This window comes from Paenibacillus sp. OAE614, assembly GCF_040546645.1.
Lineage (GTDB): Bacteria > Bacillota > Bacilli > Paenibacillales > Paenibacillaceae > Paenibacillus_AQ > Paenibacillus_AQ favisporus.
This window is the reverse complement of record NZ_JBEPOD010000001.1, coordinates 2,434,693-2,550,035: the sequence shown is the minus strand read 5'-3', so window position 1 is coordinate 2,550,035 and position 115,343 is coordinate 2,434,693. Positions and strand designations below refer to the sequence as shown.

The 115,343-nt window shown below is 52.8% G+C and carries 107 protein-coding genes, 1 pseudogene and 1 riboswitch (2 of these 109 only partly in view); of the genes and pseudogenes, 18 read left to right on the top strand and 90 right to left on the bottom strand.

Annotation, left to right across the window (positions count from 1 at the left end; translation table 11 throughout):
- Both ABIE48_RS11965 and ABIE48_RS11960 read right to left on the bottom strand, forming a co-directional pair.
- Positions 1 to 419, bottom strand: partial view of an alpha/beta hydrolase gene (locus tag ABIE48_RS11965; protein ID WP_145946217.1) — the 5' portion only. Its footprint begins 361 nt before the window's first position; 419 of the gene's 780 nt are visible here — the first part of the coding sequence; its start codon is at positions 417 to 419; the stop codon falls past the left edge of the window.
- Positions 420 to 591: 172 nt separating this feature from the next.
- The gene (locus ABIE48_RS11960) at positions 592 to 2,010 is read right to left on the bottom strand and encodes an aminotransferase-like domain-containing protein (RefSeq protein ID WP_192714460.1); all 1,419 of its coding nucleotides are present in this window, start codon (positions 2,008 to 2,010) and stop codon (positions 592 to 594) included.
- A 135-nt stretch (positions 2,011 to 2,145) separates the two neighbouring features.
- On the opposite strand from ABIE48_RS11960, the gene ABIE48_RS11955 reads away from it, so the two are divergent.
- Both ABIE48_RS11955 and ABIE48_RS11950 read left to right on the top strand, forming a co-directional pair.
- Positions 2,146 to 3,078: a DMT family transporter gene (locus ABIE48_RS11955; protein WP_192714461.1), complete on the top strand. Its 933-nt coding sequence runs from the start codon at positions 2,146 to 2,148 to the stop codon at positions 3,076 to 3,078.
- Between the two features lie 257 nt (positions 3,079 to 3,335).
- Positions 3,336 to 3,503: pseudogene (locus tag ABIE48_RS11950) on the top strand (stalk domain-containing protein); the annotation flags it as partial.
- 82 nt (positions 3,504 to 3,585) lie between these two features.
- On the opposite strand, the gene ABIE48_RS11945 reads toward ABIE48_RS11950, so the two are convergent.
- The 11 genes from ABIE48_RS11945 to ABIE48_RS11895 form a co-directional block, all read right to left on the bottom strand.
- Entirely contained in the window at positions 3,586 to 4,176 is a 591-nt protein-coding gene (locus ABIE48_RS11945; protein ID WP_145020672.1) for a TetR/AcrR family transcriptional regulator, read from the bottom strand.
- A gap of 65 nt (positions 4,177 to 4,241) precedes the next feature.
- Positions 4,242 to 5,285, bottom strand: coding sequence for an alpha/beta fold hydrolase (locus tag ABIE48_RS11940; RefSeq protein ID WP_354518932.1), 1,044 nt, complete (start codon positions 5,283 to 5,285; stop codon positions 4,242 to 4,244).
- Positions 5,286 to 5,456: 171 nt separating this feature from the next.
- On the bottom strand, positions 5,457 to 7,526 hold the full coding sequence (locus tag ABIE48_RS11935) for a GxGYxYP domain-containing protein (protein ID WP_192714462.1): 2,070 nt from the start codon (positions 7,524 to 7,526) through the stop codon (positions 5,457 to 5,459).
- Between the two features lie 312 nt (positions 7,527 to 7,838).
- Positions 7,839 to 8,726, bottom strand: coding sequence for a Vgb family protein (locus ABIE48_RS11930; protein WP_192714463.1), 888 nt, complete (start codon positions 8,724 to 8,726; stop codon positions 7,839 to 7,841).
- Entirely contained in the window at positions 8,716 to 9,381 is a 666-nt protein-coding gene (gene vat(I) / locus ABIE48_RS11925; protein ID WP_192714464.1) for a streptogramin A O-acetyltransferase Vat(I), read from the bottom strand. Before vat(I) ends, ABIE48_RS11930 begins: the two co-directional genes overlap by 11 nt.
- Positions 9,382 to 9,752: 371 nt before the next feature.
- Positions 9,753 to 10,412, bottom strand: coding sequence for a spermidine synthase (locus tag ABIE48_RS11920; RefSeq protein ID WP_192714465.1), 660 nt, complete (start codon positions 10,410 to 10,412; stop codon positions 9,753 to 9,755).
- Between the two features lie 12 nt (positions 10,413 to 10,424).
- Entirely contained in the window at positions 10,425 to 11,030 is a 606-nt protein-coding gene (locus ABIE48_RS11915; RefSeq protein WP_145023034.1) for a DUF2087 domain-containing protein, read from the bottom strand.
- A 247-nt stretch (positions 11,031 to 11,277) separates the two neighbouring features.
- Positions 11,278 to 12,120, bottom strand: a complete 843-nt coding sequence (locus ABIE48_RS11910; protein WP_192714466.1) for an alpha/beta fold hydrolase — start codon at positions 12,118 to 12,120, stop codon at positions 11,278 to 11,280.
- A 91-nt stretch (positions 12,121 to 12,211) separates the two neighbouring features.
- Positions 12,212 to 12,631 carry a MarR family winged helix-turn-helix transcriptional regulator gene (locus ABIE48_RS11905; protein WP_192714467.1) on the bottom strand — a complete coding sequence of 140 codons (420 nt, stop codon included), beginning with the start codon at positions 12,629 to 12,631 and terminating at the stop codon, positions 12,212 to 12,214.
- A 76-nt stretch (positions 12,632 to 12,707) separates the two neighbouring features.
- The gene (locus tag ABIE48_RS11900; RefSeq protein WP_192714468.1) at positions 12,708 to 13,724 is read right to left on the bottom strand and encodes a sensor histidine kinase; all 1,017 of its coding nucleotides are present in this window, start codon (positions 13,722 to 13,724) and stop codon (positions 12,708 to 12,710) included.
- Positions 13,721 to 14,392 carry a response regulator transcription factor gene (locus ABIE48_RS11895; protein WP_192715305.1) on the bottom strand — a complete coding sequence of 224 codons (672 nt, stop codon included), beginning with the start codon at positions 14,390 to 14,392 and terminating at the stop codon, positions 13,721 to 13,723. Before ABIE48_RS11895 ends, ABIE48_RS11900 begins: the two co-directional genes overlap by 4 nt.
- Before the next feature lie 200 nt (positions 14,393 to 14,592).
- Between ABIE48_RS11895 and ABIE48_RS11890 the strand changes: the two genes are divergently transcribed.
- The 3 genes from ABIE48_RS11890 to ABIE48_RS11880 are packed head-to-tail and all read left to right on the top strand — an operon-like array spanning position 14,593 to position 18,064.
- Entirely contained in the window at positions 14,593 to 15,336 is a 744-nt protein-coding gene (locus ABIE48_RS11890; protein ID WP_192714469.1) for a hypothetical protein, read from the top strand.
- A 42-nt stretch (positions 15,337 to 15,378) separates the two neighbouring features.
- Complete coding sequence (locus tag ABIE48_RS11885; RefSeq protein WP_192714470.1) at positions 15,379 to 16,146, top strand: ABC transporter ATP-binding protein; 768 nt, start codon at positions 15,379 to 15,381, stop codon at positions 16,144 to 16,146.
- Positions 16,133 to 18,064 (top strand): ABC transporter permease, encoded by a 1,932-nt coding sequence (locus ABIE48_RS11880; protein WP_192714471.1) that lies wholly within the window; start codon positions 16,133 to 16,135, stop codon positions 18,062 to 18,064. The genes ABIE48_RS11885 and ABIE48_RS11880 overlap by 14 nt, the downstream gene beginning before the upstream one ends.
- A 77-nt stretch (positions 18,065 to 18,141) precedes the next feature.
- Here ABIE48_RS11880 and ABIE48_RS11875 read toward each other — a convergent pair whose 3' ends face one another.
- The 5 genes from ABIE48_RS11875 to ABIE48_RS11855 form a co-directional block, all read right to left on the bottom strand.
- Positions 18,142 to 19,950 carry an LTA synthase family protein gene (locus ABIE48_RS11875; RefSeq protein ID WP_192714472.1) on the bottom strand — a complete coding sequence of 603 codons (1,809 nt, stop codon included), beginning with the start codon at positions 19,948 to 19,950 and terminating at the stop codon, positions 18,142 to 18,144.
- A gap of 179 nt (positions 19,951 to 20,129) precedes the next feature.
- Positions 20,130 to 21,110: an aldo/keto reductase gene (locus ABIE48_RS11870; RefSeq protein ID WP_145020703.1), complete on the bottom strand. Its 981-nt coding sequence runs from the start codon at positions 21,108 to 21,110 to the stop codon at positions 20,130 to 20,132.
- Positions 21,111 to 21,260: 150 nt separating this feature from the next.
- The gene (locus ABIE48_RS11865; protein WP_145020706.1) at positions 21,261 to 22,175 is read right to left on the bottom strand and encodes an SDR family oxidoreductase; all 915 of its coding nucleotides are present in this window, start codon (positions 22,173 to 22,175) and stop codon (positions 21,261 to 21,263) included.
- Positions 22,176 to 22,387: 212 nt separating this feature from the next.
- A complete protein-coding gene (locus ABIE48_RS11860) occupies positions 22,388 to 23,338 on the bottom strand; it encodes an AraC family transcriptional regulator (RefSeq protein ID WP_192714473.1) in 951 nt (316 codons plus the stop codon).
- A gap of 81 nt (positions 23,339 to 23,419) precedes the next feature.
- Positions 23,420 to 24,430, bottom strand: a complete 1,011-nt coding sequence (locus ABIE48_RS11855) for an oxidoreductase (protein WP_145020712.1) — start codon at positions 24,428 to 24,430, stop codon at positions 23,420 to 23,422.
- 221 nt (positions 24,431 to 24,651) lie between these two features.
- Between ABIE48_RS11855 and ABIE48_RS11850 the strand changes: the two genes are divergently transcribed.
- On the top strand, positions 24,652 to 25,086 hold the full coding sequence (locus tag ABIE48_RS11850; RefSeq protein ID WP_192714474.1) for an Lrp/AsnC family transcriptional regulator: 435 nt from the start codon (positions 24,652 to 24,654) through the stop codon (positions 25,084 to 25,086).
- Positions 25,087 to 25,156: 70 nt separating this feature from the next.
- Positions 25,157 to 25,528: a hypothetical protein gene (locus ABIE48_RS11845; RefSeq protein WP_192714475.1), complete on the top strand. Its 372-nt coding sequence runs from the start codon at positions 25,157 to 25,159 to the stop codon at positions 25,526 to 25,528.
- On the opposite strand, the gene ABIE48_RS11840 is transcribed toward ABIE48_RS11845, so the two are convergent.
- From ABIE48_RS11840 to ABIE48_RS11755, 18 genes are all read right to left on the bottom strand, one after another.
- A complete protein-coding gene (locus ABIE48_RS11840; protein WP_192714476.1) occupies positions 25,525 to 26,007 on the bottom strand; it encodes an NUDIX hydrolase in 483 nt (160 codons plus the stop codon). The two genes, ABIE48_RS11845 and ABIE48_RS11840, sit on opposite strands and share 4 nt — an antisense overlap.
- Positions 26,008 to 26,110: 103 nt before the next feature.
- Positions 26,111 to 26,983 carry a sugar phosphate isomerase/epimerase family protein gene (locus ABIE48_RS11835; RefSeq protein WP_192714477.1) on the bottom strand — a complete coding sequence of 291 codons (873 nt, stop codon included), beginning with the start codon at positions 26,981 to 26,983 and terminating at the stop codon, positions 26,111 to 26,113.
- Between the two features lie 24 nt (positions 26,984 to 27,007).
- Complete coding sequence (locus ABIE48_RS11830; RefSeq protein WP_145020722.1) at positions 27,008 to 28,291, bottom strand: alpha-L-fucosidase; 1,284 nt, start codon at positions 28,289 to 28,291, stop codon at positions 27,008 to 27,010.
- A 235-nt stretch (positions 28,292 to 28,526) separates the two neighbouring features.
- Positions 28,527 to 30,029, bottom strand: a complete 1,503-nt coding sequence (locus ABIE48_RS11825) for a carboxylesterase/lipase family protein (RefSeq protein WP_192714478.1) — start codon at positions 30,027 to 30,029, stop codon at positions 28,527 to 28,529.
- Between the two features lie 191 nt (positions 30,030 to 30,220).
- On the bottom strand, positions 30,221 to 31,036 hold the full coding sequence (gene thiD, locus ABIE48_RS11820) for a bifunctional hydroxymethylpyrimidine kinase/phosphomethylpyrimidine kinase (RefSeq protein ID WP_145020728.1): 816 nt from the start codon (positions 31,034 to 31,036) through the stop codon (positions 30,221 to 30,223).
- On the bottom strand, positions 31,033 to 31,881 hold the full coding sequence (gene thiM, locus ABIE48_RS11815) for a hydroxyethylthiazole kinase (protein ID WP_483312653.1): 849 nt from the start codon (positions 31,879 to 31,881) through the stop codon (positions 31,033 to 31,035). The genes thiD and thiM overlap by 4 nt, the downstream gene beginning before the upstream one ends.
- On the bottom strand, positions 31,878 to 32,576 hold the full coding sequence (gene tenA / locus ABIE48_RS11810) for a thiaminase II (protein WP_192714479.1): 699 nt from the start codon (positions 32,574 to 32,576) through the stop codon (positions 31,878 to 31,880). The genes thiM and tenA overlap by 4 nt, the downstream gene beginning before the upstream one ends.
- Before the next feature lie 139 nt (positions 32,577 to 32,715).
- Positions 32,716 to 32,820: riboswitch (TPP riboswitch) on the bottom strand.
- A gap of 134 nt (positions 32,821 to 32,954) precedes the next feature.
- Positions 32,955 to 33,281 (bottom strand): YrdB family protein, encoded by a 327-nt coding sequence (locus ABIE48_RS11805; RefSeq protein WP_145020736.1) that lies wholly within the window; start codon positions 33,279 to 33,281, stop codon positions 32,955 to 32,957.
- Between the two features lie 104 nt (positions 33,282 to 33,385).
- A complete protein-coding gene (locus ABIE48_RS11800; RefSeq protein ID WP_192714480.1) occupies positions 33,386 to 34,108 on the bottom strand; it encodes a class I SAM-dependent methyltransferase in 723 nt (240 codons plus the stop codon).
- A 350-nt stretch (positions 34,109 to 34,458) separates the two neighbouring features.
- On the bottom strand, positions 34,459 to 34,581 hold the full coding sequence (locus ABIE48_RS11795; protein ID WP_354518923.1) for a hypothetical protein: 123 nt from the start codon (positions 34,579 to 34,581) through the stop codon (positions 34,459 to 34,461).
- Between the two features lie 146 nt (positions 34,582 to 34,727).
- Entirely contained in the window at positions 34,728 to 35,675 is a 948-nt protein-coding gene (locus tag ABIE48_RS11790; protein ID WP_192714482.1) for a serine hydrolase domain-containing protein, read from the bottom strand.
- Between the two features lie 154 nt (positions 35,676 to 35,829).
- Entirely contained in the window at positions 35,830 to 37,389 is a 1,560-nt protein-coding gene (locus ABIE48_RS11785) for a response regulator transcription factor (RefSeq protein WP_192714483.1), read from the bottom strand.
- Complete coding sequence (locus ABIE48_RS11780) at positions 37,367 to 39,271, bottom strand: cache domain-containing sensor histidine kinase (protein ID WP_354518921.1); 1,905 nt, start codon at positions 39,269 to 39,271, stop codon at positions 37,367 to 37,369. Before ABIE48_RS11780 ends, ABIE48_RS11785 begins: the two co-directional genes overlap by 23 nt.
- A 91-nt stretch (positions 39,272 to 39,362) precedes the next feature.
- Positions 39,363 to 41,069, bottom strand: coding sequence for a type 2 periplasmic-binding domain-containing protein (locus ABIE48_RS11775; protein WP_192714484.1), 1,707 nt, complete (start codon positions 41,067 to 41,069; stop codon positions 39,363 to 39,365).
- 84 nt (positions 41,070 to 41,153) lie between these two features.
- The gene (locus ABIE48_RS11770; RefSeq protein ID WP_084203839.1) at positions 41,154 to 41,978 is read right to left on the bottom strand and encodes a carbohydrate ABC transporter permease; all 825 of its coding nucleotides are present in this window, start codon (positions 41,976 to 41,978) and stop codon (positions 41,154 to 41,156) included.
- 82 nt (positions 41,979 to 42,060) lie between these two features.
- Complete coding sequence (locus ABIE48_RS11765) at positions 42,061 to 43,026, bottom strand: ABC transporter permease (protein ID WP_105443321.1); 966 nt, start codon at positions 43,024 to 43,026, stop codon at positions 42,061 to 42,063.
- 230 nt (positions 43,027 to 43,256) lie between these two features.
- Positions 43,257 to 44,243 carry an iron-hydroxamate ABC transporter substrate-binding protein gene (locus tag ABIE48_RS11760; protein ID WP_192714485.1) on the bottom strand — a complete coding sequence of 329 codons (987 nt, stop codon included), beginning with the start codon at positions 44,241 to 44,243 and terminating at the stop codon, positions 43,257 to 43,259.
- A 626-nt stretch (positions 44,244 to 44,869) separates the two neighbouring features.
- On the bottom strand, positions 44,870 to 46,297 hold the full coding sequence (locus ABIE48_RS11755) for an MFS transporter (RefSeq protein WP_192714486.1): 1,428 nt from the start codon (positions 46,295 to 46,297) through the stop codon (positions 44,870 to 44,872).
- A gap of 128 nt (positions 46,298 to 46,425) precedes the next feature.
- Between ABIE48_RS11755 and ABIE48_RS11750 the strand changes: the two genes are divergently transcribed.
- Positions 46,426 to 46,803 carry a winged helix-turn-helix transcriptional regulator gene (locus ABIE48_RS11750; RefSeq protein ID WP_354518916.1) on the top strand — a complete coding sequence of 126 codons (378 nt, stop codon included), beginning with the start codon at positions 46,426 to 46,428 and terminating at the stop codon, positions 46,801 to 46,803.
- 74 nt (positions 46,804 to 46,877) lie between these two features.
- Here the strand turns inward: ABIE48_RS11750 and ABIE48_RS11745 are convergent, their stop codons facing one another.
- The 13 genes from ABIE48_RS11745 to ABIE48_RS11685 all read right to left on the bottom strand — a co-directional run bounded on the left by ABIE48_RS11745 (position 46,878) and on the right by ABIE48_RS11685 (position 57,574).
- Entirely contained in the window at positions 46,878 to 47,276 is a 399-nt protein-coding gene (locus tag ABIE48_RS11745; protein ID WP_089546922.1) for a hypothetical protein, read from the bottom strand.
- A gap of 39 nt (positions 47,277 to 47,315) precedes the next feature.
- On the bottom strand, positions 47,316 to 48,500 hold the full coding sequence (locus tag ABIE48_RS11740) for an MFS transporter (protein ID WP_192714487.1): 1,185 nt from the start codon (positions 48,498 to 48,500) through the stop codon (positions 47,316 to 47,318).
- Between the two features lie 156 nt (positions 48,501 to 48,656).
- Complete coding sequence (locus tag ABIE48_RS11735; protein ID WP_192714488.1) at positions 48,657 to 49,415, bottom strand: TrmB family transcriptional regulator; 759 nt, start codon at positions 49,413 to 49,415, stop codon at positions 48,657 to 48,659.
- 43 nt (positions 49,416 to 49,458) lie between these two features.
- Positions 49,459 to 50,247 (bottom strand): alpha/beta fold hydrolase, encoded by a 789-nt coding sequence (locus ABIE48_RS11730; protein WP_192714489.1) that lies wholly within the window; start codon positions 50,245 to 50,247, stop codon positions 49,459 to 49,461.
- 66 nt (positions 50,248 to 50,313) lie between these two features.
- A complete protein-coding gene (locus tag ABIE48_RS11725; RefSeq protein WP_192714490.1) occupies positions 50,314 to 52,320 on the bottom strand; it encodes a Na+/H+ antiporter in 2,007 nt (668 codons plus the stop codon).
- 191 nt (positions 52,321 to 52,511) lie between these two features.
- Positions 52,512 to 52,817 (bottom strand): spore coat protein, encoded by a 306-nt coding sequence (locus ABIE48_RS11720; RefSeq protein ID WP_076167052.1) that lies wholly within the window; start codon positions 52,815 to 52,817, stop codon positions 52,512 to 52,514.
- Positions 52,814 to 53,023 (bottom strand): hypothetical protein, encoded by a 210-nt coding sequence (locus ABIE48_RS11715; protein WP_145023044.1) that lies wholly within the window; start codon positions 53,021 to 53,023, stop codon positions 52,814 to 52,816. The genes ABIE48_RS11720 and ABIE48_RS11715 overlap by 4 nt, the downstream gene beginning before the upstream one ends.
- Before the next feature lie 33 nt (positions 53,024 to 53,056).
- Positions 53,057 to 54,193: a zinc-dependent alcohol dehydrogenase gene (locus ABIE48_RS11710; protein ID WP_145023045.1), complete on the bottom strand. Its 1,137-nt coding sequence runs from the start codon at positions 54,191 to 54,193 to the stop codon at positions 53,057 to 53,059.
- A complete protein-coding gene (locus ABIE48_RS11705) occupies positions 54,193 to 54,579 on the bottom strand; it encodes a spore coat protein (RefSeq protein WP_192714491.1) in 387 nt (128 codons plus the stop codon). Before ABIE48_RS11705 ends, ABIE48_RS11710 begins: the two co-directional genes overlap by 1 nt.
- A gap of 13 nt (positions 54,580 to 54,592) precedes the next feature.
- Positions 54,593 to 54,838 (bottom strand): spore gernimation protein GerQ, encoded by a 246-nt coding sequence (locus ABIE48_RS11700; protein WP_105443330.1) that lies wholly within the window; start codon positions 54,836 to 54,838, stop codon positions 54,593 to 54,595.
- A gap of 164 nt (positions 54,839 to 55,002) precedes the next feature.
- Positions 55,003 to 55,986: an aminoglycoside phosphotransferase family protein gene (locus tag ABIE48_RS11695; protein ID WP_192714492.1), complete on the bottom strand. Its 984-nt coding sequence runs from the start codon at positions 55,984 to 55,986 to the stop codon at positions 55,003 to 55,005.
- A gap of 195 nt (positions 55,987 to 56,181) precedes the next feature.
- Positions 56,182 to 57,048 (bottom strand): class I SAM-dependent methyltransferase, encoded by an 867-nt coding sequence (locus tag ABIE48_RS11690; protein ID WP_145023047.1) that lies wholly within the window; start codon positions 57,046 to 57,048, stop codon positions 56,182 to 56,184.
- 241 nt (positions 57,049 to 57,289) lie between these two features.
- Positions 57,290 to 57,574, bottom strand: coding sequence for a hypothetical protein (locus ABIE48_RS11685; RefSeq protein ID WP_116230894.1), 285 nt, complete (start codon positions 57,572 to 57,574; stop codon positions 57,290 to 57,292).
- Between the two features lie 238 nt (positions 57,575 to 57,812).
- Here ABIE48_RS11685 and ABIE48_RS11680 point away from each other — a divergent pair, with 238 nt between their 5' ends.
- Positions 57,813 to 59,399, top strand: coding sequence for an ATP-binding protein (locus ABIE48_RS11680; RefSeq protein ID WP_192714493.1), 1,587 nt, complete (start codon positions 57,813 to 57,815; stop codon positions 59,397 to 59,399).
- Between the two features lie 125 nt (positions 59,400 to 59,524).
- Here ABIE48_RS11680 and ABIE48_RS11675 read toward each other — a convergent pair whose 3' ends face one another.
- From ABIE48_RS11675 to ABIE48_RS11665, 3 genes are all read right to left on the bottom strand, one after another.
- Positions 59,525 to 60,373 (bottom strand): carbohydrate ABC transporter permease, encoded by an 849-nt coding sequence (locus ABIE48_RS11675; protein ID WP_084203727.1) that lies wholly within the window; start codon positions 60,371 to 60,373, stop codon positions 59,525 to 59,527.
- Between the two features lie 84 nt (positions 60,374 to 60,457).
- Positions 60,458 to 61,315, bottom strand: a complete 858-nt coding sequence (locus ABIE48_RS11670) for an ABC transporter permease (protein ID WP_483312684.1) — start codon at positions 61,313 to 61,315, stop codon at positions 60,458 to 60,460.
- A gap of 195 nt (positions 61,316 to 61,510) precedes the next feature.
- Positions 61,511 to 63,124 carry an extracellular solute-binding protein gene (locus ABIE48_RS11665; protein ID WP_192714495.1) on the bottom strand — a complete coding sequence of 538 codons (1,614 nt, stop codon included), beginning with the start codon at positions 63,122 to 63,124 and terminating at the stop codon, positions 61,511 to 61,513.
- A 201-nt stretch (positions 63,125 to 63,325) separates the two neighbouring features.
- Between ABIE48_RS11665 and ABIE48_RS11660 the strand changes: the two genes are divergently transcribed.
- Both ABIE48_RS11660 and ABIE48_RS11655 read left to right on the top strand, forming a co-directional pair.
- Positions 63,326 to 64,180 (top strand): AraC family transcriptional regulator, encoded by an 855-nt coding sequence (locus tag ABIE48_RS11660; RefSeq protein ID WP_145020791.1) that lies wholly within the window; start codon positions 63,326 to 63,328, stop codon positions 64,178 to 64,180.
- A 68-nt stretch (positions 64,181 to 64,248) separates the two neighbouring features.
- Positions 64,249 to 64,854, top strand: coding sequence for a hypothetical protein (locus ABIE48_RS11655; RefSeq protein ID WP_192714496.1), 606 nt, complete (start codon positions 64,249 to 64,251; stop codon positions 64,852 to 64,854).
- Positions 64,855 to 65,138: 284 nt separating this feature from the next.
- Here the strand turns inward: ABIE48_RS11655 and ABIE48_RS11650 are convergent, their stop codons facing one another.
- The 19 genes from ABIE48_RS11650 to ABIE48_RS11560 form a co-directional block, all read right to left on the bottom strand.
- Positions 65,139 to 65,885, bottom strand: coding sequence for an SDR family oxidoreductase (locus tag ABIE48_RS11650; protein ID WP_192714497.1), 747 nt, complete (start codon positions 65,883 to 65,885; stop codon positions 65,139 to 65,141).
- A 66-nt stretch (positions 65,886 to 65,951) separates the two neighbouring features.
- A complete protein-coding gene (locus tag ABIE48_RS11645) occupies positions 65,952 to 66,281 on the bottom strand; it encodes an antibiotic biosynthesis monooxygenase family protein (RefSeq protein ID WP_192714498.1) in 330 nt (109 codons plus the stop codon).
- Positions 66,282 to 66,395: 114 nt separating this feature from the next.
- Positions 66,396 to 67,103, bottom strand: coding sequence for a Crp/Fnr family transcriptional regulator (locus tag ABIE48_RS11640; protein ID WP_192714499.1), 708 nt, complete (start codon positions 67,101 to 67,103; stop codon positions 66,396 to 66,398).
- Positions 67,104 to 67,324: 221 nt separating this feature from the next.
- A complete protein-coding gene (locus ABIE48_RS11635; RefSeq protein WP_192714500.1) occupies positions 67,325 to 68,176 on the bottom strand; it encodes an MBL fold metallo-hydrolase in 852 nt (283 codons plus the stop codon).
- Positions 68,177 to 68,294: 118 nt separating this feature from the next.
- Positions 68,295 to 69,041: a WecB/TagA/CpsF family glycosyltransferase gene (locus ABIE48_RS11630; protein ID WP_192714501.1), complete on the bottom strand. Its 747-nt coding sequence runs from the start codon at positions 69,039 to 69,041 to the stop codon at positions 68,295 to 68,297.
- Positions 69,038 to 69,568: a GNAT family N-acetyltransferase gene (locus ABIE48_RS11625; protein WP_192714502.1), complete on the bottom strand. Its 531-nt coding sequence runs from the start codon at positions 69,566 to 69,568 to the stop codon at positions 69,038 to 69,040. Before ABIE48_RS11625 ends, ABIE48_RS11630 begins: the two co-directional genes overlap by 4 nt.
- Positions 69,569 to 69,763: 195 nt before the next feature.
- Positions 69,764 to 70,138: a DUF4180 domain-containing protein gene (locus ABIE48_RS11620; RefSeq protein WP_192714503.1), complete on the bottom strand. Its 375-nt coding sequence runs from the start codon at positions 70,136 to 70,138 to the stop codon at positions 69,764 to 69,766.
- Between the two features lie 57 nt (positions 70,139 to 70,195).
- Entirely contained in the window at positions 70,196 to 71,026 is an 831-nt protein-coding gene (locus ABIE48_RS11615; RefSeq protein ID WP_192714504.1) for an SDR family NAD(P)-dependent oxidoreductase, read from the bottom strand.
- 82 nt (positions 71,027 to 71,108) lie between these two features.
- On the bottom strand, positions 71,109 to 71,696 hold the full coding sequence (locus ABIE48_RS11610) for a TetR/AcrR family transcriptional regulator (RefSeq protein ID WP_163873397.1): 588 nt from the start codon (positions 71,694 to 71,696) through the stop codon (positions 71,109 to 71,111).
- A 152-nt stretch (positions 71,697 to 71,848) separates the two neighbouring features.
- Positions 71,849 to 72,925 carry an NAD(P)-dependent alcohol dehydrogenase gene (locus ABIE48_RS11605; RefSeq protein ID WP_192714505.1) on the bottom strand — a complete coding sequence of 359 codons (1,077 nt, stop codon included), beginning with the start codon at positions 72,923 to 72,925 and terminating at the stop codon, positions 71,849 to 71,851.
- Positions 72,926 to 73,164: 239 nt separating this feature from the next.
- Complete coding sequence (locus ABIE48_RS11600; protein ID WP_192714506.1) at positions 73,165 to 74,631, bottom strand: MDR family MFS transporter; 1,467 nt, start codon at positions 74,629 to 74,631, stop codon at positions 73,165 to 73,167.
- Positions 74,632 to 74,781: 150 nt separating this feature from the next.
- Positions 74,782 to 75,519: a UMP kinase gene (pyrH, locus tag ABIE48_RS11595; protein WP_145020825.1), complete on the bottom strand. Its 738-nt coding sequence runs from the start codon at positions 75,517 to 75,519 to the stop codon at positions 74,782 to 74,784.
- A gap of 697 nt (positions 75,520 to 76,216) precedes the next feature.
- On the bottom strand, positions 76,217 to 78,538 hold the full coding sequence (gene yicI, locus ABIE48_RS11590) for an alpha-xylosidase (RefSeq protein WP_192714507.1): 2,322 nt from the start codon (positions 78,536 to 78,538) through the stop codon (positions 76,217 to 76,219).
- Positions 78,539 to 78,578: 40 nt separating this feature from the next.
- On the bottom strand, positions 78,579 to 79,418 hold the full coding sequence (locus ABIE48_RS11585) for a carbohydrate ABC transporter permease (protein WP_354518907.1): 840 nt from the start codon (positions 79,416 to 79,418) through the stop codon (positions 78,579 to 78,581).
- A complete protein-coding gene (locus tag ABIE48_RS11580) occupies positions 79,415 to 80,341 on the bottom strand; it encodes a carbohydrate ABC transporter permease (protein WP_192714509.1) in 927 nt (308 codons plus the stop codon). The genes ABIE48_RS11585 and ABIE48_RS11580 overlap by 4 nt, the downstream gene beginning before the upstream one ends.
- A gap of 24 nt (positions 80,342 to 80,365) precedes the next feature.
- Positions 80,366 to 81,589 (bottom strand): sugar ABC transporter substrate-binding protein, encoded by a 1,224-nt coding sequence (locus tag ABIE48_RS11575; RefSeq protein ID WP_192714510.1) that lies wholly within the window; start codon positions 81,587 to 81,589, stop codon positions 80,366 to 80,368.
- A gap of 111 nt (positions 81,590 to 81,700) precedes the next feature.
- On the bottom strand, positions 81,701 to 82,756 hold the full coding sequence (locus ABIE48_RS11570) for a LacI family DNA-binding transcriptional regulator (protein ID WP_145020834.1): 1,056 nt from the start codon (positions 82,754 to 82,756) through the stop codon (positions 81,701 to 81,703).
- A gap of 477 nt (positions 82,757 to 83,233) precedes the next feature.
- Positions 83,234 to 84,031 carry a helix-turn-helix transcriptional regulator gene (locus ABIE48_RS11565; RefSeq protein ID WP_192714511.1) on the bottom strand — a complete coding sequence of 266 codons (798 nt, stop codon included), beginning with the start codon at positions 84,029 to 84,031 and terminating at the stop codon, positions 83,234 to 83,236.
- 123 nt (positions 84,032 to 84,154) lie between these two features.
- On the bottom strand, positions 84,155 to 84,586 hold the full coding sequence (locus ABIE48_RS11560) for a winged helix-turn-helix transcriptional regulator (RefSeq protein WP_192714512.1): 432 nt from the start codon (positions 84,584 to 84,586) through the stop codon (positions 84,155 to 84,157).
- Positions 84,587 to 84,766: 180 nt separating this feature from the next.
- Between ABIE48_RS11560 and ABIE48_RS11555 the strand changes: the two genes are divergently transcribed.
- Both ABIE48_RS11555 and ABIE48_RS11550 read left to right on the top strand, forming a co-directional pair.
- Entirely contained in the window at positions 84,767 to 85,984 is a 1,218-nt protein-coding gene (locus ABIE48_RS11555; RefSeq protein WP_192714513.1) for an MFS transporter, read from the top strand.
- A 138-nt stretch (positions 85,985 to 86,122) separates the two neighbouring features.
- Positions 86,123 to 86,965 carry an aldo/keto reductase gene (locus ABIE48_RS11550; protein WP_145020847.1) on the top strand — a complete coding sequence of 281 codons (843 nt, stop codon included), beginning with the start codon at positions 86,123 to 86,125 and terminating at the stop codon, positions 86,963 to 86,965.
- 113 nt (positions 86,966 to 87,078) lie between these two features.
- Here ABIE48_RS11550 and ABIE48_RS11545 read toward each other — a convergent pair whose 3' ends face one another.
- The 5 genes from ABIE48_RS11545 to ABIE48_RS11525 all read right to left on the bottom strand — a co-directional run bounded on the left by ABIE48_RS11545 (position 87,079) and on the right by ABIE48_RS11525 (position 91,509).
- Entirely contained in the window at positions 87,079 to 87,822 is a 744-nt protein-coding gene (locus ABIE48_RS11545) for a spermidine synthase (RefSeq protein ID WP_354518903.1), read from the bottom strand.
- Between the two features lie 83 nt (positions 87,823 to 87,905).
- On the bottom strand, positions 87,906 to 88,625 hold the full coding sequence (locus tag ABIE48_RS11540) for a YebC/PmpR family DNA-binding transcriptional regulator (protein WP_076167139.1): 720 nt from the start codon (positions 88,623 to 88,625) through the stop codon (positions 87,906 to 87,908).
- A gap of 98 nt (positions 88,626 to 88,723) precedes the next feature.
- On the bottom strand, positions 88,724 to 89,674 hold the full coding sequence (locus tag ABIE48_RS11535; protein ID WP_192714514.1) for a glycoside hydrolase family 43 protein: 951 nt from the start codon (positions 89,672 to 89,674) through the stop codon (positions 88,724 to 88,726).
- 240 nt (positions 89,675 to 89,914) lie between these two features.
- Complete coding sequence (locus tag ABIE48_RS11530) at positions 89,915 to 90,331, bottom strand: VOC family protein (RefSeq protein WP_089546898.1); 417 nt, start codon at positions 90,329 to 90,331, stop codon at positions 89,915 to 89,917.
- 257 nt (positions 90,332 to 90,588) lie between these two features.
- Entirely contained in the window at positions 90,589 to 91,509 is a 921-nt protein-coding gene (locus ABIE48_RS11525) for a DMT family transporter (protein WP_192714515.1), read from the bottom strand.
- Between the two features lie 104 nt (positions 91,510 to 91,613).
- Between ABIE48_RS11525 and ABIE48_RS11520 the strand changes: the two genes are divergently transcribed.
- Complete coding sequence (locus ABIE48_RS11520) at positions 91,614 to 92,510, top strand: LysR family transcriptional regulator (RefSeq protein ID WP_145020854.1); 897 nt, start codon at positions 91,614 to 91,616, stop codon at positions 92,508 to 92,510.
- A gap of 30 nt (positions 92,511 to 92,540) precedes the next feature.
- Here ABIE48_RS11520 and ABIE48_RS11515 read toward each other — a convergent pair whose 3' ends face one another.
- The 5 genes from ABIE48_RS11515 to ABIE48_RS11495 form a co-directional block, all read right to left on the bottom strand.
- A complete protein-coding gene (locus tag ABIE48_RS11515) occupies positions 92,541 to 93,938 on the bottom strand; it encodes a response regulator (protein WP_192714516.1) in 1,398 nt (465 codons plus the stop codon).
- A gap of 26 nt (positions 93,939 to 93,964) precedes the next feature.
- A complete protein-coding gene (locus ABIE48_RS11510; protein ID WP_192714517.1) occupies positions 93,965 to 95,707 on the bottom strand; it encodes a sensor histidine kinase in 1,743 nt (580 codons plus the stop codon).
- A 111-nt stretch (positions 95,708 to 95,818) separates the two neighbouring features.
- The gene (locus tag ABIE48_RS11505; RefSeq protein ID WP_192714518.1) at positions 95,819 to 97,339 is read right to left on the bottom strand and encodes an ABC transporter substrate-binding protein; all 1,521 of its coding nucleotides are present in this window, start codon (positions 97,337 to 97,339) and stop codon (positions 95,819 to 95,821) included.
- A gap of 39 nt (positions 97,340 to 97,378) precedes the next feature.
- Positions 97,379 to 98,278 (bottom strand): carbohydrate ABC transporter permease, encoded by a 900-nt coding sequence (locus ABIE48_RS11500; protein ID WP_076167155.1) that lies wholly within the window; start codon positions 98,276 to 98,278, stop codon positions 97,379 to 97,381.
- Between the two features lie 73 nt (positions 98,279 to 98,351).
- Entirely contained in the window at positions 98,352 to 99,221 is an 870-nt protein-coding gene (locus ABIE48_RS11495; RefSeq protein ID WP_244867372.1) for an ABC transporter permease, read from the bottom strand.
- A 326-nt stretch (positions 99,222 to 99,547) separates the two neighbouring features.
- Between ABIE48_RS11495 and ABIE48_RS11490 the strand changes: the two genes are divergently transcribed.
- On the top strand, positions 99,548 to 100,399 hold the full coding sequence (locus tag ABIE48_RS11490; protein ID WP_145020869.1) for an alkaline phosphatase family protein: 852 nt from the start codon (positions 99,548 to 99,550) through the stop codon (positions 100,397 to 100,399).
- Positions 100,400 to 100,414: 15 nt separating this feature from the next.
- Entirely contained in the window at positions 100,415 to 101,392 is a 978-nt protein-coding gene (locus ABIE48_RS11485) for a metallophosphoesterase family protein (protein ID WP_192714519.1), read from the top strand.
- A 63-nt stretch (positions 101,393 to 101,455) separates the two neighbouring features.
- Here the strand turns inward: ABIE48_RS11485 and ABIE48_RS11480 are convergent, their stop codons facing one another.
- The 5 genes from ABIE48_RS11480 to ABIE48_RS11460 form a co-directional block, all read right to left on the bottom strand.
- Positions 101,456 to 102,721, bottom strand: a complete 1,266-nt coding sequence (locus tag ABIE48_RS11480) for an MDR family MFS transporter (protein WP_145020875.1) — start codon at positions 102,719 to 102,721, stop codon at positions 101,456 to 101,458.
- Between the two features lie 273 nt (positions 102,722 to 102,994).
- Positions 102,995 to 103,534: a superoxide dismutase family protein gene (locus ABIE48_RS11475; RefSeq protein WP_145020878.1), complete on the bottom strand. Its 540-nt coding sequence runs from the start codon at positions 103,532 to 103,534 to the stop codon at positions 102,995 to 102,997.
- A 186-nt stretch (positions 103,535 to 103,720) separates the two neighbouring features.
- Positions 103,721 to 104,809: a Gfo/Idh/MocA family protein gene (locus ABIE48_RS11470; RefSeq protein ID WP_145020881.1), complete on the bottom strand. Its 1,089-nt coding sequence runs from the start codon at positions 104,807 to 104,809 to the stop codon at positions 103,721 to 103,723.
- Positions 104,810 to 104,824: 15 nt separating this feature from the next.
- Positions 104,825 to 105,772 carry a helix-turn-helix transcriptional regulator gene (locus ABIE48_RS11465; protein ID WP_152403641.1) on the bottom strand — a complete coding sequence of 316 codons (948 nt, stop codon included), beginning with the start codon at positions 105,770 to 105,772 and terminating at the stop codon, positions 104,825 to 104,827.
- A 38-nt stretch (positions 105,773 to 105,810) separates the two neighbouring features.
- Positions 105,811 to 106,812 (bottom strand): Gfo/Idh/MocA family protein, encoded by a 1,002-nt coding sequence (locus ABIE48_RS11460; protein WP_192714520.1) that lies wholly within the window; start codon positions 106,810 to 106,812, stop codon positions 105,811 to 105,813.
- A 322-nt stretch (positions 106,813 to 107,134) separates the two neighbouring features.
- Between ABIE48_RS11460 and ABIE48_RS11455 the strand changes: the two genes are divergently transcribed.
- The gene (locus ABIE48_RS11455) at positions 107,135 to 107,752 is read left to right on the top strand and encodes a DedA family protein (protein WP_192714521.1); all 618 of its coding nucleotides are present in this window, start codon (positions 107,135 to 107,137) and stop codon (positions 107,750 to 107,752) included.
- 72 nt (positions 107,753 to 107,824) lie between these two features.
- Positions 107,825 to 108,361, top strand: coding sequence for a phosphatase PAP2 family protein (locus ABIE48_RS11450; RefSeq protein ID WP_260869199.1), 537 nt, complete (start codon positions 107,825 to 107,827; stop codon positions 108,359 to 108,361).
- Between the two features lie 110 nt (positions 108,362 to 108,471).
- Here ABIE48_RS11450 and cysI read toward each other — a convergent pair whose 3' ends face one another.
- From cysI to ABIE48_RS11430, 4 genes are all read right to left on the bottom strand, one after another.
- Positions 108,472 to 110,196, bottom strand: a complete 1,725-nt coding sequence (gene cysI / locus ABIE48_RS11445) for an assimilatory sulfite reductase (NADPH) hemoprotein subunit (protein WP_192714522.1) — start codon at positions 110,194 to 110,196, stop codon at positions 108,472 to 108,474.
- Positions 110,197 to 110,233: 37 nt separating this feature from the next.
- Positions 110,234 to 112,090 carry an assimilatory sulfite reductase (NADPH) flavoprotein subunit gene (locus ABIE48_RS11440; protein ID WP_192714523.1) on the bottom strand — a complete coding sequence of 619 codons (1,857 nt, stop codon included), beginning with the start codon at positions 112,088 to 112,090 and terminating at the stop codon, positions 110,234 to 110,236.
- A 236-nt stretch (positions 112,091 to 112,326) separates the two neighbouring features.
- The gene (locus ABIE48_RS11435; protein ID WP_354518896.1) at positions 112,327 to 113,487 is read right to left on the bottom strand and encodes a serine hydrolase domain-containing protein; all 1,161 of its coding nucleotides are present in this window, start codon (positions 113,485 to 113,487) and stop codon (positions 112,327 to 112,329) included.
- Positions 113,488 to 113,943: 456 nt separating this feature from the next.
- Positions 113,944 to 115,343: the 3' portion of a glycoside hydrolase family 3 protein gene (locus tag ABIE48_RS11430; RefSeq protein ID WP_192714524.1), read on the bottom strand. The gene runs 871 nt beyond the window's last position; 1,400 of the gene's 2,271 nt are visible here — the last part of the coding sequence; its start codon lies off the right edge, out of view; the stop codon is at positions 113,944 to 113,946.

Here is a 115,343-nt window from a genome sequence, read left to right as displayed (position 1 = left end):
TCCGGTTTGCTAAGCGCCCATTTAAACGCCCCGTAACCTCCCATGGACAGCCCTGCGACGAAATTGTCCTCCCTTTCCGCCGACAGCGGGAAGAAAGAGCGGGCAATGCTTGGGAGCTCCTCGCTGATGAACGTCCAGTACTTGTTTCCATAAGCCATGTCCGTGTAGAAGCTGCGGTGCACCTGAGGCATAACGACCGCCAGTCCCGTCGATGCGACATAACGCTCGATCGACGTTCTGCGCAGCCAGATGGAATCGTCATCCGACAATCCGTGGAGCAGATACAGCGTCGGATGCTTGTCCGCAAATGTGTTATTCTGCATCCCGATCTGATGGCGGGTCTGCTGCGGAAGAATGACCGTCATGGAAGTACTGAGCTGCAGCACGTCCGAAAAAAAGTGACATTGAATCAAAGCCATGATAGAAGTCCACCTCTCTATAATCGATCCATTGAATCGGCTGCCGTTCTTCCCGCCTGCTCCATTGCCTGCTGCAAGCGGGTTCCGGTTGTTCGGCCTCCATCATTATTGTAACGCGTCATGGCAAAAAGTTCATGATGATTTTTGGGTGTAATGAAGGTGGGAATCGAGGCTATCCATTGTTCATGCTGCCTGCCAAGTTTGTCAGAAGCCGCATGCCGGTCCGAATCTGCTCCTCATTGACAAAGCTGTAGCTGAACCGTATCCAGGAGCGCATTTCGCGCTTCGGGTCAAATACCGTGCCCGGAACGAACGAAACCGCCTCCGCGGTGGCTCGCTGCCATAACATGTCCACAGAGAGATGATCCGGGAGCTTCACCCACAGGTTGAGACCGCCTTCAGGCACAGTCCACTGCCAGCTGGTACCCCGGAGTGACTCGATCATCAGATCCCGCCGGATCTGAAGGGCAATCCGCAGCTTTTCCAGGTGATTCTGCATCCGCTCTGATCCGAAATAGTGCAGAAACAGCTTCTGATTGACGAGCGGCGAGCCGTTATCCGCAAGCGACTTCAAGGTTAACAGCGGCTGGATGACCGAGCTTCGGCCCACCACAGCACAGATCCGGAGACCCGGAGCTACGTATTTGCTGAAGCTGCTCAAATAGATAACCCATCCCTCCGTGTCATAGGTAAACAGCGGTAACGACGGAGGCTCGCCGAAATAAATGTCGCGAAACGTGTCGTCTTCAACGAGCAGGCACTGATATTTCTCGGCCAAGGCGACCAGCTCTTTCCGCTGACCGGCAGGGACCGAATAGCCCGTTGGGTTGTGAAAGGTCGGATTCATATAGAAAAAGCGGGGCTTGTGCCGCTTCATCATCTCCTCGACCTGGTCAAGGTCGTATCCGCCAGGCAAAATGTCAATGGGGAGAAAACGGGCACCCTGTGCGCGAAAAATATCCAGTGCCGCGCTGTAAGTCGGACGCTCCACCATCACGGCGTCCAGCGGACGAATATAGAGCCGGGCTAACAGATCAATAGCCTGCTGCGCACCGGATGTAATGATCAATTCGTCCGCCGATATACTCACCTTGAGCCTTCCCGTCATGTTATCGCCCAGAAAATCCCTTAACTCGGCATCCCCCTGCAAATCGGAATAAGTGCCGATCATTTTCGGATAGCGGTCAAACACCTCTTTGACATATTGGGACAGATACAAATTGGGCAGCAGATTGGGATCAATCAGCGCCTGCGAAAATTGATAAACGGAAGGCACGCGCTGAATGTCAGACATCTCGTTCTTATAGGGCCGGGCAGCAGCGGAGCTTTTTTCATAGGTTGGCAGTCCCGTGATTTCATGCACCGGAGCAACATAATATCCCGATTTTTCCTTTACGTAAGCCTTCCCCTCTTCCTTCAGCAGCTGGTAGGCGCGAAAAACGGTGAGCCGATGAACCTGCAGCTCCCCGGCCAGCATCCGGATCGAAGGAAGCTTGTCATGGGCTGCAAGTTCTCCCCGTTGAATCCTGGCGACAATATGATCGTAGACCTGACGGTACAGCAGCGGATGATCCTTCTGTGTCGTCTGCATTATCATTTTCCCTCCGGACATCAAATGGGTTGTAGACTCATTGTACTATAAATCCGCGTCCATCTGTTCTGTTATCATGCATCTGTTCTGTAATCCTCCTTGTATGATGGGGAGACAACCAAAGGAGGATTTAGCATGATACTTGTCAACTACTTGCTGATGTGTCTTATTTTTGGCACAACGTTTCTGGCCATTAAAATCGGGGTAGACGCGTCTGCTCCGCCCTTTTTCTCGGCGGGACTGCGCTTTTTTGCGGCTGGCTTGGCGCTGTTTTTGTGGATGGTTTGGCGCAAAAAGTCCCGTTTCCGTCTTCTGCTGCGCAAAGAAATGCTGCTGAGCGGCATCCTGCTGACCTTCGGCACTTTTGCACCGCTCTATTGGGCCGAGCAGCACGTTTCTTCCGGATCCGCCGCTGTCTTCTCGGCTACGGGCCCGCTCATCATTTTACTCATCCAAGTGCTGGTCTTCAAAGCAAAGAGCACGGCGCGGACCGTCGCCGGCTGCCTGCTCGGTTTCGCGGGCGTCCTGCTGCTGCTGCTCTCGGACCTCTCTTCCTCCACCGGAGGCGCCTGGGTCATCGGCGGCCTGGTCATCCTTGCCGGGGAAATCAGCTACGCCGCAGGAACGCTGTATTCACGAAAGGTGATCCAACGCTTCCCCGATGCGCCGCCCGTTGCGCTGAATGCGGCGCAGATGATGCATGGCGGGTTCCTTCTGCTTGTGCTATCTCTGCTGACTGAGCCCATACATGCCGTCGGGCTGCCCGCCGGTGCCGCGCTCGGTTCGCTCGCTTATCTGATCGTCATGGGATCCATGGTCGCCCACAGCCTCTATTATTGGCTGGTCGCCAAGACGAATCCCGTTTTTCCGTCGACATGGCTGTATATCTCGCCGATGATCGCCATGGCGGCAGGAGCCGTGCTGTATCATGAACGCATCACCTGGCTCTCGGTCGCCGGCATGATTACGATTATTGCCGGAACGCTGATCACTAATCTGGACAGCATTCTACGGGTCATCCACAGGCCGGCGCAAGTCACGACAGACGTAACGGCAGTCCGGGATTAGCCGCATTTTTTATTCCCAGTACTATAATCTTCCCATACATGTGCAACCGTGGCAGACCATGTGCAGATATGCAAAATTTTTTCTTCTTTTCGACCTATAACGTATATGTAAAAAAAAAGGAACTATGGACCTCACATGCAGATCCAAATCGAACTATAATCGGAAGCGTCAAGGAATAATCGGCCATTTTACGCATACACATGGTTGTCGCCGCCGAAATGTCGTATCTATAAGGAACAACCAATACCTCCGCGGGGTCTAGCGGAACGGGGACGTACAGCATTTCGGGCAATACGATTACCCTCAAGTTTACTGGCGGTACAGTTGAACGTTACGTCTTTTTTATCCACACCGGCAAGGACGGAAAACCAAATGTTCAGGATGTTCAAATCGGCAGCCGGAATTTCTTCGTTGATGCGGAATAAGCTCTATCCAGCTGTTTTTGCATAAAATCACACAATCAAAAACGGCCGATCAGGAATCATCCTGACCGGCCGTTTGCCGTCATCACCTTTTCAGCATCCTCATCAGCATTTCCGCCGACGGTGTTCCATACGGCTTCTCATCCGCTTCCTCAACGATCAAGGCGTTCACGATGTAAAAATACCAGTGAAGCAGCTCGCGAGGATCGCCTTCGGCAAACTCCCCGGCTTCCTGCCCTTGCACGAATAAGGGAATCAGCGGCTCGATCATGGCATCCGCCGAGTGCTCCTTCAGAATGTCTGCGGCGTCCTTGGGAATGGCGTCAAGGCTGCGGACGGCGCGGAGAATGAGCATAAAAGCGAATTTGTTCTCGCTGAGCATATTTTCCGTCAGCGCTTGAATCTGCTCATATGGCGTGCCCGGCAGGCTCGGCACATTCCCCGTCTCTCTCTGCCCTTCCTCCATCAGCTCCTGGACGATGCTGGTAAACAGCTCATCCTTGGACGTGAAATAACGATAAATCAGCCCCTCGCTGACGCCGGCTTCCGCCGCGATCATGCTGGTCTTCGTTCCTGTAAAGCCGCTGCGGGCAAAAAGCTTTGTCGCGGCCTGCTTGATTTGACTTTTCCTCTCATCCCGGATATGGGCCAGCTGTTCCTTGTTTAATGGTGACAATAGACTCCGAACTCCAATCTCTCAAAAATAATGTATCCCTATTGTACCATGACGTTCCTTTTGGATCACCGTACTTGCTTCATTTCCGCAGCCACCGCCAAGGGGAGGACTTTATTCTGAAGAAATGCGTAAAACTGTTCCGGCCGGGAAAAGCACGCCAAATGACCGGCCTGATGGATGAGCACGAGCTCTTTGTATGGGGCATCAATGCGGCCGTAATACGCTTTGGCCGTTGCCGTCGGCGTAATAAAGTCCGAATCCCCTTGAACAATAAACACAGGCAGCTCGAAGCGGTATCCGATCTTGTCAAAATCAAAACGGACCATATCTTCATGAAGAGCCTCAGCGGAAAATTTCATTCCTTTAAACAGATCCGACATATCCCTCATCGTATGTTCCGGAGATGACAGCATCGACGGCATGATCAAATCCGTGATCATATTGGGGACACCACGTATTGCCTTCACCATAAGCCGGTTGCGTGTATCGACATCCCTGCTGCTCCAGGTAGAAGGATCGGTTCCCATACGCTCAAGCAGTTCGGCTCCCTTCTTGCTGCCCGTAGCTCGGAATGCCTCCAGCAGCAATCGATGCCCAACATGTTCGGGATCGGGTGCGTTCTGATCCGTCCCTACATAAGCGTGGTATAAATCCGGACGACGCGCAGCCATCATGATGCCGGTAAGGCTGCCAGCCGAACTGCCAACCAGAATAAGCTTTGTCTGCTGGAGCTTGCCGCATAGATATTCGGATAACTCGATCCCGTCCTCCGCCAACCGGTCGAAGGTCAACAATCCGCTGCCTTGTTTGCCGTTGCGCCGGAAGGTCTTCCCCGCACCCCGCTGATCCCACTGCACAATCGTAAAATTCTTTTCCCAGGAACGCAGCAGTGGACTGAAGATGGAATACACCGATCCCGGCCCTCCATGAATAAACAGCAGTACCGGATTGCGCCGGTTTTCCCCCCGGATGGTCACCCATTGTTCAATCCCGCCAATACGTACAAAGCCGGATTCGGCGATTCCTTCCGAAGCTGTTATACGAAGCAGCCGCGCATTTTTCTGTTGATTTCTTTTCCGCATCACGATTTGAACCAAAGCATTGCTCATATGAATTCCCCGCTTTCATCTTATAATGAGTGAGTTACTCACTCATCTTTAATCATAAAGATAATGGATTCCCGTATCCATTGTCAATGGGTATATTGAGTTTTTCTCTGATGAAATGCCAAAAGCGGCCAACGCCTTTTCGCGTCGACCGCTTTTATTATTGTCCTTGATTTACGGCTTTTTCGGCAGATGATTCGCCTCCCGAATGAGGGAGAAGTATTGGTCCGCCAGCACCGGCTGGAATTCCGGCCCGAGCGAATCCGTCAGCTTCACCACATCGGTCGGCGTCATATTCCAGGCCAGCAGCCCGAGGGATACGAACAGCGGAGATTTGCCGTCCCACTTTGCTTTGGCGTCCGCCAGAATCTTTTGTCCATCCTGTACGGTACTAATACCCTGAATCGTCGATACCGGCAGGTTTCCTTTCAAGATATCCACGCCGAAATGATCTTCCCAGCTAAGAAACAGCCCGTTCGGACGGTAGTTGTCCTCATAAGCTTTGACGACGGAGTCACTGAGCGGAACGTTTTGGTTCGCAATACGGTTCAATACGTATGGTACGGTCATTCCGGTCTTTTTCAGGTAGGAGGAAGTCTTCTTCAGGAAATCGGGCAGCGTCTTCTCCGGCCAGGCGTTCGGGTAGAAATACCCGCCGCCGGACGGTCCGGCGACCAGCTGGTCGTTGGCGGTTGCCGTGCTTCTGTAGTAGTTCAGCATAGCCGGCGCCCCGTCGTACAGCATCGGACTGGACGTCCAGTTGATTGGCACTTTGCCGCGGTTCGGATCATCCCACAAAATGCGCATCCGGTGCTGGTTGTACTGGAAGTTGTCGCCTTCGCTAAAGGTGTATGTCACATAAATTTTATTTTCGAGTTTTGGTGTCTTGACCTTGTCGGACGGAAGCGGCCCTTGGCCTTTGTTTTCCGTACCGGAAAATACGGTCAGATTACTGAACCAGTCGGCAGCAAGAACGTAGATGCTGTGGTTCGACAACAGCTCGACCCCGTTGAACTCGCCTTCGGTATCGTTGCTGAACCAGCCGAGGTATGGTGTTCCTGCAGGAACATCGGCAAGGATCTTATCAAACAATGCCTTTTGCTCAGGCGTATTGGTGCCCAGCCAGAATACCATCGCCTTGTTAGCGACCGCATAATCGCGGAGATAGCCGTATGGCTCTTTCTGTTCTGATGAAGGCGGAGCTTCGTTGCCCGCAAACACCTTGAATTGGTTCCACATGTCCACCGAAGCGGTCAACGACTTCGTACCAGCAGGTACTTTAAATTGGTAGACAAAGTACCGCCCGTTGTCTGCGAACCGGTGTCCGCCGCTGCCGGCGGAAAGCTGCGAGCCTTGAGCGTCGTACAGGAAAGGCTTCTCGTCGTCGGTTCCGGGCACGAACTGGGCGATCGTCTGGCCATCAGCCTTCACGGTCACTTCATGAACGGCCGATCCCCATCCGTCCTGCTGGAACGCATCCTCAAAGCGGAGGTATACCGCATCCGTACCTAGGAAAGACGTCAAATCCAGGTCGTAGATCTTGCGGTTCTTCGCATCCCGCTCCTGCGTCTTCTCCTCAGCCACCACTTTAAACGACTGCGGGAGTCCCGGAGGCAGCTTCACTGACGTATCCGGACTCAGCCCGATCAGCATCCGGTGCGTCGTCTGCTTCCACAAATTTTCGTACTGCCAGGTGTAGGCATCCAATTTATCCTTAAACTTGCCCTGCAAATCATCGAGCACTTTCAGGCCATAAGGAGCCGCTGTCAGCTTGGCGCTGAGCTCAGGGCTGGCGACCACCGCATCCTTCAGCCCGGCAAGCGTTGTCGCCACGTTAATGCTGTCCGGTACTTTCGGATCGTAGACGATGATTCCCTTCACTTCTTTTTTAAAATCGCTTACCAGTTCCCAAGGATCGTCATGCACCGTATAAGGCACCTTGAGATCGTTCAGCCAAGTCATTTTGCCTTCTTCCTGGTTCTCCAGCAAATAGATTCGAGGCTGGTTTCGGTTGACGATGCCCTGGAGGGTCGCCAGCATGATCTTGACGTCTCCGGGGGCGTCATAAACGTCCGCAACGTCCAGATGCTTCACCTTAGCAAAGCTTGGAAGCGCTTGCGATTCCGGCCATTTGATGCCGCTGGATGAGGATGAGGGGTTTGCCGCCGGTTCGGCGGACGCGCCCATGGAGATGGACAGTGCACAGACCGCAGCGAGACAAACCGTGGTGAACTTTCGAAGCATGAACAATACACCTCAACTTTACGCTGATTTGGTTGGCAATTGAAAGAAACACCCTACTCCCGGCCCGTATTTGAAACCTCGCCATGCTGAACGCCGAACGGAATCGAGGTTCTCCATTGCTGTTATACAATCTATATTTAATATATCTAATATTGCTTTACAAGGCTTTCGACAAAAATAGTTAAAAAATTAGTACTCGCGGAGCATCCGCTTAGTCCATTGTTCCGAATAAACGGACAGAAAAAGATATGTCATTTTCATACCAAAAAGCCTCAGGTCACGGATGATCCTGAGACTTTTGCTTCGCACTCTCTACTTGATCGTCAATCGTCCAAGAAGATTGCATTCTTCGGCAAACCACACCGTGCCGTCCGCGGCCAAAGCGATGCCATGCGGTTCCGCCCCCTGTGTCGGAATGTCATATTCGGTCAGCTTACCGTCCACGGTGATGCGGCCGATCCGATTCGCACCCCATTCCGTGAACCAAAGGTCCTGGCCGATTCCGGACGTGATCGCGTGAGGCTTCGCCCCTGCGGTAGGCAGCGAATACTCGCTTATCTTACCGTCCGTCGTGATTCTGCCGACCCGATTCCCGGCGATCTCCACAAACCACAGCGCGCCGTCAGGCCCTGCCGTAATCCCGACCGGTGCGGAACCTGGCGTTGGAAGCGCATAGTGAGCAACTGAACCGTCCGGTGCGATGGTGCCGATCCGATTCCCTTGGTTTTCCGTAAACCACAGCTTCCCGTCACTGCCTGTGGTGATGAAGGATGGAAAAGCACCCTCATGAGGAAGCTTGTACTCGGTCACTTCACCCGCAGGACTGAGCCTGCCGATCCGGCCGGTCATCATCTCGGTGAACCAGATCGCCCCGTCAGGCCCTTCAGCGAGACCAAACGGCGCACAGCCCGGGTCGGGTAGTTCATACTCCGTGAACTCTCCGCCTGGCGTCATCCGGCCGATCTGCCCGGCATGATATTCGATAAACCAAAGATCCCCGTTTCGGTCGCACAGGATCGACATCACCCCCGCATTGGGTGTCGGCACGTCAAAAGCGGTAAACTCGCCACGCTCGCCCCGGGCTCCGATCCGGTTTCTTTTCTGTTCCGTGAACCACACGGTCCCGTCTCTGCCAGCCGTGATACCGTATGGCCCTGAGTCCGGCAAAGGCAATAGGAATTCCTCTATTTCAATCCTCATCTGACCTCCCTCCTTCCTCTTGCTGCGGCTTGCCCATTTGCCGCAGCAGATCCATGTCGCCGCTCGCGATAGCGCCCATGAACCGCTCGATTTCTTCGATGTCGTGATCCCACCAGCGGATCTCCAGCAGCTCGGCGATCACCTCGGATGCGTAGCGCTTGCGGATTTCCTTCGCGGGGTTGCCGCCGACGATGGTGTAAGGCTCGACGTCCCTTGTCACGACGGCTTCGGCCGCGATGATCGCTCCGTCGCCAATCTTCACGCCCGGCAGGATCGTTGCCCTTCGTCCGATCCAGACGTCGTTTCCCACAACGGTATCCCCCTTGATCGGGAGCTGATCTAGTGTTGGCGTGTGGGCTTCCCAGCCGTTTCCGAAAATATTAAAAGGAAACGTGGATCCGTCCATCCGATGGTTGCCTCCAGCCATCATAAAACGCGCCTCTCCGGCAATCGAGCAAAACTTGCCGATAATTAGCTTGGTTCCGAGAAATTCGTAATGATATAACACCTGATCTTCAAACGACTCTCCATCGATCGCATAGTAGTAAGAATAATCTCCCGCGATCAGGTTCGGCATCGTGATCACGTTTTTGATAAACTGCATATTGTTGTCCCCGGGTATCGGATACTTCGCGTTCGGATTAGGACCTGGCATGCAAGTCACTCCTTTCGATGGTTCAGCAGATTGGATAGCTTGTTCGGTCGCCTCATTGCCACACAAAAAAGCCCCCTGTCCCGATGTTCAGGACAGGAGGCTGTATACGCAGGGAAATCCGCTGAAACCTCTCGTCAAGAGAGTGCGCCATGATCCCGTACTTAAGAAGCATATGCCCAACCGGCATGACTTCTTAAAAAAGCCCGCACGAATCCTATCCTAAACATCGTTTCAAACGATTGTTTTGTGTGGATAGGATTAGTAGATCATTGGCCTAAGGTCACCCTTTCATGACTTGAATGCCCTTAATTTATCATACCGCAGGCACAGGTTCAACCTTTTTTTCCATAAAGCGTTGCATGATTACTAGTTTAAGTTTTGGCTATGTACACCACATCCGGCTCGACGTTCCGCGGCTGCTTGATGCGAATTTCTTCCACTCCGGCAAAACGGGACTCGAGGAGCGCCTTAAATGCCGGAGACGCCGAAGCACTCCAGAAAGACATGACGCCTCCGGGATTCAGCAGGCGGGTAAGCGCCTTAAGTCCCTCCGGAGAATACAGGCTTTCGTTGTCTTGAAACACCGTCCAGTCCGGCCCGTTATCGATGTCGAAACATAGCGCATCGAATGTCTCGTCCGTCTCGGATATCCATTTCAGCAGGTCGGCGCAAATGACCCTCGTCTTTGGGTCGGACAGCGCGTTTCCGGAAAAGGGCGCCAAATAGGTCCGGTTCCAGGCGATGACCTGGTCTTCGATTTCCACGACAGTGACTTGACCGGTTTGCGGATGATGCACGGCCTCACCCAAAGAATAGCCGACGCCCAAGCCTCCGATCAGCAGAGTCATGCCGTCTTTGGCGCAGGCCTCGATGGCCGAACGGACAAGCCTTTTTTCCGACTCGCCGTTATAGGTGGCCATGAGAAACGTACCGTTGCTGATCAATTCGTATTCGCCGCCCCGGCGCTGGAGCTGAATTTCACCGCGCGGGGTATCGCAGCGTTCCAAAACTTCCAATGGGTCTACTAGCATGTAACCGCCTCCCTAGAGATACTCCCATTTTTCCCACATTTCCACCGGATTCAACTCATAGATTTCTTTTTCACGATACAGGTAGTGATGCATAATGAATTCCCTGCGGATCGTGGCAAAATCGGGATGAAACGTTTTAATGAACTCGTTAATTTCCTTCTCCGTGTATTTTCGTCCCATATCCAGGTTTCGCACCATAAACTCAAGCACAATCAGCTTTTTCTTGAGCTGTGCCGGGATGTTCTTCAGCCGGCCGTCATCCATGATGAAGCTTTTGAGCACGGTGTCCCGAAGCTTCTCGTTCTTAGCGGACAACTGCGGCCCGGGCTGATCCTCCTGGGGCTCATAATTGCGGATCAGCTTCAGCAGCTGGCCTTCCGTACGCTCGATCATGTCCTGCGAAATCCGGTAGTACGACACGTTCTTTTCCCGGCGCTCCATGACAACCCCGACTTCCTTTAATTTGGCGATATGATGCGTGATCGTCGCAGGGGTGACACCCAGCTTCTCCGCAAGGGTCATTCCGTTGATTTCTTCTTGAGACAGGAGTACCAGAATCCGTATCCGGTTCCGGTCGGCTAAAGCCTTATAATAATTGACCAGTTTATCGAGCTGCAGAAAAACCACCCTTTATATGCATATTAAATTTAATGTTTATTAAATATAAGGATAATCAATATTTTCGCTTCCGTCAAGAAAAGCGCTGGGGAAGCCCTTCTGTCCCTAAAGCTTGCAACGGTTATTTATCAAGATCGGGCTATTGCCGGAAAAGGTACCTTCCAGAAAAAAAAGACCCCTGATCGGGAGTCTAGTTATTGTGAAAATATGCTGTGTGTGAATAAAATCTAGATTGAACGCAACCTGGTTACGCTCTTCTGTGCTTGGCTGTGCTTGCTTCCTGCTCTTCGGTTACCCGATCAAGCCATTCTTCAACCAGGACGTGGAACAACCTGCTTTGTTCGATCTGCAAATTATGGCCGGCCCGATCAAGCATGACGAAGCTTGCCCGCGGATACTCATTCGCAAACGCCCACTGATTCCGATAACCGACGATATGATCCTGCCGGCCGGCCAGAATAAGCGCGGGCTTCACATAAGGGGTGTCCAGCTGCTCCATTTCAGGCGAGAAATCATAACGCTTGCGTAAACGCTCCAGAAACGGCCGATTAGCTTTTTTGAGCCCGGTCACAATTTCCCGTTCAAACCGGCTCCAATTGTACTCGTCCTGTACCGTATGCATTCCGCTAAATTCACCGGTGTCCGGATGGTTCAGCTGCGACATAAATTCTTCATCTCGGGCAATGAGCTGAAACGCCGGCGCGTCGTGCTTCGCCTGTCCGGCCGTCGGACAAATCAGGAGCAGACCCTCGATTTGATGCTGACGCTTCTTGAGCAGTCCTCTAGACAAATAGCCGCCGTAAGATTCTCCAGCCAAAATAAAAGGCTCATCCCCCAAAATTTTTCCAACAAACTCATCGAGCGCCTCCAGCATATCATCCGTACTCTGGATACCGTCCGTAACGGTGCTGTCCCCCATTCCCGGTAAATCCGGATAGATCCTTTTCCAGCCGGATTGGCTCATGAACACCGGCTCCATACATCCCGTCATGAGGTGATGGTCACAGGAATACCCATGCAGCAGCAAAACCGGCTTGCCGTTGCCGTGGACCTCGTAGTGAATCGTCGTATGTTTCAGCTCGCATTTCATAAAGAATGCCTCCTCACTATTTACATAGATATCTATGTATTACAGTGTACCGAATAATTGCATAGATGTCTATGCATTTGCGCTCGAAGCATTAGAACCTCTTGAATATTCGCTCCAGCAGGGATTCAAGCTGGACCTGCTCCTTGTCGGAAAGTCCGCCGTATATGGTCTCGTTGAGACGGGCGGACACTTCCTCGAACACCGGTTCCAATTCTTTTCCTTTAGGCGTCAGCGAAACCAGCGTCATGCGGCTGTCTTCCTTGCTCTTCACTTTGCGGACGTATCCCAGCTTGTCCAGTTTGTTTACGAGCACAGTGACCGTCGGCTGCGTCCGGTCGATTTTTTCGCTCAACACGGTTATGGGCTGCATGTCCTGGGTATACAGCGCCCACAAAATATCCCCGTGTGAGGAGACGATGCCCTCGATGCCGCGCTGTTCCAGCTCGGACACGATCATAGTGTTAATGGCGTTGCGGATTTTGCTGAACATAGTGGCTGCGTTTTTTTTCATTCTAATCCCATCCTGTTTCCCAAGTTATATAAAAGCATTACGAGGAGACTTACGAATAACCGGCTGTAGATGTCCGCTATTCCTGCTCGAATTTATGAAAATGCAGCGTAAACGCTGTCGACTCGCCTTCGACTGAATCAACCGTTAGGCGGTGGCTGAGCTTCAGGGCCATCTGACGGGCCAAATAGAGCCCCATGCCCGTGGATTTGGCTTCGGTTCTGCCCGTTCCGCCCGTGAAGCCTCTATCAAAAACACGCGGCAGATCCTCCGCCTTGATACCAATCCCCGTGTCTTCAATAACCAGCCGCTTCTCGGCGGCATCCTCCTCACATCGGAACAGGATGCGGCCGTTCTCGCCGGTATATTTGAGCGCGTTGGACACGATCTGGTCGATCATATAACCCAGCCATTTGCCGTCGGTATGTACGAAAAGCGGCTTGCCCGCCATCTGAAACTGGATTCGCTTGTTTATGAACAGTTTGGCGTATTTCTTGACGCTTGCTTTAATCAGAGGCTCCAGCGCGGTTTCGGTAATCAAATAATCCCGGTTGAACGAGTCGATCCGTGAATAATAGAGCGCCTGCTCCACATAATGATCGATTTGGTCGATCTCGTCCTCCAGCTTGTCCATGACAGCTTCCGCATTGTGAGTCATACCGTTCTCCAACAAGAGCCTGGACGCGGTAATCGGCAGCTTGACTTCATGAATCCATGACATGATAAAGTCCTGATGATCCTTCTTCTCACGAAGCTGCTGCTGGAGCTGGGCAGAGTGCAGGCGTTGAAGCCGCCTAACCCATTCATTAACGATAGCTTGCTGCGGATGCTGTGGTTCGGGTAGGAGGGCTGTTACTTCCTCCATTTTGCTGATGTTCATTTGCTGAAGCATCTGATAGTAAGGTCTCCGGTAATAATAGCCGATCACCAGATACAGCGCGGCACCTGCAAAACAGATCATATTCAAGTACAACATGTTTCCTATTCCGGAAGAGCCGTTCGAATCCATAGACATAAACAGCGTCACAACGGTCATCAGCAGGATGTAGAACGCGATAAACCAGCTTTTGACCTTTACATAGTCCATAAATTTCATGGTATCAGATACCCTTGCCCCTTCTTGGTCACAATATAATCCTTCTTGCCAAGGTCAGCCAGCTTCTTACGGATTCTGACAATATTCACGGTAAGCGCATTATCGTCAATAAAACTTTCGTCCGCCCACAAGCTCCGCATCATCTTCGTTCGTCCGACGATCGTGCCTGCATGCCGCATCAGCATGTTCAGGATGATAAATTCGGTTTTGGTCAGCTCTGCCCGATGCTCGCCGACGGACACATCCCCGTCGTTCAGGTTCAGCAGTACGCCTTGATGCTCGATAATGTGAGTTTGCACATCAAGATAGGAATACACTCTTCGCAGTATAGCGTTAATTTTGGCCATCAGCACGTCCATATGGAAGGGCTTCTGGATGAAATCGTCCCCTCCCATATTCATTGCCATCACCATATCCATCGGTGTCGTCCGCGAAGACAAAAAGAGGATCGGGACCTTGGACACCTCCCTGATCCGGCTGCACCAATAGTAACCGTCGAACCTTGGTAGGTTGATATCCAGAATAACCAGTCCGGGCTCCTGTTCACTGAACAAAGACATCACTTGTTCGAAATCGCTGACCAGGACTGGTTCGAATCCCCATTTCGCAAGCGAGTCCCCGATCATCTCCCGGATTACGGGTTCATCCTCCACGACCAGAATTTTCATATTCATCCGGTTCATCCTTTGCTCACGCACTTGATATCGATAACCTTATTGTAAACGACATCCTCCCCTGCCTCCAGCTTTTCCGCCCAATGTGACAAAATCGTTAGGTTCTTTCTTTAACCGTAAGCTTTGATGCATGTTGATTCCTCTATAATGAACACTACCGAGCTTGGTAAACGCAAAGAACAAGGAGAGATTTTATGCAAGGACATGGTAAAATAGCGCTGACCTCAGCAGCAGCGAAGCAGAGGTTTCCCGGTCCGTGGATCGGGGGAATCGCCTTAATCGTTTCGCCCATACTGCTGCTGGCGGGCATCCTGCTCCGCTCACCGTATCACTTTTTCTTTCCCGACCAGTTGGCAGCTTATGACGAGCATCCGCTTCAGATGACGGCTTCATACAGCCTGTTCGGGTCCGGGATCGTCATGCTCTGGCCGGCCGTCCTGCTGCTGGTCCAGTCGATCGGCGTTTCGAAACCGCGCTTCGCGCTTTGGGGCGGATTATTCGTCATTTCAGGACTGTTTGCCCGCACCTTCCATGCAGGAGTCGACCATATGGCTTTTCAGCTGGTGAAAACGGACGGCGTTGGTCAGGCGGTAAACACGGTCGGAGATGCATACGGTGCCTTCCACATCTACAGCACTTTTAATCTGGCTATCATCTTAGGGTGGATCCTGCTGGCCATCGGCTCTTACCGATCCGGTACGCTCGGACTGGTTCAATCCGCAGCACTGGCACTGGCCAGCGCACTCCCGCTCGGTGTTTTAAAAGGAACGACGCCATGGTCCATCGCGGCAGCCGGAGGGCTGGCCGTCGCTTTGATTCCGTTCGGATGGACCATACTGCGCAGCACCCCTTTTCCCGGATGGTTGAAAATAGGAACTTGGACATTGATCGTCTGCGCCGGAATTTCCCTGTTCACTTTGTTCGGCCGCATGGGTTAAAGCAGTCTAATACGGACCCCCATTAAGGAGGAGACACAATCAATGAATGTCGTCATCGAAGGCAAACAAATCTCCAAAGTATACGGCTCGGGAGACAGCGTCATATCCGCCCTGCAGCAAATCGACCTGACCGTCATGGAAGGCGAAAGCGTGGCTGTTATGGGGCCGTCAGGCTCAGGTAAGACGACGCTGCTCAACATTTTGGCCACCATTGATTCCCCGACCTCGGGGGAGGTGGTGATCGACGGACAAAACATCCTGAACATGAACGAAGAACAGCTGTCTTCGTTTCGCCGAGACCGGCTGGGCTTCGTGTTTCAGGATTACAACCTGCTCGACACGCTGACAGTTAAGGAAAATATCGTGCTTCCGCTGGCCATCGCCAAAATGAATGTCGGGCAGCTGGAGCAGCGAGCAAGTGAGGTTGCGGTCCGGTTCGGGATTCAGTCGATTCTGGACAAATATCCGTATCAGATATCGGGCGGGCAGAAGCAGCGCACGGCCGCTTCCCGGGCGATCGTGACGAAACCCGCGCTGCTGCTGGCCGACGAGCCTACCGGGGCGCTCGATTCCAAATCGGCAACCGACTTTCTGGAGAGCTTGAAGGAACTGAACGAACAGGAAGGAACTACAGTTCTGATGGTTACCCATGACGCCTTTGCCGCCAGCTATTGCAAGCGGGTGATTTTCATCAAGGATGGAAGTCTGTTCACCGAATTAGTCAAGGGAAGCCAGTCGCGCAGGGACATGTTCAAAAAAGTGCTGGACGTATTGGCTGTACTGGGAGGCGGAGCCATTGACGCTGTTTGACGTAGCGAAGAAAAATATTCAGGGGAACGTCAAAAACTATTTAATCTACCTGCTGTCCATGATTTTCAGTGTCATGATTTACTATATTTTCGTGTCGCTTCAATATAGCCAGGCCATCGCTGATGGACTGCAGTCCTCCGAAAGCCTTCAGGCCGTTCTGTCCCAGGCATCCGTCATCCTGATCTTGTTCACAGCCGTATTCGTATGGAGCTCGAATGCCTTCTTTACCCGAAAAAGAAAGAAGGAAGTTGGTCTGTATGCTCTGCTCGGAATGCGAAGACAAACGATCGCCCGGATGCTGTTCTATGAAAACCTGATCATGAGCCTGGTTGCCTTAATCTTAGGCGTCTCTCTCGGCACCCTTTTATCGAAGCTGTTCACCATGATTTTGCTGAAGCTGCTGGATAACCCGGTCAAGGCCGGCTTTGAAATTCACATCGAGGCCATTGGGCAAGTAACATTGGTATTTGCGATCCTGATTTTGATAACTTCCATGCAGGGCTACCGGCTGATCTATAAGTTCAAGCTTGTGGAGCTTTTCCAAGCCGAGCGAAAAGGTGAGTATGCGCCCCGAATTTCTCTGCTCGCTGCAGGGCTGTCCGTCATCCTCATTGCTCTGGGTTACTGGACTGCCTTTAAGCCTATAAGTACAACCCAAGGCATCCTTGTCAACTTCTCCATCATTTTTATAGGACTAGGCGCTGGCACCTATCTGTTATTCCGCTCCCTTGTCATTGAGATCTTAAAGCTGTCATCACATCATAAAAAAAGGTATTACCGCGGCATCAATATGATCGGCACCTCCCACCTGCTCTACCGCATCCGCAGCAATACGGTCATGCTGACAACGATCGCTCTTCTCAGTTCTTTGACCTTGTGCGGGGTAAGCGTCGGCTACAGCTTTTTTTATACCCAGAAGCAGAGCGCCGAACAGGAGATGCCGTTCAGCTACACCTATGCCGTTTCGGAAAACGGGCTTGATGTCGCGGCCAGACAGCTCATTCTCTCGGACGCCAAGCATCCGGTTATCGCTGAAATCGACCTCCCTGCCATTGCGACCGATGCCAATCTGACCCGGTTTGCCTATCAGCCCGGAAATTACGAGCCAAATCAGGTTCCCGTAAAGCTGATATCCGCATCAACGTATCAACGGGCCGCTTCGGCACTGGGCTATAAAGAACGCCTTCAGCCCGCAGGTCGGGATGTTGTCCTCGTTCGCCCATTGTACACGAACCTATCGGCTGATGAGGTACAAGGAAATCGAATATCCGTCACCACTGGGAATGAACAGGTGAGCTTAGAGGTGACTGGGGTTGCTGAAGGACGCATCCTTCCTTGGGGCTATCCGGATCTGTGCATCGTCATGAGCGACAGCCTGTTCAGCCAGTTGAGCAAGAGCCTCGAAGCCAGCACCTATAAGGCTTTTAAAGTCAGGGGCCAGGAAACGACGAAGGAAACCGCAACGGCGCTCATCAAGCTTTCTGGAGACGGAAGCGGAATGGCAACATTCTATCAGCAGTACCGCCAGAATGTGGAAAATGCCGGTATCAACGTCTTTACGCTCGGATTTCTCGGGCTTGTCTTTCTGGCAGCCACCGGGAGCATCATCTACTTTAATCAGTTGACCGAAGCGGAAGCCAGCAAAGGAAGCTATGGCATTTTGCGAAAAATCGGCGTAAGCCGTAAAGATATCCGCCGGTCGGTCGCCAAGCAGGTGCTGTTCGTGTTTGGACTCCCGCTGATTGTCGGACTGGTCCACAGCATCATGATGCTAAAGGCACTTGCCGGCATTAACCTGATCAGCGGCCTGTTCGCCGTTCCGATCCTACTCTCCGGCGGGGCTTATCTTCTGATCTATCTCGCCTATTATGCGTTTACGGTCAAAACCTATTATCGGACCGTATCGGCACAGCTATAAATATAGCAAAGGGGATGTCCGTGGTGTATAACCATGGGACATCCCCTTCTTCAATCGGTGAGGGCAGCAGGCAATCCCTAGTACAGCAAATCCTTGCCGTACTGCTCTCCCTCCAGCATATCGTAAACCACAAGCTTGTAATCGTTCAGCAGCGACTGCTGCTCCGGCGTCAAGGCAGAGATCACGGCGTTATCCTTGCCGATTAACACGCTTTTGTTCAAGCCGGGAATTTCGGACTTCACCTTCTCCAGCAGCTTGTAATACACCGGCATGCTCTGGCCGGACAGCTCGAACACGGTCGGTCCGATAAAAGCGGGACTCATCGTGCCCGGAGACTTGCTGCCGATATCAAAGTTGGCCAAGTAGATCAGCTTCGTCTCATGCTTCAGGCGCGGGTTGTCGTTAAATCCGGCCTGGGCATACACCCCGGAGGACAGAGCGGGCAGGTGGTCGCCCCAGAACGCGACGATCGTCGGCCGCTGAATCGTCTTCAGCTGTTGGCTCAAGTAAGCCACCGCCTCATCCGTCAGCTTGGTGTCATGCGTGTACGTTTCCAGCTCGTCTTTGTATTCCGGTTTGACGCCGGAAACTGTAATCGTGTTCGAACCGTTCAGCCCCTTGGTAAACGGAAAATGGTTCTGCATCGTCACCAGGTGCAGGAACGTAGGCTTGCTCGCCGACTTCAGCTCACGGACGGCTTCCTGCACGGCGGCCATGTCGGAAATGTATCCGTTCGGCGTATACCGCTTGGCGTTCGGCAGGTCCTTCTCGCTCGTGAATTGGTCGAAGCCGAGAATCGGGTACACCCGATTGCGGTTGTAGAATGTGTCGTCGAACGGATGCAGCGCCAGTGCCTCGTATCCCCGGTCCTTCAAAATACTGACGATAGAAGGCAGTGAGGACATTTTGACAATCCGCTGCTGGTATGGGATCGACCCGTCCTTCAAAAAATACATCGACAAGCCGGTCAGCGCCTCGAATTCCACGTTGGCCGTGTTGCCACCAAACTCGGGGGACAGCAGAAAACCGTCCGGCGTCGATTGGGCGTTCTGGTGAATAAACTTCAGCGGATCCTCGCTGAACGTATAGGACGGCATCCGGGTTGGATCAAAAAAAGCCTCGTCCATCATATACATAATATTCGGCTGCTCTACCGCTTTGGTTGGCGGCGTACCGGTAGATGTTCCGTATTTTTGTGCGATCGCTTCGATCGCTTCTTTGCTGTAACCCTCCGGTTTTTCGATCAGGTTCTGCATCAGGTTGCCGGCGAAAGCGTACACAAACCCGTTCTGGGCGTAGTTGACCTTCTGGTTCCACGGAATGTTCTGATACTTCAGCGATGTGGCCAGCGCGTGCTGGCCTCCGACCATTTGTATAAATCCGCCGACTGCCACCAACGAGATAATGCCAAGCGTAATCCGCAGCGGAAGACGGACCTTGACCTTTGGCAGCTTCAGCATCAGACAGATCAATGCCGCAACGAGCAGCACCGATACGACGACCGCTGTCGGCGAAATCATGCCCTTCGTAATTTTCGTCATTTCCTGGGCGTTCTTGATCTGCATCAAATCCCATGGGAATAAAGGCTCGCCCGTTGTGGACAGCTTCTCATAATTGGCGATCCCGAGGACAACGCATACGATAAAAGCGATCAACGCCCCCGTATAGACGTTCGGAATGATCATGGCACAGACCAGCAGCACGAAGAAGAAAAACAGACTGCCGGATAAATAAAGCCAGTAATATTGGGAAATCCAGTTCAGCACGCTTACGATATTCATTCCGAGCGAAGCCGCCTGCATGAAGAAGTTCAAAATAAAACCGCCGAGCAGCAAGGAGAAAAGGGTTATCCCTACCCGCCTGGACGGCACAAATAATTGGCGCACGGTATCACTCCCATCTGTTCTCAAGCGAACAGTATACGCCAATTATCTTAAAAAAACATTAAAATCATACGAAAATTTAACATTCTCTTTATACTGACATTACAATCCTGTGAATTGGCAAACCCCCACGGAATTACCGTGAGGGTCGGTTCGTACCTATATCCACTTAGCGAACTTTGCTAGAAGCTGTTCACAATCGCATCGATTTCTTGCATTTGTTTAGCAGATAATGGGCCAAGGGATACAGCACCTGCCAGTTCTTCCACCTGCCGTCTCGTTTTAAAGCCCGGAATCGGGATCGCGGCATCGCTTCTCGCCCACAACCAGGCAAGGGCTCCCTGCACCAGCGTCCGCTCGCCGCTCGTCAAAATTTCTTTGATAGCGTCAAGCTTCTCAATGAACTCGGGAAGGGGGCTGCCGTCTTTAAAGTACCTTACCCAGTCATGCCCGCTGCCTCTGACGTCGGTATTCGGCAGGCTTGTCTCCGGCCGGAATTTGCCGCTTAATAGCCCCATTGCCAGCGGCGTGTTGTTAATGCTTGCAAGACCCAACCGCTCACAAACGGCCACTACGTCACGGTTGTCATGGAAAACATTTTGCTCATGCTGGATGGCAGCTGCATCCGACCGGCTGGCGAAAAATTCGGCGTTCTCCGCATCACCCGTGCTCCACCCGTATGCCCGGATAAGCCCCTCCCCACGCAGACGTTCCAGCGGATCGATCACGGACTCCATCTCTTCGCGGGTCAATGAACCAGGATGAATTTGCAGCAAATCGATGTAATCGGTCCCCAGCCGTCGGAGCGAACGCTCGCAGGCAAAGCGGACATAGGAGGGCGAGACGTCGTAACGCAAATGTACTTCCCTGTTCGCGGCGTCCTGTAAAAATCCGAATTTGGTGGCGATGACCACTTGATGGCGGCGCCCCTTGACCGCGCGCCCCAGCACTTCTTCACTATGTCCGGTTCCATAAGCGTCGGCTGTATCAAAGAAAGTTACTCCCATATCCAGCGCCGTATGGATGGCCGCCTCCGATTCCACATCGTCCACCTCGCCCCATCCGTCAGGCAGGCCGCCGAGCGTGAAGTTTCCGCCAATCGCCCAGCACCCGAGCCCCAGAGGGCTTACAGGAATACCGGATGATCCCAAGGTTCTGTTCATCAACATTTCCTCCCTTTCGCTTGTGCATGGCTTCATTATAATAAGGAGAATGGCTTATGATCAGAGCCAATACATGCGATTTTGGAAGAACCAATTCAAATGCAAACTGCCGACAAGGCTTGTCGACAGTCTGCACCGGGAATGTCCGAGTCATTCGTTTGTAGAGTAGTTCCGAGCGATGTCAGCAATCAATCCGGGCTGCACGGGAGACCAGCCCAACTGCTCTTGGGTCCAGGTGCTTGAGGCCGGGTTGTCCATCTTTACCATGGCCGCAAGAAAACCGAAATGTTCATCAGCCTCCTCGGGGGTAATGGCTTTCACCGGCACTTCAAGGCGTTGGCCAATGACATTGGCGATATTTTGGAACGGGATCGCTTCTTCGCCGACTCCGTGCAGCCGAGCGCCGGCAGGAGCCTTTTCCAAGGCCAGCCGGAACAGGTGCGCGAGATCGAGAAGGTGCACAGCGGACCAGCGATTAGTTCCATTGCCTAAGTAGGCCGAGAAGCCTCTGGTCTGGGCTAGGTTGAAGAGGGCCGGGATGAAGCCATGATCCCCTTTGCCGTGTACGGACAACGGGGGCCGCACCACAGATACGCGCACACCTCGTTGGGCGAATGACAGTGCCGTCTCTTCGGATGGGATCCGAAGCGCTGCGAACGACTGTGAATCCAGCGGGTCCTCTTCCATCGCGAGACGGCCCGGTCTAAGAAGGGCGGTACCGGATGTGACAACGAGGGGCCGATTCGTTCCCGCGAGCACTTCGCCCAACGTCTCGATCGCTCGTCGGTCCGCTTCGGCGGTGTCTATAAAGTTCGTGGTTTCGTCAAAGTTGTTAAAATCCGTGTTAAAAGCCGTGTGAATGACACCTTCCGATGCCTCCGCGCCAGCTTTAAGGCTGTCGAGATCGTGGAGGTTGCCCCGATGCACCTCACCCCCGGCGGCAGCCAATGCTTCAGCCGATTTGTCTGAGCGGACAAGCCCTACCACATGATGTCCGGCACCCAAGAGTTCGCGGACGACAGCGGATCCGATAAAGCCTGTTGCTCCTGTAACAAAAACACGCATAGTAAAGTCCTCCTAAAGCTGTAGAGTAGTTTAGCTGCTGCATCTCTTGCGGCGATGATCTCTTATCCCCTTGCCGCTGATTCAACGCTAAACTTAGCATACTCCACAGCTCACCCAGATCTTTGCCTGATCCTCGCCACTCTTTGCCTGATATTCTGGAATGCTTCCCGAATCTGATCGAACCCTGGCCTCACCCACACCATACCGTTCGTTCAGTCCATGATTAGTTCTCTTTGACGCAATCTGGAAACGTCCCTTCTTGGCGGATGTCCAAAATAAGCGCTGTAATCCCGGCTGAACTGGGAGTCGCTTACATACCCAACAAGCCGGCATGCAGTGGTCGCGTCCATTTGGCGAGATAACATCAGATGCCGGGCTTCTTGCAGGCGCAGCGCTTTTTGGTATTGCAGCGGGCTCATCGACGTGACTGACTTAAAATGCTTGTAAAAAGTGGACACACTCATATGCTCCAATTCCGCTAAGTTTTCAACCTTTATTTGCTGAGAAAAATTGTCGCGGAGCCAAGCAATGGCCTTCACCACAGGCTGCATTTCCGAGTCAGCAAAACCCATTTCGGCAACATGAACGCCGACGGGGCTGCGCAGAAGCCGTATTAAAATCTCATCCACTGCGAGTGGAGCCAGTAATTCGGCATCGCCGGGGTGAAATAGATACTCTATCAGTCTCGACATCGTCCTTACTATGCCTAAGTCTGCGTTAGTGACGTAGCATGCGCTCCGTTCATGAATTGGAGGCAGTCCCTGCGGATACACTTTCAGGACCAACTCTGCGATTCTTTGCGGATCCAGATCCAGTCTGACACCGAGCAGCGGCTCGGAATGACTGGCTTGTGTGGTCTGAACAGCAACCGGCAGGGCCGCGGGTGTCACAAACATATCCGATTGGCCGATTCGATGAATCTCCTTCCCGACCGTGATGTCCTTGGCTCCTTGCACAACGATTCCCAAAGAAGGCGAGTAAAAGGTTTTAACGTTGTCCATATCTACTCGTGAATAGCGGCCGATGAACAAACCAGGGATGCGCTGATCAAAGGCACCGTCATGCGGGGCATACTGGTAGATCAGCTGTATCAGCCGGGCTGTTTCGGCTTCAAGTGTCCCCCTGGCGTCAGGATATGCCGATGGAACCGCATATTCATTCATTAGCTGCACCGTTATTAACAACTCCTCGTATTATATACTTCCTCCCTTTACGATAGCTTCGATACTCTTTCATCTCAAGGCTCAATTAGAATTAACACCGACGGCTTCCACCTCAGAAGTAAAAAAAGTGCTGCGTATATACTCCGGATTGCCCAGCAGCGGCCGACCAATGGCGATAAAGTCCGCCAGTCGATCCGTTAGGATGAACTCGGCAAGCTCTTTGGAGTAAATTTTACCCACGGCAATGATGGGAATACTCACGTATTGCTTTATAATGGAGGCATAGGGTACCTGATACCCGTCGGGCGTCGCGGCGGGATTGACCGGGAGCAGGCCGCCGGAAGACACGTCAACGGCATCGATCAGTGGCTCCAGGGAAGCGGAAATTTTCGCCACATCTACGGGCGTAAGGCCCCCTTCGGTAAAATCAGACGCGGATACGCGGATCAATACTGGATAGTCGCGTCCCACCTCCGAACGGACGGCTTCCAAAATGTCACGGAGAAACCGGGTTCGTTTTTCCGGCGAGCCGCCATATGCATCTGTCCGGTGGTTGGACAGCGGGGAGAGGAACTGATGCACTAAATGGCCGTGTGCTGCGTGCACTTCGATGCCGTCAAAGCCGGCTTCCAGGCTTCTTCTGGCAGCTTGCCGGAAATTGTCGATCTCGCTCTGGATATCCGACAAGCTCATTTCTTCAGGAATCCCGTATTCGTCGTCGTAGGCAATCGGACTTGGTGCTAGCAGACGAGACCCCCCGTTTCTCCACGACTTTCTGCCGCCATGCGTAAGCTGAATGAAAACCGGCGTGTTTTTGGCGTGAACGGCTTCGACCACTTTTTTCAAAGGGGCGACATGCTCATCCGTAAAAATGCCGATGTCGTTGCTGAACAGCCTACCGTTCGGTGACACCCCGGTCGATTCCAGCATGACCATCGCGGCTCCACTGGCAAGCCGGCCGTAGTGGTTTACGTGATAATCGGTGGCGAACGCTTCGGGCGTCCCCTGGTTCTGCTGCATGGGGGAAACGATCAATCTGTTACTCAGCTTCAGCCCTCCGATATGTTTTTCACTATATATGATGGTTTTCATGGTTATCTCCTCCTAAGACTCTTGTATATGAATTTCTTAACTCCATTGTAAGAGTCGCAGGGGCATCGTTACATACAAAAACCAAGTTATTCCTACCCTCATACTTAGAATTTGAAGTTATACGCCGTTCCGGAATTTATAATTTGAAAGTTCTGTCCGGAATCTGAATCAAGAGGCTTGCTCTGACTGGATTTTTTCAAATGACGAAAGGAGTTCACTTTATGGATCAAATTGACCTGCGTATTTTAGATATTCTGCAAAAGGATGCCCGGATTTCCATTTCCGAGCTGGGCCGCATGATCAACATGTCCGGTCCGGCTGTGACCGAGCGGATCCGCAAGCTGGAGGATAAAGGCGTCATAGCATCCTACCGTGCGGTGCTTTCTCCTGATAAAATAGGCAAACCGATCACGGCGTTTATTCTCGTGCAGGCCGATCATTGCAACGCATTGACCGAATTCTGCTCCCAGTCTCCCGACGTGCTTGAGCTGCATCAAATCAGCGGCCAATATAACTTTATTATGAAAGTGGTTGCGGCTTCGATGAAATCACTCGAGGAGTTCCGGATGGCCTGCAGCAAGTACGGATTCACGCAGACGATCACCGTGCTGTCAACGACATTTGATTCCAAAGCTTTTGCGCTGGACGAACCATAAGCATCCATATGAAACTTATGCACCGCTAGTACGGCGTTTCATTGAACTATAATTGGGGGGATGACAGAACATGAAGCATGATGGAAACAAGCCTGAGCCGTTTTTCGAGCTTGTAACACAGGGTACGGACAATGGATTGAAGCAGCACGACTTGTCCGGTTTGTTCTGGCACGATGAAGAAATGACGTTTGATTCGATGTATGAAGCCCAAGTATGGGCATTGGACGAACCCTATAACAAACTCGGCTGGGAGTATAACGGGTACCGGACGGCCGATCCGAAGATCGCCGGCGCCCTGGTATGGGAGCTGATGAAAGCGAAGACCGCGGGTTACGGCAGGCGTGAGGTGTTTGCCGACGAGCAGCACGTCGATAAAACAACCATCTATCGGGTATGGGTCAAATGGGCCCGCCCCGAGCCCGGGGCGTTACATTCGGATTAAAGCGTTCTTTGCAGCTTAACCTCAAATTCCGGTCTCGTGATGTACTCCATATAATGGATTTTACCGGTAAAGTCCAGGTAAGCCTGATAGCGGAGCCGGATGGCCGGCGCGGTTACGAGGTCGAGCACCTGACTTTTCGGCACCCAGCGGCTGTCTGAAGTCTCTTCGGATGTGCACAGCTCCCCTCCCGTCGGTGTACATACAAAGTCCAGCATCAGCTTGGTCGGAACCGGGGTTTGTCCATCATGCCACAGGTAGCTGCCCGTATTGGAATAAATCCCGATCAGATGCGACACTTCGGTGTCGATGCCGCTCTCTTCCTTGATTTCTCTAGTCAGGGCATCCATGAGGTTCTCACCATTCTCCACCTGGCCGCCGGGAAAAACCCATCCGCCGTGCCGTGTCTTGACCAAGAGGATATCCCCGCAGCCGTTCTCAACAAAGCCGCCGACGGCTCCGATATGCGTAGGCATCATCATGCTATCAACCTCCAAATAAATGATTACGTTTCTGCAAAAAACAAGGCTGCCGGGCAGGCCCGGCAGCCGCTTCCCTACCTTTTTGCGCAGCAGCTGAAGTGCTTTAGACTTCGTCCCAGATCCGCTTCAGGTTTTCAAGGCCAAGCTTCGTGCCCTCGCGGCACTCCTCCATGCCCTCGAACTCCAGCGTAATGTATCCGTCGTAGCCGGATTCCTTGATCAAACGGAGCACCCGCCGTACGTCGATATCACCCTGCCCGAAGATAGCTCCCCGCAAATGATTGCCGTGCGAGGTAAGAAACCAGGCGCCGCCTCCAGGGTTCTGGTCCGCCGGACGGATATAGAAATCCTTCACATGCACAAGTGATGCATAGGGGAGATTCCGTTTGACGCCGACAAGCGGCTGCTCATCGACACAGAGGAAGTTACCGATATCGAGCGTCGTTTTGAAATTGGGACGGTCCACGGCCTGCAGCACGCGCTGAACGCGGTCACTGGCCTGAACGCTCATGCCGTGATTCTCGACGGTGGTAGTGATGCCGAACCCCGCCGCATAATCGGCGATCCGCCGGCAGCCTTCGACGATCTGGTCCAGGTTGGCTTCGAGATAATCGATGCCCCGCTTCTCCGGCGGCAGCGTAAATGCTGTCACGTCATGACGCATATGCTTCATACCCAATCGGTGAACGGTGTCCACATGCCGCTTGATGCGTTCAATTTCCTCTTCAAAGGCTTCCGGCGTATCCTGCACGAAGTTGGCCGGCATCGAATAATTGGACAGCTCGATTCCTTTGGCAGCGGCCCGCTCACGAACCGCATCGGCCAGCTCCGGCTGATCCTCCAGCGTAAATCCGTACGGTACGATCTCCATATGTTCCCCGCCCTGCTCCGCAATCCAGTCGATGACGTCCAGTACGGTCATCTCTCCCGCTTTAATCGCTTGCAAAAGGCTGTATGTACTTACTCCAGGCTTCATTCGCGTAATCCCTCCGGTCTGTTGTTAAATTTCTTCTGTCAGTTCCAGTTCGATGACCGTATCCAGTTCATCCGGCAGATCGCCGCCGGCCAGGTGAATAAACGCGCCGCTGTCCGTATCCGAATATTGATCGGCCATCCAAGGCGTTTCCACGTGCAGCTCGCTGCCGTCCGACAGCAGGCGGGCCTTCTTGATCTTCCCCTTCAGTCCCTGGAAGTAGATCGGGCCGATGCCGCGGTCAAAAATATGCGCGTACAGCTTATTGCCTTTCTGCGTATACCGCCCCCACTCCGGCTTGGGAAGTGACGCAATCCCGCAGCCGTAAATGCTGTCCCCGTTCCGGCGCAGCCATTCACCGACAACGGACAAAATGGCCAGGGACTCCTTCGGAATTTCTCCTTTGGCGTCCGGTCCGACGTTCAGGAGCAAATTGCCGTTTTTGCTGACGCATTCCACCAGCGCACGGATGACCTGTCTCGGAGACTTATAGTTTTTGTCCGTCGCATGGTAGCCCCAATGGTCGTTTAGGGTGATACATGCCTCCCACGGAATCGGCTCGCCCAGGTCATTCACAATGCCGCCCGGCGGAATAATCTGTTCAGGCGAGAAGAAGTCGCCCGCGTATTCCTCCGGCTCCGCCGCCATAATATTGCCGCCCAAGCGGTTGTCGATGACGATGTCCGGCTGAAGGGACCGGATCATCCGGATCAGCTCGGTGGCGCGCCACTTTTCGCCCGTCATATCATCATATGAGAAATCGAACCACATTATATCGATTTTTCCGTAGTTGGTCAGCAGTTCCCGGACCTGTCCGTGCATGTACTCCAAATACCGGTCGAATTGCTCTTCCCGGTTTTTGTACGATTCTTCCGCACGCATCGGATGCTGGCGGTCGCCGAAGGCTGGATAATCCGAATGGTACCAATCGATCAAGGAATAATAGAAACCGACCTGCAGCCCTTCTTCGCGAAACGCATCGACATACTCGCGGATCAGGTCTCTTCCAGCCGGCGTATTCGTTGCTTTATAATCTGTCAGCTCGCTGTCAAACAAGCAGAAGCCGTCGTGATGCTTGGTCGTCAGCACGGCGTAGCGCTGTCCGGCCGCTTTGGCCGCCTTGGCCCATGCACGCGGATCATACAGAGTCGGATTAAACTCCTCAAAATAGGCTTGGTACTGTTCATTCGTGATGCGCTCCTGGCTCCGTACCCATTCGCCTCTGGCCGGAATCGCATACAATCCCCAATGAATAAACAGGCCAAAGCGGTCGTCCATTAATGTTGCCGTTCTTTCAAAACGCGGATTCATGCCCTATTCGCCCTCCAATAGCTGTTTTCTTGACTTGTGCCGCAGCAAAATTCGACAGCGTTGCTTACTGCACTGCCGGACGGCACTCCCTTATTCTTCGTTCCGGCATCCGGGATACCCTTTTATTCAAATTCACTTTTTTCGCACGAAATCTAGTCATCAATGAATACCGTCATGGTTAATGAAAAATAGGTCACACCTGGATTCCCAGGCGTGACCTATTGGCATAGGGAGATTAAGTTGTTCTCCTGTCGGACCCGCCGGTCAGCATCCGCCGTTTGTCCGCGTCCGGATCACGGGTAACCGTGCTGTCTACACCGAACACCATCGTCCAGCGTTCCTCCTCATCGTACGCAGGCCACGGCAGAGAAGGCGTTGAGGGCTGTCCGCGCTTGGCAAAAGACGTCCAGGCCTCCTGCATGCGTTCCGCCACACTCCTCATCTCTTCGTTCACCGGCATACCTGCGCCTGCAAGCAAGTCGAGATTGTTAAACACAAATGGAATTTCGGCGGAATGAAAGGCCGTTCCCAGCAGCGGATCGCCCGGCACCATCGCATAATCGTAACGGTACATCCATACCGCCGCATGCGGCAGCTGGGCTTCTGCGAACTGAAGGGCCGATCTCCAGAAGAACAGCTCGGTCATCGCCTGACGCTGTCCCTCCACGGTGGCCGGATATGCTTCGATCCAGCTCGCCGCTTCCTTCGATCCGGTCACCGCTGTATACGCCCGGGCGTTTTGTTCCTTAGTCAGCATCGGCATGCCTTCCGGTATAAAAAGCGCCCCTTCATCCCGGTTCGTACCAATGATGATCTCGATGCCGGCCGCGGAACCGGCGGCCACCGCTTCCAAAGGCGTCACAGGCAGCAGCTCCCCATCGACGACCGGCTGGAACAGCATGACGGCACTTGCTCCCGCCGCCTGTTTTAACTCGTCTGCCGCTCTTAAGATCTCCTCGGCAGGCACTTCTTGCAGCCGCTCCAGCTGATCCTCCGAAATGCCAAGGATATCCAGCAGTCCCTTCGTAAGCAACCTGCCATGTGAGTCTGAGATCGCCTGGGAAGCCCCGCTCTGCATAATCGCCCGGGTGAACAAGCCTCGGGCTGCAGGCATTGCGAGCAGCGCCGCAATGCTCATACTTCCCGCCGACTCACCAAATACGGTCACCTGCTGAGGATCTCCGCCGAAACCGGCGATGTTGTGCTTCACCCAGCGCAGCGCTTCGATTTGGTCCAACAGACCGGCGTTGCTTACATAACCGTCTTCGGACTCTCCGGAAAATGGGGAAAAATGCGTAAAACCGAGAGGACCCAGCCGGTAGCTGAGGCTGACGACAATCGCGCCTCCCCGGCGCGCCAGCTCGGAGCCGTCATAAATGGGCAGTCCGCCGCCGCCCGTCACGAAGGCGCCGCCATGAATCCACACCATGACCGGAAGCGGCTGCGATGCCGGCTCATCAGGGGCCCACACATTGACGTACAGGCAGTCCTCGGACTGCGGGATCTGATCCCGTTTCAGTCTAAAAGCGCCACCCGTAGGGTTGACGCGCTGCGGGGCAAGCGGTACCGTCATGTCCCCGGATCTAACGCCTGCCCACGGGCGTGCAGGAAGCGGTTTCCGAAAACGCCGCCCGCCGACGGGGGGCTCGGCATAAGGAATCGCCTTCCAGGTCCGGACGCCGTTCTGAACATATCCTTGAATCAGGCCATTATGAGTACGGATGAGGAGTTGGTCCAATTTCGTTAACATCCTTTCTAGCGTTGGAATCGTTCTACCATTGTAACACTAAAAATTGGACAAAGCCTAACCGAAGCTCGGTGCAAAAAACCATCTATCGACGACCACTTAAGGAAGCCAGCGCCAAGAAAAAAACCTGTCTATATAGACAGGTGCTAATCGCTTGTGAAGCAGGCCGGTATCGGCTGCCTCTATCTTGCCGCCCCTTCCTTTTGGCTGCGGTAGGCCCAATGATTCGTCGGACCGCTCCCGCCGCCAATACCGAGCGCGTTCTCGATGGCCGCCTGAATGAATTCACGGGCCGTCCGTACGGCCTCGTTGACCGGGTTCCCTTTAGCCAGCTCAGCGGCGATCGCAGCCGAGAAGGTGCATCCCGTTCCATGCGTATGACGGGTGTCAATCCGACTTCCTTCCAGGGTCGAGAAGGATTTTCCGTCGAAAGTTAGATCAACCGCCTTATCAGACGATTCGTCATGTCCGCCCTTGATCACAACCATCTCCGGACCGTAAGCCGCGATGCGGTAGGCCGCCTCGCAGCGTTCCTCCATCGACCGGATCGCCATCCCCGCGAGCACTTCCGCCTCCGGAATGTTGGGCGTGACGACAGCTGCCAGCGGCAGCAGCTGGTTCTTCAGCGCATCTACCGCGTCCTGCTGCAGCAGCCGTGCGCCGCCTTTGGCGACCATAACCGGGTCGACGACCACGTTCCTCCAACCAAATGCGGCAATGCGTCCTGCGACAGCCTCTATAATATCCGCGCTGAACAGCATACCGGTTTTTACCGCATCCACGCCGAGGTCGGTGCCCACGGCATCCATTTGTTCGGCTGCCGCAGCCGCGGGAAGCGGATATACGCCTTGTACCCCGAGTGTGTTTTGAACTGTAATGGCTGTAATCGCGGACATACCGAATACGCCAAGCTCCTGGAACGTTTTGATATCCGCCTGGATGCCTGCCCCGCCGCCGCTGTCAGAACCGGCTACCGTCAAAGCTTTCGGGATGCTCATTGTACAAATCCCCTTCCTGCCGACTCCAGAAGAGCCGTAATGGTTCCTTCCTCCAAAGGATGCCGGTCCATTACAGACAACGCGTCGAGGAAAGCGATTTGGAAGCTTCCCGGCCCCTCAATGCCGGCCCACTCAAAAGCCCGAACGGCCGCTTCACCGTAGTACGCCAAGGCGGCCGCGCCAGCGGACAGCAGATCGGATTCGACCGCTCCAAAAGCGGCGATCACCGATGTCAGCAAGCAGCCGGTCCCGGTGACTTGGGTCAGCATCGGATGTCCGCCCCGGATCAAGTATCCTCTCGTTCCGTCGGTGATCACATCTTCTTGCCCGGTAATGGCGACGAGAGTCCCCAGACGGTGCGCCGCCCGTGCCGCCAAGTCTGCGGGAGCGGACTCCCCGGCTTCACCTGCGTCGACGCCTTTAATCGCGCCGGATTCACCAATGAGATAGGCAACCTCCGCTGCGTTGCCCCGAACCAGCGACACGCGCACCTCGCGCAAAATTCGCAGCGCAGCCTCCGTGCGAAATGCGGTCGCTCCCGCGCCGACGGGGTCCAGGAACACCGGAACGCCATGATCATTTGCCGATCGGCCGGCGATGATCGCCGCTTCCACCAATTCGCTGTTCAGCGTTCCGAGATTCAGGACGACGGCTTGGGCGACCCGAGCCATATCGGCCACCTCCTCTTTGGCATAGGCCATAACCGGAGAGGCGCCAAGGGCAAGCAGGCCGTTGGCCGTAAAGTTGGTCACGACCACATTCGTCATGTTGTGAATGAGCGGACGCTGCTCTTTTATCCGTAAAGGAAGCTGGATAAGTCCGGACGGGAACATATCGGCGGTCATCGTTCCACCCCTTCCGCTGCAGCCAGGGAAACCGGCCAATCCTCAAGCGTAAACGCCATATCCCAGAACATGTACTCCAGCTGACAGCTGGTCAGAAAATGCTCCATCAGCCGTTTTTTTCTTGCGGGAGCCAGGCCTTCCACCCATTCGTCGAGCAGCCGCCGCAGCTGTACCGTTACGCCGCTTTCACGGTCTCCGTAAAAGTGCATCCATTCATAAAACGGATGGGATTTCTCCGGTTGGACTTCCTCCAGCAGACGTTGGCCGATTTCCGTATAGGTCCACGGGCAAGGTAACAGCGCAGCTACAATATCCTCAAGTCCCCCCTCATGGGCGACGTTCAGCATATGCCGGATGTAATGATTAGCCGATGGAGCCAGCGGATAGCCTTGCAGTTCCTCATATGCAACACCGGCGACATCACAAAAGTTTTGGTGGGGATGCGTTTCGCTGTTCAAAATAAACGAAATCTGTTCGTTAAAAAGCGCGGTCGTCTGCCGGCAATCGCATCGGGATATGGCAATGCCATAGATCCTGATGTAGGCATTCAGGTATTCAAAATCCTGCTTCACATAGTGAATCAGCTGCTCCTTGGACAAGGTACCTTCCGCAATCCCCCGTACAAACGGATGCTTTAAGATCGCTTGATAAATGGGATCTGCCGCATGTCTCAATTCTTCGGTAAACCGGGCCATGATAATGCACCTCCATTAATTTTGACGAAAATCGCATGTTCGAGCGCGGGGAAGCCAACACAAAAAAGCCGCCCCGAAATGGAGCGGCCGCTATTTGCAGTGTCATCCTGAATGTATCTCATCAAGAAAGTTGCGTATGTAATGGCCTGCTCCACTTCCCTCCGCCGGTATTAACCGGATCAGGTTCAAAGGGTCCAAGCGATCACTTGTCTCAGCTGCCTCCGCAGCTCCCCTAGTGGATTTTCGTATGATATTTTACAAGTTCATGATTAAATGTAGCTCCGTTTGCCGGTGTTGTCAAACAAAAAAAGCTGCTGGCGGGATACCGGGAAAAAGCTTGTCGATCGCTTATGCGGATCTCCTTCCACCTTCAAGTGTTTATCTTTTCAACGCGTAAGAAAGGATCATCTCGACGATGACGACAGCAGCATAAATGACAGCGGCCGTTCGATAACCCGATCCGTACAGCGCAGCCGCGGCCAGACCGAATACGATCAGCTGCAGTACAGCCCGGACGGGAAGCGTCACCGGGAAGGTCGCTTTCGGTGCGACATACATTCCCCAAAAAACAGCAACTACGACCGGCGAACCTATTCCTGCCACGATACGGATCCACAAGGCGGTATCCAGTTTAAATCCCCACAGGCAAAAGGCTGCCAGTGCACACAGCTCCATTAGAAAAAAAATAAGGTCGATCACAATCATTGCCAAACCCTCCGTTTTGGGCCGGTCAGGGCCTTTGGAATGAAGCCATTCTCAGAAAAATTATGCCGATTGTTTATTTGCTTACCTCGGCGACTCTTCCCCTCTCACTCCGGCTTGTGTGCTTTCACAATTAAAAAATGCGGGTGATGCAGAATCCGCTGGTAGAAGTCGGCCGACTCCGGCAGCCGCTCCAGAAACTCGGGAACCGGCCTTGGTTCGACAAGCCGGTCCAGTACAAACCAGCTTGACGTCATATTGACGATTTCCTGCAGGGGTCTACGGAAGAACGTCACTTCAACGCTGCCTGCCTCTTTCTTCGTCCACCGGTCTACAAGCAGCTCCCGTACAAAATAATCCGGTCTCTTAAAAACGGTAAAGTCCATAAACGGATGATGCACCGAAAACAATAACGTTCCTCCAGGCTTCAATACCCGCTGAAACTCACGGAACAAAGGATCCCAGTCTTCGATGTAATGCAGCGTTAGCGAACTGAGAATCAAGTCGAACTTTTCGGCTCCGTATGGCAGCGGTTCATTTAGATCATGAACTTGAATCTCCGCTTGACTGCCAACTCTCCGTTTGGCCGCCTCCACCATATCGGGGCTGAAATCGATCGCCGATACCGATGCCCCCCGGGAAACGAACTGCTCGGTATACCATCCTGCGGCGCAGCCTGCATCAAGGACATGAAGTCCGGACATATCCGTTGGCAGCAGCTCCAGCATGGCCGGACGCTCGTAGTATGCGTTGGCGCCGCTGTCCGAATCGGTATGCAGTTCATAGTCCTTGGCGAGCTTGGTATAAGCCTCGAGCACCCTCTCTTTCATGCAACCACCTCCGTAGACTCTATTCTCCACCATATTATACCAACCAACAGAAAGGTTGGATATAAATAAACCAGCTTTATGTAAGCTGTGCAGAACTTAGTTGCGGCAGGATGCGTTATAAATGACAAGAACAAGTTTGAAGGCGGGGAATGTCTTTGTTAAAAAGCGTTTCTTTTTGGCTCACGTTATGTATGATCCTGACCTGCATACTGGACGCCTCCGGACAGGGCTTTGCCAACATCATACTGATCCGGCTAAATCCCTTGCTTGAAACCTTGCTGCATGACCCAGTGTATTCGGGCTGGCTGTCCGATAAACACGCTTTCGTAACGAACAGTTACTTTATCCCCTTACGGTTCCCAGCGTATCTTCTCTCCATCGTCATGGCAGTCATCATCGGTGCGGCGGTTGATCTCCTCATTTACGGGATGAAGCGTGGATTGGCTCGCCGTGGCCTCCGAGGTCGACATCATGATCCCTAAATCCTGGTTTGAATGCTTAGCATCACGAATCCTCATTGCTCGTCCAGTAACGGTAAAAGGCTGCCTCTCGGCAGCCTTTTACGCTTGATTTATTTGCTTTCAGCTGGTTTCACGCCCTGAAGGGCAATGGCCTTTAGCTACAGGACGACTGTAGAACCGGCCTGCTTCAGACATTGCAGGAGGGCGTTATTGAAAAGATTCTGGTCGTCTTCATAACGGCTCGTATACTTGTTGAGCATTCTGACACCCACGGCCTGATGCTCCGGGTAGACAACCACATGGCATCCTGCCGCTCCGGTAGCGTAGAACCAATCCGAGCGATGATACCACCCCAGTATACGGCGATTCGGATTCATCGCTTTCAACTCGTCGCTGAGACGATAGAATGCCGCAGAAATCAGCTGACGACCTCCCGCGCTTCCCCGTTTCAAATGCAGGTACCCCCACTTGGCCAAATCCCTAGTGCTCGTATACATGTTTCTTTCATGCCCTTCATGGGATTCCAGACGAACCGTAGCATAGGCTGGATTCGTTGCATAGGCTGGATTCGTTGCATAGTCGCAGACAAGACTGGCTGTTGGCGCGGTAGCCCATATGGTTTCCTTGCAGCTGAGCGGCTTTAAAACGCGCTCTTCCAGAAACGCCGCAATAGACTTCCCTGACAAGGCTCTCACTACCTGCCCTTGAATCCCTTCCCTTTCCCATTGCATATCATGAAAAAATTTAGGGCCGGAAGCAGTCGCCAAATCGCATAATGTCAGCTGCCCCAAATCTTCACCGGGGTAATCGCTCAACACTTCTGCAACAGGGGTGGAGATCGGTACTCCGTTGTCCAGCGCCGCCATAGCCATTGCACAGGAGATATACGTTTTTCGGGTGGAGTAAATGTTGAACATGGAGGACTTCGTAACGGGAACCGCTCCTCCTTTATGATGATGAAATCCATGATATTGCTCATAGACGATCCTGTCGTTATGTATGACCAGAACGGATGAAGCTGACGCACCGTAATCGGTGCGTGCCTTTCGGACGACTTCATCCAATGGCTCATATGCTGCTTGGTTAGGAACGCTGTCCAGATTCACATACACTCCTCCTAAAGATAATCATGATAGGAATATATGTTCGCCGACATCGTCTAATTTCCCTGCTGCCCGTTACCTTTTTTATTCGCCTCGTTTTCCGGTTTTCAAACCAACACATAAAAGAAAGCCAGGAGCCGTCTAACCGGCCCTTTGTTCACCTCCGCCTTAGCGCCTCCTGCTGCGAGCGGTATTCGAGCGGCGCAACGCCCTCCATTTCCTTAAAGACCTTGGTAAAATGCTTCACGTTCTCAAACCCGGCCCGCTCGCTGATTTCGTACACTTTCAGGTCCGTGCTGCCGAGCAGTTCCTTGGCCTTACGGATCCGCAGCTTCCGCAAGTAGCTCACGAACGTCTCCCCCGTATACTCCTTGAAAGCTTGGCTGAAATACGAATAATTCAATGAGACATGATTGGACACGACAGCCATATTCAAGTTTTCATGAAAATGCTCCTCGATATAGACGATGGCCCGCTGAATCTCGCTCTGGTCAAAATGCATCGACCGCATCCGTTTCACATAATCGCTCAGCAGGAAGAGCAGGCTCTCCAAACTATGGAAATAATCATGAAAATGGTTGAAGTTGTACAGATTCCCCACCTGCTTGTGAAGTTTTAAAATGTCGACGGATTCCTCGCCATAGGTTTGAAACACCTGATCGAATACATGCTCGTTAAAAGCATGGCTGATCCCTTCCAGATACCCGATATCATATTGAAGAATCGTTCGGATATCGAAAATATGCTGCAGCAGCCGGCTCAGCTCGGCATCCCGATCCAATCCGAGCAGATTGGCCGTCTTCCGGATGTCTTCCAGCGGGATGCGGTAATCCGTCCGTTTGCCGGACAGTTCAGTGCTCCGAATGAGTCCCGGCATGTTTTGGAACAAAAAGTACTTCAACGCCCGGCCGGCCTGCTGGTAAGCTTTCTTCACCTCCCCTGCTCCCGCCATCCGTTCGCTGATGCCGGCCCGGATGGCGCTGGACGACTGGCGGATGATTTCCTCTCCCAGCCGGTTGAACGGAGCAGCGGTGTCAGTAAACATCACGAGTTTGCCGTCTTTGTCGTAAAAACGGATATAACGTTCACTCGGCAGCCAGCCGATCATCTGGTCAACATAAGTGGTGAATTCGTCCCAGCCGGCTTCCCGGTAGCGTTCCGGAACGAGGACCAGCGCGGCGTATCCGCCCGTATCCAGCCAATCCAGTCCCGCCTGAAGGACCACATCCCGAATGGCGTGCTCGTCCATGCCTTCCTGTAAAAACAAATACTGCAGCCGGCTCACCGCATAATTTTCCTTCAACGCCTTCGTTCCGCGCAGCTGATCGGCAATTTCCCCCTTGCGGATGCGCTCTTCGTCAAGGCGCCGCAGCGTCCGGAACAGCTCGTCACGAACGATCGGCTTCAGCAAGTATTCCTTCACATTGCAGCGGATCGCCGCTTTGGCATACTGGAAGTCGTCATGACCGCTTAGAATAACCAGATCCGGCCGCGCCTCCTGATCCTGTATACGGTTAATAAGCTCAATTCCGTCCATCACCGGCATACGGATGTCGGTAATGACCAAGTCCATTTCCGTCTCGTCCATGACTTGAAGCGCCTGCTCCCCATTCGCGGCAAAGTACAGTGCGTAGTCGTCGCCGAACTCGCGGCGAATCATCGCTTTCAGGCCATCCCGGATATTTTTCTCATCATCAACGATTAGCAGATTGCACATGGGCAGGCACACCTCCCGCTAGAATTAGATAAGGCAGCGTCATCGTGACTCGCGTAAAACTTCCTTCGGCGCTCTCCACCCGGATTCCGTGCGACTTCCCGTAAAACATGACGATACGCTGATCGACATTTCGCAATCCGATGCCGCTGCTTTCCCCGTCGTTCAGCTCCTTCCGCATTTGCTGATAATCCGCGTCTTCCAGCCGGATCATCAGGTTGATCTTCTTCAGTTTGGATTCGGGAATCCCGTCGCCATTGTCACAAACCTCGATAATGATGCTGTCCCCAGATACATAAGCATGTATAGCGATTTCCAGCTTTTCGCCCTCGGAACGGGAACCCATCCCATGCTTAACGGCGTTTTCGACGATGGGCTGGAGCGACATCTTCAGCACTTCCTGTTCCATATGGACCGGAGGAACGTTGATGTTCAGCACCAGATTGTTGTCGTAGCGTATGTTCATGATGGCGATGTAGTTTTGGATATGCTCCAGTTCATCCCTCAGACGCACATGGTTGCTGGTCCACTGCAGGTTGTAGCGCATCATACGTCCGAGTGAGGTAAGCGCATCAGATATCGTGTATTGGCCCTCAATTTCGGCAAGCATCTTTAAGTTTTCGAGAGTATTGTACAGAAAATGGGAGTCAATCTGGTTTTTGAGCGACTTCAGCTCCGCTTCCTTGGTTGCCGCCTGGCGGTTCACCGCCTCGACGATCAGCTCATTCATCCGTTTGAGCATCTGACGGAAATGATGCGCTAATTCTCCGATCTCATCCATGCTCGTGATGTCAATTTCGAAATTAAAGTCGCCTTTGCGTACTTTTTTCATCGAATCGCGCAAAATGTTCAGCTTTTTCAAAATCAAGGAATGCAGGATATAGGACGTGGCCGACAGCAGAGCGATCAGAATAATCGTGGCAATGATAATCGTATTCCGCCGTTTGCTGACGTCCGACAAAGCGCTTTTTAGCGAAACGACGTTGAACAGATAGCTGTCCAGCGGCTCCATATTACTCGGAATGCACAAATATGGCGTCCCGTTATAGGTAAAGGTAAACTCGTGGTCGGTCTTCTTGCCGTGCTTGGCGAACTCGGCCATGATCGTTTCGACGGGCAGCGTTTGCATCAGGCTCAGTGACGGGTTGGTAAACGCCTTGCCCTCCCGGTTCACCACGATCATTTGCGAGCTCGTATCCTGTACGCTGCTGAATGTTTTCATAAAAAAGTTGTTCAGCTCCATCGTCACCTCCAGGATCCCGTTATGCTTATCGTTCGGATATTTGATCTCGCGCAGCAGCGTGACAAAATCGCCGACCTGGTCGCTGGCCACCGTGCTGTTCTTGATCACGTCCTTATTCGTCGCGCTGATCTCCCACCAGACCAGTCCGTTGCGCCGAAGAACCGTCTGGTACCAAGGCTTGTTCTTGATTCGGGATTCTTTGAAAATAACCGGCCAAAACTCTCTCACGTTCGGGTTTTCCGAATACAGCCGGATGTTGGCGATGTTCGGATTGTTAAACAGATAGTACTGAAAGCTGGAGAACGTCTTCATCTTAAAATCGATCAAATCGGCCGTATCCAGCTCCTCCCGGCTCTGCAGATACTCATTGATCTCGCTGTTGGAGATGGCCAGCTGGGCCGTCCGTTCCATCACCTGCATGTTGTTGGCCACGTTCGTTTTCTCGATCTCCAGAATATATTGGTTTTTCTTGGTCAAATCTTTGATCGTATTCAGGTATACCCCGTTGAATAAATACCAGGAAACCAGGGTGATCGGGATCAAAATAATACAGATAAACGATAGGATCAGCTTCAATTGAATCGGCATCCGGCCGATGGCGGTCGACAGCCTGGCCATTCGATTCCGGGCAAGTTTGATCATAGCCGCAAGCACCACCCAGCCCATTTATGGTAATAAGCCTGAAAATCCGCGAGCAAAAAATCGCGGATTCCAGGCTTGTGTCAGAAGGCGCTTATTTGTTGAGCGCTTCCAGTTTTTTGACGTTTTCTTCGTATGCCTTTTGACGGTATGCGTCAATTTTGTCCTGTTTGTTCTTGTTGCGGTCTTCGATGTAGCTGTTCCACATGTTGTCGAAGTCGGCATCCGATTTGGCCAGCAGCAGTTTCGGCAGCAGTTTGCCCCAATTCCGTGCGTTTTTGCTGCCGGCAACCCCCTCTTCGGATGTACTCGGCGGATCCAGATTGTCGAATTCGGACATGCTGATCGATTTGCCCTTCGTCCAGTCCGCCATCTGTTTCTGCGGATCGACGCCCGGCGGTGCCCACTGCAGGTTCATGTTCGTATCCATCAGCATCCAGTAGGTGTAGGACGCGCCGTATTTCTGGTCAAACGCGGTGCGGTCCGTGTTCAGCAGCTTCACGACATCCGGAAGGAACTGGTCTTTGCCGTCGATGTTGTCGTAGGTGACGCCTTTTTCGCCGAGGAACATGTCCTTGTTGCCTTCCTCGCTGATCAGGTAGGTCAGGAACTCGATCGCCCGCTTCTTGTCCTTCACGTCCTTGGAGATCAGGGTCAGCGTCCATCCGGAGATGCCAGGACCGGACAACGTAGGCGGTTCCTTCTTGGAGTTGGCCGGACCGTTGATCGCGATGTACGCAGAATTCGGGTCCTTCTGGTACAGCGACATGTTCTGCGCATCAAAGTCGGAGCGCTGGTACAGCATCGCGAAGTAGCGGCCCTGCGCGATTTTTTCTTCCATTTGCGGACGCTTGTCGATGAAGATGTCCTTCGAGAGCAGTCCCATTTCGTTAGCTTTGCGGAACGTCTTCAGCCATGAGATGTATTCGGGATCCAGGCGTCGGTCGTACAGCTTGCCGTCTTTCTGCTGCGGGATCGCCAGGAAGTTCTGGAGATAGCCTTCGAGCGAATAGTTGCCGGTCTCGCTGAATTCATGCAGCCCAAGCGGAATGAGCGGCTGGCCGTTCACTTCCGGGAACTTTTCCTTCGCCAGCTTGAGCGCGTTCAGGAACCCTTCCGGCGTGCTCATATCCGGGCTGCCGATGGCTTCATACATGTCCTTGCGAACCTCGAACGTTTGGTTAGACGTGAAGTTCGAGCCGTACTTTTTGTAATCTTCAGGAGAGGACGATGCGTTCGGATAACCGTAGATGTTGCCGTCCGGCTGCGTGTACCATCCCAGTTTAGCAGGGTCGGCTACTTTGAAGAAGTAAGGATCGTATTGATCGGCCAACTCGTTCAGCGGAAGCACGAGCTTGCCCTCGATCATCTTCTTGACGGCTTCCTCGCTCCATCCAAGCGTGATGAAATCCGGAAGCTTGCCGGAGGCGATCATGGTGTTCAGCTTCTCGTTCTCATTACCCGCCGGAACGATAAAGTTGATGCTGACGCCCGTCTTCTTGGTGACATATTCGGCAGTCGCGTCGCCGCCCCATTTTTTATTGAACCACGAAAAGTTCATGTACCAATCAAACGTGATTGGTGCGTTGTCCGACTTCCAGCCCGGCTCATCCGGATTCGGTTTGGCTTCCCCGCCGCCCGTGGACGACGTGTTCTTCGCATCCGTGCTTCCGCTTGTCGCGGCGGTGCTTCCGCCGTTGGTCTCGCTCTTGCCGCCGGAGCAGCCCGCAAGGGACAGCGCCATCGTGAACACGACGGTCAGAGCGATCATGGAAGTCATGAGTCTGCGCGATTTGCTCATGGATTCTAACCCCTTTTCTTTCGTTAATCTATTAACACTCCCGCCAGGCGGGACTGATAACCATGGATAAACCCGGATTCCCGGTTACTCCTTGATCGATCCGATCATGAAGCCTTTTACAAAATACTTTTGCAGGAACGGGTACACGAAGACGATCGGCGCTGTGGTAACGACCATGGTAGCCAGCTTCAGCGATTGGCTCGTCACCGACACCGCCATGCCGCTTGGCATGGATGCCAGCATCTGGTTGGAGCTTGACTGCGCAACGACGCGGTACAAATACGTCTGGATCGGCTGCAGGTTCGTATCATTAATGAAGATCATCCCGGTAAAGTAATCGTTCCATTGGTACACCCCGTGAAAGAGGGCGATTGTCGCCACCACCGGCATGGATACCGGAATGATGACTTTGTAGAAAATTTTAAAATCGTTCGCCCCGTCGATCTTCGCCGCTTCTTCCAGTCCCGGAGGAATCTCCCGGAAAAACGACAGGAAGATGATCAGATCGAAGAAGCTGAATGCAGCAGGTAGGATATATACCAGAAAATTGTCCAGCAGATGCAAATCCCGGATCAGCAGGTAATACGGAATGAGGCCCCCGCCGAAGAACATCGTCACCGTGCCGATGAACATATACAGCTTGCGTCCCACAAGCTCCCTTCTGGAAAAGGCATACGCCACCATCGCGGTAAAAAACACGTGAACTGGGGTACCGATCAGCGTCTTGGCCACCGTGACCCCCATGGCGGTCATGATGCCCTCGCTGCGGAATACGGCCTGGAAGCTGTCCAGGCTGAACTGCCGCGGCCACCAGTAAATGCCGCCCCGCATCGCGTCCGCCCCATCATTAAATGCGTTCACGATGACGTACCAGATCGGATACAGCGTGACGAAGCAGACGATCAGCATCAGCACGGAGTTGAATATTTCAAAGATCGCGCTCGAAGCGCTTTGGCGTTTGAATGAATACACGAAGAGTCACCGCCGTCCATCAGAATAAGGAAGTATTGTTCAGCCGTTTCGTAATGCTGTTGGCTCCAAGCAGCAGCGCGAGAGCGATCACGTTTTTGATCAGTCCGACCGCAGCCGCGTAGGAGTACCGGCTCTCTGCCAGACCAACGTTGTATACGTAGACGTCTATGACGTTGCTTGACGTTTCGTTCAGCGAGTTGCGCAGCACGAGAATCTGGTCGAAGTTGGAGTTCAGGATGCCGCTGACGGCCAGAATGAACAAAATGGAAATCGTGCCTTTGATCGAAGGAAGCGTAATGTTCCACATTTTTTGCATCCGGCCCGCCCCATCGATCGTAGCCGCCTCGTACAGCTCCGGAGATACGCTCGAAATCGCCGCCAGGTAAATGATCGCCGACCAGCCGATCTCCTTCCAGATGTCTGAAGTGACGACGATGGACCAGAAGTATTTGGGCTCGGCCAGGTATGTAATCGGCTGATCGATCAGGTGAAGCGCCATCAGCACCTTATTGACGATGCCCACATCCGCCAGCCAGGTGGCGAGGATGCCGCCCAGAATGACCCAGGACAAAAAGTGAGGCAGGTAGGAAATCGTCTGAATCCACTTTTTGAACACGATCGAACGGATTTCGTTCAGCAGGAGTGCGAACAGGATGGGCAGCGGAAACCCGATCACCAGCTTCAGGAGGCTCATCCCGAGCGTATTTTTGATCACGTATCCGAGACTGTCGTCCTCCAGGAATTCCTTAAAATGATCCAATCCGACCCACGGAGCCGAAGAGATCGAATGAATAATGTCGAACTCTTTAAAAGCAATGATGACCCCGTACATCGGGATATAATTGAAAACAATCATCCAGGCGACGCCCAGCAGAGCCATAATCTGCAGATAGCGCTGGCCCACAATTTTCCGCCACAGCTTCCTCTCTTTCGCCTTCTCGGCGGCAGGTTCCCACTCGGCTTCGATACCGGCCCTTGCGTTCATGTTCAGGAAAGCACCCCGTTTCTGAAATCTCTTATGTAAGCCCTTTCAGGTACTAATTATAGGCGGCTGTTCCTATGAAAAATAGTCTTCAAATTTTAGTTAAGGTTTCTGAATTTCAGGTGGCATCCAGTGGTGAAGACAGAAAAAAGCCCCGAATCCGACAGAAGGTGCCGGAACCGAGGCTTCAAAACCTTAGTTTCTAATGTAGAGCGTTACAAGTTTTCATTGATTTATTTGACGACGTTGGACAACACGTCATCGATGATTTGCGTATTGGCGATCGTTCCCGAGTACAGCCAGCTGGAATGATCGTCAAACTCGTACACATGGCCTTCCTTGACGGCCGGGATGTTGGCCCATACCGGATCCTTCAGCAGCTCATCCTTTGATACGCCGCGGCTGTTGACGATGAACAGATAATCGGCGTCCATTTGCGCGAATTTTTCCAGCGAAACCTGGTTCCAGCTCGCCGTGCCGGTTTTGGACAGTTCTTCTACCAATTTAGGCTTCGCGAGTCCCAAATCATCATACAGCACCGAGCCGCTGGACAAGTGGTCGCTTGACACGTAAATGTCTTTGCCCGTCACCCAAAGTGCCGCTGCCGTGTGCGTGCCGATGGCCTTCTGAAGCTGCTCCTTGGCTTCCGCAGCTTTTTTATCATAAGCTTGAACGGCCTCCTCCGCTTCTTTGCTCTTACCAAGCACTTCCCCGACCGCCTTCAGTTCTTCGCGCCAATTGTTGCTCTTCTCTTTACCTACCACGTAGGTCGGTGCGATCTTGGAGTACTGCTCGTATTTGTCATCCGTCGCCATGTCCGCACTGCTCAGAATGATCAGATCCGGCGTAAAGCTCATGACGGCTTCATAGGGAAGGTCGTAAGAGATTTCCGGAATGCCGTTCAGCTGATCCTGCAGGTAATACTGCACGGAACCTTTGCCAGTCGACCACTGGGCAACCGGTTTGACGCCAAGCGTCAGCAGATGATCTTCCAAATAGGATGCGATGATCCGCTTCGGATTCGCTGGCACTTTCACTTCATGACCAAGCGCGTCCGTCAGCACGCGTTCCTGCTCGGTATCCGCGGTGCTGTTACCTCCTGCCGCTGCCCCCGAGTCCATTGTGTTTGAATTGCCGGCTTTATCGCCGCAGGCGCTGGCCAATACGGTAAAGCTCATCAGCAGCGCGAGCAGCAGTGATCCTTTAAGTTTGAGTTTCATGATGGTATGTCCCCTCCACTGGTTCATCTATATAGAATGAACTAAGAAATGCAAAACTTTAGTTCATTCTATCTAGGCTAGAGTCTCATTATTTGTACGAAAACCTATATGTACATCCATGGTCCATCCGGTTTTACGTGAAAGATTTCTCTTTAAGTATCATAAGTGATAATGAATCTCATTATCAAGTGTTTTTTTCGTGACAGTGACCAATCTTTGGGTATACTTGGTATAAAGTAACCCACAGGAGCGAGAAAGATGAGAAGAAGCGGTGTTTTATCATTGGGGGCTGCCTTTGTCTGCTGGACTGCGTTTATCCTCCTCATGACAACCCCTAACCTCACATTCAGAATTGGACAACTGCTTCGGATGGACCCTTTCGGTCTTCTGATCATAGCCGCCACCCTGTCTTTTCTTTGGGGCATATCCGGACTTTACCCTGGAGGGAACCGAAAGCAAATAATTCCCTCATTGGGCACCATACTGCTAAATATGATGCTGATCTTTTGCCTATTGTATATCGTCTTCATCGGAAGGCTTATCTCTGAGGTCTAGAATTCTGCATGTCCCTCCGATGAAGTTCCATATGCCCTTCCTTGGAGCTTCTAAAATGTCAGTCCTAGCTCTCATTTATGGAGGCGAATCAAATTCATTAAACCAATCAGCACAGCCGTGCCTAAGGCAAGTAGGACCCACAACGCGTCTCTGAACGCAGTAACGTACCCGTGGTGATCCGCCAGAGTATAAAACACACCGCCTAATATCGCTATCCCTAATGCCTGAGAGATTTGGGTCATCGTTGTCAGGATCCCCGAGGCAGCCCCTGAATCTTGCTGGCGGATCCTGAAAAGTATCGTCTGCAGCAGCGGGGGAGCAATGACTCCCTGGCCAGCTCCCACAAGGAGCATAAGCAGATACAGCAGCGTTTTGCTTAAATGTTCTCCCGATTCATATAATAGACCGATCAGCGCAAGATCGCTGACCAGCATCAGGATCGCTCCCCAATATACGACTTTTTCGGAAAAAACCTTGACCAGCTTTTGGGCAAGCATGGATGTTGCGGCGAACCCGATTCCGAGCGGCAGAAAAGTTAAGCCTGATGCAAGCGGCGATAGTCCCAGTCCCTGCTGAAGAAACAGGACGAGAACAAAGTATAAGCCGGCATTGCCGGAATAATAGGCTAATGTCACAAGCAGACCTCTTGTAAAAGCGGGGTATTGAAAAAGAGACAGCTGAATGAAAGGCACCCTTCCTTTCTTTTTCACATGGCGTTCATAGGTCAGACCGAGCGAGATGACAAGTGCTGCCAGTGCCAAGGATGCATAGGTCCACCAGGGCCATCCCGACTCCCTTCCGCTGATCAGCGGGTATATCAGGAGCAGCAGCCCCGCTGTGATGGACGAAAGACCGATGATGTCCAATTTGACGACGGGCGAATCCGAGCGTGATTCTTTTAGTACGATCATGGATCCGACGATTGAGATGATTCCGAATGGAATATTAATAAAAAATACGTTCCGCCATCCCAATCCTGCAATGTTCCATTCCAGCACAAAACCGCCTATCACTTGCCCGGCAACGGATGCCAGACCGATCACCCCGCCGTATATACCCAGCGCAATCCCCCGCTCACTTCCGGTGAAATGCACCTGAATGGTCGATAGAACCTGCGGAATCATCATGGCCGCCGACATGCCCTGAAGTACCCGCGCGGCAATCAGCAGCTCAGCACTTGGGGCCATGCCGCAAAGAGCGGACGCAACGGTGAAACCTGACATTCCCCAGAGAAACATCCGTTTTCTTCCCCAATAATCGCCCAACCGCCCGCCGGTCACCAATAAAACGGCATAAGCGATCGTATAAGAAGTCACCACCCATTCTACCTGCCCGTCGGTTGACGAAAGGCCTTTTTTAATATCGGGTATCGAAACATTCACAACAAATACGTCAAGAATTGCCATAAAGGTCGCAAGCAGGATGACGGTCAAGGACCACCAGCGGTATCCCGCTACAGAAGGTGAAGCTTGCCGGCCTGTTAAAGCATGATTTTCCATATCCTTTTCTCTCCTTTAGTCCATGTATGCAGCTGCTGATCTGATTATATGTGCTAAAATGGAGAGAAGTAAGTACGCACATTTTTGTGGTACAGTATACTTCTTGTAACTTATGAGGAGGGATCGGGTTGAAGAAAAATCCGGATTATGGCGTACTCCGCGCCGAATATCTCCAGGGCTGCTCCGTTGAAGTCGCCTTGAATATCATTGGGGGCAAGTGGAAGGGAATGATCCTGTACACCCTTCTGGACGGCACCAAACGCTTTAACGAGCTGCGTCAGATCATTCCAGGTATTACGCAGCGCATGCTCACACTTCAGCTTAGGGAGCTGGAGGACTGCGGAATCGTCCAAAGAGTGGTTTATCCTGAGGTCCCCCCAAGGGTGGAATATTCGCTGACCGAGTTCGGCCAGACGATCAAACCGGTCATTCTGCAGATCAGGGAATGGGGCAGTTCTTATAAAAAAGCGATGGGCGGCCACCTTGAACAATCCAACTCCAACTAGGCACCGATTAAGATACCCCCTTATACTAAAACACTCCAGCAGTGCACAAAAAAAGGAGGGATTGTTCCCCTCCTTCATCCGTTGATCAATACCGCAAACGCCTCATACGGCCGCAGCCGCATCGCTTCGGATGGAACGGTATCCGGATAGACGGATACCATTTTCTGTCCGCCTGTTATTCCGTCACCCCGGAATGCCGCCTCCTCCTTGTTCATATTCGCTACGATCAGCAGCCGATGCTGATCCATGCTTCGTTTGTAAGCAAATATATCGGCATCTCCCACATCAACCAATTCAAAGCTTCCGCTCTCAAGCAGCTCGTGAATGACGGGGTCTTGGGCAAACCGCCCCAACTCTTGGTAAAAGCCGTCTGCTTCTTCATCACCGCCGGTCACAGGGCAGATCCGACCCTGCATCAACTGAACGGTCAACGCCATGCATTTGGCGGGCTCCATATTCCACTGTTGTTCCATTGACATTCCGCTGTGCCGTCACTGCGGAATTCACCTCCATCATGATGTTTCCTGGACGCCCGCAGCCGCACGGGACTGGGTCCGGCGCTTTTTCCAAGTAATCGACAGCACCGCGGATCCCAATGCGAGCAGGACGAAAATAACGCCAACCCAGGCATTGTAATACACCGACGATCCTTCGATCACCATGCCTCCAATCGCCGACCCCAGAGCAATACCGATATGGGAAGCCGAACTGTTCAAGCTCTGCTGGATGTCCGGCGATTCCGGTGCCGCTTTGATCAGATAGCTCTGCAACGAAGGAGAGATCGACCAGCTGAGCATGCTCCAGACGATCATCACGATCAGGCAGACATACACCGAAACCGTAGATACCGGCATCAGCAGCATGGCCACGGCAAACACGCTGACAATGGTCAGAATGCTTTTCTCAGGCCCAAACCGGTCGGTGACCCAGCCACCTGCCCCGCCGCCAAGAACAGCCGCGATGCCAAAAATAAAATAAAACAGGCTGAGCATGGAAGGACTCAGGTGCAGCGTCTCCTGCAGAAACGGCGTCAGATAAGCATATAAGGTCAGGTGACCGGTCAGCATCAAAATCGTAATCAGCTGGCCAAAAATGATTTTGCCGTTTTTCAAGGATGCCAGCTGCTTGCGCAGCGGCACGGTCTCACTGGGAGGCGTTTTGGTAATAAAAATTTGCACAGCGATGAACGATATAACGGCCAGAATGGAGATCATGACAAACGGAGCACGCCATCCAAAAGCGTTGCCCAGCATCATGCCCACAGGTACGCCCAGTACGAGGGAGCCGCTGACTCCCATAAAGATAACGCCGATTGCCCGGGCTCTGTACGCCGGTTCCGCCATCTGGGAAGCCATCGTTATAGACAGCACGGTGATGAGCGCGGCGCTCGCCGCCGACAAAATTCTCGCGATCACCATCATCGTGAAATTCGGGCTGACGACCGAAAGCACATTGCCGGCAATGAAGACCAACAAGGCGCATTGGTACAGCAGTTTACGTTCGATCCTCGAAGCTGCCGCCAGCAGCACAGGCCCCGATACGGCAAATACCACGGAATACAAAGTGATCAACTGCCCGGCTGTGCTCACTGAAATATGAAGGTCCGATGAAACGAGATCCAGCATCCCCCCGACGATCAGTTCCACCATTCCGGTCACGAAGCAGGCGATCGCTAAAATGTAAATTTTAAAATTCATGCAGCATGTAACTCCCCTCTGTAAAGATCTCTCGGTTCCATGTTTTCTTGTGGTTACTACTGCAATGGTAACCTAATTCAAAATGAGGATCAACCCCTATTTTTTGCATACAAAAAACGGATGGATCCGGGTCCACCCGTTTTTCACGTGACGCGCTTAATATTTCAACTGAAGCAATTCCGTCATAATCTCCTCGTCGTTCAGCAGAATATCATTGTATTTGCCCGTTATTTTCGCCAGGAGCAAATCGTGATGGAAATAGTCCGTAAACACGCGCACAAACGGCTGTGACTGGGTCTTGATCGCCTGCCACGAATCATTCTCTACGCCGGCGAATACGACCTCGCGGTCGTCTACGATCAGCAGCCTGAACCGCTCCAGCATGACATGCTGCTCGCTAGGCTTCATCGGGACGATCTGGGGCAGGCCATCAGGCGTATCGCCAATCACGACACCTTCCACTTTGACGCCATTTTGCTGCTTGTCCAGCAGGATAGGCAGATACTTGTGGAAATCGTCCTCCCATGCCGAAAACCGGATCGAGCGCTCTGCATTCTCCATCATCTGCTTTAACTGGGATGTGATCGATGAGTCTGCCTTCAAGCTCCAGACATGGTCGTCGATGACCGCCTTCTGAACCTTATGCTGCTCCAGCTCCTGAATGTCCGACTGAAACTCTGACGTTAATTTTTCGATCACGAGCGGAAGAGGCAATGCGGTATACAGCTTCTTTTTTTCCGAAACGGATTCCAGCACCATCCCCTTCTCCACCATCCGGGAGATCACTTCATATATCTTCGCCTTGGGCACGCCGGAATGCTTCACGATCATCGTGGCGTCCATCGGCTGCTCCGCCGACGCCAACGCCTCGTACACCTTGCTCTCATATTGTGAAAATCCGAATTTATGTAACATGACTTTTATCCCCGCTCCCCTTGCTGCTTGGTCGGTGCAGTCTTCAGCTTTGTTCCGGAGGCGCAAGCAGGAAGCTTCTTACCGTTTCGTCAAACCGCTCCGGCTCCTCCACATGCGGCGCATGCCCGGAATGAAGGAATTCCACGAACCGTGCTCCCTTAATGGCATCCGCGATTTCCCTGCCCCACTCCGGCGGATTCAGACCGTCGTATTTCCCGCTGATGATCAGCGTCTCCGCCGTAATCCGGCCATAATCGGGACGGAAATCAAACCCTTCAAGCGCCCGGTTGGAAGCGGCGTTCTGCTCCTCCGTCAAGCTTGTTCCACCCTCTTGAACATGCTGCATCCACGCTCCGACCAATGAGAGATTGTGAAACATGTACCGGCTTAAATGCTGCACCTTTGCCGGGGTATCCATACCTTCCAGTTCCTCGGCATGCTCACTGAATAAACGGGCCATCGATGAGGTCCTGCCGTTGGACTTGGGCGTGACAAGCACCAGCTTCTCCACCCGCTCCGGAGCGGCGATGGCGACTCCTTGCGCGATATAGCTTCCCATCGATCCACCCACCAGGTGTACCTTGTCCAGCTTGAGGAAATCCATCACCGCGATGACATCCCGAACATGATCCGAGAGACTGTACTCTGCCGGCTTATCCGACAGGCCATGCCCTCTGGCATCGATGGCAATGACGCGAAAATCAGTGCTGAACGAGTGAATGACGGGTTCCATCGAGTGAACGTCCAGGCCAAGCCCATGCAATACAATCAGCGGGAAGCCGGTTCCTTCATCGACATAATGGAGCTTGATCCCGTTAACGAAAGCTTCCATACTTTTCCCTCCCCAACCGGAATGAGCTTATTTTACCATTCTCAGCAGGGAAGGCAAAGCAGCTTTCTAAGCGTGCTCCCCTTCCTCCTCATGCACGGTTTGCGATTCAAACAGATGCGCCTCATGATAATTGACGTCCAGCCTTAAATTGTTGGCCAGCGCCCGGCTGATCTCACCCGCTTCGAACAACCTTTGAATTTCATTCCGCTCCGACTGGATGGCCTTGAGCTCAAGCTCCCGGCGGACCGCATCCATCTCTTCAGCCCGCTCCTCATGTGCAGGTTCCTGTGTCAGATGCAGCTCCAGCCCGCGGTAATCGGCAATAATCATGGCGATGGTATCCCGGTTGCCCGATGTCTCGAGCCCCTTAACCCGCTCTATCGCAGCACGGATCGCTTCCAGCTTCAGCGCCTTATAAGCATTCCACTTCGGGTGGTCTGGTGTCATGCGGGCTTTTTTGTGTTTGCTGCCTTGGAACAGCCGGGTGATGGCCGACCATCCAACGATCATCAGCTTCTTCACCTTGAAACGGGTGGACAGCAGCAGCTCGACCCGCGATACCGTGGCCTTGAACCGATCCGCAAGTTTTGGCGAAATCCGCTCTTCCTGCAGCCATCGGTCCGCGGTTTCCTTCTCCGCCTCGAGCGCCTCCAGCCGGATTTCCACAGCCTCTTTCCATAATCTGTTCATTTCCGCACGATCTCTGAATCTGCACATCTGCAGCCTGCGGGAATACGCAGCGATCAGCTCGATAGCCTGCTGCCGGTTTTCATCGTTTTTCTCCTCTTTGACCGTTCGGAGACCCGCCTCAATGACACGGATTCGCGCTTGTCTCTCGGCATCCTCGGCGAGAGCGGGATCCACCTGGGGACCGCGGGTCAGGATGGGCAGTAACACGCTGGCACTGATCAGGGTCAGCAGAATGACGCCTGAACAGATAAAGAGGATCAAGTCCCGTTCGGGGAAAGGACTGTTGTCGGCCAGTGTCAACGGAATGGAGAAGGCTGCCGACAGCGTCAGGGCTCCCCGGACACCGGACAACGCTGTCAGCACGGCGGAACGGAATTGGCGGTTCGATGCCCATACCCATACAAAGCGAAGGACCATTAATACCAGCGTAATCAGAACGATATAGGCAATGGATTGGCCGTTATTGTATGCCTTGTCCTGCCATACAGTCCGGATCACCCCGGGAATTTCAAGTCCAAGCAGCAGAAACACGAGACCGTTCAAAGAGAATAGGATGACCGACCACGTGCTGTCGGAAACGATGCGCAGGCGCGCCGATCCCGCCTTCATCCGGTCCCGTTCGATCGCATGGGTTACACCGGCAGCAACGACGGCCAAAATACCGGATACGTGAAATTCTTCAGCAATCCAATAGATCAGAAACGGTGTCAAAATAATAATCAGCACATGTAATGTGACATCTTCCATCCCAAGCCTGCGCAGCAGCATGCGGAGCCAAATCGCCAGGAAGCCGAGCAGCGCTCCGACCACAATCCCGCCGACCGCGATCACGATAAAGCTGCCAATCGCCCGCGGCAGGGAGAAATGGCCGGTGACGGTTGCGGCAATGGCAAAATTAAAAGCAACGAGGCCCGAAGCGTCGTTCATCAACGCCTCACCTTCGAGCAGGCGCATGATGCGGCCCGGGAGCTTCACCCGGCCGGACAGCGAGCCGACGGCCACCGCATCGGTCGGCGACAGAATGGCCGCCAGCGCAAAAGCCGCCGACAGCGGGATGGCCGGAATGAGCCAGTGAATGAACGGCCCTGCAATCAGCACGGTGGCAAACACGAGGCCGAGCGCCAGCAGCAGAATGAACGACCGCAGCTGCCACAGCTCGTCGCGGGGTGTCATTTTTCCATCATTAAAGAGCAGAGGCGCGATGAAGAGCAGCAAGAACAGTTCCGGATTTAGCGGTACATGATGTACGCCGGGAATGTACGTGACCGCGACGCCCAGCGCAATCTGGATCAGAGGCACCGGGACCGCCGGGATAAAATGATTGATAACGTTCGATATGCCGATCAGAATTAGAAGAACGATGACCATCAGTAACAGTTCCATAGTGATTTCCTGCCTTCTTTCTGCCAAATGTCGATATGGCTAACATTCCCGGAAGGGGGATCATTCATGAGTTGAAGTCAGCCGATCCGGCAGGGATAAATCATGATAGCAAAACCGGCTGTACGACACAGCCGGCTGTCTGTCTAATGCTTATGCAGTTACCGATAAGATGCCTGATACAAATCAAGCTGTTACGGTGTGGGAAAAGGAATGCTCTGCGCGGTCCGAATCTGCTGCAGATCGACACGCAACTGCTCCTGAACGCTGAAAGGATGGTACAGCCCCTTGGCGATCGCGTATTTGGTAATCTTCTCATGCGTATCGATCGCCTGTTCCAATTGCCGCTCCAGGATTCCTTTGATTTCCGGAGTGACGCATTCCGTTACGGCCATCGCCAAATTCCGGACGCCGCTCTTGGCTGTGACCAGAAAGTCCATGGCAATCACATCGTCGGTCAATTTGTTCATGCCGGTCATGTATTCCAGTACGGGATTCATTGCAGCGTCTCCTTTCCTTTGTTCAGAACGGCTGCAAGCTCGGCCAGCTGATCGGATGACATCGCGGCATCCTGCTGGAGAATGAGCTTGAGCTCAGGATCTGTGGCCAGCGCCTGCATCGTTTTGGACTTCGTCATGCAGACCGTCTTGAAGGCGGCAATTTCATGCGCCTCCAACAATTCATGCATGGCATACGTTGGATTTATCAAGAAATTCACTCCCTTGTGTTGTCAAGTACCTTACGGCTTTAAAATAACCTTGATGCAGTTGTCCGTCTTCGTATCGAACATTTCGTAACCGCGTTTGGCTTCGCTGAGCGGGATGACATGCGTAATGATGTCGGCCACGTCGACTTTGCCGGAGCCCACCAATTCATACATATAAGGCATATAGTGAATGACCGGAGCTTGTCCGGAGCGGATGTTCACATTGCGCTCCATGATGTCTCCTAGCGGGAATCCGTTGTAACGGCCGCCGTACACGCCAGTAATTTGAATCGTTCCGCCCTTGCGAACGGCCTGGGAGGCGATGACCAAGGCGCTCATGGTGCCTCCTTGCAGCTTTAGGCCGCTCGCCAGAAACTCGAGGTCGCTCATCTTCCCGTCCATGCCCACCGCGTCAATGACCACGTCGGCTCCGCCCTTGGTGATTTCCTTCAGGTATGCACCAACATTGTCGTGCTGCTCGAAATTGACGGTCTCAACATGATTGTTCTTTTTGGCGTGCTGCAGCCGGTAATCCACATAGTCGACGGCGATGACCCGCTTCGCCCCTTTGAGCCAGCAGAACTTTTGCGCCAGCAGTCCAACCGGTCCGCAGCCTAGCACGACTACGGTATCCCCCTGCTTGACACCGGCATTGTCTACGCTCCAATAGGCGGTGGGCATCACATCGGCGATTAGAGCAAGGCTCTCATCCGGCCGCTCGCTGTTTTCCGGAATTTTGAAGTGCGTGAAATTGGCGAATGGAACCCGCAAATACTCGGCCTGCCCGCCCGGATAACCGCCGGTCGTTCCCGAGTAGCCGAAATACGCACCCATGTCCCCGTTGTCGTTCGAATTGTCGCACTGGCTCTCCAGATGATTTTTACAGTAAAAACATTCGCCGCAGGCAATCGTAAACGGGATAATGACCCGGTCGCCTTTCTTCAGCTTGGTGACTTCGGGCCCCACTTCCTCCACAATCCCCATCGGTTCATGACCGATGACGTAATCCTCCTGCAGATTGGGAATCATGCCGTGGATCAGATGCAGGTCGGAGCCGCAAATAGCGGTGCTGGTCAGCTTGACGATCATGTCATCCGGTTTTTGAATTTTCGGATCGGGGACGTCCTTGACGACGACATTTTTAACCCCTTGGTACGTAACGGCTTTCATCATGCTCGGCTTTCCTCCGTCTGCTCATCGGGCGTCCGGTCGAACATCCCTTTGCGCGAAGTATCTGCGGGGAACAGGTTCATCCCGGCAATCATGGCTGTGTTTTTGGCCGACAGCTGGTCCAGCTGGTACTGCTCGTGCAGCTCATACGGGTGAAACCATTTCTTACGGATCATCAGCTCGGTGATTTCCTGATGGAGGGCAATCCCCTGCTTCAGCTGCTTTTTCAGCAGTTCCCTCGCTTCTGTAGATACGGTTTCGGTCAGGGCAACTGCGGTATTACGAACCCCTTCCTTCGCCCGGATCAAAAAGTCCATAGCAAAAGTCATATCGGCCATCTCCGGCATGTTGAGCGAATTGATCGGATCTAAATAATCGTTGTTCATCAGAGTATCACCTTCAATTTAGAATGGGGGCAGGCTTGCTTTCCGGAACCGGAGCCTGAAACGGAGCTCGTTCATAAACCGCCTTCAGCTCGTTGATGGCCTGCGTGGACTGTTCAACGTCCTTTTGCATCAGCGCCTTCAGTTCTTTGTCAAAAACCATCCCCTGCATCAGCTTCGATTTGGCGACGCAGAGCGTTTTGAAATTCAGCACTTCATGAAGATCGATCGATTCATGGGGTGCAAGCGGAAAATCCTTCATGTATGACCTGTACCTCCTTTATTTAACGATGTCTGCAAGGATAGGTTATCCTCCTGTGTATACCTTGATTCAGTTTCGCGGCACTCCCGGGATCATAAAATTTGCCTGCCGGGTTGCTCCTCACAAAAAAGAAGCCTCTGATAGAGGCTTCCACAGTTAATGGGTTAATGGAATGTTTTATGAACATATCTCAAGGCGCACTTCAGATGGTGATCCACGATACCCTGGGCAAACGGCCGGTCGGGAAAGCCGCGGTGAAGCAGTTTTAAACCGCCTCCGATTAAGGAGATATGGTGGTGCAGGCGGTAGAAGGCCATCCGGTCGGGATCCAGATGGTCCTGACGGAAATACCGGTAATGCTCCCCGAACCGAAACTCCAGAAAGCTGTGCTCATGCTCAATGTCGAAATAGGTTACACCCTCAATATCGATCAGATACGGCTCCAGATTCGCATTCACCAAAATGTGGTCAGGTCCAAGCTCGCCATGAATCAGTCCGTAAGATGTCCTTGGACGAATTCGCGATGAACATTCTTGAAGGACGGACATGAGCCCCTCTTGAGCAGCCGCAATCTCAGGCAAATAAGAGGCTGCATACGTGATCTGCCTGAGGGCATTGTCCACCAGCTCCTGCTGGCAGGACTTCCGCGGAAGCTTGGTTTGACCGGGCCGCCCGTGCACATCTCTCGCGTAATCGTGCATATTGGCTACCATCTCCCCGATCTGCCGAAACAATCGCATCTGCTCCGCCGCATCCGGGTGTGCAAAATAGTCTTCCGCTTTGCCGCCCCCAATACGTTCGACAAGCGCATAATCAAACGCATACTCCCGGCGCTCCAGATTAAGGTTATACAGCTCGGGTGTGGGAATGCCCAATTGGGTTAATACGCGGTTGTTCTCGCCAAACAAGTCAGCTCCATAGGAGCGCATATCATGATCCGAATGTTCGATTTCTTCCCGAAAGTAATTCATGGATAAATCCCAAATGTACAGCATACAGGAAAAACCGTTCAGAAAATCGAGCTGATAGACGACCTTCTGTGCCCCTCCGTTCAGCCGCGTAATCTGCGAGATCGCGTAACCCGATCCGAATACCTGCTTGGTATAATGCGTTAAATCCGCCTCGGAAAGATGACATGCATTTTCCATATTGTTTCCCCGTTTCTATGATTGGATTGCCGGCATCACCAACTATACCCCAGTCCCCTGCTGAAAATATAGACTGTTTCTTTCGGTTCTGTTATGATGTTGAATAAGGTCTGGTTAAAAATGGTCGTACGTAAAAAGAGCTGTCCCGGTAGGTCAATGAACCCTGGGAACAGCTCCTTTTTTTGCTGCACGGACTTATCGGACTACCGTACCGAATGTAATTTTCATGCTCGGCGCATGGGCGAACGCAATCGACGGCGTATTGACCTGGGATAACAGGTCCTCGGCGATATAGAGCCGTTCTGCTTCCTCCTTGGTTAGCCCCCGCTTAATCAGCGCTTGAATAAAGTCTTCCTCCTGACCTGGGCATTCAAACTGCAGGTTGCTGAACAAAGCCCTCGACTCCTCGGAATCCTGTGCCGGGTCGTAATAGTTCACCTTATCGCTGATTCTGCTCTCGATCCGGCTCAGCCCCAGCTGCGAAAAGTAAACCGGAAGCTTCATGCCGATGTTGGCGTCCTTCCCGGTCCGCAAAGCATCCTGTTCATGTAGCTTCTGAAGTGGGCCAAGCGGCATGACTTCCGTAGATAAAACATCATCAAAATAATAGCTCGACATAGAAGCACAGCCGTGAGGCTCGTAACAAATGACCGTTCCTCCGTCCTTCACGCTTTCGGCCATCTTAGCCAGCAGCTGCAGAGGATCAGATCTATGCATAAGCACTGCGTGCGATACGGCGACATCAAAGGTGCTGCCCAGGTCAGCATCCGTCAGCTCCGCCTGAATGAACTCGGCCTTCCAGGGCAGGTGAGCGTACAGCTCATTGGCCGACCTAATCTGTCTTGCTCCCTGATCGATCCCCGTATAGGTTGAGCCTTCCGGCAGGTGCGGAAGCATCATCAAGCCCAACTGCCCGTAACCGCAGCCGAAATCGACGATCCGAACCGGAGTTTCCCATTTCCAAACCGATTTGACCAAAAACTCGATGTAGTCGTCATTATAATAAAGACTCATTCTCCGGCGCAAATACCCCATCTTCTCATCCCAATCATAAGACTCCACTGCTTCACACTCCCCGATTGTTCTGGTCATCTATACTGATACACAGTCAACAATAGTGGATATCCCGGTAAAAGTATAGCTTTAAAGTGGAGCCTGCGGGATATTTTTATGAGGCTTTGTCCGAATGAGCATCGGTTGACGGTCGGTAGCCATAGCAAGTGCTGTAAAGACGCAAAGCCCGGCAGCTCAGGATTTATCCTGAAGCTTCCGGGCTTTGCATTGTTCATGCTCTTTGAATCGTTCACGAAAGATTCAATGCGAGCACCGGCACGCCGATGCCCAGTACCCACAAGAGCGGAATCGAATTCACGATGACCGCCGCTCTCTTCCTCTTCTTATAGAACACCCAGGCCATAATGGCACAGGCAATGGTGACGAGCGGGTAAACGCCGATCACGGACACCAAGGCGATGGCCGCTCCACTGATTCCACTGTCAAATCCCATGAACGAAATCCCCCAAATCAGCAGCCACGGAACAAAACATAACACATAGATGATCTGGCTGATGACAAAATACGTCCGCATGACACTCCCCCTGGTTTTCGTTAGTGCCGGATCCTTCCGGCATCCTTCCACACCGAATTCATCCGGAGGGCTATGAGGTCATTTATACCATAAAATCGGTTTTCTCCATAGGAGAAAAAAAATCATGATCATTTCCAAGGCGACACGGAAATTCGACATTGTTTTCATGGCCTATCCGATATAATGGCAGTAGATAAGGGCTTACTGAAATTTTACTTTTTTCCCTAGGAGCATAAACATGATCGTAAAACAGACAAGACACGTCTTGATTCCTTCCTTAACTACATTTATCATGTTATCTTCCATTCTGTTGGGCAAAGCCGACAGCATCTTTCTGCTATTTCTCTCCGGAGCGATGCTGACGGGGGTAATGATTTTTTTCGCCGAGTCCAGCAGCCGTTCCTTGCTTCTTCAATCCGTAAGCCTCGCCTTCTTCCATTGGAGTTCCCAGCTCAATTGGACGCAAATTATTTACTTTATATTGATTATTATGGAGACCCGGAATACCAGAAACTTGAAGTATACACTGTCGCTGGCGTTTGCTTATTCCATGATGTATACCGTCATCCGGCTAAGCTACCTCCCTTGGGACCGTTATAATCTATTGGTTTCGGTCTACGATTTGGTTAGTCTGGTATTAATCGTCCTTGGAATGCGTTATCTCGTCACGACCGAGATTGAAAGAAAGCGGCTCTTGAGGCGAAACCAGTTTCTCGCATCACATGATCCGCTGACCGGTTTTTTGAACTACGACGGTTATGTCAGTGCCGTCAACGAACTGGTTGAAACAAAAAAATCGCCTTTTGTGCTGATCCTCCTGGATTTTCAGGACTTCAAAAGCCTAAACAAGGAAAGCATCCGCGGCGGCAACGAAATTTTGACGAGAATATCGCTCATCATCCGGACTTACTTCCCGAGCGCCTTTGCCATTTCCCGTTATGCCGGGGACCGGTTCGCCATGGTGATCCCGGATACCGATGGATCGCTTGGACAAGCCCAGGATATTCTTGAATCGGGCAAGCTAGGCTACGAGGTGACTTACAGCACGGCCCGGTTTCCACGGGAAAGCACAACCTCGCATGATATTATCATGCTGGCCGAAGACCGGCTGTTTCAGAAAAAGAGGATGCTGTGGCTGAAGCGGGAGGAAGAAATGTTCCGAAGCGAAAAGCTGAAAATCGTCGGCGAGCTTGCGGCGGGCATGGCTCATGAAATCCGGAATCCGCTCACGACGCTGAAGGGCTTCATCCACCTGTCCAAATCGCAGTCGTATAATATCGGGCCATGGGTCGATATCATCACCAACGAGATCACCCGCATGAACGAGCTGACGGCGGAGTTTCTGCAGTTTTCCAAGCCTCATCTTGGCAACATCCGCCCCGAGCCCATCTCGCATTGTGTGGAAAGAGCGAGAAATTTAACCGAGTCGCAGGTGACCTCCAGAGGGCACAGCATCAGCATGGAGAATGTCAGCGATTCCGTCATGGTTGAAATGGAGCGGGATAAAATCGTACAAGTGCTGATTAATCTGGTGCGCAATGCCATCGAGGCAATGGAACAGCCGGGTCATATCCATATTCAGGTGCAGCAAACGGATTCGGTGGTAACCATTGACGTGTCCGATACGGGAAAGGGGATCCCCGAAGACCTGCTCCCGAAAATCTTCGATCCGTTCTATACGACCAAGGAAGAAGGAACCGGCCTCGGCCTATCCATCTGCCATAAAATCATCCAGGACCACAACGGCACGCTCACTGTCAAAAGCATGGAAGCCGAAGGATCCGTCTTCACGATTACGTTACCGGTATTGACCGAAGGAGCTTAATCGTCGATCCCTGCCATCGAAACGATTCTAAAGGTCCGATCATTATGATGATTCGATGATACAAAAGCCGCCGGGCACAGCTGCCCGGCGGCTTTATTCATTCATGCTGGCATGAACCCGCTCTGCTAACCTTTGACCGAGCCGATCATGACGCCTTTTTCGAAGTATTTCTGTATAAACGGATACACGATAAGAATCGGCAGTGTGGATACGATGATCACCGCATATTTGACCTGGTCCGCATACTGCTGCGCATACCCTCCGGCAGCTCCGCCGGAGCCTGCTCCGGATGAAAACACCTGGTTGGACAGCAGGATATCCCGCAGCACGATTTGCAGCGGCTGGAGCGAATTGCTCTGGATATAGATGAGTCCGGTAAAAAAATCGTTCCAATGGGCGACTAAATAATACAGGGCGATGACAGACACAACCGCCTTGGAGAGCGGAAGCGCGATTTTTACAAAAAAAGTGAAGTGGCTGCAGCCGTCCATCGAAGCTGCTTCATGCAGCTCTTTCGGAATGGAGTGCTCAAAGAACGACCGTGCGATAATTAAATTGTACACATTGACCGAAAACGGGATGATAAACACCCACATCGAATTGGTCAAATGCAGCTGCTTCATCAGCAGGTAGGTTGGAATCAGGCCGCCGTTAAAGAACAAAGTCACCACGAAGGCAAACATGATAAAACGGCGGGCGCGGAACTCTTTCCGCGACAAGACATAGGCGGCCGGCAGCGTAAACAGCAGGTTTACCGCCGTACCCAGCACTGTGTAAATGATCGTGTTTTTGTATCCCGTCCAAATGCGGGCATCCTTGAAGATTTCCTGATAGCCAAAAAAGCTGATATGTTTGGGATACAGCGTCACCTGGCCGGTCGACACCAGCGATTGATCGCTGACGGATGCAATCACAACGAAGTACAGCGGATAGGCCACGATCAGAAAAATCAGCACGCACAGGGCGGTTACCATGACTTGAAACAGAACATCCCCCGCACTCCTGCGATTACGATGTGTAAGTATCAATACTCCATGCTCCTTTCGGGATCGCCGTCTCTACCACAGACTGATGTCCGAGCACCGCTTGGCGATCATGTTCATGACAAACAGGAAGATAAAGTTGATGACGGTATTAAACAAGCCGATGGCAGCTGAATAGCTGAACTGGCTGCTGATAATACCGATTTTGTACACGTAGGTGGCAATGACTTCGGAAACCGGCAAGTTGAGCGGGTTTTGCATCAGAAATACTTTCTCGAAGCCCGTTCCCAGGACGCTGCCCATGCTGAGCACGAATAAAATAATGATCGTCGGCACCAGGGCGGGGATGTCGACATACCGGATCGTCTGCCAGCGGCTTGCTCCGTCCATCTTTGCGGAGTCGTACAGCTGCGGATCCACGGTGGACAAAGCGGCCAAATAGATAATGCTGTTCCATCCGCCATGCTGCCAAATTTCAGATAGTACATATACGGGAACGAACGTCTTGGTCGACCCCAGCAGGTTGACATCCCCGAGGCCAAGCCACTGCAGCAGGTGCCCGATGATTCCCGAGTTCGGCGAGAGCAGCACGCTCAGCAATCCGACCATGACGACGGTCGAGATGAAATGCGGCAAATACACGGTCGTCTGGAGCGTCTTCTTCGCCCGCTTCAACCTGACCTGATTGATGAGCAGGGCCAGAATGATCGGCGCGGGAAAGCTGAGCACAATCGTCGCCACGCTGATGACCACCGTATTTTTCAACAGATCCACGAACATGTAATTTTCAAAGAACTGCCGGAAGTAGAACAATCCCCTCCACTCTCCGCCGGTCAGCCCCTTAGTGAAGCTATAATCCCGAAAAGCCAGCTGAATGCCGTACATCGGGATGTAGTTGAAAATAAAAATAACGACAACGGCGGGCAAAATCATGATCCACAGCTGATAGTCCCGCCTGAACGTATTCAGAACGGTTTGTTTGCGTGCTTTGGGCAAAGCAGCGGCCTGCTTTAATTTGGGGCCGGATCGCGATATCATGACCAGATTACCTCCTTGTAACAACAGTACTTGCATGCTAGTATATCCGGCCCGGATGCAGGGAGCCTGCACCGGACGGGGGATCGCGTTTTACAGCTTGCTTTTGTAGTCGTCATAGTATTTCTGCATAATTTCAATATTTTTCAGGAGCCCTGTCTTTTTGCAATTTTCCACGTAGGCGTCCCACTCCTTATCCACGCCGCCTTTGGTGATCCACTGCGACCATTTGGCCAATGCCATCGGCACAAGCGCCGTGTTGGCGAGAGCCATCGTGCTGTTGTCCACCGCGCTGTATTTAATAAACAGGTTCGGGAAAACATCGTTGTCCTTATCGATGGAGTCCAGCACCTTCTGCAGCGGCTCCGTTTGCTTGCCGACCGACTGCATGTCTGTACCCAATGTCAGCTTCAGCGAGTCGGCGATATACATCGGTCCGTTATCGGCCCAGGTGGATGTCCATTTCCAGGTTCCCGGATCCATCGCCTGATCCTGCGGCGGCAGTACGGCAAACGATCCGTCCCCGTTGTCCTTGATGTTCGTGCCAAGCGAACCGAAGAGCACCTGCATACTGACCTCGGGGTTGTACAATTCGTTGATGAACTTCATTGCGGCTTCCTTATGCTTGGAAGCGGCGGACATTTGAACGGTATTTGTACCGTAATTCAGCGTGTTGTAATCGTACGACCACGACTGCTGAACGGTGGAATCGGCCTTAAATTTCAGCGGCGCCATAGCCGTATACTGCGGACTTACCGCGTTGCCGAAACGGTCGGTGACCTCCCAGCCCCACGTAAAGCCAACGGTAGCCGTATTTCCTTTGCCCCTCGCCACGGATTGGTATTTGGTGTAGTCCTGGGTGAATACTTCGGGATTTATCAGACCGGCGCTGAAGCATTTGTTTAAAAATTTGACCAACTCTTTGTAACGGTCGTCGATGAAGTAGTTTTTAACTTGGCCATCCTCTACAAAATATCCACTGCCGCTGCCGTCGGACAACGTAATCCCCTCGCTGCCCAGCAGCACGGTCGGCATAAAATAACCGAATGCAACGGTTCCCGTCGGGGCAAAGTCCATCGGGATCTCATCGTTCGGATCTCCGTTTCCGTTGGCATCCTTGTCCTTGAACGCCTTCAGCACGTCGAACAGCTCATCCCATGTCGTGGGCATCTGGAGCCCCAGCCGGTCCAGCCACTCCTTGTTAATAAACTGCCGGGTCGCCGTATCGGGCCAGAACCGCTGATATTTGGGCAGTCCGTATATTTTACCGTCCTGCTGCGTGGCAATGATTTTCGTTTCGGGTTTGGCGTCGAACATCGCCTTGACATTCGGAGCATATTGGTCGATCATTCCGGACATGTCCTGGAACAACCCCGGAAACTGGGCGAAATCTGAATCGGTAATGGAGTTCACGCCAACAATCAAATCGGGAATATCCCCGCTGGCCAGCATGGCTCCCTTCTTCTGATCCCAGTCGGCGGACACTTCCTGCCATTCGATATCAACCCCTGCCCTCTCCTCCGCATCCTGAAGCCATTTCATGTTTTCGAACTTTTGCGTGAGCGGATGCTTTGTCATGATCGCCTTCAGCTTTACTTTCCCCCCTTGCGCGGTTGGTTCCTCCGGCTCATTGCCGCCGCTGCTGCAGCCCGCCAGCAGTGACGTTCCGAATGTAAGCGCGAGCACGGATGCGAGTATTTTTTTCATCCTTCATCCTCCCCTTGGGTTTTATGAATCCGTTTACACAAGCTTATACTCAATCCTGAGGGGGCAAAATAGTTCAACGATCGAATTTGTGTCAAAAGGTTTGCACTTGCTGATGGTACCTTTTGATACGGTGTGATAATTTTAGGATCTACCGACCCTTCAATGGGTGGAAAAAGGTTAGAAATGGTGGTGAAACTTTAGATGAATGCCCATCAGCTCCGCATCGAGCGTCCGGTCCATATGGAGCTTACCGGCAAGTTCGTTGCTCCCTCTGCGGATTGGATTCATTTAAGCCGTTACTTGATGGATTACGAACTCATTGTCATGACACATGGAACGCTGTACATTTCCGGAGACGATGAGACCTACGAGGTCTCCCAGGGAGAGTATTTGCTGCTTCCCCCGTTCACGCGCCAGAAAGGAGCCAAGCCGTCGGATTGCAGCTTTTATTGGCTGCACTTTTCGTCTTCACAGAACCTTCCCAAGCTGGACCTCTCCCACTATACTCATGTTCACGAGAATGGGCGGATCATCATTCCCCAATACGGCACCCTGCGCAACCCCGAGAAAATCATCGTCATGATGAAGCAGCTCCAGGATTCGGTGCGCGGCTACAACGAACAAACCTTAAATGATTACATGTCTACCGTCATCCTTTGCGAGCTCTACAACCAGCTGTTCTTCGAAAAGAACAACCCCGGCAAATCGTTTAAGCAAACCCAGCTGTACAACGATATTCTCGACTACATCAAATGGAGCCGCCACGAGAACATCAAGGTCTCCCAAATCGCCTCGCACTTCGGCTACAACGAGAAGTACCTGTCCCATCTGTTTACAACCGTCTCAGGTATTTCGCTGAAACAGTACATTTTGCAGCAAAAAATGGAGCTGGCCAAATTTCTGCTGACCGATACGAACCAGAACGTAAGCGAGATTTCCAGTCAGCTCGGCTACAGCGACCCGCATCACTTCATGAAATCCTTCAAAAAAATCGTGGGGTTGACCCCGACGGAATTCCGCAACGCATACTCGAAGCGGCTGTTATTTTATGAATGATTCTTCACTGATGATTTTCCATGATTTGGAACTTTGGGGTACAATAGAATAAATGAGGAGGAATGATGATGAAACGGATGCCTATCACACGACCCACCGATCATTACGATGAACGCCTGCACTCCATCGACAGACAAATCTGCCAGCTGCTTCAGCAGCGCAAAGAGGTTTCAGAAGGAAATCCGGGCTACCCGCCCTTCGCTTACATTGACCAATGGTCGGCCGAAACGGGGCTTTATGAGGACTTTTTAAAATATGTCTTTGGAGCGATCCGATCGGACGAGTATTTCAAACCGATCGTCGAACCCGCCGGTTTCATCAGGCATGTTCCGGTGTTAGTGTCGCAGGATCATGAGGGGTACTTCTATACGCTCACTTCGGTTCGGCAATACGCCAATGCCAGCGTCGTAACCCTGTATGTGGATTGGGATGTGACGATCCCTGAACGAGACTTGACCCAAATATCAAACTTTGTACTAGATATGGGAGAGCCTTATGATTGCCGGATGGACAGGGGAGGAAGCTGCTCCGGTAACGCAACTTATAATTACGTGGTATCTCCGGCACTGCCGGACAAGCTCTCCGGTCTTGAATTCGTGTTCAGGGAGGAAATCGGATCCCCTTTCGGCGGCGAGCCGACCGGGAAGGAAGTCCGATTCTGCTTAGAGGAATAATCAGCCTGGAAATGACAGATTGTCAAACTAAGTGTGACAGCTCGCCAAAGAATGCTTTGTAAGCAGATTTCCAGCCTAGACATTTACGGGGACAATGGTTGATGAGGGGAATAGCCCTTCGTGAATCGGCTGTTCATCATTTTTTGCGTACCTCTGCAATCAACTCCGTCGCAGTATGAAAATCAGGCAGAGAGCCTAAATAGACTCCTCTGCCTGAATTGATACATAGGCTATGGACTTATTAAGAATGGCTTGAATGACAACTCATCCCTTCTGATTCAAGGTCAGACTTGAGCCATACCGCCATCTACGAACAATTCGACGCCGTTCACATAACTGCTTTCCTCCGAGGCCAGAAACATCACCGCGCTGGCGATCTCCTCCGTCTTGCCCAAGCGACTTAGCGGAACGACATTCTTCGCCGATTCAAGAACTTGATCTAGCGCTTCGCCAAACAGATCATCATAAGCTGGCGTGTGGACCATGCCAGGGCTCACTACATTAAGTCGTATCCCTGTGCCTTTCAAATCCATTATCCAGCTCCTCGCCATCTGACGGAGAGCCGCCTTGCTACCTCCGTAGACACTAAACGCTGCGTCGCCGATCGTACCCGCCGTCGAGCCGGTTAATATGATGTTTCCTGTCATACTTGGAAACAGCGGCAAAGCCTTTTGGATGGTGAACAAGGTACCCTTTACGTTCACGCTGAAGGTTGTGTCGTACTGCTCTTCCGTAATCTGACCCAAGGGCAGAAAGCTGCCAAGTCCAGCGTTTGCGAATAGAATATCCAGATGTCCTTTCTCCTGCTTTACCGTATCGTACAGTTTGTCTAAGTCCTTCAAATTAGAAATGTCACCTTGAACGCCGGTAACCCGGTCACCGATCAATTTTACTGCCGCGTCCAGCTCGCTTTGCCTGCGGCCGGTAATGAATACGTAGGCCCCTTCCGAAACGAATCGTTGTGCCGTTGTAAGTCCAATACCGCTTGTTCCTCCGGTGATAACGGCTACCTTTCCTTCAAATTTCCCCATGTCTATATACCTCCCATGAAATTCATGCATCCTCCTGAACCTTAAAGCGTTAAAGATTCAACGTCATCACGCATTCGTTATATGACTTCCCCATTCGCCCTTCGGCTGCAACCAGCTGACGCTTCTATCCACAATGAAATCGCCCAATGTTCGTTCGTAATCCTTGCGGTATGGTTTAATAAACTCTTCCGCAAGCCAGCTATCTCTCGTGCCATGCCATGTTTCATAAATAATCAAGTCATCCGGCTGATCCAGATCGTCCGAAACAATGGCGCTAATGAATGCCTTCTCGAATGACATCTCCTCAATAAGGGAATACAGCTCCTTGCGGAATTCTTCTTTTTTCCCTGGTTTAACTTTGAATCGAATATTCAATTGGACTTGTTGATTGGACATGTTGACTCCTCCTATAAGCTTCATATTTTGCAGTAATTCCGTTACGGCATTTATCATAACGCTAGATGAATAATTCGACAGTAATTTAGATTACGAAGTTTTTCGGGTCATGAATCAAGCCAGTTCTTTCATCGCTTTTTCGATATGAATCATGACCATTCTGCGGCTGGTCACGATAATACCTTCATTGGATAGTTCCTGTAAGGTAAGCGATACCGCTTCTCTTGTGGCACCGATCATATTGGCTAATTCTTGATGAGTCAGGGGAATATCGATTTTTCGGTATCCATTTTCTTCTATGCCGAACTTTTTAGACAATCGGTTGAGAAAGTAAAGCACTTTACCACGCAGATCTCTAAAAACCAATTTTTCCACCAATTCATCCTGATCTCGCAGGCGTTTACTTATTTCCGATAAAAATCGCAAAGACAATTCAGAATACTTCCGTAAAAGCGGTTCGAATTGTTCAGTCGGAATCGAAAAAACAATCGAGTCTTCCATCGTCTCCACATAAGTCCCTCTATTGCCCAATGAAAACGTGTCAACCTCGCCAAACATGCCGCCTTCGCTTAGGATGCAGACTGTATGTTGTTTGCCGGCCGAATTGGTTTTGTATAAGCGCAGTTTACCGGCGATTACGAAAAATAAGCCATTCCTTTCATCATCGGGCGTCTGAAGAATACAGTTTTTTGGAAGCTTATACGTATTTGATCTGGTTACCAATTGTTCGATTTCACGGATAATTTCCGCCGGAAGCGATTCAAATATTTTGATTTGTGGCAAAAATGAAGGTTTGTTTTCCATCGCCTCATCATGTAACATTGTGACCCCTCCTTTTATTGTTGCAAGCGACTACCGCTCCACTCGCCGCGATAATCGTTCCTCATGTAGCACCGATAACGGAGTGTTACACTCATCATAAACCACCATCATTTCCTCTTCTGTAATGCAGATTACTAAAAAAACAAACCACCTTCAAATGAAGGCGGTTTGTGGCTGCTCTAATCCATATCTTTTGACGTTATCGCATGGTCACCTTCAGTCTATGACTTCAAAGCGCTCAGTGCCGCATCCGTCACGTGGATAAATCTTTCGCCACGTGCGATCACATGAATACGCATTTCAGGAAAGTGGTCATATACATAGTCCACGAAATATCCCGGATGCTCAGCATTCCCTGCAAAAATATCATAATGCATCGGGATTGTCATCCCGATCCCGACGGTCTTCGCCAGCTCGGCCGCTTCCCGGTAGTCCATGTTGCCGATAATGCCGCGGCTGTTCCGGAATGCGTCGCGGCCATTAATCGGGAGAAGCCCGAGGTCGATCGACTCACCCTGAAGCCGTTCCGTCAATCCTTCATAAATGACCGTATCTCCGGAATGGTACACCGTAACGCCGTTCAGTTTGATCAGATACCCGACGTAACGATGATAGCCCTGCTCATCCGTTTCGAGCTCTTCATGAGCCGCCGCGATGGGGCGTATGATCACTTCATCGCCATAATCCTTTTCTGTATCGGCGATCACGAAGCGCTCGGGGGCTACGCCCTGCCTCAATATGTCCTCACGGCAGAATGCCGGTGCCATATAGACGGTTTGCAGATTAGCCTTGGACATGGCCGCAATCGCCTCCAGATCCATATGGTCCGAATGCTCATGGGTGATCAGGCAGTAATCCGCATTCGTGATATGCTCCGGTCCGATCGGTGCCGGGTAGGTACGATCCGGGTTATGGCTGACATACGGATCGATGTAAATGACCGTATCCCCTCCCTTAATGATAAAGCTGGCTTGTCCAAGCGGCCATACCGCGACCATGCCGTACGGCACGAAGGTTTCCTCGATTTCCTGAATCAGGAGCTGGCCTTGCTTCTGTGGGTGTGACTGGCTCATGCCTTCCTCTCCCTTCCATTACTTTTCCGGTCATTTTTATCATTACATGGAGATCCCAAGTAAGCAGCGGATCTCGCTCACCTTATCCAGGTATCTTTTAACCACCCGCTCACACCGGCTAAACGCTTCTGGATCTCTCTCTAAAAAATACCGCTTTCACCGCAAACCGGGGTAAAATCAGCTGTCTGCGCCATCTCGACGGCTGGGAAATCAGCCGGTACAGCCACTCGAGATTGAGACGCTGCCAGGCTGCCGGCGCCCGCTTTACTTTACCGCCTATAATATCCAGGCTGCCGCCGACACCGATAGCAATTTTCGCCTGCAGCTTGTCCTTATGGCTATGTATCCACTTCTCTGCCCTGGGTGCGCCCAGAGCCACGATCAGAAAATCCGGCGCGGCATCAGCAATCTCCTGTACGATTCGCGGCTCATCTTCTGGCGTAAAAAAACCGTGATGTCTGCCGCGTATGGCGACGCCCGGATACTGCTTGCCAATGTTGATGACGGCCTGCCTGCTCGTTTCCTCATCCGCGCCCAGAAAGTAAAACGACCATCCCTTCCGGTCGCCCTCCTCAAGCAGCTTAAACAGCAGATCGCAGCCGGTTACCCGCTCCGGCAGGCTGCCGCCCCGCACCCGGGAGACCATGACGATGCCGATGCCATCCGCAGTGACCAAACCCGCCTCATCGACGATTTGGCGCAGCTGCGCATCCTTTTGGCAGGACATCACGATCTCCGGATTGCCGGTAACGACGTGAAACAGCCGCTGCTCCTTTTGGTTAATCACGTCTTGAAGAAGTTCTACGCTCTGCTCCATCGTCAATTTCGGGAAAGGGATCCCCATAATGGGCACATGTTGATTCATCTTTCGACCACCTCTTCTGTATCGGCGTAAACGGAATATACAAGCACATCTTTGTTCCATTTGACGATTTGTTTTTCCAGCGTCATTCCGATCCGTTCGGCCACCCGAGCGGATGGATGATTGTTAGCATCGGGAAGCGAAACGATTTTGCGAAGCTTCATTTGCTCAAAACCGTAGTACTTGCAAGCCGTTGCTGCCTCAGTGGCATAACCGTTCCCCCATACGCGTCTTGCAAAGAGGTAGCCGATCTCCATTTCGCGAACCCCTTCCACAATCTGTGGAACGATGCCACACTGTCCCAGAAAATCACCGTTGATCCGGTTCTCCACGATCCATAAGCCGACACCGCATTCCTCATAATTTCGCAGGTTCCATTCAATCCATTCCAGCGTTTCTTGGTTGTCTTTGGTGGAGGGATAGTACTTCATTGCGACGGGGTCGGCAAAAATTTGCTGCAACAAAGGGACATCCTCCCGTCCCATTTGCCTCAGGATCAACTGGTCCGTACTCAGCACGACATCCTTCATCCAGGATCCCCCTTATCTTTTTTACAACGCGTTATATACGACGATTATTTACAACACATTCCGCTCACTCTATACTGCGTGCAATAATGCGGGCCGGGGATGAATCCGCCCGGATCAGCAGCTCGGCAAACGCCAATCAATCATCATCGGATTCGTCAGCTCCCTGTTCCTTGCGATTACCTAATTTCTAGGCTTTTAAGGTACCCGATGAAGGGCGGCCAGCGCCTCTTCCCGGTCCTTCATAAAGAACACATCTTCCCCCTGATTGCATTCGTAGATGAAATCCCTCAGGCTTTTGCTGGAATAAGCTTCAAAATCACCAACAATGGCAATTTTAAATTGATAGGTCCGATATTTTTGCAGGATTTCCCCTGCCAGCCCGCTTTTCAGCTCAAAAAACGCATCAGGCAAATTCGACTGATTCAGCAGCAGCTTATGGCATGGCCCCGATGGATCCCACCCAATGCCAGCCATCAGATCCAGAGCCGTCTGGATGTCGGCAATAACGGCATGAGGGTCGTCAAGAACCGCTACCTTCGAGCCGTCCTGTTCGAGTATCGTATATTTCATGCAAATCTCCTCCTTCCGATATCTTACCTTTTCTAAGAAGTCTGTTCCAGTCTTTTCCTATGGCCGGTCCGGCTGAACCGCCGCTTGGCGGGCGACGCGGCACACGAGTCGCATCAGTTTGCGGTGTAGCTGCGTAAACAAGGTGAATACGACATCCATGGTGCGGCGCAGCGGCATCGGGCAAACTACAGGCTCGTTCTTGTGAACGCCCTTTATCGCAATTCGGGCGAACTGCTCGGGTCTCATCATTTTCTGTTTCTGCATCTGCTTCAGAACGAGTTCCTGATCCAAATGAAGCGCTTCGCCCGTCCGATGGATCGGAGTATCCACGAAAGCGGGGCATAGAGCGCTGACATGAAGGCCAAATGCTTCCGCTTCATAGTGAAGGGATGTGGTCAGTCCGACCACGGCATGTTTGGTCGCAGCATACGCGGCGGAGGTTGGCGATGGCCCCAGTCCGGTCGCCGACGCAGTATTCGCAATACAGCCGAAGCCCTGCTGCTTCATAACCCGATAGGCTGCCTGAGTTCCATGGATGACGCCCCACAAGTTGACCTGAATGATCCGGTTCCAATGATCAAGTGTCATATGGTACAGCTCCCCGTAAATGCTGATGCCCGCATTGTTGAACATATAGTCGAGCCGCCCGAACTCCTCATATACACTCTCGATCAGCCCTTCAACCTGATAGGCGTCCGTCACGTCCAGGTGGACGTAACGCCCTCCCCCACCCGCAGCGGTAATTCTTCGGACCGTCTCCTCGCCGCCTTCTCGGTCCACATCGGCTGCCACAACGAAAATACGCTCGCCTGCCAACGCTTCGCAGATGGCCCGGCCAATTCCCGAAGCCCCTCCTGTGACAATAGCCACTTTACCCCATTCTGCCATATCCTTAACTCCTCCTCATCATTTTAACTTTAGAACAATTAGGACAATCGTTCTAATCTACTTAAGCGTAAAGCGTAAAACCTCATCGTTTGAGGATTCCGCTTAGAAAAAGATCGACGCTTTTTCGGAAAAGACCATGCAGTTGTTCATGCTCCATCGTGTAAATATGCTGGCACAGCGCCCCCAGCAGCGTCCCGAATATAAATGTCGTTCCTTGAAGATCGTCGATCTCAAATTCTCCGGTATCGATCCCGTATTGGAAAATGTCCGAGTATGCCTGCATCGGCGTAACCGCCAGTCCGTACAGCTGCTGGACCGTCTCCGGACTGGTCGCCGGATTCGCCGCCAGCTCCTGCCCTACCTTGAGCAGCGGGGTCTGATAATTGTTCATCACGAACGTAGACATCGCATACAATTTATCTCTGGCTGTCTTATAGTTCGGAGATACACCGGCCCACTTCTCGCCCCAGGCCCGCATGCCGTCCAGCGCGAGATAAACGAACAGCTTTTCCTTATTCTCAAAATGATAGTACACATGGCCCTTGCTGAACCCGGAGGCTTTGGATATATCCGAGATCGAGGTTCCGGCAAACCCCTTTTGCGAAAAGAGCTGCGCAGCCTTCTCCGCAATAATCCGCCGCGTTTCTTCACTGTCATAATGTCGTTTCAAAGCGATCTACCTTTCCTTATTTGCAGAACGATCGTTCTAAAGTGATCATAAGCGATGAGGCCTGTCGATGACAAGAAATATTTGGAATGTTCAAAAAGAAGACAAAAAGCACGGCCTAAGCCGTGCTTATATCCTTAGAAACAAGAACCGCCTCACTCCGCCTCTGGCACACCGTTCGGGTAGACGACAACTTTCAAGCACTCGCTTTTGTGATTTAAGGCCCGCTCCATCGCTTCCTGGGTATCCTGGAGCGAATAACGGTCCGTGACCAGCGTCATCACATCGGCAATGCCGGACTCAAGGAAGCGGATGCCTTTCGGATATGTATTGGCATACCGGAATATTCCGTAAATATCGACCTCGTTATCCGCAATAAAAGGAACATTCAGCGGAATTTCATCCTGTGCCGGCAGTCCGACGACGGCTAGCTTACCGCCCCGGCGCAGCGAGCCCAGCGCCGTTTGCAGAGCTTTCGGATTGCCTGCGGTTTCCCAAGCAACATCGACGCCCTTCCCGCCCGTCAACCGCTGAATTTCCTCCAGCGCGTCCTGCTCTGCGACGTTAATCACGTGATCCGCCCCGAGCTTCTTGGCGGCATCCAGACGCAGCGGCTCCAAATCCGTAACGATGATTTCAGCAGCACCATAGGCTTTGGCCGCGACGACGGCCATCAGTCCTACCGGCCCCATCCCCATGATGGCAATGGTGGATCCCGGTGTAAGCTTGCTTCTCGTCGCCGCATGGATGCCGACGGAAAACGGCTCGATCAGCGCCGCTTCCTCATAGCTCAGCGAGTCCGGGATCCGGAACACAAAATCCTGCCGGATTTTGATGTACTGGACAAAAGCCCCGTCAACCGGCGGCGTCGCCAGAAACTGCACGTCGGGACAGAGGTTATACCGCCCCTCCTTGCAGGCTTCACAGCGGCCGCAGGTCACCCCGGGCTCCACGGCTACGCGGTCTCCCACTTTGAATCCGGTTACATCTGCGCCTACGGCGGCGACATCACCCGAGCATTCATGGCCAAGGATAATCGGCTTCTCCACAACGTACTTGCCGATTCGCCCATGCGTATAATAATGGAGGTCGGATCCGCAGATGCCGACGGCCATCACTTTGATCAACACTTCGTCTGGTGCGATGTCCGGCACTGGCACCGTTTCAATCCGGATTTGGCGCGAGCTGTGCATCACAGCGGCTTGCATCGTTTGGGGAATGCTGGAGTTCATCATCTGTGTACTTCCTTCCCTTCCAGAAATCTATTATTTTCTATCCATTGTATTATAGAAACCCGTTAATATCTATGAAAACAACGACCCGACCAACACAAAGAATCCGCTCCCTTCGGGAACGGATTCATTTAATGCAGCGAGAAGCACCACCATGCAGAAGGAACATAAGTCCCTTCACTCACGGTTATGTAATGGGATAACCGGACGGAAACATGGCAGGCAAGGGCATCAACCGCTTAGGATTCAGCAGGACCTTTGGTCCGTTTGAATAACAATGCCAGAATCAACGCCACGATGGAGAAGCCAAATCCAATGACAAACGCGTTATGCACGCCGGCTACCATCGCTTCGGCCATTTGCCCAGGCGCGGTTGGATCCGAAGAGCCCTTCAGGAAACTGGCTTGACCGTTGGACATAACGCTGATGAAGAAGGCCACGCCAATCGCACCCGCCACCTGCTGGAGCGTATTCAAGATCGCCGTACCGTGCGGATAATACCGGGCCGGAAGCTGGTTCATGCCGTTCGTCTGCGCCGGCATCATGATCATGGAGATGGAAACCATCATACAGATGTGCAGGATGAGCAGCGAGACTTTGCTCGTTTCGACCGATACCTGCGTAAAGAACCACATAATGATCACCAAAGCAGCTGTTCCCGGAATGATCAGCGCCCGTGGACCGAACTTATCAAACAGTTTACCGGTAATCGGCGAGATCAAGCCGTTGAGCAGGCTCCCCGGAAGCATCAGCAGACCGGAGGCAAACACCGTCATGCCGAGTGCGCCCTGAAACAGGAACGGCAGCAGCGACATGGAGGAGAACAGCGTCATCATCATAATGATCAGCATGATTGCCGTCAGGGTAAACGCAGGGAATTTAAAGGACCGGATATCCATTAAAGGATCTTTCAGCCGGAGCTGACGAATAACGAACAGCAGCAGGGCAACCGCGCCAATAATGATGGTCCAATACACTTTCGGATGCGACCAGCCTGCTCCACCTTCACCCAGACTGCTGAAGCCATAAACGATTCCGCCGAATCCGATCGTAGACAGAATGATCGACAGAACGTCCACTTTGGGTTTGGTAGGCTGCGATACGTTTTTCAAATACACAAATGCGATGATGATTGAAATGATGGCAAACGGCAGAACCAAGTAGAACAGCCATCTCCATTCAAACGAATCGAGAATCAGTCCCGACAACGTCGGTCCGATGGCCGGAGCGAACATAATGACCAGACCGATACTGCCCATGGCGGCTCCGCGTTTTTCCGGCGGATACAGCACCAGGATCGTATTCATCATGACCGGAAGCATCAATCCGCTTCCTGCAGCCTGAAACAAACGGCCGATCAGAAGGAACTCAAAGCCCGGGGCGAAGGCACAGACAAACGTTCCCACCGTGAAAATGATCATGGCTCCCAGGAACATTTGCCTTGTCGTGAACCACTGGACCAGCAGCGCTGATGCAGGAACCAGAACGCCAACGACCAGCATGTAGCCCGTGGCCAGCCATTGCAGCGTAGAGGCCGAGACTTTGAGCTCAACCATCAATTCCGGAAAAGCAATATTGAGCAGCGTCTCATTTAAGATCGAAAAGAACGCCCCCACAATCAATGAAACTAATATAGGCAGCTTCTTGATATGGCTGATATCAGCCGGTACAGATGCAGATGCAGCTGCGGCACCTGTTGGATTCATATATTCTCCCTCCTGTTTCGTGCAATATGTCTATATTTGGCATCAGCGAGCCTATTTTACCATATAACTCCGTTAAAATGTTTCTTATAAATTGCTTTTTTTAAATGATTTATTATTTTAAGCACTTAAGTATTTCCGGTTCTTTAAAAATCACTCATAAGCCAGCACAGAATCGCGGCTGATGATCGTACCTTGATGCTTCCCTTCGCATAATTCTCTCATGGATCCCGGCTTGTCAAAGTTGAATACATGAATAGGCAAATGGTAGTCCCGGGCCAGAATAAAGGCCGATTGATCCATGATTTTCAGATCGTGCCGGATGACGTCGTCATAATGCAGCGACTTGAATTTTCTGGCGGAGGGATCCGTCTTCGGATCGGCGCTCAACACGCCATCCACTCCCTGCTTGGCTACGAGGAGCGCGTCGCAGTTCACCTCGATCGCCCGCTGCACCGAAGGGTAATCGGTCGTGACGTACGGCTGGCCGTTCCCGCCGGCGAAAATGACGATATACCCTTTCTCCAGATGGTGTATGGCGCGCAATCGAATATACGGCTCGGCCACCGAAGCGATGGGGAGCGAGGTCATGACCCGGACCTCCTTGTCCGTCTTCGCTTTGAGAACGCCGCGCAGCATCAGGCTGTTGACGACGGTGGCCAGCGTGCCGATATTGTCGGCCTCCGCCCTTTCGATGCCCCAGGTTTCCGCCATGTTTCCCCGAAATATGTTGCCGCCGCCGATAACCAGGGAAACCTCCACTCCCATACATACAACGGATAAAATTTCGTCCGCAATATGCTCCAGCCGGCCCGGATCAAAGCCGAACTGGCTCGTTCCTGCCACCGCTCCGCCGCTTAGCTTTATTAACACTCTTTGGTACGCTGCCATGGATCAAACACTCCTTTCGGTTCCGAAAAAATGACTATCGTGATACGCCCACCTAGATAAATAAGCTTCCTCAGTATTGATTTCGAAACATCCAAGTTCCTTCAGCCAACACCGCTAATCAGAAGTCCAAAAAGAAAACACTAAAGCCGCTTATGCCTTAGTGTTCAACGCTTCCTTCATATGCCGTTTTCTCAATAATGGAATGTATGCACCGCTTGAACACCAGGGATCCTCCTTTGAAATCCGTTTTTTACCAAGCAGATTATATCCTGAAAGGTTCGTCTGAAGCAACTATGGCCCGCAGAGAGGTGGTCTGGCGGAGTGGACAGACCTACCTTGTGACCAGTGAGTAGTGTCTAGGTTGTACGATAAAATGGGTTTGCAGGTCGGAGATAGGTGCGGATTTTTTGTGACTTTCTATTGTGAATTTTTCACATGTTGTAATATGGATATCAGCGGTTGTTGATTCGCTCTTTTTCCAAAGGTTGGCGTCATCGTTAACGTAAGCGTTACCGTTATAAGTAGATAGAATGAACTTAAGAAAATTAACGTTAAAGGGACGCATTGCGCCATTATAGAAGGAAGCTCAATGTAATAAAAGTAAACGTAAAAACTCCCGAAAAACCGGCCAAAGGCGGTATTTCGGGAGCCCGACGTAAGTATCGCTATAGTTCCTGTTTGCTTAGGACAATGCCCATTACAATTGAATCGATATCTGCTTAACGCCTGCATGTGGCGACAAAAGTACCCCCTGCTCGGTCACGGCGGATTCGGCGCCTTCGATTTGAGCGATCTGGCTTATGCCGCGCAGAAGCAGCTTCCACGGCTTGGTTCCTTCCGCCTGGACATCGATGCTCCCCCCGTTCCGGGTTACCGTGACCTTTAATTCTTCCTTGCCGTTCGTCCCGTTCACGACGCTTGTCGTTTCCGTCCCATCTGCAAGTTCAAAGGCATGAAGGGTCACGCCGTCCGCGTAGTCGTAATCCGGACGCTGGTCATTGTTCCCGACCGGAATGATGCTTCCGGCCTGCGCCAGCAGCGGAACCGTAAAGTAGTCGATCTGCCGGCTGATCCAGCCGCCCCCGTCTACAATCTCTCCGGTTATGAAATCGGTCCAGCGTCCCTCCGGTACATAGTACCGTGCCAGTCCCTGGTCGTTCATGACCGGTGCGACGAGAAGCGAATCCCCGAGCATATACTGGCGATCCAGCACATGGCAGTTCGGATCTTCCGGGAATTCCAGCACCATGGCCCGCATGACGGGCACCCCTGTTGCAGCAGTCTGCACGGCGGAACGGAACAGGTACGGCATCAGCGTGCATTTCAGCTTGGTAAAATAGCGCAATACGTCAACAGCTTCCTCGTCGAAGAGCCAAGGCACCCGGTACGACTGGTTCCCGTGCAGCCGGCTGTGCGTGGACAGCATCCCGAAAGCGGTCCAGCGCTTATATAGGTCCGGTGTGGCCGTACTTTCAAAGCCGCTGATATCGTGGCTCCAGAACCCGAAGCCGCTGAGCGACAAGGACAAGCCGCCGCGAAGCGATTCAGCCATCGATGCGTATGAGGCGGAGCAGTCGCCGCCCCAATGCACCGGGAACTGCTGGCCGCCGGCCGTGGCGGAACGGGCGAACACCGCCGCTTCATTTTTACCGAGCGTCTCCTCCAGCACCTCAAATACCGTTTGGTTGTACAGGAACGTGTAGTAGTTGTGCATTTTCACCGGATCGGAGCCGTCGTGATAAACGACGTTCGTCGGAATCCGTTCGCCGAAGTCAGTTTTGAAGCTGTCAACGCCCATGTCGAGCAGCTCCTTCAGCTTGCCCTGGTACCACCGGACTGCCTCCGGATTGGTAAAATCCACAAGCCCCATGCCGGACTGCCACCGGTCCCACTGCCAGACGCTGCCGTCCGGATTTTTCACCAGATAGCCGTTCTCCTTGCCTTCCTTGAACAGGTACGACTTCTGCCCGATGTACGGGTTGATCCAGACGCAGATATGAAGCCCTTTGTCTTTCAGCCGCCGCAGCATTCCCTGCGGGTCCGGGAACACGTCGGGATCCCACTTGAAGTCACACCACTGGAATTCCTTCATCCAGAAGCAGTCAAAATGGAACACATGCAGCGGAATGTCCCGCTCGAGCATGCCGTCCACAAAGCTATTCACCGTGTCCTCATCATAGCTGGTCGTAAACGAGGTCGTCAGCCACAGGCCGAAAGACCAGGCAGGCGGAAGCGCCGGTTTCCCGGTCAATGCCGTATAGTTTTGCAGAACCTCTTTCAGATTGGATCCGCCAATGATGTAATACTTCAGCTTTTCGCCGGGAACGCTGAACTGCACCTTCGAGACGTTTTCGGACCCGACTTCATATGAAACGCGCTCCGGATGATCCACGAACACGCCGTATCCTTCGCTGGACACATAGAACGGGATGTTTTTATAGGCCTGCTCGCTGCTGGTTCCCCCGTCTTCGTTCCATAGATCCACGACTTGCCCGTTTTTCACAAAAGGCGTAAACCGTTCCCCAAGCCCGTACACGTATTCGCCGACCCCCAGGTCCAGCTGTTCCCTCATATATACATCCGTCGATTCGGAGGATTTGATGTAAGCCGGGCCTTTATAGCCGGTGCCGGTGAGGCGGCGACCGTTATAAGCATACGTGACGTTCCACCCTTCGTCTGGACGAACGGTAGCGGTCAGCTTGCCGCTGGTGAGTGTAACGGCGCCGTCGCGCTTCTCGACCTGGACTTTCAGATCCGGCTGCTTGTAGATTTGGAAGGCTGGGCCCTTGTCGTCCATGCCGTCATGATGGATGTATTCCACGCAGATGACGTTCTCCATCGGGGAAGAATAACGGACCGTGAGCAGCGTCGTATTCAGCGTATCGCCTTTGTGGACGATTTTTTTGGTGGATGCATACACCGTCATTTCGTCTTGCCCGGTCTCAATATCCCTTACCTCAACCGGATACAATACCTGCAGCCCCTGCCGCACATGCCAATAGCCGTCTGTAAATTTCATAGTGGGTCTCTCTCCTATCTATATCTTCTATTTAATATTGTCAGTCTTTCATGGAACCGGCGGTAATGCCGCCTACGACGTAGCGCTGCAGGCCGATGAAAATGATAATGATCGGAAGTGCAGCCAGCGTGGCGACCGCCATCAGGTTGTTCCACTCCGTGCCGTACTGTCCGATAAAGCGGTACAGTCCAAGCGTCAGCGGGCGTACGCTGTCCTCGGTCGTCAAGGTCAGGCCAAAGATGAAGTCGCCCCAGCCGAAAAGGAAGCAGAACACCGCGACCGTCATCATGCCGGGCACGACGAGCGGCAGGATGATTCGCGTAAACGCCGTAAACTGGTTGCAGCCGTCAATCTTCGCCGCTTCCTCCAGCCCTTTGGGCAGTGCCATAAACGACGGCCGGAGGACGAGGACCGCAAACGGCAGCGCATGGATCATGTCCGCCAGGATGAGCCCGAAGTAGCTGTTCACGAGATGAACCTTCGAGAACATGATGAACAGCGGCATCGCCATCATTATACCGGGCAGCATCTGGATCGCGAGCAGCAGAATCATGATCATCGATTTGCCTTTCAGATCCAGTCTCGCCAGTGCATACGCCGCGGGCGTGGCGAACAGCAGCGACATGATCATCGTCCCGATGGCGATAATAAAGCTGTTGCCGATATACCGGAGCATATCCGTATTGTGAATGAAGTTGTCATAGTAAGCCGTAAAGGTTGCGTTCAGCACGCCAAAATGGGGCGGTGACGAGAACAGGTCCGTAATTGGGGTTATCGACGTTTTGACCATCCAATAGACCGGAAACAGAAACAACAGGGTGATGACGGCACCGATCACAGTCATGCCGGCGCCCTTCCATTGAGCTCGCTGGTTCATCATGCAGCCTCCTCCTTACTGGACATCCGGAGATAGATCACGGCCAGCACCGTAAGAATCGCGAACATGATCATGGATACCGATGCGCCCTGGCTGAACTGGAATTTGGTGAAGGACAGCTGGTAGGCGTAAATCGGCAGGACGTTTGACGAGTTCACCGGTCCGCCCGCCGTCATGATGAAGATCATGTCAAACACCTTGAACGTATTGATGATCCCCAGCATGAGCAAGATCAGTATCGTCGGTCTCATGAGCGGCAGCGTAATGTGGCGGAACTGCAGCATTTTCCCCGCACCATCCAGCTTTGCCGCCTCGTACAGCTGCTCCGGCAGCCCTTGAAGTCCGGACAGCAGGATGATCATGTTGAACGGAATGCCGACCCAGATGTTGGCGAAGATCGTGGAAAGCAGCGCCGTACCGTTTTCGCTGAGCCAGCTGTGCGGCTCGTTAATAATCCCGAGGCTTTGCAGGATGTAGTTAACCACCCCGTAGTCGCCGTTCAGCATCCATTGGAATACCGAAGCCGTGATGACGACCGGAAGCATCCAGGCGAGCAGCATGAGCGAGCGCATCATGCCCCGGCCCGGGAAACTGCGGTTGAAGAACAGGGCCAGCGCAAAGCCGATTGAAAACTGAAACACGAGGCTGAGAACGGTGAACAATACCGAGTTTCCAAGCGCGGTGAAAAAGACCGGATCTTTGATTGTCTTGATGTAGCTCGCCAGACCCGCAAAAGCATGATGCCCCTTAAAGTTGTATACCGTCACATTTTGAAAGCTGAGAATCAGGTTGTACACGATCGGGAAAATAATGAACACCAGCAGGAACAGGATGACGGGCAGAACAAACAGATACCGGGTCCATGCTGTACTTCTTAAGCGCTTGGACGTTCTCGGCGCTGCCGCGGAATAGGATTGGTCAGACATGTGGTTCCTCCTCCTTCTCAATATTTAGGGTGCAAGCGGTTTGATCTTGCCGGCGGCCGTTTGAACGGCTTGTTCGGGAGAAGCCTGCCCGGTCAGTACCTGCTGAAGCATCGTCTGGATCGCTTCGGAAATTCCCGCATAATCCGGGCCGTAGGCACGTGCCTTGGCCACCTCCATCGCATCCGCAAACACCTTCATCTGCGGATCCTTCTGCCAGAATGAATCCTGCAGCAAATCTTTGCGGCTCGGCAGACGGCCGTTGGTCTGAAGAAGCTTCTTCAGCCGGTCCGGCTCGTTGGCGAAACGAATGACGTCAAAGGCAGCATCCTTATGCTTGGAGGCGGCAGAGATCGCCCAGTTTTCTCCTCCGAGCACGGTCGCTCCCGTCTTGCCCTTCGGCAGCGGCACGACGCCCCAATTGACTTTGCCTTCCTTCTGCAGGAACGGGATCTGCCACGTTCCGTTCACCATCATCGCTACTTTGCCTGCGGCGAACTGCGTCGCGGTGTCGGATTGCTTCTGCGTGATCACTTCCTTGGACATGTAGTTGTTTTTGGCCATATAGTCATACAGGTTTACTGCATCGAGCGTGCCCTGACTATCAAAGTCGGGAACATCCGAGCCGGCCTGCAGCACGAACGGCAAAAACTGAAACGTCCCTTCTTCCGTCTTCACCGCACTAACCGCGAAACCGTATACATTTTTCTTGGTGCGCAGCTTGGCGTCTTCCTTCAGCTCATCCCAGTTGGTAGGCGGCTTGATGCCCGCTTCATCAAACATATCTTTGTTATAAAACAGAGCCAGGTTGTTGCTTCCGACCGGAACGCCGTAATTTTTGCCGTCGTACACCGTGGAGGACCATGGTCCGTCATAATATTGATCCGCCTGGCCCCACGCTTTAACCTCGGAGGTGATGTCAGCCAAAATGCCGGCAGCGGCGAAAGTCTGATGGTCTGCGCTGTCGATCCATACGATATCCGGCCCCTGATTGCCGATTGAACCAAGCAAAAGCTTGTTTTTAATATCGGAAGAAGATACGTATGTGCGTTTGATTTTCACGTTCGGATGGGCCTTCTCATATTCGCTGATGATGTTGTTGATCGCGGTTACGCTGCCGTCCGTCGTCATCGTATCCCACCAGGTCAGGGTGACTTTTCCCGAATCGGTACCAGAACCTGCCGAGCAGGCGGTCAGCGTCAGGGCAAACAGCGAAAAGGCGAGAAAGAGCGCTTTCATTTTGCCGCGCATAAGCATGTCCTCCTTACGAAATGATCTAGTATTTTGGTTTTATGATTAAAAAAATCAGAAAATGATGTACGTACATCATTTTTCTCGTGAGAAGCCCGGCATCCTATACCTTTAGATATAGTACCGTGCGTTCTCCCTCGTAACCAGCTCCAGCTTGGAGATGTTCTCCCGCAAATTCACCTTCTCACCGCTGGCCGTATGGTTAAACAGCGTCTTGACCGCCAAATAGCCCTGGTTTACCGGGTCCTGGCAGATCGTCGCCGTGACCGTGCCGCGGTCCAGATCCTGATAAATATCCTCCGTCATGTCATGGCCGATCAGAGCCACGGTGCCGCCAAGACCCGCTTCTTCCAGATGGCGCGCAATAACATGCAGCTTGGCGCTCGTGACATAAATGCCGTCGACCTGCCGAAAGTACTCGCCAAAGCGGTCCGGATGATCGTATTCCTCATGCTTCAGCTTCAGCGGCAGTGCCATTTCGATGTTCCCCTGCTCGGCAATGACTTCGCGGAAGCCGGTAATTTTCTGCTGCATCTGAAATGTAGTCGCCGACGGCAGGCTGCTGGCATCCGATGTAATCAGTCCGGCCCGTCCACCGCTCCCTATCAGCTTGCACAGCATGTCAGCAGCGAGTCTTCCGGCGATCCGATAGTCACAGCCAACATAAAACAGACGCTTGCTGAGCGGCGCGTCGTTATTGAAGGTGCATACCGCCATTCCTTTATCGATCGCCTGGTCTATCGGATCCTCCATCTGCTGGGAGTCGTTGGGAGACAAGGCCAGCGCGTCGTAGGCGCCGCTGTCCACGATCTCCTGCACGATCTGTCTCTGCTTCTCCGTGTCGTAGCTCTCCGATTTGAAAATTTCAATTCGGAGGCCATAATCGCGCAGTTCCTCATACGCTAGGCGGATGCCGCGCTCAATCTGTGTCCAGAAATAATCCGGATGCTCCGGAAACACAATCGCAAAGGAAATTTCAGTCCCCCGTGACAGGAATCTCGCCGATTTGTTCGGCGTGTATTCCAGTTCCTCCAGCTTCTCCATAACCTTCCGGTACGTCTCCGGCTTCACATTGCCGCGGTTGTTGAGGACCCGGTCCAGCGTGGCGACCGAGATGCCCAATTGCTGAGCGATTCCTTTTAACGTCAGTCTTTTATGATCCTTCATAAGTATACCTCTTGTCTTATTCTGCAGAATGAAAGACGTTTGATCTTTCAGGCAGGTTTATTGTAACTCCGCGGCTTCCCGCGTGTCAACGCTTTCATGATGGTTTAGAACAAAAAATGATGTTCGATAATCATTTTATCTCTTCTAGTCCTTCTAATCGCCTTCCTCTTTGCGCCAGCCGGGACCATGGTTATTTAACTTACAAGCTCCAGTTGTTCCATTGCAAAAAGGGATCTCCGCGAGAATCCCGGAAGTCCCCTGTTTGCTTACAAATTCAACTGATATAGAAGCCTTAGACATGTGACATGGCAGCGGACGATGAATATATGCTTGTCCCTTCCATGAATACAAGCCGCAGCCGAAAAAGCTCGGGATTACGGAGTCCGAAAAGGCGCAACATTGTATGAATCGTTATGTACATGGATAACTTCCTGCCCCGCTGTCTCTACTATAACACCGCGATCAGGAACGGATTTCTTACCGATTGCTGAGTTGACTGTTGATATGAAGAAAATTGTTCATCAACAGCGGCAGCGATATTAGGATGGGCGGATCGTCCGGATGCGGAACCCGCATGTTTACCCGTTGAAACGGAACCGATTTATCGGGACCGACGACAATCGGGACCTTATGCTTGGCGCGAAGCGTCGTTTGGGGCACCAGAAAATCGGCCGCCCTCATTCCCCATGAGACCGAAGTCGCTAATAAATAGTAGGTTCCAGGCTTCACGCCGGTAAACCGGAATCGACGTGCCGCCGAAGAGATAAGCGTACCGTAAGGTGGCAGCCCTTCAGGGATCGGTTTGGCGAACAATCCAATGAGGATGACCCCTTCGAACGGTACCTCGAAGGATATGGACCCTTCCACGGTTCCCACAGGTGACGTCAAAACCGGCAGATCATACCAGCTTTCGAGCGCTTTGAGAGAGTTTAAATGGTTGTCCGCGATGTCCCTTGAATTGCGGAATAGGGAAGGTGTTACCCCAACCTTTTCCGTAAACCGGGAAGTAAACGTGCCGAGGCTCTGCTGGCCGATTTCCAGGCTGATGTCACGAATGCTTAGATTGGTGCTCAGCAGCAGCTCTTTGGCTCGATGCAGCCTTAGCGATGATACGTAATAGAGCGGCGGAAGCCCCATCCGCGCTTTGAATATCCGGGCAAAATGGTACGGGCTGTACCCTGCGTACTTCGCCAGCGTGTTCAGCTCCAGCGGTTCATCCAGCCGGCTCTGAATATAAGTAATGACTCCATCCAGTTCAGGAAACTTGTTGGTCATACCTTAACCTCCCTTGAGTCCCGGATGGATGAGGCCAATGAGTCTGGGCCAACCCCTGCCAAACCAGGAACAACTGTTCCCGTTCATATTACCATATTTTGCTCTTCAAATAAAAGACAAATTTCAGTTTTTGGACAAGGAAGTTTCCTGTTCTAACGCAGGTTGATCCATTTCGGTGGCGAGGCCGATGTCCTTATTGTTCAGAATGTTATCCTCCAATACGGCAAACTTGTCGCCATACTCTTTAATAATGTGATTCTCCCCCCAAGAGCATAAGGAGTCCAGGATCGGTTTCAGGCTCCACCCGTATTCGCTCAGTTCGTACTCCACCTTCGGCGGAACCTGGTGATAGATGATACGGTTTACGATCCCGTCCTCCTCCAGCTCACGGAGCTGCTGGGTCAGCATTTTCTGCGTGATAGACGGCATCAGCCGCCGCAGATCGCTTGTCCGCTTCTTTCCATACGTCAAGTGGCACAGGATCACGCACTTCCATTTGCCGCCGATGACTTCCAGCGTTGCTTCAACCGAAATATTGTATTTCTTTTTTTCCATCCAAAACCCTCCTCAACATCTATGAGCACTTTTTGGTGCCTATCGTACTAAAAAGTACGTACTGTTCAAATTTACTTCACGGGTACATAATAACATTCACCGGCCGGTAATGACTACCCTGTAGCTTGATCACACAACATCAAATAGATAGAGCAACATATATAGGAGTGAGATGATATCATGTCTTTGGATAAAAAACGCGCAACCTTTGCCTTATTAGCTTTAGCCATCAGCGCGTTCGCGATTGGTACCACTGAATTTATCAGTGTGGGGCTGCTTCCCCTGATCGCCAATGACCTGCACATTTCGGTAACCCTTGCCGGGTTGACCGTTACGTTATATGCGCTCGGTGTCACCTTTGGAGCGCCGATTCTAACCTCTTTAACGTCAGGTGTGCCGCGCAAAATTCTGCTTATCGGCATCATGCTGGTATTCATTGCCGGTAACAGTCTGGCAGCCGCATCCACCGGGATCGGTCTGCTGCTTACGGCGCGCATCATTTCGGCCTTGTCCCACGGCGTGTTTATGTCGATCGGGTCAACGATTGCCGCCGATCTCGTCGCGGAAAACCGCAGAGCCAGCGCCATTTCCATCATGTTCTCCGGACTGACGGTGGCGACCGTCACCGGGGTGCCGCTGGGAACATTCATTGGTCAGCAGCTCGGCTGGAGAGCCGCGTTTGTGGCGATCGTGATCGTCGGCGTTATCGCGCTGATTGCCAACCTGATCCTTGTACCGGGCAACCTGCGCAAAGGCGTCCGGACGCCGGTCCGCGATCAGGTCAAAATTGTGGCGAACGGCCGCCTGCTGCTTGCTTTTCTGATTACTGCGCTTGGCTATGGAGGAACCTTTGTGGTATTTACCTACCTGTCGCCGCTGCTGCATGATGTTACCGGCTTTAAAGAATCAACCGTCGCCCTGATACTGCTGCTCTACGGCATCGCCATTGCCATTGGTAATGTGATCGGAGGCAAAGCGGCCAACCGCAGGCCTTTATCCGCCTTATTGTATATGTTCCTGATCCAGGCGGTCATTTTGCTTCTCCTCACATTCACAGCCCCGTTCAAGGTTGCCGGCTTGATTACGATATTCGGCATGGGGCTCCTGGCTTTCATGAACGTGCCTGGACTTCAGGTGTACGTCGTGATGCTGGCGGAACGGTTTGCGCCGAAGGCCGTCGACGTCGCTTCGTCCGTGAACATCGCTGCATTTAACGCAGGCATAGCGCTCGGCGCGTATTTGGGCGGAATCGTGACCGATCATCTCGGCCTGATTCATACCGCATGGATCGGCTCGATCATGGTTGCGGCAGCCGTTCTGCTCACCTGGTGGAGCCGGGCCCTCGAACGCAAGGATACGGCGTCATCCGTTAGTGACAACAACATGCTCAGTGCGTAAACCTGACCCTTTTTTAGCTATCGTATCTAATGCGGATAAGTTCTATACAGTTCCGGTAATGATAAGCGAATGGGTTTCGAATAGCGGAGGCAACACGAATTTATATCATGACAAACAACATCTGGGAGGCAATTTATAATGACTCAACATGTACAAAGCAAAACCCGATTGAATAACGGTATCGAAATGCCTTGGCTGGGCCTGGGCGTCTTTAAAGTGGAGGAAGGCAGTGAGCTCGTCGAAGCAGTAAAAGCTGCTGTGAAGCACGGTTACCGGAGCATCGACACCGCTGCGGTCTATGCCAACGAAACGAGCGTTGGCCAGGGAATCCACGAGGCGCTGGCCGATAACGGACTGAAGCGGGAAGACCTTTTTGTTACTTCAAAAGTGTGGAACGCAGACCTCGGTTACGAATCGACCATCGCGGCCTACGAGACAAGCCTTAAGAAGCTGGGTCTCGACTATCTGGATTTGTACTTGATCCACTGGCCGGTTGCCGGCAAATATAAAGAGGCGTGGAGAGCGATGGAGCAGCTGTATAAAGACGGCCGCGTCAAATCGATTGGCGTCAGCAACTTCCAAGTACACCACCTGGAAGATTTAATGAAGGATGCGGAAATCGTACCGGTCATCAACCAGGTTGAATTCCATCCGATGCTGACCCAGAAAGAGCTTCGTGACTTCACGAAGCAGCACAACATTCAGCTCGAGGCGTGGTCTCCACTGATGCAGGGCGAGCTGCTGAACCATCCGCTGCTGAAAGAACTCGCGGACAAATACGGCAAGTCCATCGCCCAGGTGATCCTCCGTTGGGACCTGCAGCATGAGGTCGTGACCATCCCCAAATCGACGAAAGAGCACCGTATCGTCGAAAATGCATCGCTGTTCGACTTTGAACTGTCCCAGGAAGATATGGACCGGATCGACGGGCTCAACGAGAACCGCCGTGTAGGTCCCGACCCCGACAACTTCGATTTCTAATTTTGCTTTATCATTCACCATACGAAAACGCCATCCCTCCGGATTCGGAAGGATGGCGTTTTTTTAATTCCATCGTTTTTGCACACAGTTAACCATGTTCTGTTGTTCTGGCATTACACGCGATCTCTAAGAATGTATCCTTGCTCCAGCTTCACCTGCATAAAACCTTCCAAACCATTGACTTCCACTGCGGCCGGCATTTCCGAGCCCAGGAACAACACGTTCCGTTCTGCATCCCGTTCCCCTTCTGTCAGGGCGAATGCTCGAACTGAAGCAAACACCTGCTCCATTGTGGTATAAATGGCACTTAGCACGGGGTCCCGCTGTAGCTTGCCAGCTGCGTTCATGATCAGCATCCCGCCTGCCTTCAGCTTTTGCCGGGCCAGCGCAAAAAATTCCTCGGTCGTCAGATGATGAGGCGTCCCTTCGCGTGTAAACGCGTCTAAGATCACATAGTCGAAGGAGGCGTCGGCCTGCTGCTCCAATGTAGCCCTTCCGTCTCCGATCTCGACATTGTTCCAGCTGTATTGAAAATAGCTTCTGCTCAGCTCCACGATATCCGCGTTGACCTCGGCCACGAGGCATTGATCTTCGCGAAATTGGCCGGCAATCGTTCCAATTCCGTGTCCGATCATAAAGATCCTGTCGATTTCTGGCGTCTGCTCACGAATCAGCCGGACAATTTCGCGCGGATACTCCAGCACGATGCGGTCCGGATGCCGGAGGTCGATGGCGCCTTGAACCGCGTTGTCTCCAAATTGCAGAACGCGGAAGCGGCCCGTTTGACCAAACAGCTCATGCGCTTCGTAGACGACGATTTCCAGGTTTCCGTTCGATTTTCTCGCTAATTCGTACAATTCCGTCTTCTCCTTTCCTACCGAAAAGAAGGCCATTGTCTTCTCAGACAATGGCCTTCTTCCGGCAAATCGCGTCACGCTGATTAATCTTCAAGCTCCACGTTGTGGTACACATTCTGGACGTCCTCCAGGTTTTCGAGCGCATCGATCATTTTCTCGAATGCCGGCTGGGACTCGGCCGGAAGTTCCACATAGTTCTGCGCGATCATGGAAACCTCGGCAACCGAAAATTCGGTTACGCCGGCGTTCTGGAAGGCTTCCTGCACGGCATGAAACTGCTCCGGATCGGCATATACGATGACTGAATCGTCTTCCTGGATGATGTCGCGAACGTCGACATCCGCTTCCATCAGCAGCTCCAGGACTTCTTCTTCCGTCTTATCTTCGACGCCGATGACTGCGGTGGAATCGAACATGTAGGCGACCGATCCGCTGACGCCAAGGTTGCCTCCGTTCTTGCTGAATGCAGCCCGGACCTCTGAAGCGGTGCGGTTGACGTTATTCGTCAAGGCATCCACGATCACCATGGATCCGTTCGGCCCGAAGCCTTCGTACCGCAGCTCGTCATAGGTCTCATCAGAGTTGCCTCTCGCTTTCTCCAGCGCGCGGTCAATGATGGCCTTCGGCACATTGTACGTCTTGGCGCGTTCCAGAACGACCTTCAACGCCCGGTTGGATTCCGGATCCGGCTCGCCCTGCTTGGCAACGACATAAATTTCACGCCCGAAGCGGGCATATATACGACTAGTGTTTGCGTCTTTCGATGCTTTCTTCTCTTTAATGTTATTCCACTTACGACCCATACGATCCGCTCTCTTTCACTAATATCAGATTCTATCGTTCCTTGTAGAAGACGTGTTCTATTATATCGCAAAAACGGTCTATTGAACAAGCTTCCGCCTTACGAATCGCTCTTCTCCCGTGTCGGCAATGTTCTTGGCGGCACCCCTTCAAAGGTCAGCTTCACCGGCCTAATCCGGCCTTCGGGATCAAACTCCATCCGGTCGATGCAGACTTCACGGTGATTCGCTGCGGTTTCGCTCAGCGGACGGCGGTGGTAAACGATGTACCACTCGTCTTCACCCGGAATCTGAATGACGCCGTGATGTCCCGCTCCCGTAGCCACCTCGGGATCCTGCTGCAGTATTTTGGCCTCCCGCACAAACGGCCCCAGCGGCGAATCCGAGACGGCGTACCCCACCGAATAATCCGGGCCTCCCCAACCGCCTTCGGCCCACATAAAGTAATACTTGCCTTTGCGCTTGATCATGCACGGGCCTTCCACGAAGTTCTCCGGCGTAATCTCCTTATATACCTCCCCGTCTGAAAAAGGAGCGATGCTGACCATGTCTTCGTTCAGCTTCACGACGTTGCAGTGCTTCCATCCCCCGTAATACAAATAAGCCTGACCGTCGTCATCGATAAAAACATGAGGATCGATCGGCTGGGCGCCATGGTAAAACTGGTCGATCAGCGGCTTCCCCAGGGCGTCCCGGAAAGGTCCTTCGGGCCTGTCAGCCACGGCAACACCGATGCCGCCCAGCTCATCATTGCTCTGGATGTCGTTCGCCGCAAAATAATAATAGTAGCGTCCATTTCGCTCGATCGGGGAAGGGGCCCACATCGCCCGTCTTGCCCAGGAAATGTCCTTCATCTCCAGAATCCGTTCAACCTTGGTCCAGTGAACCAGGTCATCGGAATAAAACGCATCGAAAAACGTCTGGTCATCGTAAGCTGCCGAGTATGTAGGATATACCCAGTACCGGCCCTCAAAGATTCGGGGTTCGGGATCGGCATACCATCCGGGAAAAATCGGGTTGCCTGAACGGCGGTCGTTACCTTTAAGATTCACAATGCTGCTCCTCTCCACAAGTGACTTGTCCTGTATATCATTTTACCAAACTATGGAACCGTTTTCCTAAGAAAAATTTCTATCGACGTACCTTCAAAGAAGACAGACTGCGTCTAAAAGAAGTTTTTCTTGCGAGATCAAGAAGCAGAGGCTCCGAAACTTATACTTTCTGATCTCTTCAAAAAAAAGGCACAGGCTCGGCAGCCTGCACCTTCTTTTCTATGATATCTGTTGAATGGCTTACTGCTGCTGCACGGCACTTGGATCCATATACATGACTTCCCACAAATGGTTGTCGAGATCCTGGAAGCTCCAGCCATACATAAATCCGTGATCCTGCTTGTCATTGGACGGCTTGCCGCCCGCTTCCAGTGCCTTGTTTACGATTTCGTCCACCTGCTCGCGGCTGTCGGCGGACACGCACACGATGACCTCGTTCGTCTTGGAGGCGTCGGCGATTTCTTTATTGGTGAACGTTTGATAATACGGCTCAACCAGAAGCATGACATAGATATGATCACTGATTACCATGCAGGTTGCATTGTCATCCGTAAATTGAGGATTAAAGGCAAATCCGATTTTGGAGAAGAATTCGATCGAGTTTTTCAGGTTTTTAACCGGGAGATTCACGAAAATTTTGTCCAATTGCAGCGCCATTTAAAATTACCACCTTTTCTCGGAATATTCACGGTAACCTGAGCATGATCAGGCTCAACATTTGCTCCACCAAGCGGAGATTCCTGAGTCTAGTCTGCCTTCACAGATCGTGATACCGTTTGACTTAATTGCATTCTATCATAGAAATGACGCCAGGATTTCTTATAAATTGCTATAATCGCTGATCTCGCAAAAAAAATGAAAAAATCCGCGATAAACGCGGATTTTTGCTTTAATTTCTATCCCGATCTCCCGGTTCATCGGGCTCCAGGCCTTGCCTTCCCCTCAGGCACCGCAGGCAGCGCCGATGCTCTTCTGCGCTGGAACCGTACGTTGACGAGCACAATGCTGGCAAGAACCAGAATAAGGCCGGCTACAAGATTCATCGTCACTTGCTCGTTCAGAAAAAGCACGCTTGAAAAAATCGAAACGATCGGAATCAGAAATGTAAACGAACCGATTTTGCTCGCTTCCCCTTCGCTGATCAGTTTAAAATAGACGAACCAGCCTGCCGCGATGACGAAAACGGCGATAAACAGCGTATCCCAAATGAACGTCCCGTTCCACTGGATCTTCGACCAGTCTTCCATCCTCGAACCGGCCAGCAGCAGAATGACACCTCCGATCGTAATTTGCATCGCCGTCAGCCAGGTCGAGTCGACCTTGGGTCCGATCTTCTTGACATAAGCCGTGCCAAGCGCCCAGGAGAGGGCAGTGACCAGCGCCAAAATAATACCTACGGCGGAAACGTCCCCGGTAAACCCGCCCGCGCTCATGGTGGCGACACCGGCAAAGCCGACGATCAGGCCAAGCATCTTCTGCTTGGTCATGGCCTCTCCCAGCCACAACCACGAGAACAGCCCAAGCAGCACGGGCTGGAGAAACACGATCGCCGAGAACAATCCGGCCGGCGTATACTGCAGTCCGATGGTTTGGACACCATAGTATATAACGATGCTGAGAAGCGCGGAGGTCAAATAGATCGGCCAGGTCTGACGCAGCCGCAATTGCTTCGCTTTAGGCAGTGCCACCAGCACGAGCAGCACGCCGCCGATCAGTGCCCGCAAGCCGGCGAACAAGATTGGCGGCGCATAGTCCAGAGCTATTTTGGATAACGGCCAGTTGATTCCCCATACCAATATTAAAAAGATTAATAGAAACAATGTATTCTTCTGCATTCGCACGGAAGGTCACTCCTTGAATCATGGTCAATAACCATGATACAATACGTTGAACTATAAATAAAATGCATATTCCTCATAGGAGGTATAACATTTCCGTTATGAATGAGACACAGATCAGACTATTCGTGGCCGTCGCGGAAACGGGAAGCTTTACGAAAGCGGGCCAGATGATGAATATGACCCAGCCGGCGGTCAGCCGCGCCATTTCCAGCCTGGAGTCCGAGCTCGGAGTTACCCTCCTGAACCGTCATCCGCGAAACGGTGTCGTCCTGACCGATATCGGCAAACGGATCGTGGTCACTGGCAGGGAAATTTTGCTGCAATACGAAAAAATTTCGCAGGAGGTCGCCGCCGAGAAAGGGCTGGAGACCGGCAGCATCCGTGTCGGAGCCTTTCCGGCCGCCGCTTCCTTTTATTATCCGAAAATCGTCCGGGCCATCAACGACAAGTATCCGAACATTAATATTCAGATGTATGAAGGCACCGTGGAGGAAGTCCGGCATTGGCTCGACGAGCTGGTCGTGGATGTCGGCTTCCTCATTCCGCCGCTGAACGATCTGGACACAAGGCTGCTGCGGAACGAAGCGCTACACGTCGTTTTCCGTGATGATCACCCCTTCCGAAATTACAAGGAAATCCGGATTCAGGATCTCTCGGATGAGCCGATGCTGGTCTGCAAGGGCGGCTATGAGCTGCCGGTTATGGAGCTGTTCAGTGCTGGGGGAGCGAATCTGAACGTGAAGCATATTACGACCAACTATCCGACTGCCCTGAACATGATCAACGAAGGACTGGGCATCTGCATCATGTCGGAGCTGTCCCTGCAGAGCGTGCCTGAACATGTCATGAGCCGGGAGTTGACTCCCAGAGCGTACCGCAAGCTGCATCTTGCCGTTCCGTCCTTCAAACAGGCATCTATTGCCGTCAGATTGTTTGTGGATACGGCATTCCGGCTGTTCCCGCCTGCAGCAGCGCATCCCGACGAGCAAGCTTAGGCGGCGAGATGCCGCACGGCATCCACGCCTTCAAACCGACTTTCGTCTGACCTGCTGGGGTGAGGCGTGATGCACCTTTTTGAACATTTTGGAAAAATGCGAAAAATTGTAGTATCCGAGAGACTTGGCCACATCAGAAATCGGCATGCTGGACTCCCTGATCATCTCTTTGGCGGCCTCCATCCGCTCACGAAGGATGTAATCCGTAATGGACTCTCCCGTTTCCCGCTTGAACAGACGGGACAAGTATGCCGGATTCAAATGCACACAACAGGCAAGCTGCTCCCTTGTGATCGGTTCATGGAGATGCTCGGCAATGTAACACTGGACACGCTGAATGACCGAAGGATGGCTTTCTTTCTCGGACAACGCCGGAATAAGACGCTGGGCGGCGAGGCAGGTCTTCAGATCCCGCTCTACATCCTCAAGCTTTCCCAGCTCCAGCAGCTGTATCCAATTCCGGAGCTTGGCAGCAGGCACCTGGCCGCTCTCCGGTACGAACCCGGCCAGCCGGTACACCTCATTCGATTTGTTCAGATTGCCGTACTCCATCTCAAGCAGCTTTTGATAGGTTTCGCCAATTTCGAATAATGTCGACGGCTTCCCGATGTAACAGGATAAGGTGCAGTGAAAATAACGCCGGCAGGACTCCAGGTAGGCCATGCAGCGGTCATACAATGTATCTTCGTGTACTTCCCCATCATCCGGACCGTACAAAATAACAACGTTGACCCCCTGCTTGGTTTGGATCACCTCACCGCGGCCGGGATCGAGCAGCATCTCCTCCGCTGCTTTACGGATGTTGTATTCCATCATTTCCTCATCACGAGTGCTGTACTCCCGCATCCACGATTCCACGCTGACCAGAACAGGCATGAAGGTCGTCCCTGATAAAGCAAGCAGCTCATGCTCCTGCAAAATTTTAAGCACGTTATCCGGTGTGCAATTGATGCGCCGGGTAAGGACGTCGTTCCAGAATTTCTCGGTGATCAGTCCTTTTCTCTTCTGCCAGGTTTCATTGTACCGTGCCCTCAGCTCCGTCATCTCCCGTTCCTGCCTGACAGACTCCAGCGCCCTGGCGATCGACGACTTCAGCACGTCGTACTCAATCGGCTTCAGCAGATAGTCAAATCCGTCGAGCTGAATCGCCCGCTGCATAAAATCAAAATGGGCGTGAGCCGTCAAAAATATCGTTTCGGTTTCCGGCGAAATGTCATTAACGCGCTCCAGCAGCTCAATTCCGGTTCCTTTCGGCATTTCGATATCACAGATCATCACGTCGATCGCCGCACGCTCGAACACTTTCAGCGCATCCCTGAGATTATAAGCCTCGTAAATCTCTGAAACCTGCAGCGCCTCCCAATCGACTCCACTCTTGATTCCCATAACGGCATACATTTCATCATCCACGATCAGCACTTTATACATCGGGTTCCCTCCAGTTCTGTTCAAGTTTAGGAAGCGAATTCCTCCACCCTCCGGTGGGGAATCGTCAGCGTGACGACGGCGCCGCCCTCAGGAGCATTCCCAAAAGACAGTCCTGCTTCGCTGCCAAAAAAATGCTTCATGCGGTACAGGACGTTCGTCATGCCCAGATGCTCGCCGCTCCGACTCTCCATGTATGCCCCTGTCCGCAGCAGCTGCAGCGTCTCTTCGTCAAACCCGGCGCCGTTGTCGGCAATGACGACCGTCAGCTCTCCCGTTCCTGCATGATCGATGCGGATATCGATATGAAACGGATGGTCCATAAAATCAAAGCCGTGTTTCATCGCATTTTCGACAAAAGGTTGAATGAGCAGCGGCGGAACTGCCGCCTGGGCAAGCTCCTCCGGCAAATGGCAGGCGTATGTCACCTGGTCCGGAAAGCGGACCTGCTGAATCCGGATATAGCTCTCCAAATGTTCCATCTCCTCCGCCATTGTCACCGCCACCTGGTTCGTACGGGTCGCAAAGCGGAAATATTGAACGAGATTCAGGCACATCAGCTGGATGACGCCGTAATTTTGAATTTGGGCCAAATTGTATACGATATTGATTGAGTTCAGCAGAAAATGGGGATTGATCTGAAGCTGCAGATGCTTCAGCTCCGCTTTGTGCGCCTTGATCTGCTCCTCGTACACGCTGATTTTCAGCTCTTGAATTTCGGAAGCCATATTGTTAAAGGTGTCATTGATGATCATAAATTCCTTCGATTTGGAAGGCTTCAGCCGGTAAGCCAGATTGCCGTTCTTGATGCTCCGCATACCACGGATCAAGCTGTTCATCGGCTTCAAGATGATATCGTTCAAGTAGATCAAATAAATAATCAGGACGATGACCGCCAAGACGGAAATCATCAGGATCCCCCGTCTGAAGTGGTACAGATTCTGCAGCATCCGGGCTTCCGGAATAAAGGCGCTCAGGCTGAGTTCCGTACTCTGGATCGGGTGCTGGACCACGATATACCGTCTTCCTTCCGCCTTTACGGTCTGATAGGTATCGATTGTATCTCCGACCGGCGGGATGTCCAGCTTGGGCGAATCGGGAGACGCCGAACTGGTGATCAATTCGCCCGCTTCGCTCAGAAAGCCGGCGTAGCCCTCCTCCCCGAGATGAACCAGATCGAGCGGGATCATCAAGTTTTTCAGCTGAACGAACGCCCCTAAATAGAAACCATCACCAGCATCCACAAGCCGGATCAGGGCGTATTTGCCCTTGCTGTATGGAATCGCCTTCCACTGCATGAACACAGGGCTGTCCGGACGGGCATTTTTCACCACTTGCTGAATAGCCATTTGAATCGACTGCAGTTCGTCATAAGACTGCGTCTTGATCGGCGTATTGAACAAATCATGGTTCTGCACCGAATAGATGAACTGAAGGTCCACGCTATTATCGAACCGGTGATAGCGCGTAAGACTGTTCAGGATCCGGGCCTTGGCCAGAACATATTCGTCTTCATCGTTCAGCAGCTGGGACAGCGCGGCTATGTTGGGATCCTCGACGGCGAAGTTGTACAAAAATTTGATCTCCTTGTTGAGCGCCGCCTCAATCTGGCTTGAATACAGGATGATCGAGTTTTTGTTCGATTCGGCCACCTGTTCCCGGACCGTGTTCATCGCGTAGTAATTGTTATAGAGCAAGAGCAGGAAGAGCGGAAGCGTAATGGCAATGAAGCCGATCACTAATTTGCTGCGCAGCGAACGTTTGATATTCATAGCTCTCTCGGTCCTTTTTGTCAAAATAAAGTGTTTCAGGAAGGGGAATAGGGAACCCCCATCCCCGGTTTTAAGCCATACCGGTTGGAGATTCCCTTGTAACTGCAGATGTTATGGATTCGCCTTCGCCCATTCGGCGAGCTGTTTGTCTACTTCCGCCTTGACTTTGTCAAAGCCGGCCGCCTTGCGTTTTTCCTTCCACTTGGCAATGATTTTCTCCGGATCCGCGGCACCGGAGCGGAGCGTGGCGTCAAACTCTTTTTCCACGTTGGCGATGGAGGCCAGCTCCGATTTGACCGGCTCCTGGTCAAAAGCAAATCCGAGGGCGATCGACCGTTCCGCCCGCTCGTTGAACTTCTCGAATTCCTTCCACTTGTTCGGATCCTCGTTCGCCCACAGATAAGAATTGAACTGGTTGCCGAACATCCAGCCTCCCGGATTCGGGTAGGTTTGCGTGTCCGCATTGACGCCTTCCGGGTAATCGATGACCTGGTCGGATTTTTTCACGTAATGCTTGCCCTCAATGCCCCAGTCCAGCATGTTGAGCAGTTCCGGATCGTTGTACAGCAGATCGAGGAACATCATGGCCCGCGCCGGATCCTTGGATGTCCGGGAAATGCCGAGCATCGCCCCCTGCGCATCTCCCGTCGTCGTGAACGGCTCCGCCGTCTCGACCTGTACCAGGTCCACGCCCGTCGTGACGCTCATCTCCTTGTCTTTGCCCGGTTTCAGGGATTGGGCCACGGCGAACGCCTTGCCGGCTTTAATCATATTCATTCCCTGGTCGGCGTCAGAGGTCAGAATGTCCTTGTCGAACCAGCCGTTCTGATACCACTGATGCATCCGTTTGAAGAAGTCGATGAACTTGGGATCCTCCAGCGTATCGACCGCCTTGAGTTCCTTGCTTCCCCGCGGAACGGCCAGGTTCGCCACGATCCCGTCGTAATTGGCCGCACTCCAAGTATTCGTGAACTTGCTGGAGACGATCGGGGTCACGCCAGGCTCGTTGTCTTTGATCGTTTTGAACATGGCTTCCATATCTTCCAGCGACTTGACGCCACTGATATCGAATTTGTATTTGTCCACCAGCTTCTTGTCGAGCAGGAAACCGAAGCCCTGTCCGAATTCCTTCTTCGTCGGCAGCGCGTACAATTTGCCGCCGATCTTCGAGCCTTTAATGAAGTCATCTCCGAGAATTCCCGGAATGTCCTTGCCGTACTGCGCCATCAGCTCATCCAGTTCCACGAACTGGCCTTTGGCCACATCCTTGGCATACGAGAACCAGCTTGCCGTAAACAGCAGGTCGAACGGCTCGTTGGAAATCTTCATCAGGTTGGTCTTATCATCCCATGACGCCCATTCAATCGGCCTAAGCTCGATCGTCGCGTTGATTTTTTCCGTCAGGTATTTGCTCATCTCATCCTGGACCAGCTGCAGATCCTTGGGTGCGGACGCCGGATACACCAGCGTAATTTTATAAGGCTTCAGACCGGTGCCGCTGTCCGAACCGGTGCCGCCGGCGGCCGTGCCAGAAGCTTCGCCGGAGTCACCTGCACCTCCTTTGGCGCAGCCCGTCAGGGCAAGCATTCCGCACAGCATCATGATCAGCACCAAATGGTAGGCTTTTTTCATTGTCGACGCTTCTCCTCTCAACGATTAAATGATGTAGAGTCAGCCCTTGACGGCGCCGCTCGTTATCCCGCTGATGTAATATTTCTGGAAGAACGGGTAAGCGAACAGCAGCGGGGCAATCCCGACGATGGCCAGCGCCATCCGGACCGTTTCCCGGGGCATCTTGGCCAGCAGCTCGCCTACCTGGGCGGAGCTTCCCGATTTCATCAGCAGGTATTGGATATTGGTTAACGTTTTGGTCATCAAGTACTGAATGTTGTACAGCTCAGGCTTATCAATAAACAGCATGCAGTTATACCAGTCGTTCCAATAAGACAGCGTGTTGAACAGCCCGATGGTCGCCATGATCGGCAGCGACAGGGGCAGGACGATGCTGAAAAATATCCGGATTTCGCTGGCTCCATCAATGGTTGCCGACTCCACTACCGACTCCGGAATGGTCGATGAAAAGAAGCTTCGCATCAGGAGGACATTAAAGGCGCTCAGCAGCAGATTGGGAATGATCATGGCGAAAATCGTATTTTTCAGGTCAAACATGTTGACGTACGTCATATACCAGGGCACCATTCCCCCGCCGAACAGCATCGTAAAAAATATATAGAACGATAACGTACGCCGCAGGGGCAAATCCGGACGGGACAACGGATAGGCGAACAATGCGGTCATAAGCAAACTGACTACCGTTCCAATCAGCGTCGTCAGGATGGTGACGCCGTAAGCCTTGGCAATCTCCGAGAAATCGTTAAACAAAAACTGGTACGCGGCAAAGCTGATTTCCTTGGGGAACAAGGAATACCCCTTTTGCAGGATCGAATCCTCACTCGAGATCGACACCATAAAAATCAGTATAAAGGGAATCAATGATGCCAGTGTAAAAGCCCAGAAAAACAGGTGGATCAAGGAAGGGCCGATGATTTTTTTCACGCTTGCTGTCCTCATGACGTTCCTCTACCTTTCTTGGAAAAATCAATGTACGCTTGCACACATCCCTTGCGACGAAAAACGCGGCTCCCTAAAACAAAGCGTCACGCTTGTTGATCCGCCGGACGGCTGCGTTAGCTGCCAGAATCAGGACAAAGCAGACGACCGATTGATAGAAGCCCGCCGCCGAGGACATCCCGATGTCGCCCGACTGCGTCATCGCCCGGTACACGAACGTATCGATCGTATTCGTGGTCGGGATAAGCGCGCCCGTGTTCATCGGCACCTGGTAGAACAAGCCGAAGTCGCTTCTGAGGATTCCACTGACTGCAAGCAGTGTCATCGTAGTAATGACAGGCGTGATCAGCGGGATCGTAATCCGCGTCATCTGCTTCCACTTGCTGGCGCCGTCGATGGTTGCCGCCTCGTAATACTCCTTGTCAATCCCGATAATTGCGGCGAAATAGATGACCGACAAGTACCCTACGTTCTTCCACGCATTAACGATCACGAGAATATACGGCCAATAGCGGGGCTCGCCGTACCAGGAAACGGCTTCAGCGCCGAACCATTTGGCGATAAGCCGGTTCACCAGTCCGCTTTCAACATTCAGAAAGCTGTAGACCAGGTACGCCACAACGACCATGGAAATGATGTGCGGCAGCAGAAAGGTGCTTTGGTAGAACCGGGTGATGACCTTGTCCCTGATTTCGTTAATCAGCAGCGCTGCGAGGACGGCCAGCACCAGATTCAGGACGATAAACACGAAGTTGTATAGAAAGGTGTTCCTCGTAATGACATAGGCGTCCTGGGAGTTGAACAAAAATTTAAAGTTGTCCAGTCCCGCCCATTCGCTCCCCCAAATGCCGTCGACATAATTGTAATTTTTGAAAGCCAGGATGACGCCGTACATGGGGATATAGTTGTTGATGAATAAATAAATGACTCCCGGCAGTGTCATCAGCAGCAGCCATTTGTATTTCTTCAGTTGTCTCCGGAACGTGGAAACCCGCCGGATCTTTGCCGGGCTCACCGCATTCCGGTCAAGCTGCACCGCCTCTTGCATGATCTCACTCCTTTTTGTCGTTTCGTGACCTGTAACCCCTTACAAATCCGATTCTATACGGTGCAAGCAAAGTCCGGCTACCACGATCATGACTTCCTGCTAACGCTCTGATGACTTGTTTGCCTAATTCCCAAATGGTGGTTGACACCCCGTATGGGAATCTTTATGCTAGGGGCTGATCGATCCTATGAAAGCGAAATCATCTTTGGGGAGGTTGACCCATGAGCAATGCAAATGCCGTTTCGCGCGTGTTCATTCTGGGAATGGACGGCGCCGGCAGCTTTATTCAGCACACGGCTACACCGGTCATCGACGCTTTTCTGGCAAAAGGGGCCGTCACCTATGACGCCCAGGCGCAGTCGCCGACAATCAGCGCGGAATGCTGGGGCTCCGTGCTCCACGGCGTCGTGCCGGAGAAGCACGGACTAACGAACGAGGTCGCTGCGAGCGAGCCTTATCCTGCCGAATCGCCTTACCCTTCCGTATTTCGGCTTGCAAGGAAGGCATGGCCCGAGGCCAAGCTCGCCTCCTTCACCAGCTGGAGCCCGATCAATGACGGGATCGTTGAGGATGGCATCGGAATACATAAGGAATCTCTGCCGGATGCCGATCTGGTTCAGGCCATCCAGAACTATCTGGAACAGAATCAGGACGTCAAACTGCTGTTCATGCAGCTGGATGAACCTGATGCGGCCGGACACAAATACGGGTACGGTCCGGATTCTCCCGAATATTTGAATGCGATTACACAAAATGACGTCCTGTTCGGTCAGGTGCTCGGTACCCTTGAGCGGCTGGGACTTCTTGAAGACAGCCTGGTGATTTTATTGACCGACCACGGCGGCGGAGGCGACGACAAATTCAGCCACGGCAGCGATCATCCGATGGACAAAAATGTGTTCTGGGGCTGCGTGGGGCCGGGAATCGCGCCGGGAACAACCATCGGGGAAATCTCGATCGTGGACACCGCGGCTATCGCCGCAGCCGCCCTCGGCCTGGACATTCCGGATGCCTGGGATGCCGCTGTCCCTGCCGGCTTGCTCCAGACCCGGTCCATGCCGGAAAATGCATAGCGGGAGGATAGGCAGATGAGGAAAACATTGCGGTTTCGCGAGGATGGCACGTTCACCATTGTCCAATTTACGGATACGGAGTTTTGCGAGCCTGATGATGAAGAGCTTCAAATGAAGGATATGATGCGAAGGATTATAGAGGCGGAACAGCCCGATCTGGTCGTCTATACCGGTGACGTGATCGCCAGCAATAAAAGCCCGAACCCGGCCGCAGCGTTCCGGGATGCGGTGTCGGTTCCGGAGCAGATGGGCATCCCCTGGGCAGCCGTCTTTGGAAACCACGACTCCGAGGCTCCGGATATGACGCGGGAACAGCTTCATGCCCTGCAGCTGTCCCACCGATACTGTTATGCGATTCCCGATCCGCCCCACGTCAAGGGCACCGGCAACTATTGTCTGGAAATCCGGGATTCACACCGGGACAACACGGAAGCCGCCCTTTACTTTTTGGATTCGGGCAGCTACTCGCCGCTGGAGCATTTACGCGTCGGATTTTACGACTGGATCCGCCGCAGCCAGATTGAATGGTATACACAGCAGTCCTACCGTCTTACGGCAGGCAACGGGGGAGTCCCGCTGCCATCGCTTGCCTTCTTCCATATCCCGCTGCCCGAATATAACGATATTTGGGATTTCTCGGTCTGTTATGGGAACAAGCTTGACCGTCACTGCTGTGCGCCATGGATCAACACCGGTTTTTTTGCGAGTATGGTTGAGATGGGCGATATTCTCGGTACCTTTGTCGGCCATGATCACGGCAACGATTTTTGGGGAACGCTGCACGGTATCCGCCTGTGTTACGGCCGGACCACCCGCAACGCTTATCTGGATCAGCCATTCATGCCCGGAGCCCGGGTCATCCGTCTCACGCAAGGGGAGCGGAGTTTTGACACCTGGCTGCATCTGCAGGACGGGTCCGTCCTTCGCGACCAGCCAGTTCATGCACCGACAGGCAGACCCGTTCAGGCGGCAATGCCGGCAGCAGCCAAATAACAGACTAAAAAAGTCGTTCAAGCGATGCGGATTGCATCCGCTCTTGAACGGCTTTGTTTGGGTTCAACCTGTTATTTCGGATTTCTTCTCGTAGTAGCTTGCCGGAATGATTTTAAAAACCTGAACGTACAAAAGCGAGCTGAGGATTGTTGCCAGGAAGATGAAGCCGAACACGACCACCGGCGGAAACCACGACGACAGCATAATCGTGACCGGAGCGATAAACCGGCCGACCGAAAACTGCAGATTCGCCGCCCCCATGTATTGCCCTCTCGCGTGTTCAGGCGCATATTTGCTGATAAAGCTGTCGGTGACGGGGCTCCGCGAGAGCTCGCCGATCGTAAACACAAACGTAAACACCAGCAGCAGCCACACCTGCGTCGTCAAACCGATTAGGAACATCCCTCCACCAAACAGCAAGGCCGACATGATCAGGATGTTCCGTTCGGACCAGCCCTCGAACAGCTTGGTGACGGGAAGAACGCACAGCACGAACAGCAGGCCGTTCAGGCCCAGCATCAATCCGAACACCTGCGCGCTGCTCAGGTTGAACGTCCAGCCGCTGAAGGACAGCAGCGCCTGTCCCGGCACGTATTCTTTGACATACATCGCAAGATACATATCCAGCTGCATAAAAGCAATCGTCACCAGGATGCCCGCGGCAATATAGAGCGCAAATACCTTGTCCTTAAAAATGACGCCGTAACTCACCACCTGCTCCTTCAAGATAGCGGTCAGCTTGCTGCGGGTACGATTCATCCTTGCCGATGCCGGAAGCGTCTCCCTGCTGAACAATAGAATGGTCAAAAAATATAAAAGCGTTACCGACGTGCAGGTCCACAACAGCTCGTGCCGGTACTGGAAGAAGAATACCGAACCCAGCGCCGGGCCAAAGACCGCCCCGATATTTCTGCCCGTCACGAAGGTTGCGAACACCATCCGCCGGTCCTTTTCCGGAGTGACATCGGCCACCATGGCCGAGCTTCCCGGCGAATAGATCGCCCCTCCCAGCCCGAGTCCGATATATGCGGCATAATCGAGCCAATGGGACGGGGATAGCGCAAAAGCGGCAAACATGCAGGACTGCATGCAGGCCCCAATTAGCATGGCAGGCCTCCGGCCGAAGCGGTCCGCCAAATACCCGCCGAACAAGCTCCCGAGCAGGCTGACCAAGGGGGGAACAGCCATCAGCATACTGGCCGCGGTCTTGCCGAATGCGTCGCTGAAAAACAGGGTGATGTAAGGAAAGTACATCCAAAACAGCAAATTGAAGAGTGTGTCGCCGATCAGCCGGATTTGCAAGTTCAAATCCCATTTAAGCCAGTTCACAACAGAGGTTCCTCCTGTTTTATGATGGGGTCGTTATTCTTCCTGAAGAATCATTGGCGGTGAATTAGCCGATCATGTGGAAAAATTGGAAGGAGTTTTAATATATCACAGGAATAAGGAGCCGGGCAACGTTTTTTTTGCAAGCGATAACAATCCCGTTCCGATGTGTGCTTGTGGCACGGCGAGAACACAAAAAAACTCCTGAAGGCATTTTTCCTTCAGGAGTGTATATCATCGCTATCGGCAGCCAGGAATGCTGACGGCAGGCCGCAGCTATTCAATCCGCGCACAGGCGATCCGGTTGCCGGAGTTCCCTGACGGGTCGGTCACGTAATCGTCCGCTTTCTCATGGATGATGATCGCGGTTCCGCCCGGCTTCAGGAGCGAATTGGCGGCTCCCTTTTTAAGCGTTACGGACTGGGTTTCCAAATCGGCGGTTACCGTTCCGTCCTGCTTCACCTGAATATTCAGCAGGTCTCCGGCATGATAGCCCTTCGGATTATGGAAGCCGTGCTGCTTGCCGGTCGGGTTGAAATGGGCTCCGGCTGTTTTAAAGTCAGGCGGATCACACTTGCCGTTTTCGTGGAAATGAATGCCGTGCTCACCTGGCGGCAGATTCGCTGCTTCGATATGGATCTGAACTGCGGCTCCTTTTTGAGTCAGAAGCGCCGTCCCTACTTCTCCGCCTTTGGAATCCACGATTTTCACCTTCAGCTGCGGCTCTTCCGAATTGGCATAAGCAGCCGGTGTTGCAGCGGCGGATCCGAGCAGAAATCCGGCGCTGAGGCAGACGGACATCACCATTTTTTTCATACTTGCAATCGTCCTCCTGTATTCTGGTTTTAGGTCTCCCAAAATCAGGTTTGCCTATTTCCCGAAAAAGATAACACCTGTACCGAACGGAAATTCGAAAAAATAAAAGCAGCCCAAAGATCCCAGAGCGGAAAATTCGGACTGCTGTATCCATGCAGGTTAAAGCAATGGACTTGGTTAGCGCGGTTACACGAGATCAGGAATATGAATCTCGACTTCCTTCTTCGTCTGCGCGGAGCGGATAATGCCGTCAATAATGGCCTGATTCCGCAAAATTTCCTCGCCTGGAATCGGAGCCGGCGTCCCTTCACGCAGCGCCCGGACAAAATCCTTGATTTTCTCCTCAAACACGTTGATTTCATGCTTGATGAGCGGAATATTGCTCTCGGTATGATGTCCCTGGATGTCATGGAACAGCGAGATTGAACCGACATGTCCATCCCATACCCCGCTCCAAGGTCCGCTGCCTGCCGGAAGCACCTTCATGCCCGCATCCGTGCCGAGGAACATCGTCGCACCAAGCGTATCCATATGCATCGCCCAGGACGTCTTGAAGTTCAGGACCAGGTCTCCTTCGAACCGGACCATGGCCACACCGAAATCCTCAACGTCAAATTGTCCGGCTTCCGCGTGGTATTTCGGATTGGTGCCAAAATAGTTCGAGGTATAGGCGGAGACGGTCAGCGGCTTCGGATAGCCAAGCGTGTTGAGCGCCAGATCCAGCGAATAGCAGCCAATATCGGCCATCGCGCCTGCGCCGGCGATATCTTGGCGGATAAACGTTCCTCCCGGCATGCCGCGGCGGCGTCCGCCCCCGGTTTCCACGTAATACACTTTACCCAGTTGTCCGTTCTGGACCATGTTTTTAATGATGGCCATGTTCGGGTCGTAGCGCGGCTGGAAACCGACATTCAGCATCCTTCCGGTTTTCTTGGAAACCTGCACCATTTCGACCGCTTCGTCCAGCGTGACCGACATCGGCTTCTCCAGCATGACGTTTTTGCCGGCCGACAGGGCGTCCACCGTTGTGCGGTAATGCGCCACGTTCGGCGTACAGATGCTTACGCCATCCAGATCCAGCTCGAGCAGCTTGCGGTGGTCGTCAAAGCCGGTCGCATCCGGCAGGTCCCAACGCTCAATGAATTGCTGCGCCTTGTCTGGCAGAATATCCGCCACCCCGACGATTTGAACATCCTCGATTCCTTTGTAAGCCCTGGCATGCGCTCCGGCGATGCCCCCGCTTCCGATAATGCCAATCCGAATTGTTTTTCCCACGAGATCGTAATCCTCCTATACTTTCGCGTTCTTTCTCCGGTATTCCGACGGCGTGTAGCCGTACCTCTTCCGAAAAACGGTATGCAGATAGCTTCCGCTGGAAAATCCGCCCTGTACGGCGATTTTCTCGATGGACCAGCGCGTCTCCACCAGCTGGCGGCACACTTCCTGCAAGCGGAAATCCTCCAAAATTTCGCTGAAGGACCGCCCGCCCCCCTGATCCTTAATGATCCGCTGCAGCTGTCTCGAGCTGATATGCAGCTTGTCGGCCACATCCTCCAGCACCACTTCGCCGGAAGAGTTGGCATGAATGTACTCCAAAGCCAGCTGGTACCGGTAGGCCTTCATGTCCCGGGACGGAAGCTCCGCTTCCCGTGGTTCCGGCTCGTAAGCGCGCACGGCACGGAGCAGAATTTGAATGATGCAGTTTTTGATCGTTGTATACAGTCCTAAATATTTTTGCTGTGAGGCGTTGAAGGCCTCCAGGAAAAACGGCATCGCCCGGTACGTATCCATCACGGGCTTCAGCGGCAGCGTCCGCAGCTTCTCGATGCAGTCATGCGCCTCAGCCGCCTCCCACGGATCGGCGTATGGACGCGGCGACTGGCCGGAATCCTGGACCTGCGACAGGTCCCGGATATCCACATGCAGACACAGCTCATCCATCGATTCCTCGGGATCCGCTTCCTGGTAATGGAGCACCTCCGGACCCGTCAGGTAGAACATGCCCTCTTGAAGAGCATAGGGTTCATCCACCAGGATAACCGTTCCCTTGCCGCGCGGTATAAAGTGAAACTCAAACTCGGCATGCTTGTGAAAGGACACGATTTTCCCTGGAGGAAAAGAAGTCAAATGAAAACGTATCACCCGAATCTCATAATTTCCCCAATAGATGCGTAAATCCAGACGCTCCAAAGCATCCTGGCGTCCCTGCATAGTTTCGTATGGAAAATTATTCATCATTGCAGCAACATCCTTATGTCTGATAAGTTCTGTGATGGTTAGCCTTGCAGTTCGTTCAGTTTAATGGCACGGCGCTCGGCGTTCGACAGATTGGCCGCTTCCATGAGCTTCGTCAATTCGATCGCCATCGCGATGTTTTCATCAGCAGTTGTGCCTTGTTCGATATGGCTGATCCACTGCTCAAACGCGCTTTCGCGGTTGGCCGGAACCGGAATCTCGACCCAGGCATCCTTGTATTCCTCATTGCGGGTCGTACGAAGTAGCAGCTTGCTGTCCGGCGTTCCGAACAGGATCGTTCCTTCGGTGCCGTGCACCTCCACGGTAAACGGCGAAAAGTTGTTCACGAATCCGGCTTCAACGACGCCTACTGCGCCTGATTTCGTAGACAAAGTCGCAACCGCGTTGTCTTCCACTTCTTTTCCGGTTATGTATCCAAATTGCGCGCTCACGTCCACAGGCTCTTCTCTCAAGAAAAGTCGCGTCAAATACATAGGATGGCAGCCAAGATCGATCAGGGCGCCGCCGAGCGTCTCTTCCTTCTTATAAAAATGCGCAGGCAGCCAATTGGCCGTCGCCCCGTTGTGGGACAGCCGGACGCGTACATAAGTTACCTTGCCCAGGAGCTCCTGGTCCAGAAGTTCCCGGATCGCCAGCGTATAGCCGTCGTTCAGTCTGGGAAGGGATACGGTCAGCTTCACGTTATTTTTCTCCACAGCCGCAATAATGTCGTTGACCTCGCTAAGTGTTGCGGCAATAACCTTTTCCGTAAAGATATGCTTGCCGGCTTCTGCGGCTTTGATCATGACTTCGCGGTGCATGTTCGTTGGCGCATCCACGATGACCCCATCGATATCGTCACGGCTGAGCATTTCATCCAATGATGCGTAAAAAGTCACGCCCTGCTTATCGGCGGCTTCTTGCCCACGCTCCGGATTTTCGTCCCACACAGCCACGATTTCCGCACCCGGATGAGCCTCAGCCTGTTTCGTATAGTCCCATGCATGCACATGCCAATAGCTTATTTTACCGATTCTGATCATATCCAGCGCTCCTCAGTATTTAATATTAAGACATCATGCCCTTAATCTAACACATGAAAAACCGTTAATACAGTATAATATTACGACAATTTTATATAAAATCGCGCCGCAAGAAAAACCTGGTCTTAAGACGGGTTTCCGCCCCAACCGGAGACGGTTTTGTTCCGGCAAAAATTTGCGTATCATGGGAATACAAGTTCTTCCGGACTGTTAAGAAATCGGGAAGACGGCTTAATACTTTCTTAAGCTTTCTGTTCATCCGTTCTTAATCTTTGCTAATTAAAATGGAAAGCACAACTACAATCACGATAAGGAGATTCTTATGGATGTGCTGGGATATATCGAGCGGCTGTTCGGACAGTACGGATATTGGGTCCTGCTTCTCGGACTTCCGCTAGATGCCATCGCCTTGCCGATCCCGCCAGGCAATACGACGCTTACCTACACTGGGTATTTGTCCTATAAAGGCGTACTGGACCTGCTTCCGGCTTTAGGTGCCGCCTACCTAGGCTCCATCGTCGGGCTGACGGTTACTTACGTGCTAGGGTACAAGCTGGGTCAGCCGCTGATTGAGCGCTACGGGAAATGGCTTTTTCTCAAACCGGAGCATGTGGAAAAGACCGCCAGAGTATATCACAAATACGGCAACAAGCTGCTGCTGTTCAGTTATTTCATTCCGGGCGTCAGGCAGTTTATCGGCTACTTTACAGGGATCATCCGCGTCCCTTACCGCACCTTCGCCTTGTACGCCTACACGGGATCCGCGCTCTGGGTTACCGTCTTTATCGGGATCGGTTACATTTTCGGCAATCAATGGCAGCTGGTCTTGACCTGGACCGAGCATTTTTTGAAATACGTCGTGGCCGCCGTGTTTGCCATTCTGGCCGTATACGTTTACCTGAAATGGCGCAAGCGTACCAAGGTTCATTCGAGGCAATGAGGCAATAGGGTTAAACTTCGGACACTGACGACCATTCGATGCAAAAAACACATTTTTGAGGAGGACCGATGCATGATCATCACCCGCTATATGGAGCAGGCGCACGGCTGGGACCGGCGCGTATTCCACTGGATTAACCGCACTCAGAATCCGACCATGCTCCATGCTGCGCTGCGGATACTGACTCACCTGGGCGGCGCGCTGTTTACGATCACCCTGACGCTGTCCGTGGCGCTGTTTGCTCCCGAGCCGTGGCGGACTACGAGTCTGCAGAGCTTTGCTGCGCTGGCCATCAGCTTTTTGATTACGACCCTGATTAAACGCAAGGTCCAGCGGATTCGCCCTTACCTCGCCCTCGAAGGCGTTAGGGTCGGCAAAAACCCGCTGAAGGACCCCTCGTTCCCATCCGGGCATTCGACGGCCATCTTTTCCATCATTACGCCGTTTCTGTTCATGGGCTCTTGGGTCGCCGTCCTGCTGCTTGTTATGGCATTCATCGTCTGTATTTCCCGGATTTATCTCGGACTGCACTACCCCTCGGACTGTCTGGTCGGCAGCTTCGTCGGCAGCATGACGGCGGTGCTCACTGTCGCCGTGATCAATCTATGAGTTTATATACAGCATAAAAAGTGCAGTCCGCTAGGGACTGCACTTTTTTGCGCTGCCGTTATGACCGCCCGGGTCGTACCGAGCCACTGCCGATTCGGCTGCTTATGCCATCAGGCGTGGAAGAATTGTCCCGAGCGGACTTCCTTCACATAACCGGCGCGGATGGTAAAATCGCCGAAATGCTCGCCGTCCCGGCGTTCCTTGGCATAATGGAAAATAATCGGTTTCAGGGAATCCAAAATTTCGGCCTCGCCGATATTTTCCTTGTAGAGCTTGTTGAGCCGTTCTCCGGCAAATCCGCCGCCGAGGTACATGTTGTATTTGCCCGGCGCCTTGCCGATAAAGGCGATTTCCGCCAGGGCCGGTCTTGCGCAGCCGTTCGGACAGCCTGTCATCCGGATGACGATTTCTTCTTCACGAAGCCCCGCTTCTTCCAGGATCGGCTCGATTTTGCTGAGCAGCGTAGGCAGGTAGCGTTCGGATTCAGCCATCGCCAGACCGCAGGTCGGCAGGGCCACGCACGCCATCGAATTACGGCGCAGCGCCGAATAATGGATGCCGTCGGTCAGACCGTACTGCTGCACCAATTCAGTGATCTTCTTCTTTTTCTGGCTGCTCACGCTGCCGATGACCAGATTCTGGTTTGGCGTGAGCCGGAAATCTCCGGTATGAACCTTGGCGATTTCGCGCAAGCCTGTCATCAGCTCATACCCTTCTTCGTCCTTGATCCGTCCGTTCTGGATAAAGAGGGTCAAATGCCACTTGCCATTGCTGCCTTTGACCCAGCCGTACCGGTCGCCATTGCTTTCGAAATGGAACGGTCTTGCCGGCTCCAACTCCCACCCGAGACGCGCGCTCAGCTCCTGGATAAACCAGTCGATGCCGCGGTCGTCAATCGTATACTTGAAGCGCGCGTGTTTCCGCACGGAACGGTCGCCGTAGTCGCGTTGGATCGTCACGGTTTTCTCTGCCAGATCGATCACCTGCTCCGGCGTGCAGAACCCGATGACCTGCCCTACCTGCGGGTACGTGGCCGGATCGCCGTGGGTCATCCCCATGCCCCCGCCGACCGAAACGTTGAATCCGGCCAGACGTCCGTCCTCCACAATGGCGATCAACCCGAGGTCCTGCGAAAATACGTCGACATCGTTGGAAGGCGGGATCGCCATGCCGATCTTGAACTTACGCGGCAGGTATACCGGACCGTAGATCGGTTCCTGTTCCACGTCATGATCGTGGCTGTCCACCACCTTTTCTTCGTCAAGCCAGATCTCATAATAGGCCCGGCTCCGCGGATCCAAATGGGCACTCAGCTTGCGGGCCCAGTCGTACACCTCCGAATGAATCTCCGACTCGTACGGATTCGGATTGCACATGACGTTCCGGTTCACGTCGCCGCAGGCGGCCAGTGTGCTGAGCAGCGATTCGTTCACCTCGCGGATCGTATTCTTGAGGTTCCACTTCAGCACCCCGTGCAGCTGAAACGACTGGCGTGTCGTCAGGCGGATCGTCCCGTTCCCGTACTTCTGGGAAATCCTGTCCATCATCAGCCACTGCTGCGGGGTAACCACGCCGCCCGACGCGCGCACCCGGAGCATAAACTGGTAAGCCGGCTCAAGCTTCTGCTTCTGCCGTTCGTTGCGCAGGTCCCGGTCATCCTGCATGTAGCTGCCGTGATGCTTCATCAGCCGGTTATCATCCTCGGGGATCGACCCGGTGATCGGATCCTTCAGCGTATCCACCAGGCTTCCCCGCAAATAGTTGCTTCTGCGTTTGATATCCTCCACATCGCTGTGGGGAGCGCTGTTTGGTGACATCAAATTGTTATCAGACATGTTTGCTCTCTCCTTCTCGCTTGCCTATCGGATGCGCTTAATAGACATCCCGCTGGTAACGTTTCTCCTGCTGCATGCGAATCATATATTCGGCAGCTTCCTCAGGACTGAGACCGCCTTCCTGTTCAAGGATCGTAATCAGCGTGGAATGGACGTCATGGGCCATTCGTTTCTCGTCGCCGCACACATATACCACAGCGCCTTCCTGCAGCCACTGATACAGTTCCCTGCTCTTCTCCAGCATGCGGTGCTGGACGTAAACCTTCTGATCAGAATCGCGCGAGAATGCCACGTCCATGCGCGTCAGGACGCCGTCCTTGAGCCAGCGCTGCCATTCGATCTGGTACAGGAAGTCTGTCGCGAAGTGCTGGTCGCCGTAGAACAGCCAGCTCTTGCCTTCGGCTCCGGTCTCTTCCCGCTCGCTCAAAAATGCGCGGAACGGAGCGACGCCTGTGCCCGGGCCGATCATGATGATCGGGGTATCCGGATTTTGCGGAAGCTTAAAGTTCGGATTATGCTGGATATAGACCGGCAAAGCCGATCCGGGTTCGCTTCGTTCAGCCAACTGTACGGAGCAGACGCCGTACCGCTCTCTTCCGCGGTTCTCGTAGCGGACGGTCCGGACCGTTACATGCACCTCGTCCGGCGACGCCTTCAGGCTGCTGGCGATCGAATACAGACGGGCCGGAATTTTGCGCAAAATGGCTACGAATTCCCTGGCCGGGATGCCCTTCAGGGAATAATCCTGCACCAGATCGAGCAAATCGCGTTCCTCGATGTAGGCTCTCAGCTCATCATGACCCGATGCGAGCAGTTCGTTCAAAGCACCGTTAGAAATGAGCGCGGCTGTCTTCTCCAGCAAAGGCTTGGTGAGCACCGTGATTTCATAATGGCGGAGCAGCGCAGCGCGCAGCGTAGCCTCATCGCCGTTTTTGTTAACCGGTACGGATTCTTCACCGGACCAGCCCATCGCCTCGATCAATTCGTCGACAAGCCGCGGATGGTTTTCCGGGTAGATGCCCAGACTGTCTCCGGGTTCATACTCCAGATTCGATCCCTCCAGCGAAATTTCCAAGTGCCGGGTTTCGCGGTCGGAACCGCGGCCGTTCAGGTTGATATTCTCCAGAACCTCGGCCTGAAACGGATTGGTTCTGGAATATTCCGATTCCGCGGATGCGAGCAGCGAATCTGCCGTGACAGGCACAGCCTGCGGTGCAGCTCCGGCTCCTGCTCCGGCAAGCTCGGCAAACGCACTGGCCACGCTGTTGATCCATTCCGCCGCCGGCTCGTCGAAGTCCACGTCGCAATCGACGCGCGGAACGAGTCGCTTGCCGCCCAGTTCTTCCAGCCGCTTGTCAAAATCCTTGCCTGTCTGGCAGAAGAACTCATAGGAGGTGTCTCCAAGCGCCAGTACAGAGAACGGCATGCCTTCAAGCTGCGGAGCCCGCTTGCTGTGCAGAAACTCATAAAAAGAAATGGCGTTGTCCGGCGGATCCCCTTCGCCATGCGTGCTGACCAGAATCAGCAGGTTTTCCACCTTTTTCAATCCGCTCGGTTTAAAATCGCTCATCGAAGATAACTTGACCTCAAAGCCCTGATCCTGCAGTCTCTTGGTCACCTTCTTGGCCAGCGACCCGCAATTGCCGGTCTGCGACCCGTACAGGACGGTAACCTCTTTCGGCGCAGCCGGTGCCGTGCTTACCGGAGACGCAGCCGTCGCATTTGCGGCAGCCGCAATCGGGGCGGTTCCCAGCACAGCGCTACCCGATACGGCGGCCGCTGCGATATATCCGCTCAACCAGATGCGCTGGGCATCGGTTAATGTGGGCAGCAGACGGTTGAGCAGCTCGACCTGCTCTTGGTTAAAAGGGCTGTTCGTTACTTGAAGTTCCAACAAATATCCACCTCGCGTAGCATGCATTAGTGATAATTCCTAGTAGATTACTCATATTTTCTCTCTTGAACCTATCACAGCAGGGGGGAACGGTCAATTAGAATGATCTTATAGGTTTTATCAGCTTTGCTGATAAAGTGGCTTCGTGCCGATTATTCCTCTTGAAACCACCGTTCGATGACAAAAAAAGGCCCGACCGTAAAACAAGCCGGGCCCTCCAAACGAAGGAATAAAATTCAATTTACGTATGACAAAGTTTCTCGCGGATCAGATCCGTTACCAGCCGATCCGGAGACCGGTCTCCCCGCCCAACCTTCATCCGGTTGCACAGCACCGCCACGGCAAGGCCGTTCGACGGATCGGCGTATCCGATCATGCCACCCAATCCGGCGTAACCGAAAGCCGCCCGGCTGCGCGCCCATGGCATCACCGTCTTGGCTAAGCGAGTAGCCCAGCCCCAACCGAACGGGAGCGAGCGCAACTTCGTCGATCCCTTCAAACTGCAGCTGTGCTGCCTCGGTTATGGTGGCCGGCTTGAGCAGGCGTCTGCCGTCCACGCCCTCGCCAATCAGTGAAGCATACATGCGCGCCAACGCCTGAGCATTTGCGACGGCATTGACGGCTGGTACGGCTGCCGAATGGAAGCAAGCCGAGTTCCACTCCGGATTGGCAACCGGAACCAGTGCCGGAGGCAGCACCCGCTTGAACAGCATGTCATCGGGCATGGAAGCGATAGGTACGGCTTCGCCGCTAATTTCGGCGATCCGGGTTTCCGCCTCCGCTGGGGCCCCTAAATACAAATCCCTCTCCATTCCTAATGGCTTGCAGATCTCGTCCTGAATGATCTGGCCAATCGCCCGGCCATCCGCTCTGGCGGCCGTTTCCCCTAGAATCCATCCAAAGGTCAAGCCGTGATAACCTGCCTTGGTGCCAGGCTCCCAGATAGGTTGTAACTGTTCCATCTCGTGCACCATCGCTAGCCAGTTGGTAACCAGCTCCATATCCGCGTGCGCAGGCATCAAAGGAACTCCTGCCGTATGAGTCAGGACCTGGCGGAGCGTAATCTGTTCCTTCTCATTCGCCCCGAATTCGGGCCAGTAATGAGAAATCCGCTCATCATACGCCAGCTTGCCCTGCTCCGCGAGAATATGAATCGCCGTGGAAATCACACCTTTGGAGCAGGACTGCATCACGAAGAGCGTATCCGGATGGACGGGGTTTTGTCCTAAGGCATCTGCACTGCCTGAAAAGGCATTCACCACCAGTTCACCGTGCCAGTAGGCTGCGGCTTGGAATCCTGCACCGATATCGTCTTTCGCAAGTTCATCCAGCAGCCGCTGGACCTGTGTTTGAAGATTGATGAGATGCTGCCGTTTGTTTATCCATGGATTGGTCAATGCATTCAACTCCCTTATTATTTAAAATGAAAAAATAAGGTGCAAAGCCCATCCAATAAAACGTCCTGAGGGCGAACTGTTAAACTGATCGTCCGCCCATGCAAAGGTTCGCCCTATGAATAGGCTTTGCATGAGCCGCTTGGCATACTGGCAAATTGATTTGCCATCGAGATCGACCGCCTTTCTGCTTGGAATTGTAGCAGAGAACTCCGGCCGCCTCAACGCCAAAAATAAATATAGCCAAACTTTATAAAGACACGAAAAGCATAAACCAGAGTCTAATCAAGAGCTATTGCGGGGTGCCTCTGCGCCAACGGACGAGCGGCGTTGAAGGTCCGAAAAAAAGCCCGCTTCATCAGCGGGCGATCCTTAGCTATTGTGTGCTTTTCGTGATATCTATTCTTTTCGCGGGAGGAATTCTACTATTTATATTTGTTGACGATCCCTCTCAACGCTTCAACGCTTACGATATTTCCGCGTGCGCTCATCTTCGATAACGCCGCCCCAATTCAAGCCAAAGCCAAAATCGTACGTGTTGCCATCAGAGTCCACATGGCATTCCATATCATGAGCCACGTCCTCCAGCTGCTCCTCAACCGTCTTCATAAGGGCCGGCATCTGCATCGGCAGCAGACCCGAAGGCTCAGCACTGCCAGTCAGGATCTCCATGATCACCTGCGCCTGAACGCCAAAATCGGCTACAATCGCATCCGCTTCAGACTCGAATTCGTTCACCACCGCTGGATTCGAGAGCAGCATCGACACGATGACCGGCTTGCCTTTCATCGCCTTCCGGGTGTCCAGCACCGCGTCCAGGTCGGACGTATTCTGAGGCGTGACGCTTTTCCCCTTATAAGAACGGTTCAGCACGTCTTCCGGACGCGGGTCGCCGGCTAGGCTTACTTCCCGTGCATGCTCGGCCGTGTAACTCCGATACTGCAGGCTGATCGGTACATAGCCGCTTCCACCTTGCTCCGCGTCCTCCTGGCTGTAACCGAAGCCCGATTTCGGGGAGGTGATGAAGACCAGGCCAAAGTCTGCCTCATCCGGTTGATCCGTCACCGTAAAATATTTGGATACCAGCTCCAGACTGACCGGATACTCCAGCTTCTCCGGGGTTTGGTTGCCAAACCAGTCGGTTCCTGCCGGCGTATAGCGCTTCGGAATATATACCTTTTTCCCGGCCTTCAGCGGCAGCACCGCATTTTTATTTTTCAGCAGCACCACCGACTTCAGCTGGGCCTCATACCCCTCGCGCATAAATTCGGCGTTTCCGACAACTCGGGCGCTCGTATCCGGGTCAAGATACGGATTCTCGAACAATCCGAGCCGGAACATATTGACCAGGAGCCGGACGGCGGACTGCTCGAACCGCTGCCGCATCCAGTCTTCTCCGTGCTCGCGCACCCCGATTTCGTAGGCTTCCAGCACCGGTCCGATCTCGTTGTTGCCGCCGAACTGGTCCACCCCGGCCATAAGCAGCTTGTAATGCCGTTCACCGACGGTCAGTTCCTCCACGCCCCACGGCTTGCCGCTGAGGAAAGAATCCTTGGCAGGGGACTCGTCGGCCGTAATCATCCAATCGGTACACACAACGCCATCGTATCCGTACTGATCGCGAAGAAGATCTCCGATCAACCAGGCGTTATAGGAATTGCCTACATTTTCGCCGTTCACGGTATCCTGGTTCGCGGAAATGGTGTAATACGGCATGACGGCCGAGGCTTTGCCCGTCTTCCCGGACAGCTTGAAGGCGCCTTCCGTAAACGGGATCAGATGCTCGTCGAAATTATTCCCGGGATAGACCGCATACTTGCCGCAGCCGAAATGGGCGTCTCTGCCGCCTTCACCGGATC

Coding starts and splice junctions, on each gene's coding strand:
- ABIE48_RS11960 (WP_192714460.1), bottom strand. CDS start 2,010: ATGCAGACGACACAGAAGGATCATCCGCTGCTGTACCGTCAGGTCTAC.
- ABIE48_RS11955 (WP_192714461.1), top strand. CDS start 2,146: ATGATACTTGTCAACTACTTGCTGATGTGTCTTATTTTTGGCACAACG.
- ABIE48_RS11940 (WP_354518932.1), bottom strand. CDS start 5,285: ATGAGCAATGCTTTGGTTCAAATCGTGATGCGGAAAAGAAATCAACAG.
- ABIE48_RS11935 (WP_192714462.1), bottom strand. CDS start 7,526: ATGCTTCGAAAGTTCACCACGGTTTGTCTCGCTGCGGTCTGTGCACTG.
- ABIE48_RS11930 (WP_192714463.1), bottom strand. CDS start 8,726: ATGAGGATTGAAATAGAGGAATTCCTATTGCCTTTGCCGGACTCAGGG.
- ABIE48_RS11920 (WP_192714465.1), bottom strand. CDS start 10,412: ATGCTAGTAGACCCATTGGAAGTTTTGGAACGCTGCGATACCCCGCGC.
- ABIE48_RS11910 (WP_192714466.1), bottom strand. CDS start 12,120: ATGAAATGCGAGCTGAAACATACGACGATTCACTACGAGGTCCACGGC.
- ABIE48_RS11905 (WP_192714467.1), bottom strand. CDS start 12,631: ATGAAAAAAAACGCAGCCACTATGTTCAGCAAAATCCGCAACGCCATT.
- ABIE48_RS11900 (WP_192714468.1), bottom strand. CDS start 13,724: ATGAAATTTATGGACTATGTAAAGGTCAAAAGCTGGTTTATCGCGTTC.
- ABIE48_RS11895 (WP_192715305.1), bottom strand. CDS start 14,392: ATGAAAATTCTGGTCGTGGAGGATGAACCCGTAATCCGGGAGATGATC.
- ABIE48_RS11890 (WP_192714469.1), top strand. CDS start 14,593: ATGCAAGGACATGGTAAAATAGCGCTGACCTCAGCAGCAGCGAAGCAG.
- ABIE48_RS11885 (WP_192714470.1), top strand. CDS start 15,379: ATGAATGTCGTCATCGAAGGCAAACAAATCTCCAAAGTATACGGCTCG.
- ABIE48_RS11870 (WP_145020703.1), bottom strand. CDS start 21,110: ATGAACAGAACCTTGGGATCATCCGGTATTCCTGTAAGCCCTCTGGGG.
- ABIE48_RS11865 (WP_145020706.1), bottom strand. CDS start 22,175: ATGCGTGTTTTTGTTACAGGAGCAACAGGCTTTATCGGATCCGCTGTC.
- ABIE48_RS11860 (WP_192714473.1), bottom strand. CDS start 23,338: ATGAATGAATATGCGGTTCCATCGGCATATCCTGACGCCAGGGGGACA.
- ABIE48_RS11855 (WP_145020712.1), bottom strand. CDS start 24,430: ATGAAAACCATCATATATAGTGAAAAACATATCGGAGGGCTGAAGCTG.
- ABIE48_RS11850 (WP_192714474.1), top strand. CDS start 24,652: ATGGATCAAATTGACCTGCGTATTTTAGATATTCTGCAAAAGGATGCC.
- ABIE48_RS11845 (WP_192714475.1), top strand. CDS start 25,157: ATGAAGCATGATGGAAACAAGCCTGAGCCGTTTTTCGAGCTTGTAACA.
- ABIE48_RS11840 (WP_192714476.1), bottom strand. CDS start 26,007: ATGATGATGCCTACGCATATCGGAGCCGTCGGCGGCTTTGTTGAGAAC.
- ABIE48_RS11835 (WP_192714477.1), bottom strand. CDS start 26,983: ATGAAGCCTGGAGTAAGTACATACAGCCTTTTGCAAGCGATTAAAGCG.
- ABIE48_RS11830 (WP_145020722.1), bottom strand. CDS start 28,291: ATGAATCCGCGTTTTGAAAGAACGGCAACATTAATGGACGACCGCTTT.
- thiD (WP_145020728.1), bottom strand. CDS start 31,036: ATGAGCATCCCGAAAGCTTTGACGGTAGCCGGTTCTGACAGCGGCGGC.
- thiM (WP_483312653.1), bottom strand. CDS start 31,881: ATGACCGCCGATATGTTCCCGTCCGGACTTATCCAGCTTCCTTTACGG.
- tenA (WP_192714479.1), bottom strand. CDS start 32,576: ATGGCCCGGTTTACCGAAGAATTGAGACATGCGGCAGATCCCATTTAT.
- ABIE48_RS11805 (WP_145020736.1), bottom strand. CDS start 33,281: ATGATTGTGATCGACCTTATTTTTTTTCTAATGGAGCTGTGTGCACTG.
- ABIE48_RS11800 (WP_192714480.1), bottom strand. CDS start 34,108: ATGAAAGAGAGGGTGCTCGAGGCTTATACCAAGCTCGCCAAGGACTAT.
- ABIE48_RS11795 (WP_354518923.1), bottom strand. CDS start 34,581: ATGATGTCGACCTCGGAGGCCACGGCGAGCCAATCCACGCTTCATCCC.
- ABIE48_RS11785 (WP_192714483.1), bottom strand. CDS start 37,389: ATGTGCAATCTGCTAATCGTTGATGATGAGAAAAATATCCGGGATGGC.
- ABIE48_RS11780 (WP_354518921.1), bottom strand. CDS start 39,271: ATGATCAAACTTGCCCGGAATCGAATGGCCAGGCTGTCGACCGCCATC.
- ABIE48_RS11775 (WP_192714484.1), bottom strand. CDS start 41,069: ATGAGCAAATCGCGCAGACTCATGACTTCCATGATCGCTCTGACCGTC.
- ABIE48_RS11770 (WP_084203839.1), bottom strand. CDS start 41,978: ATGCTGATCGTCTGCTTCGTCACGCTGTATCCGATCTGGTACGTCATC.
- ABIE48_RS11765 (WP_105443321.1), bottom strand. CDS start 43,026: ATGAACGCAAGGGCCGGTATCGAAGCCGAGTGGGAACCTGCCGCCGAG.
- ABIE48_RS11760 (WP_192714485.1), bottom strand. CDS start 44,243: ATGAAACTCAAACTTAAAGGATCACTGCTGCTCGCGCTGCTGATGAGC.
- ABIE48_RS11755 (WP_192714486.1), bottom strand. CDS start 46,297: ATGGAAAATCATGCTTTAACAGGCCGGCAAGCTTCACCTTCTGTAGCG.
- ABIE48_RS11745 (WP_089546922.1), bottom strand. CDS start 47,276: ATGGAACAACAGTGGAATATGGAGCCCGCCAAATGCATGGCGTTGACC.
- ABIE48_RS11740 (WP_192714487.1), bottom strand. CDS start 48,500: ATGAATTTTAAAATTTACATTTTAGCGATCGCCTGCTTCGTGACCGGA.
- ABIE48_RS11735 (WP_192714488.1), bottom strand. CDS start 49,415: ATGTTACATAAATTCGGATTTTCACAATATGAGAGCAAGGTGTACGAG.
- ABIE48_RS11730 (WP_192714489.1), bottom strand. CDS start 50,247: ATGGAAGCTTTCGTTAACGGGATCAAGCTCCATTATGTCGATGAAGGA.
- ABIE48_RS11725 (WP_192714490.1), bottom strand. CDS start 52,320: ATGGAACTGTTACTGATGGTCATCGTTCTTCTAATTCTGATCGGCATA.
- ABIE48_RS11720 (WP_076167052.1), bottom strand. CDS start 52,817: ATGAATCCCGTACTGGAATACATGACCGGCATGAACAAATTGACCGAC.
- ABIE48_RS11710 (WP_145023045.1), bottom strand. CDS start 54,193: ATGAAAGCCGTTACGTACCAAGGGGTTAAAAATGTCGTCGTCAAGGAC.
- ABIE48_RS11705 (WP_192714491.1), bottom strand. CDS start 54,579: ATGAACAACGATTATTTAGATCCGATCAATTCGCTCAACATGCCGGAG.
- ABIE48_RS11700 (WP_105443330.1), bottom strand. CDS start 54,838: ATGAAGGATTTTCCGCTTGCACCCCATGAATCGATCGATCTTCATGAA.
- ABIE48_RS11695 (WP_192714492.1), bottom strand. CDS start 55,986: ATGGAAAATGCATGTCATCTTTCCGAGGCGGATTTAACGCATTATACC.
- ABIE48_RS11685 (WP_116230894.1), bottom strand. CDS start 57,574: ATGCGGACGTATTTTGTCATCAGCCAGATCATCTATGTGTTATGTTTT.
- ABIE48_RS11680 (WP_192714493.1), top strand. CDS start 57,813: ATGATCGTAAAACAGACAAGACACGTCTTGATTCCTTCCTTAACTACA.
- ABIE48_RS11675 (WP_084203727.1), bottom strand. CDS start 60,373: ATGGTAACCGCCCTGTGCGTGCTGATTTTTCTGATCGTGGCCTATCCG.
- ABIE48_RS11670 (WP_483312684.1), bottom strand. CDS start 61,315: ATGATTTTGCCCGCCGTTGTCGTTATTTTTATTTTCAACTACATCCCG.
- ABIE48_RS11665 (WP_192714495.1), bottom strand. CDS start 63,124: ATGAAAAAAATACTCGCATCCGTGCTCGCGCTTACATTCGGAACGTCA.
- ABIE48_RS11660 (WP_145020791.1), top strand. CDS start 63,326: ATGAATGCCCATCAGCTCCGCATCGAGCGTCCGGTCCATATGGAGCTT.
- ABIE48_RS11655 (WP_192714496.1), top strand. CDS start 64,249: ATGAAACGGATGCCTATCACACGACCCACCGATCATTACGATGAACGC.
- ABIE48_RS11650 (WP_192714497.1), bottom strand. CDS start 65,885: ATGGGGAAATTTGAAGGAAAGGTAGCCGTTATCACCGGAGGAACAAGC.
- ABIE48_RS11645 (WP_192714498.1), bottom strand. CDS start 66,281: ATGTCCAATCAACAAGTCCAATTGAATATTCGATTCAAAGTTAAACCA.
- ABIE48_RS11640 (WP_192714499.1), bottom strand. CDS start 67,103: ATGTTACATGATGAGGCGATGGAAAACAAACCTTCATTTTTGCCACAA.
- ABIE48_RS11635 (WP_192714500.1), bottom strand. CDS start 68,176: ATGAGCCAGTCACACCCACAGAAGCAAGGCCAGCTCCTGATTCAGGAA.
- ABIE48_RS11630 (WP_192714501.1), bottom strand. CDS start 69,041: ATGAATCAACATGTGCCCATTATGGGGATCCCTTTCCCGAAATTGACG.
- ABIE48_RS11625 (WP_192714502.1), bottom strand. CDS start 69,568: ATGAAGGATGTCGTGCTGAGTACGGACCAGTTGATCCTGAGGCAAATG.
- ABIE48_RS11620 (WP_192714503.1), bottom strand. CDS start 70,138: ATGAAATATACGATACTCGAACAGGACGGCTCGAAGGTAGCGGTTCTT.
- ABIE48_RS11615 (WP_192714504.1), bottom strand. CDS start 71,026: ATGGCAGAATGGGGTAAAGTGGCTATTGTCACAGGAGGGGCTTCGGGA.
- ABIE48_RS11605 (WP_192714505.1), bottom strand. CDS start 72,925: ATGAACTCCAGCATTCCCCAAACGATGCAAGCCGCTGTGATGCACAGC.
- ABIE48_RS11600 (WP_192714506.1), bottom strand. CDS start 74,631: ATGAATCCAACAGGTGCCGCAGCTGCATCTGCATCTGTACCGGCTGAT.
- pyrH (WP_145020825.1), bottom strand. CDS start 75,519: ATGGCAGCGTACCAAAGAGTGTTAATAAAGCTAAGCGGCGGAGCGGTG.
- yicI (WP_192714507.1), bottom strand. CDS start 78,538: ATGAAATTTACAGACGGCTATTGGCATGTGCGGCAGGGGCTGCAGGTA.
- ABIE48_RS11585 (WP_354518907.1), bottom strand. CDS start 79,418: ATGATGAACCAGCGAGCTCAATGGAAGGGCGCCGGCATGACTGTGATC.
- ABIE48_RS11580 (WP_192714509.1), bottom strand. CDS start 80,341: ATGTCTGACCAATCCTATTCCGCGGCAGCGCCGAGAACGTCCAAGCGC.
- ABIE48_RS11575 (WP_192714510.1), bottom strand. CDS start 81,589: ATGCGCGGCAAAATGAAAGCGCTCTTTCTCGCCTTTTCGCTGTTTGCC.
- ABIE48_RS11570 (WP_145020834.1), bottom strand. CDS start 82,756: ATGAAGGATCATAAAAGACTGACGTTAAAAGGAATCGCTCAGCAATTG.
- ABIE48_RS11565 (WP_192714511.1), bottom strand. CDS start 84,031: ATGACCAACAAGTTTCCTGAACTGGATGGAGTCATTACTTATATTCAG.
- ABIE48_RS11560 (WP_192714512.1), bottom strand. CDS start 84,586: ATGGAAAAAAAGAAATACAATATTTCGGTTGAAGCAACGCTGGAAGTC.
- ABIE48_RS11555 (WP_192714513.1), top strand. CDS start 84,767: ATGTCTTTGGATAAAAAACGCGCAACCTTTGCCTTATTAGCTTTAGCC.
- ABIE48_RS11550 (WP_145020847.1), top strand. CDS start 86,123: ATGACTCAACATGTACAAAGCAAAACCCGATTGAATAACGGTATCGAA.
- ABIE48_RS11540 (WP_076167139.1), bottom strand. CDS start 88,625: ATGGGTCGTAAGTGGAATAACATTAAAGAGAAGAAAGCATCGAAAGAC.
- ABIE48_RS11530 (WP_089546898.1), bottom strand. CDS start 90,331: ATGGCGCTGCAATTGGACAAAATTTTCGTGAATCTCCCGGTTAAAAAC.
- ABIE48_RS11525 (WP_192714515.1), bottom strand. CDS start 91,509: ATGCAGAAGAATACATTGTTTCTATTAATCTTTTTAATATTGGTATGG.
- ABIE48_RS11520 (WP_145020854.1), top strand. CDS start 91,614: ATGAATGAGACACAGATCAGACTATTCGTGGCCGTCGCGGAAACGGGA.
- ABIE48_RS11515 (WP_192714516.1), bottom strand. CDS start 93,938: ATGTATAAAGTGCTGATCGTGGATGATGAAATGTATGCCGTTATGGGA.
- ABIE48_RS11510 (WP_192714517.1), bottom strand. CDS start 95,707: ATGAATATCAAACGTTCGCTGCGCAGCAAATTAGTGATCGGCTTCATT.
- ABIE48_RS11505 (WP_192714518.1), bottom strand. CDS start 97,339: ATGAAAAAAGCCTACCATTTGGTGCTGATCATGATGCTGTGCGGAATG.
- ABIE48_RS11500 (WP_076167155.1), bottom strand. CDS start 98,278: ATGAGGACAGCAAGCGTGAAAAAAATCATCGGCCCTTCCTTGATCCAC.
- ABIE48_RS11495 (WP_244867372.1), bottom strand. CDS start 99,221: ATGACACTGCCGGGAGTCATTTATTTATTCATCAACAACTATATCCCC.
- ABIE48_RS11490 (WP_145020869.1), top strand. CDS start 99,548: ATGAGCAATGCAAATGCCGTTTCGCGCGTGTTCATTCTGGGAATGGAC.
- ABIE48_RS11485 (WP_192714519.1), top strand. CDS start 100,415: ATGAGGAAAACATTGCGGTTTCGCGAGGATGGCACGTTCACCATTGTC.
- ABIE48_RS11475 (WP_145020878.1), bottom strand. CDS start 103,534: ATGAAAAAAATGGTGATGTCCGTCTGCCTCAGCGCCGGATTTCTGCTC.
- ABIE48_RS11465 (WP_152403641.1), bottom strand. CDS start 105,772: ATGATGAATAATTTTCCATACGAAACTATGCAGGGACGCCAGGATGCT.
- ABIE48_RS11460 (WP_192714520.1), bottom strand. CDS start 106,812: ATGATCAGAATCGGTAAAATAAGCTATTGGCATGTGCATGCATGGGAC.
- ABIE48_RS11455 (WP_192714521.1), top strand. CDS start 107,135: ATGGATGTGCTGGGATATATCGAGCGGCTGTTCGGACAGTACGGATAT.
- ABIE48_RS11450 (WP_260869199.1), top strand. CDS start 107,825: ATGATCATCACCCGCTATATGGAGCAGGCGCACGGCTGGGACCGGCGC.
- cysI (WP_192714522.1), bottom strand. CDS start 110,196: ATGTCTGATAACAATTTGATGTCACCAAACAGCGCTCCCCACAGCGAT.